Annotated in this window: 110 protein-coding genes and 1 tRNA gene (1 of these 111 running past the window's edge); 39 read left to right on the top strand and 72 right to left on the bottom strand. The window is 69.2% G+C overall.

All coding sequences use genetic code 11. The annotated features are described in order from the left end of the window. Positions 1 to 432: the 3' end of a metallophosphoesterase gene (locus FB390_RS27320; RefSeq protein ID WP_246124404.1), read on the top strand. It extends 933 nt beyond the left edge of the window; only the last 432 of its 1365 coding nucleotides appear in the window; the start codon falls outside the window, past its left edge; it ends in the stop codon at positions 430 to 432. 105 nt (positions 433 to 537) lie between these two features. After that, complete coding sequence (locus FB390_RS27315; RefSeq protein WP_425465921.1) at positions 538 to 1449, top strand: STAS domain-containing protein; 912 nt, start codon at positions 538 to 540, stop codon at positions 1447 to 1449. 10 nt (positions 1450 to 1459) lie between these two features. Here the strand turns inward: FB390_RS27315 and FB390_RS27310 are convergent, their stop codons facing one another. Then, positions 1460 to 3922 (bottom strand): MFS transporter, encoded by a 2463-nt coding sequence (locus tag FB390_RS27310; protein ID WP_141813117.1) that lies wholly within the window; start codon positions 3920 to 3922, stop codon positions 1460 to 1462. Positions 3923 to 4323: 401 nt separating this feature from the next. On the opposite strand from FB390_RS27310, the gene FB390_RS27305 reads away from it, so the two are divergent. Beyond that, positions 4324 to 5622, top strand: a complete 1299-nt coding sequence (locus FB390_RS27305) for a diguanylate cyclase domain-containing protein (RefSeq protein ID WP_141812141.1) — start codon at positions 4324 to 4326, stop codon at positions 5620 to 5622. Positions 5623 to 5667: 45 nt separating this feature from the next. On the opposite strand, the gene FB390_RS27300 is transcribed toward FB390_RS27305, so the two are convergent. Further along, positions 5668 to 6906 carry a PucR family transcriptional regulator gene (locus tag FB390_RS27300; RefSeq protein ID WP_141812140.1) on the bottom strand — a complete coding sequence of 413 codons (1239 nt, stop codon included), beginning with the start codon at positions 6904 to 6906 and terminating at the stop codon, positions 5668 to 5670. A 270-nt stretch (positions 6907 to 7176) separates the two neighbouring features. Here FB390_RS27300 and FB390_RS27295 point away from each other — a divergent pair, with 270 nt between their 5' ends. Next, positions 7177 to 8316 carry an esterase/lipase family protein gene (locus FB390_RS27295; RefSeq protein ID WP_141812139.1) on the top strand — a complete coding sequence of 380 codons (1140 nt, stop codon included), beginning with the start codon at positions 7177 to 7179 and terminating at the stop codon, positions 8314 to 8316. Positions 8317 to 8319: 3 nt separating this feature from the next. Here FB390_RS27295 and FB390_RS27290 read toward each other — a convergent pair whose 3' ends face one another. Then, positions 8320 to 9462, bottom strand: coding sequence for an acyl-CoA dehydrogenase family protein (locus tag FB390_RS27290; protein ID WP_141812138.1), 1143 nt, complete (start codon positions 9460 to 9462; stop codon positions 8320 to 8322). A 103-nt stretch (positions 9463 to 9565) separates the two neighbouring features. Between FB390_RS27290 and FB390_RS27285 the strand changes: the two genes are divergently transcribed. Further along, entirely contained in the window at positions 9566 to 10174 is a 609-nt protein-coding gene (locus FB390_RS27285) for a TetR/AcrR family transcriptional regulator (RefSeq protein ID WP_141812137.1), read from the top strand. A gap of 125 nt (positions 10175 to 10299) precedes the next feature. After that, positions 10300 to 12018 carry a GMC family oxidoreductase gene (locus tag FB390_RS27280; protein ID WP_141812136.1) on the top strand — a complete coding sequence of 573 codons (1719 nt, stop codon included), beginning with the start codon at positions 10300 to 10302 and terminating at the stop codon, positions 12016 to 12018. A gap of 31 nt (positions 12019 to 12049) precedes the next feature. Here the strand turns inward: FB390_RS27280 and FB390_RS27275 are convergent, their stop codons facing one another. The 3 genes from FB390_RS27275 to FB390_RS27265 all read right to left on the bottom strand — a co-directional run bounded on the left by FB390_RS27275 (position 12050) and on the right by FB390_RS27265 (position 15173). Beyond that, a complete protein-coding gene (locus FB390_RS27275; RefSeq protein WP_141812135.1) occupies positions 12050 to 13735 on the bottom strand; it encodes an FAD-binding dehydrogenase in 1686 nt (561 codons plus the stop codon). A gap of 2 nt (positions 13736 to 13737) precedes the next feature. Next, the gene (locus tag FB390_RS27270) at positions 13738 to 14376 is read right to left on the bottom strand and encodes a TetR/AcrR family transcriptional regulator (protein ID WP_141812134.1); all 639 of its coding nucleotides are present in this window, start codon (positions 14374 to 14376) and stop codon (positions 13738 to 13740) included. A gap of 107 nt (positions 14377 to 14483) precedes the next feature. Then, complete coding sequence (locus FB390_RS27265) at positions 14484 to 15173, bottom strand: DUF8176 domain-containing protein (RefSeq protein WP_246124400.1); 690 nt, start codon at positions 15171 to 15173, stop codon at positions 14484 to 14486. A gap of 218 nt (positions 15174 to 15391) precedes the next feature. Between FB390_RS27265 and FB390_RS27260 the strand changes: the two genes are divergently transcribed. Beyond that, entirely contained in the window at positions 15392 to 16033 is a 642-nt protein-coding gene (locus tag FB390_RS27260) for a TetR/AcrR family transcriptional regulator (protein WP_246124399.1), read from the top strand. A 41-nt stretch (positions 16034 to 16074) separates the two neighbouring features. On the opposite strand, the gene FB390_RS27255 is transcribed toward FB390_RS27260, so the two are convergent. Continuing rightward, on the bottom strand, positions 16075 to 16914 hold the full coding sequence (locus tag FB390_RS27255; protein ID WP_141812132.1) for a DUF72 domain-containing protein: 840 nt from the start codon (positions 16912 to 16914) through the stop codon (positions 16075 to 16077). A gap of 10 nt (positions 16915 to 16924) precedes the next feature. After that, entirely contained in the window at positions 16925 to 18238 is a 1314-nt protein-coding gene (locus FB390_RS27250; protein ID WP_141812131.1) for a hypothetical protein, read from the bottom strand. Between the two features lie 121 nt (positions 18239 to 18359). On the opposite strand from FB390_RS27250, the gene FB390_RS27245 reads away from it, so the two are divergent. Continuing rightward, the gene (locus FB390_RS27245) at positions 18360 to 19370 is read left to right on the top strand and encodes a 1-aminocyclopropane-1-carboxylate deaminase/D-cysteine desulfhydrase (RefSeq protein ID WP_141812130.1); all 1011 of its coding nucleotides are present in this window, start codon (positions 18360 to 18362) and stop codon (positions 19368 to 19370) included. Between the two features lie 150 nt (positions 19371 to 19520). Here FB390_RS27245 and FB390_RS27240 read toward each other — a convergent pair whose 3' ends face one another. After that, complete coding sequence (locus FB390_RS27240; RefSeq protein WP_141812129.1) at positions 19521 to 20024, bottom strand: Rv3235 family protein; 504 nt, start codon at positions 20022 to 20024, stop codon at positions 19521 to 19523. A 75-nt stretch (positions 20025 to 20099) separates the two neighbouring features. Next, positions 20100 to 20717, bottom strand: a complete 618-nt coding sequence (locus tag FB390_RS27235; RefSeq protein ID WP_141812128.1) for a TetR/AcrR family transcriptional regulator — start codon at positions 20715 to 20717, stop codon at positions 20100 to 20102. Between the two features lie 171 nt (positions 20718 to 20888). Between FB390_RS27235 and FB390_RS27230 the strand changes: the two genes are divergently transcribed. After that, positions 20889 to 22934, top strand: coding sequence for an alkyl/aryl-sulfatase (locus tag FB390_RS27230; RefSeq protein ID WP_141812127.1), 2046 nt, complete (start codon positions 20889 to 20891; stop codon positions 22932 to 22934). A gap of 12 nt (positions 22935 to 22946) precedes the next feature. Here the strand turns inward: FB390_RS27230 and FB390_RS27225 are convergent, their stop codons facing one another. From FB390_RS27225 to FB390_RS27210, 4 genes are all read right to left on the bottom strand, one after another. Then, positions 22947 to 24071, bottom strand: coding sequence for an acyl-CoA dehydrogenase family protein (locus tag FB390_RS27225; RefSeq protein ID WP_141812126.1), 1125 nt, complete (start codon positions 24069 to 24071; stop codon positions 22947 to 22949). Positions 24072 to 24144: 73 nt separating this feature from the next. Beyond that, complete coding sequence (locus FB390_RS27220) at positions 24145 to 25572, bottom strand: DUF1254 domain-containing protein (RefSeq protein ID WP_141812125.1); 1428 nt, start codon at positions 25570 to 25572, stop codon at positions 24145 to 24147. A gap of 66 nt (positions 25573 to 25638) precedes the next feature. Further along, positions 25639 to 25833, bottom strand: coding sequence for a ferredoxin (locus FB390_RS27215; RefSeq protein ID WP_141812124.1), 195 nt, complete (start codon positions 25831 to 25833; stop codon positions 25639 to 25641). Continuing rightward, positions 25830 to 27299 (bottom strand): cytochrome P450, encoded by a 1470-nt coding sequence (locus FB390_RS27210; protein WP_141812123.1) that lies wholly within the window; start codon positions 27297 to 27299, stop codon positions 25830 to 25832. The genes FB390_RS27215 and FB390_RS27210 overlap by 4 nt, the downstream gene beginning before the upstream one ends. Positions 27300 to 27398: 99 nt before the next feature. Between FB390_RS27210 and FB390_RS27205 the strand changes: the two genes are divergently transcribed. Continuing rightward, entirely contained in the window at positions 27399 to 28055 is a 657-nt protein-coding gene (locus FB390_RS27205) for a TetR/AcrR family transcriptional regulator (RefSeq protein WP_141812122.1), read from the top strand. Positions 28056 to 28408: 353 nt separating this feature from the next. Beyond that, positions 28409 to 28837 carry a hypothetical protein gene (locus tag FB390_RS27200; RefSeq protein ID WP_141812121.1) on the top strand — a complete coding sequence of 143 codons (429 nt, stop codon included), beginning with the start codon at positions 28409 to 28411 and terminating at the stop codon, positions 28835 to 28837. Between the two features lie 16 nt (positions 28838 to 28853). Here FB390_RS27200 and FB390_RS27195 read toward each other — a convergent pair whose 3' ends face one another. Further along, positions 28854 to 29354, bottom strand: coding sequence for a CGNR zinc finger domain-containing protein (locus FB390_RS27195; RefSeq protein ID WP_141812120.1), 501 nt, complete (start codon positions 29352 to 29354; stop codon positions 28854 to 28856). 25 nt (positions 29355 to 29379) lie between these two features. Here FB390_RS27195 and FB390_RS33765 point away from each other — a divergent pair, with 25 nt between their 5' ends. Beyond that, the gene (locus FB390_RS33765) at positions 29380 to 29544 is read left to right on the top strand and encodes a hypothetical protein (protein ID WP_185757293.1); all 165 of its coding nucleotides are present in this window, start codon (positions 29380 to 29382) and stop codon (positions 29542 to 29544) included. A gap of 4 nt (positions 29545 to 29548) precedes the next feature. On the opposite strand, the gene FB390_RS27190 is transcribed toward FB390_RS33765, so the two are convergent. Both FB390_RS27190 and FB390_RS27185 read right to left on the bottom strand, forming a co-directional pair. Then, positions 29549 to 30832, bottom strand: coding sequence for a sensor domain-containing diguanylate cyclase (locus FB390_RS27190; RefSeq protein ID WP_141812119.1), 1284 nt, complete (start codon positions 30830 to 30832; stop codon positions 29549 to 29551). Between the two features lie 13 nt (positions 30833 to 30845). Beyond that, positions 30846 to 31655: an SAM-dependent methyltransferase gene (locus FB390_RS27185; RefSeq protein ID WP_141812118.1), complete on the bottom strand. Its 810-nt coding sequence runs from the start codon at positions 31653 to 31655 to the stop codon at positions 30846 to 30848. A 404-nt stretch (positions 31656 to 32059) separates the two neighbouring features. Between FB390_RS27185 and FB390_RS27180 the strand changes: the two genes are divergently transcribed. Next, on the top strand, positions 32060 to 32968 hold the full coding sequence (locus FB390_RS27180; RefSeq protein ID WP_246124398.1) for a cation diffusion facilitator family transporter: 909 nt from the start codon (positions 32060 to 32062) through the stop codon (positions 32966 to 32968). 12 nt (positions 32969 to 32980) lie between these two features. On the opposite strand, the gene FB390_RS27175 is transcribed toward FB390_RS27180, so the two are convergent. Beyond that, positions 32981 to 34324, bottom strand: coding sequence for a carotenoid oxygenase family protein (locus tag FB390_RS27175; protein ID WP_141812116.1), 1344 nt, complete (start codon positions 34322 to 34324; stop codon positions 32981 to 32983). A 400-nt stretch (positions 34325 to 34724) separates the two neighbouring features. Here FB390_RS27175 and FB390_RS27170 point away from each other — a divergent pair, with 400 nt between their 5' ends. Continuing rightward, positions 34725 to 35066 carry a MerR family transcriptional regulator gene (locus tag FB390_RS27170; RefSeq protein WP_221639424.1) on the top strand — a complete coding sequence of 114 codons (342 nt, stop codon included), beginning with the start codon at positions 34725 to 34727 and terminating at the stop codon, positions 35064 to 35066. A gap of 716 nt (positions 35067 to 35782) precedes the next feature. Here FB390_RS27170 and FB390_RS27165 read toward each other — a convergent pair. From FB390_RS27165 to FB390_RS27145, 5 genes are all read right to left on the bottom strand, one after another. Then, positions 35783 to 36274, bottom strand: a complete 492-nt coding sequence (locus FB390_RS27165) for a hypothetical protein (RefSeq protein ID WP_141812115.1) — start codon at positions 36272 to 36274, stop codon at positions 35783 to 35785. Beyond that, complete coding sequence (locus FB390_RS27160) at positions 36271 to 37617, bottom strand: DNA polymerase III subunit beta family protein (protein WP_185757292.1); 1347 nt, start codon at positions 37615 to 37617, stop codon at positions 36271 to 36273. The genes FB390_RS27165 and FB390_RS27160 overlap by 4 nt, the downstream gene beginning before the upstream one ends. A 784-nt stretch (positions 37618 to 38401) precedes the next feature. After that, on the bottom strand, positions 38402 to 39475 hold the full coding sequence (locus tag FB390_RS27155) for a DNA glycosylase AlkZ-like family protein (protein ID WP_141812113.1): 1074 nt from the start codon (positions 39473 to 39475) through the stop codon (positions 38402 to 38404). 30 nt (positions 39476 to 39505) lie between these two features. After that, on the bottom strand, positions 39506 to 39919 hold the full coding sequence (locus FB390_RS27150; RefSeq protein WP_141812112.1) for a DUF7144 family membrane protein: 414 nt from the start codon (positions 39917 to 39919) through the stop codon (positions 39506 to 39508). A gap of 85 nt (positions 39920 to 40004) precedes the next feature. Continuing rightward, positions 40005 to 41513: a flavin-containing monooxygenase gene (locus FB390_RS27145; RefSeq protein WP_141812111.1), complete on the bottom strand. Its 1509-nt coding sequence runs from the start codon at positions 41511 to 41513 to the stop codon at positions 40005 to 40007. A 70-nt stretch (positions 41514 to 41583) separates the two neighbouring features. Here FB390_RS27145 and FB390_RS27140 point away from each other — a divergent pair, with 70 nt between their 5' ends. Beyond that, positions 41584 to 42585 (top strand): AraC family transcriptional regulator, encoded by a 1002-nt coding sequence (locus tag FB390_RS27140; RefSeq protein WP_141812110.1) that lies wholly within the window; start codon positions 41584 to 41586, stop codon positions 42583 to 42585. Here the strand turns inward: FB390_RS27140 and FB390_RS27135 are convergent, their stop codons facing one another. Together FB390_RS27135 and FB390_RS27130 are read right to left on the bottom strand one after the other, a co-directional pair. Continuing rightward, complete coding sequence (locus FB390_RS27135; protein ID WP_141812109.1) at positions 42586 to 43302, bottom strand: DUF5642 family protein; 717 nt, start codon at positions 43300 to 43302, stop codon at positions 42586 to 42588. Between the two features lie 48 nt (positions 43303 to 43350). Further along, a complete protein-coding gene (locus tag FB390_RS27130; RefSeq protein ID WP_185757291.1) occupies positions 43351 to 43848 on the bottom strand; it encodes an AAA family ATPase in 498 nt (165 codons plus the stop codon). A 175-nt stretch (positions 43849 to 44023) separates the two neighbouring features. Between FB390_RS27130 and FB390_RS27125 the strand changes: the two genes are divergently transcribed. The 3 genes from FB390_RS27125 (at position 44024) to FB390_RS27115 (ending at position 46340) form a co-directional block, all read left to right on the top strand. Next, complete coding sequence (locus FB390_RS27125) at positions 44024 to 44401, top strand: hypothetical protein (RefSeq protein WP_141812108.1); 378 nt, start codon at positions 44024 to 44026, stop codon at positions 44399 to 44401. A gap of 457 nt (positions 44402 to 44858) precedes the next feature. Continuing rightward, the gene (locus FB390_RS27120; RefSeq protein WP_141812107.1) at positions 44859 to 45584 is read left to right on the top strand and encodes a VIT1/CCC1 transporter family protein; all 726 of its coding nucleotides are present in this window, start codon (positions 44859 to 44861) and stop codon (positions 45582 to 45584) included. Between the two features lie 90 nt (positions 45585 to 45674). After that, a complete protein-coding gene (locus tag FB390_RS27115; RefSeq protein WP_141812106.1) occupies positions 45675 to 46340 on the top strand; it encodes a phosphoribosyltransferase in 666 nt (221 codons plus the stop codon). 63 nt (positions 46341 to 46403) lie between these two features. Here the strand turns inward: FB390_RS27115 and FB390_RS27110 are convergent, their stop codons facing one another. Genes FB390_RS27110 through FB390_RS27105 form a run of 3 tightly spaced genes read right to left on the bottom strand, consistent with a single transcriptional unit; the run spans position 46404 to position 47231 of the window. Next, complete coding sequence (locus FB390_RS27110) at positions 46404 to 46592, bottom strand: CsbD family protein (RefSeq protein WP_141812105.1); 189 nt, start codon at positions 46590 to 46592, stop codon at positions 46404 to 46406. A gap of 8 nt (positions 46593 to 46600) precedes the next feature. Then, positions 46601 to 46756, bottom strand: a complete 156-nt coding sequence (locus tag FB390_RS33760; protein ID WP_221639457.1) for a DUF6131 family protein — start codon at positions 46754 to 46756, stop codon at positions 46601 to 46603. Between the two features lie 37 nt (positions 46757 to 46793). Next, positions 46794 to 47231, bottom strand: a complete 438-nt coding sequence (locus FB390_RS27105; protein WP_185757290.1) for a hypothetical protein — start codon at positions 47229 to 47231, stop codon at positions 46794 to 46796. A 158-nt stretch (positions 47232 to 47389) separates the two neighbouring features. On the opposite strand from FB390_RS27105, the gene FB390_RS27100 reads away from it, so the two are divergent. Further along, positions 47390 to 47584, top strand: a complete 195-nt coding sequence (locus FB390_RS27100; protein ID WP_141812104.1) for a hypothetical protein — start codon at positions 47390 to 47392, stop codon at positions 47582 to 47584. On the opposite strand, the gene FB390_RS27095 is transcribed toward FB390_RS27100, so the two are convergent. The 3 genes from FB390_RS27095 to FB390_RS33755 all read right to left on the bottom strand — a co-directional run bounded on the left by FB390_RS27095 (position 47556) and on the right by FB390_RS33755 (position 48363). Then, on the bottom strand, positions 47556 to 47795 hold the full coding sequence (locus tag FB390_RS27095; protein WP_141812103.1) for a hypothetical protein: 240 nt from the start codon (positions 47793 to 47795) through the stop codon (positions 47556 to 47558). The genes FB390_RS27100 and FB390_RS27095 overlap by 29 nt on opposite strands. Positions 47796 to 47843: 48 nt before the next feature. Further along, complete coding sequence (locus tag FB390_RS34695) at positions 47844 to 47966, bottom strand: hypothetical protein (protein ID WP_281292426.1); 123 nt, start codon at positions 47964 to 47966, stop codon at positions 47844 to 47846. Between the two features lie 166 nt (positions 47967 to 48132). Beyond that, positions 48133 to 48363, bottom strand: a complete 231-nt coding sequence (locus tag FB390_RS33755; RefSeq protein ID WP_185757289.1) for a hypothetical protein — start codon at positions 48361 to 48363, stop codon at positions 48133 to 48135. A 121-nt stretch (positions 48364 to 48484) separates the two neighbouring features. Here FB390_RS33755 and FB390_RS27090 point away from each other — a divergent pair, with 121 nt between their 5' ends. Further along, a complete protein-coding gene (locus FB390_RS27090) occupies positions 48485 to 49648 on the top strand; it encodes a cytochrome P450 (RefSeq protein WP_185757288.1) in 1164 nt (387 codons plus the stop codon). Between the two features lie 10 nt (positions 49649 to 49658). On the opposite strand, the gene FB390_RS27085 is transcribed toward FB390_RS27090, so the two are convergent. Continuing rightward, positions 49659 to 50675: a DUF418 domain-containing protein gene (locus FB390_RS27085; protein WP_141812101.1), complete on the bottom strand. Its 1017-nt coding sequence runs from the start codon at positions 50673 to 50675 to the stop codon at positions 49659 to 49661. A gap of 121 nt (positions 50676 to 50796) precedes the next feature. Here FB390_RS27085 and FB390_RS27080 point away from each other — a divergent pair, with 121 nt between their 5' ends. Continuing rightward, on the top strand, positions 50797 to 51276 hold the full coding sequence (locus FB390_RS27080; RefSeq protein ID WP_246124396.1) for a MarR family winged helix-turn-helix transcriptional regulator: 480 nt from the start codon (positions 50797 to 50799) through the stop codon (positions 51274 to 51276). Next, positions 51273 to 51653 carry a DUF5313 family protein gene (locus tag FB390_RS27075; RefSeq protein ID WP_141812099.1) on the top strand — a complete coding sequence of 127 codons (381 nt, stop codon included), beginning with the start codon at positions 51273 to 51275 and terminating at the stop codon, positions 51651 to 51653. The genes FB390_RS27080 and FB390_RS27075 overlap by 4 nt, the downstream gene beginning before the upstream one ends. A 26-nt stretch (positions 51654 to 51679) precedes the next feature. Here FB390_RS27075 and FB390_RS27070 read toward each other — a convergent pair whose 3' ends face one another. Continuing rightward, complete coding sequence (locus tag FB390_RS27070; protein ID WP_141812098.1) at positions 51680 to 52903, bottom strand: cytochrome P450; 1224 nt, start codon at positions 52901 to 52903, stop codon at positions 51680 to 51682. A 224-nt stretch (positions 52904 to 53127) separates the two neighbouring features. Between FB390_RS27070 and FB390_RS27065 the strand changes: the two genes are divergently transcribed. Continuing rightward, positions 53128 to 53682, top strand: a complete 555-nt coding sequence (locus FB390_RS27065; RefSeq protein WP_141812097.1) for a TetR/AcrR family transcriptional regulator — start codon at positions 53128 to 53130, stop codon at positions 53680 to 53682. Positions 53683 to 54044: 362 nt separating this feature from the next. Here FB390_RS27065 and FB390_RS33750 read toward each other — a convergent pair whose 3' ends face one another. From FB390_RS33750 to FB390_RS27015, 10 genes are all read right to left on the bottom strand, one after another. Further along, positions 54045 to 54863 (bottom strand): hypothetical protein, encoded by an 819-nt coding sequence (locus FB390_RS33750; protein ID WP_185757287.1) that lies wholly within the window; start codon positions 54861 to 54863, stop codon positions 54045 to 54047. A 227-nt stretch (positions 54864 to 55090) separates the two neighbouring features. Next, positions 55091 to 56047, bottom strand: coding sequence for an MlaD family protein (locus FB390_RS27055; RefSeq protein WP_141812096.1), 957 nt, complete (start codon positions 56045 to 56047; stop codon positions 55091 to 55093). After that, positions 56044 to 57171, bottom strand: a complete 1128-nt coding sequence (locus FB390_RS27050) for an MlaD family protein (protein WP_246124394.1) — start codon at positions 57169 to 57171, stop codon at positions 56044 to 56046. The genes FB390_RS27055 and FB390_RS27050 overlap by 4 nt, the downstream gene beginning before the upstream one ends. A gap of 64 nt (positions 57172 to 57235) precedes the next feature. Continuing rightward, positions 57236 to 58339, bottom strand: a complete 1104-nt coding sequence (locus FB390_RS27045) for an MlaD family protein (protein ID WP_141812095.1) — start codon at positions 58337 to 58339, stop codon at positions 57236 to 57238. After that, positions 58339 to 59385: an MlaD family protein gene (locus FB390_RS27040; protein ID WP_141812094.1), complete on the bottom strand. Its 1047-nt coding sequence runs from the start codon at positions 59383 to 59385 to the stop codon at positions 58339 to 58341. Before FB390_RS27040 ends, FB390_RS27045 begins: the two co-directional genes overlap by 1 nt. Continuing rightward, positions 59373 to 60377 (bottom strand): MlaD family protein, encoded by a 1005-nt coding sequence (locus tag FB390_RS27035; protein ID WP_141812093.1) that lies wholly within the window; start codon positions 60375 to 60377, stop codon positions 59373 to 59375. The genes FB390_RS27040 and FB390_RS27035 overlap by 13 nt, the downstream gene beginning before the upstream one ends. Then, positions 60374 to 61408: an MlaD family protein gene (locus tag FB390_RS27030; protein ID WP_141812092.1), complete on the bottom strand. Its 1035-nt coding sequence runs from the start codon at positions 61406 to 61408 to the stop codon at positions 60374 to 60376. Before FB390_RS27030 ends, FB390_RS27035 begins: the two co-directional genes overlap by 4 nt. 3 nt (positions 61409 to 61411) lie before the next feature. Further along, the gene (locus FB390_RS27025) at positions 61412 to 62278 is read right to left on the bottom strand and encodes an MlaE family ABC transporter permease (protein WP_141812091.1); all 867 of its coding nucleotides are present in this window, start codon (positions 62276 to 62278) and stop codon (positions 61412 to 61414) included. Then, positions 62278 to 63123 carry an ABC transporter permease gene (locus FB390_RS27020; protein ID WP_141813113.1) on the bottom strand — a complete coding sequence of 282 codons (846 nt, stop codon included), beginning with the start codon at positions 63121 to 63123 and terminating at the stop codon, positions 62278 to 62280. Before FB390_RS27020 ends, FB390_RS27025 begins: the two co-directional genes overlap by 1 nt. 197 nt (positions 63124 to 63320) lie before the next feature. Then, a complete protein-coding gene (locus tag FB390_RS27015) occupies positions 63321 to 64412 on the bottom strand; it encodes a calcium:cation antiporter (protein ID WP_141812090.1) in 1092 nt (363 codons plus the stop codon). A gap of 194 nt (positions 64413 to 64606) precedes the next feature. Here FB390_RS27015 and FB390_RS27010 point away from each other — a divergent pair, with 194 nt between their 5' ends. Further along, positions 64607 to 64849: a DUF4377 domain-containing protein gene (locus tag FB390_RS27010; protein WP_221639423.1), complete on the top strand. Its 243-nt coding sequence runs from the start codon at positions 64607 to 64609 to the stop codon at positions 64847 to 64849. A gap of 338 nt (positions 64850 to 65187) precedes the next feature. Here FB390_RS27010 and FB390_RS27005 read toward each other — a convergent pair whose 3' ends face one another. Then, positions 65188 to 65643, bottom strand: a complete 456-nt coding sequence (locus FB390_RS27005; RefSeq protein ID WP_141812089.1) for an NUDIX hydrolase — start codon at positions 65641 to 65643, stop codon at positions 65188 to 65190. A gap of 3 nt (positions 65644 to 65646) precedes the next feature. Then, positions 65647 to 66039 carry a nitroreductase/quinone reductase family protein gene (locus FB390_RS27000; RefSeq protein ID WP_141812088.1) on the bottom strand — a complete coding sequence of 131 codons (393 nt, stop codon included), beginning with the start codon at positions 66037 to 66039 and terminating at the stop codon, positions 65647 to 65649. 101 nt (positions 66040 to 66140) lie between these two features. Here FB390_RS27000 and FB390_RS26995 point away from each other — a divergent pair. The 4 genes from FB390_RS26995 (at position 66141) to FB390_RS26980 (ending at position 68887) form a co-directional block, all read left to right on the top strand. Beyond that, positions 66141 to 66214 (top strand) — tRNA-His (locus tag FB390_RS26995). Positions 66215 to 66428: 214 nt separating this feature from the next. Then, on the top strand, positions 66429 to 67100 hold the full coding sequence (locus FB390_RS26990) for a phosphate signaling complex PhoU family protein (RefSeq protein ID WP_246124392.1): 672 nt from the start codon (positions 66429 to 66431) through the stop codon (positions 67098 to 67100). A gap of 756 nt (positions 67101 to 67856) precedes the next feature. Continuing rightward, the gene (locus FB390_RS26985; RefSeq protein WP_141812087.1) at positions 67857 to 68627 is read left to right on the top strand and encodes an HNH endonuclease family protein; all 771 of its coding nucleotides are present in this window, start codon (positions 67857 to 67859) and stop codon (positions 68625 to 68627) included. Positions 68628 to 68662: 35 nt separating this feature from the next. Further along, positions 68663 to 68887, top strand: a complete 225-nt coding sequence (locus FB390_RS26980) for a hypothetical protein (protein ID WP_141812086.1) — start codon at positions 68663 to 68665, stop codon at positions 68885 to 68887. A gap of 69 nt (positions 68888 to 68956) precedes the next feature. On the opposite strand, the gene FB390_RS26975 is transcribed toward FB390_RS26980, so the two are convergent. Further along, positions 68957 to 69397: a hypothetical protein gene (locus FB390_RS26975; RefSeq protein ID WP_141812085.1), complete on the bottom strand. Its 441-nt coding sequence runs from the start codon at positions 69395 to 69397 to the stop codon at positions 68957 to 68959. Between the two features lie 93 nt (positions 69398 to 69490). On the opposite strand from FB390_RS26975, the gene FB390_RS26970 reads away from it, so the two are divergent. Next, the gene (locus tag FB390_RS26970; RefSeq protein WP_246124391.1) at positions 69491 to 70288 is read left to right on the top strand and encodes a helix-turn-helix domain-containing protein; all 798 of its coding nucleotides are present in this window, start codon (positions 69491 to 69493) and stop codon (positions 70286 to 70288) included. A gap of 86 nt (positions 70289 to 70374) precedes the next feature. Here the strand turns inward: FB390_RS26970 and FB390_RS26965 are convergent, their stop codons facing one another. From FB390_RS26965 to FB390_RS26925, 9 genes are all read right to left on the bottom strand, one after another. After that, a complete protein-coding gene (locus tag FB390_RS26965) occupies positions 70375 to 71187 on the bottom strand; it encodes an ABC transporter permease (protein WP_141812083.1) in 813 nt (270 codons plus the stop codon). Then, entirely contained in the window at positions 71187 to 72005 is an 819-nt protein-coding gene (locus FB390_RS26960) for an ABC transporter permease (RefSeq protein ID WP_141812082.1), read from the bottom strand. Before FB390_RS26960 ends, FB390_RS26965 begins: the two co-directional genes overlap by 1 nt. Continuing rightward, positions 72002 to 72973 carry an ATP-binding cassette domain-containing protein gene (locus tag FB390_RS26955; RefSeq protein ID WP_141812081.1) on the bottom strand — a complete coding sequence of 324 codons (972 nt, stop codon included), beginning with the start codon at positions 72971 to 72973 and terminating at the stop codon, positions 72002 to 72004. The genes FB390_RS26960 and FB390_RS26955 overlap by 4 nt, the downstream gene beginning before the upstream one ends. Beyond that, entirely contained in the window at positions 72970 to 86520 is a 13551-nt protein-coding gene (locus FB390_RS26950) for a non-ribosomal peptide synthetase (protein WP_141812080.1), read from the bottom strand. The genes FB390_RS26955 and FB390_RS26950 overlap by 4 nt, the downstream gene beginning before the upstream one ends. Before the next feature lie 249 nt (positions 86521 to 86769). Continuing rightward, positions 86770 to 87228 carry an AMP-binding protein gene (locus tag FB390_RS26945; protein ID WP_141812079.1) on the bottom strand — a complete coding sequence of 153 codons (459 nt, stop codon included), beginning with the start codon at positions 87226 to 87228 and terminating at the stop codon, positions 86770 to 86772. Positions 87229 to 87416: 188 nt separating this feature from the next. After that, entirely contained in the window at positions 87417 to 88622 is a 1206-nt protein-coding gene (locus FB390_RS26940) for an FAD-dependent oxidoreductase (RefSeq protein ID WP_141812078.1), read from the bottom strand. A 244-nt stretch (positions 88623 to 88866) separates the two neighbouring features. Beyond that, positions 88867 to 89517, bottom strand: a complete 651-nt coding sequence (locus FB390_RS26935) for a PadR family transcriptional regulator (protein ID WP_141812077.1) — start codon at positions 89515 to 89517, stop codon at positions 88867 to 88869. 83 nt (positions 89518 to 89600) lie between these two features. After that, positions 89601 to 91640, bottom strand: a complete 2040-nt coding sequence (locus FB390_RS26930; RefSeq protein ID WP_141812076.1) for an MDR family MFS transporter — start codon at positions 91638 to 91640, stop codon at positions 89601 to 89603. 81 nt (positions 91641 to 91721) lie between these two features. Further along, entirely contained in the window at positions 91722 to 92357 is a 636-nt protein-coding gene (locus FB390_RS26925) for a TetR/AcrR family transcriptional regulator (RefSeq protein ID WP_141812075.1), read from the bottom strand. Between the two features lie 117 nt (positions 92358 to 92474). Here FB390_RS26925 and FB390_RS26920 point away from each other — a divergent pair, with 117 nt between their 5' ends. Continuing rightward, the gene (locus tag FB390_RS26920; protein WP_141812074.1) at positions 92475 to 92741 is read left to right on the top strand and encodes a hypothetical protein; all 267 of its coding nucleotides are present in this window, start codon (positions 92475 to 92477) and stop codon (positions 92739 to 92741) included. Positions 92742 to 92877: 136 nt separating this feature from the next. Continuing rightward, positions 92878 to 93819 (top strand): sigma-70 family RNA polymerase sigma factor, encoded by a 942-nt coding sequence (locus FB390_RS26915; protein WP_221639422.1) that lies wholly within the window; start codon positions 92878 to 92880, stop codon positions 93817 to 93819. Between the two features lie 28 nt (positions 93820 to 93847). On the opposite strand, the gene FB390_RS26910 is transcribed toward FB390_RS26915, so the two are convergent. Continuing rightward, a complete protein-coding gene (locus tag FB390_RS26910; RefSeq protein WP_141812072.1) occupies positions 93848 to 94480 on the bottom strand; it encodes a TetR/AcrR family transcriptional regulator in 633 nt (210 codons plus the stop codon). A 145-nt stretch (positions 94481 to 94625) separates the two neighbouring features. Here FB390_RS26910 and FB390_RS26905 point away from each other — a divergent pair, with 145 nt between their 5' ends. The 3 genes from FB390_RS26905 (at position 94626) to FB390_RS26895 (ending at position 96411) form a co-directional block, all read left to right on the top strand. Then, the gene (locus FB390_RS26905) at positions 94626 to 95501 is read left to right on the top strand and encodes an oxidoreductase (protein ID WP_141812071.1); all 876 of its coding nucleotides are present in this window, start codon (positions 94626 to 94628) and stop codon (positions 95499 to 95501) included. 74 nt (positions 95502 to 95575) lie between these two features. Further along, positions 95576 to 96031 (top strand): transcriptional regulator, encoded by a 456-nt coding sequence (locus FB390_RS26900; RefSeq protein ID WP_141812070.1) that lies wholly within the window; start codon positions 95576 to 95578, stop codon positions 96029 to 96031. Then, the gene (locus FB390_RS26895; RefSeq protein ID WP_141812069.1) at positions 96028 to 96411 is read left to right on the top strand and encodes a DUF3817 domain-containing protein; all 384 of its coding nucleotides are present in this window, start codon (positions 96028 to 96030) and stop codon (positions 96409 to 96411) included. Before FB390_RS26900 ends, FB390_RS26895 begins: the two co-directional genes overlap by 4 nt. A 19-nt stretch (positions 96412 to 96430) precedes the next feature. Here the strand turns inward: FB390_RS26895 and rdgB are convergent, their stop codons facing one another. The 10 genes from rdgB to clpS form a co-directional block, all read right to left on the bottom strand. After that, a complete protein-coding gene (rdgB, locus tag FB390_RS26890; protein ID WP_141812068.1) occupies positions 96431 to 97042 on the bottom strand; it encodes an RdgB/HAM1 family non-canonical purine NTP pyrophosphatase in 612 nt (203 codons plus the stop codon). Next, positions 97042 to 97815, bottom strand: coding sequence for a ribonuclease PH (gene rph / locus FB390_RS26885; RefSeq protein WP_141812067.1), 774 nt, complete (start codon positions 97813 to 97815; stop codon positions 97042 to 97044). Before rph ends, rdgB begins: the two co-directional genes overlap by 1 nt. A gap of 55 nt (positions 97816 to 97870) precedes the next feature. Then, the gene (locus FB390_RS26880) at positions 97871 to 98635 is read right to left on the bottom strand and encodes a cyclic nucleotide-degrading phosphodiesterase (RefSeq protein WP_141812066.1); all 765 of its coding nucleotides are present in this window, start codon (positions 98633 to 98635) and stop codon (positions 97871 to 97873) included. 204 nt (positions 98636 to 98839) lie between these two features. Beyond that, complete coding sequence (locus FB390_RS26875; RefSeq protein ID WP_141812065.1) at positions 98840 to 99559, bottom strand: rhomboid family intramembrane serine protease; 720 nt, start codon at positions 99557 to 99559, stop codon at positions 98840 to 98842. Between the two features lie 69 nt (positions 99560 to 99628). Beyond that, positions 99629 to 100591 carry a PLP-dependent cysteine synthase family protein gene (locus FB390_RS26870; protein ID WP_141812064.1) on the bottom strand — a complete coding sequence of 321 codons (963 nt, stop codon included), beginning with the start codon at positions 100589 to 100591 and terminating at the stop codon, positions 99629 to 99631. 4 nt (positions 100592 to 100595) lie between these two features. Further along, on the bottom strand, positions 100596 to 100895 hold the full coding sequence (locus tag FB390_RS26865) for a MoaD/ThiS family protein (protein WP_141812063.1): 300 nt from the start codon (positions 100893 to 100895) through the stop codon (positions 100596 to 100598). A gap of 32 nt (positions 100896 to 100927) precedes the next feature. Continuing rightward, positions 100928 to 101350: a M67 family metallopeptidase gene (locus FB390_RS26860; protein ID WP_141812062.1), complete on the bottom strand. Its 423-nt coding sequence runs from the start codon at positions 101348 to 101350 to the stop codon at positions 100928 to 100930. Between the two features lie 186 nt (positions 101351 to 101536). After that, a complete protein-coding gene (locus FB390_RS26855; protein WP_141812061.1) occupies positions 101537 to 102595 on the bottom strand; it encodes a P1 family peptidase in 1059 nt (352 codons plus the stop codon). A gap of 2 nt (positions 102596 to 102597) precedes the next feature. Continuing rightward, positions 102598 to 103167 carry an oxidative stress transcriptional regulator AosR gene (gene aosR / locus FB390_RS26850; RefSeq protein WP_141812060.1) on the bottom strand — a complete coding sequence of 190 codons (570 nt, stop codon included), beginning with the start codon at positions 103165 to 103167 and terminating at the stop codon, positions 102598 to 102600. A gap of 45 nt (positions 103168 to 103212) precedes the next feature. After that, complete coding sequence (clpS, locus tag FB390_RS26845) at positions 103213 to 103533, bottom strand: ATP-dependent Clp protease adapter ClpS (RefSeq protein WP_141812059.1); 321 nt, start codon at positions 103531 to 103533, stop codon at positions 103213 to 103215. An 84-nt stretch (positions 103534 to 103617) separates the two neighbouring features. On the opposite strand from clpS, the gene FB390_RS26840 reads away from it, so the two are divergent. Next, complete coding sequence (locus FB390_RS26840; protein WP_141812058.1) at positions 103618 to 104931, top strand: nicotinate phosphoribosyltransferase; 1314 nt, start codon at positions 103618 to 103620, stop codon at positions 104929 to 104931. A 148-nt stretch (positions 104932 to 105079) separates the two neighbouring features. On the opposite strand, the gene FB390_RS26835 is transcribed toward FB390_RS26840, so the two are convergent. Next, the gene (locus FB390_RS26835) at positions 105080 to 105277 is read right to left on the bottom strand and encodes a hypothetical protein (RefSeq protein ID WP_141812057.1); all 198 of its coding nucleotides are present in this window, start codon (positions 105275 to 105277) and stop codon (positions 105080 to 105082) included. Between the two features lie 101 nt (positions 105278 to 105378). Here FB390_RS26835 and FB390_RS26830 point away from each other — a divergent pair, with 101 nt between their 5' ends. The 4 genes from FB390_RS26830 to FB390_RS26815 all read left to right on the top strand — a co-directional run bounded on the left by FB390_RS26830 (position 105379) and on the right by FB390_RS26815 (position 109509). Then, positions 105379 to 105945, top strand: a complete 567-nt coding sequence (locus FB390_RS26830; RefSeq protein WP_141812056.1) for a nicotinamidase — start codon at positions 105379 to 105381, stop codon at positions 105943 to 105945. Between the two features lie 11 nt (positions 105946 to 105956). Further along, entirely contained in the window at positions 105957 to 106502 is a 546-nt protein-coding gene (locus FB390_RS26825; protein ID WP_141812055.1) for a DMP19 family protein, read from the top strand. Positions 106503 to 106534: 32 nt separating this feature from the next. Further along, positions 106535 to 108583, top strand: a complete 2049-nt coding sequence (locus tag FB390_RS26820) for an ATP-dependent DNA helicase (protein ID WP_141812054.1) — start codon at positions 106535 to 106537, stop codon at positions 108581 to 108583. A gap of 218 nt (positions 108584 to 108801) precedes the next feature. Further along, a complete protein-coding gene (locus FB390_RS26815) occupies positions 108802 to 109509 on the top strand; it encodes a hypothetical protein (RefSeq protein ID WP_246124389.1) in 708 nt (235 codons plus the stop codon). A gap of 70 nt (positions 109510 to 109579) precedes the next feature. Here the strand turns inward: FB390_RS26815 and FB390_RS26810 are convergent, their stop codons facing one another. The 5 genes from FB390_RS26810 to FB390_RS26790 all read right to left on the bottom strand — a co-directional run. Next, positions 109580 to 110347, bottom strand: a complete 768-nt coding sequence (locus tag FB390_RS26810) for an ESX secretion-associated protein EspG (protein WP_141812053.1) — start codon at positions 110345 to 110347, stop codon at positions 109580 to 109582. Further along, positions 110344 to 111381 (bottom strand): hypothetical protein, encoded by a 1038-nt coding sequence (locus FB390_RS26805; RefSeq protein ID WP_141812052.1) that lies wholly within the window; start codon positions 111379 to 111381, stop codon positions 110344 to 110346. The genes FB390_RS26810 and FB390_RS26805 overlap by 4 nt, the downstream gene beginning before the upstream one ends. Positions 111382 to 111690: 309 nt before the next feature. Further along, complete coding sequence (locus FB390_RS26800; protein WP_141812051.1) at positions 111691 to 112107, bottom strand: hypothetical protein; 417 nt, start codon at positions 112105 to 112107, stop codon at positions 111691 to 111693. A 96-nt stretch (positions 112108 to 112203) separates the two neighbouring features. Beyond that, positions 112204 to 112812, bottom strand: a complete 609-nt coding sequence (locus FB390_RS26795) for a DUF3558 domain-containing protein (RefSeq protein ID WP_141812050.1) — start codon at positions 112810 to 112812, stop codon at positions 112204 to 112206. 126 nt (positions 112813 to 112938) lie between these two features. Further along, positions 112939 to 113549 (bottom strand): hypothetical protein (locus FB390_RS26790; protein ID WP_221639421.1); only part of this gene is annotated, 611 nt, incomplete at its 5' end.

Below are 113549 nucleotides of genomic sequence, written 5' to 3'. Positions count from 1 at the left end.
GAATGGATCGAGCACGTGCAGGATCTCGGACTGCGCCTGCTGGCCAACGACCGGACCGAGCTGCCCGGCTTCGACCTCGCGGGCGTCAACGACGTGCAGGGCGAACGCGTCGGGCAGGGACCGGATTTCGGCAAAGCGCTCGGCGACCGCGATCCGTCCCGTACGGCGGTGCTGTTGGCGCACCAGCCGATCCAGATCCACGACGCCGTCGAGCACTGCGTGGACCTCCAACTCTCCGGGCACACCCACGGCGGCCAGCTCTGGCCAGGGAATCTCCTTGCCGCACTGCCGAATCCGACCGTCGCGGGACTCGAGCGCTACGGCGACACCCAGCTGTACGTGACGCGCGGCGCGGGCGCGTGGGGTCCGCCCGTGCGGGTCGGCGCGCCTTCCGACATCACCGTCGTGGAGCTGGCCGCCGCCCGAGCCTGACACGCCGCCGTCCGGGATGGCGCGTCGCCGAGGAAACCCGGCATGCGGCACGGGCGAGGTATACGATTCGGCAGGCGCCGCGAAAGGCACGCGGCCCGCGGATCGATGGAGGACCACGTGTCCGATGTATTCGACCCCGTCGCGACCGATCTCGGCGCGAACGGTGGCGGAGCAGGACTGCTCTCGGAGCTGGTGGAGCACCTCAGACAGAACAGGACGGCGCTACGCGAGGAGTGGGCGCGGCTGATCACCGAGGCTCAGCTGCTGACCGCGATGACCGCCGAGGAGATGTTCTCCGAGGTCACCTCGGTCTACGACAATTACGTGGCGGTGCTGGAGACCGGTTCGGTCGAGGCGCTACAGGATTACGCGCGCGACCTGTCCGAGCGCATCATTCCGCGAGGAGTGGAGACCGACGAGGTCCTCGGCATCGTGTTGTTGCTGCGAGATGTGCTGGCGCGCTCGCTGTTCGAGAAGTACCAGTCGGATTTCGACCTGCTGAACCGGGTGCTGGACGCCTACGAGCCCGCGGCCAACCGCATCGCGAGCACGGTGGCGATCTCGTTCGTCGAGGAGCGCGAGCGCATCATCCGCCAGCAGCAGGAGGCCATCCGCGAGCTGTCCACCCCGGTGCTCCAGGTGCGCGAGCAACTGCTGATCCTGCCGATCATCGGCGTGCTCGACGGTCAGCGCGCCCGCCAGCTCACCGAACAGCTGCTGCGCGCGATCAGGAACAACCGCGCCAAGGTCGTCGTCATCGACATCACCGGTGTGCCGACGATCGACTCCACCGTCGCCAACCACTTGGTGCAGACCGTCGACGCCTCCGGCCTGATGGGCGCCAGCGTGATCATCACCGGCCTGTCCTCGGAGATCGCGCTCACCCTGGTCACCATCGGCCTGGACCTGCGCAAGATGAACGCGGTCGGCGACCTTCAGGGCGGTATCGAGGAGGCCGAACGCCTGCTCGGCTACGAGGTGAGCCGCAGCGGCGAGCAGGCGGCGCCCGCGAACTGACCGGTCGCGGTCAGTTCTCGCCGTCGCGGCCGTAACCGAGCCGCACGTCGTGCACGACCTCGCCGCCCGACACCGCCACCCGGCTGGTCACCGGCGGATATCCACGCGCGACGACGGTGTACTGCCCCTCCGGCAGGTCGGGGACGAGGTACCGGCCGTCGGCGTCGGTGCGCGCGGTGGCCGTCAGATCGCCCGCCATGTCCAGCAGCATGATCTGCACGTCCGGCACCACCCGGCCGTCGGCCAGCGCCGATCCCGCGAGCACGGCGTTCGGTTCCATGTCTATGTCGTGGCGTAGCAGGCCGCTGTCCGGCACGGTGAGCGTCGTCGCGTGCGGGCGCATGTGCTCGGCGAGCGCGACCATCGTGTAGGTGCCGGAGACCACCCCGTGGCAGACGTAGGCGCCGTCGTCCGCGGTGACCGTCGCCCCCACGACCTCGCCGTGCCGATCGGTCAGCGTCACGGTGGCGCCGCCGAGCGGTTTGCCGCTGCCCGACGATCTGACCGTTCCGGAGACGGTGCCCGATCCCATCAGCTTCACGTCGAGTTCCTGCGGCCACGAGCCCGCCACCACGCTGACCGCCGTCGGCTGGTGCCCGGCCGCGGCCGCGATCAGCACGTAGGTGCTCGCGTCGGGCACGTCGATGGAGTAACCGCCGTTGGCGTCGCCCACGGCCCTGGCGACCTGACGCCCGCCCTTGTCGATCAGCGTCAGCGCGGCCTCGGGCACCGGGTGCCCGTCCTCGTGCTGGATGCGGCCGAACAGCGAGCGGGATTCCGCCGCGGCCGCGAGCACCGGTTCCGGTTCGGAGAAGACCTCCGCGGCGCCCGCCCAGACCTGCGACTCCGCCCAGCTCGACGCACTGTCCGAGCCGTCCGGACCCGACTCCGGCACGATCGGATCATCCTGCAGCGGAATCTCTTTCATGAACATCAGCACCACGCCCGCGAGCACCGCGACCGCCGCCGCGACGTAGAACACGCCCGCCATCGCGTCGGTGAAGCCGATCAGGATCGGCGCGCGAATGTCCGCGGGCATGGCGGCGAGCTCACCGGTGTCGCTCTGCAGCTCGCCCAGCCGGGCGGTGTCGAAGCCTTCCGGCAGCTGCCCGCCGAAGGCGTCGACGATCCGGCCGGGCAGCAGGTTGAACAGGATGGTCAGGAAGATCGCGACGCCGAGCGTGCCGCCCATCTGACGGAAGAAGGTGGCGGCCGCGGTCGAGACGCCCATGTCGGTGCGCGGGCCTGCGTTCTGCGCGGCGATGATCAGCGTCTGCATGCACGCGCCGAGGCCGCAGCCGATCACTCCGCCGTACAGCAGCGGCTCCCACAGCGGACTGTCGTAGTGCACCCTGCCGTGCAGCGCCGCGCCGAGCGCGATCAGGAAGCAGCCGGCGACCGGCAGGATCTTGTACTTGCCGGTGAGCTTGGTGATGATTCCGGCGATCTGCGCGCCGATCATGATGCCGACCACCAGCGGCAGCATCAGCAGACCCGCCTTGGTCGGCGAATAGCCCCGCGCCACTTGGTAATACAGCGGCACGAGCACGATCGCGCCGAACATCGCGATGCCGACGATGAAGCCGCCCACGATGGACACGCTGAACGTGGAGTTGCGGAACAACCGCAGCGGGATCAGCGCCGCGTCCTTCATCAGGAACTCGACGAGCACGAACAGCACCAGCCCCGCCGCGCCGACGCCGTAGCAGATCAGCGCCCGGTCCGAGGTCCAGCCCCATTCGCGACCTTGCTCGGCGACGATCAGCAGCGGCACAACGCAAATGGTGAGCGTCAGCGCGCCGAACCAGTCGATGCGGTGCCGCTGGCGCTGGTGCGGCACGTCGAGCACCTTGGCGACGACCACGAACGCGAGCAAGCCGATGGGCACGTTCACCAGGAACACCCAACGCCAGCCCTCCAGGCCCGCGAGCTGGTCGTAGCCGGAGAACAATCCGCCGAGCACCGGGCCCAACACGGTGGAGGAACCGAACACCACCATGAAATAGCCTTGGTACCGGACCCTTTCGCGGGCGGGGACGATGTCGCCGACGATGGTGAACGCCAGCGACATCAGGCCGCCCGCGCCGAGTCCTTGGAACGCTCGGAACGCGGCGAGCTCGTACATCGAGGTGGCGAACGTGCACGCCACCGAGCCGGCCACGAACAGCCCGATCGCGATGAGGTACCACGGTTTACGGCCGTAGATGTCGGCGAGTTTGCCGTAGAGCGGCGTGGTGATGGTCGCGGTGATCAGATAGGCCGTTGTCGCCCAGGCCTGTTCGTCGAATCCGTTCAGGCTGTTGGCGATCGGCACGATCGCGACGCTCACGATGTTCTGGTCCAACGCGGCGAGGAAGATGCCGAGCAGCAGGCCGGAGAGGATGGTGAGAATCTGCCGATGCGACAGTTGCGCGCCTGCCTCGGCCGCCAGGTCCGGCTTCGGCGCCGGAGCCTGGGTGGTCGTATTGGTCATGTAGATGCCCTGGTTCTGATCGTCCAACGGTTGCGATCTTGCGTTCGGAACAAAGCGCATCCGGCGGCCGCGCGCGACCAAGCCATGCGCCACAAGCGATCTGCTGTGTCGTACTGATAGATCAAGGGGATGCTGCGACCCGGCGAGCTTACCGGTGGGCCGCTCGGCCTCGCCATCGAGGCCGAGCGGACGCGGGACGACGCGGGCGCGGCGATTGCTGTTCATTAACCGCAGGCGGTATCCTTGACCTTCGATACCAACGAGTCTCATAATCTCGCTCTCGGCTAGTGGATGGCAGCACCAAACCCCGTTCGGATCGGCAGGGTGGGCGATCGCTGGATTCGGCGGGTTCCAAGCAATGTGGACACCGACCGCGCGTCGTTCGTCGAACGGGGATTCGCATGGACGAGAACAACACCATGGTGGGCGATCCGGAGCAGGCGGCCGAGCGGTACCGATCGCTGGTCGAACACTCCCCCGATGCCATTTGCGTACACGAAGGCGGCGTCGTCGTCTATCTCAATCCGGCCGGGGTTCGCCTGCTGGCGGCCGGGTCCGCGAACGAGATCGTCGGACGCCAGGTCAGCGACTTCGTCGCACCCGATTCGGTCGCTTCGACGCTGGCCCGAATCGAGGGTTTGCGCAGTACCGGCGACGCCTCCCAGCGGGCGGTCCTCACCTTGCTGCGCGCCGACGGTGCCCGCATCCCGGTGCAGATCGTCTCGGTGGTCACCATCTGGCAGGGCAGGCGCGCCTACCAGGTGGTGCTGCACGATCTGAGCGCCCAGCACGCGGCCGAGCAGGCCCAGCGCCGGGCCGAACAGCACTTCACCGCGATCGTCTCGCAGCTGGAGGAGGGCGTCGTCGTGATAAGCAGGCAGGGCATGATCGAATCGATCAACCCGGCCGCGCTGCGCATATTCGGTTGTCGCGGTGTACAACTCGTCGGCGCCCGGTTCGACGCGCTGCCGCTGCGCATGGTCGACATCGACGGCGTTCCGCTACCCGCCACCCGGCATCCGGTCGCGCGCACCATGGCGACCGGCGAGCCGATCACCCGCTTCGTCTTCGGCGTGGACGGCACCGACCATCACCGCCGCTGGCTGGCGGGCAACTGCTGTCTACTGAATCCGACCGACCGGAAATCGCCGGTGGTCAGCTCGTTCACCGACATCACCACCACCAGGGCCAGCCAGCGCGAGTTGCAGTACCAGGCCACGCACGACGGGTTGACCGGGCTGCTGAACCGGCCGACCATCCTGTCCGATCTCGACACGGCCCTCGCCGATCCGGCGGGCGGCCCGCTGTCGGCGGTGCTGTTCGTCGACCTCGACGGGTTCAAGGCCATCAACGACTCGCACGGCCACGTGGTCGGCGACGTCGTCCTGCAGATCGTCGCCCAGCGTCTGCTACGCGCGGTGCGCCGCGGCGATCTGGTCGGCAGGCTCGGCGGCGACGAGTTCCTCGTCCTGCTCGGCGGGCACGCGGCAGGCCCGGAGGCGGTCATCCAGCGGCTGGCCGCCTCGGTGGCGGAACCGATTGTCGCGCAAGGACATCGGCTCGCGGTCCGGGCGTCGATCGGGGTCACGCTGATCGTGCCCGGCGATCCGCGCACCGCGACCGAGATCCTGCACGACGCCGACACCGCGATGTACCACCAGAAGGCCAATTCCACGCAGCTGGACGCAGTCCACCCATAGCCCGCGCACGGCCGGAGCGAAGGCGGAGGCACGCATCGCCAGCGGCTAGGCGGTGTCGTTCGCCGGGTAGAGCCGGTGGATGGTGAGCGCCGCGGCGAGCATCCGCGAGTTGGTGGGGTCGGCGGGATCGATGCCGGTGAGCTCGGCGATGCGGCGCAGCCGGTAACTGAATGTGTTCGGGTGCACGTGCAGGCGCGCGGCGGCGGCCTTGCGGTCCGAGCCGTACTCCAGGTGCGCCTCCAGCGCCTCGAGCAGGTGCGGGTTGCTCAGCAGCGGGGCGATGCGCTGGGCGAGCCGGTCGCGCGCCGGGCCAGGCCTGGTGAGCTGGTACTCGAGCAGCAGGTCGTCGAGCTGGTAGCGGCCGGTCGGGCGGTTGAGCAGCCGAGCGAGGGTCGCCACCTCGGCGGACTGCTCCGCGGAGCCGGGCAGATCCGCGCGCAGGACGCCGCGGGATTCGGCCAGATACACCGGGGTGCCGAACTGCTCGGCGAGCTCGGTGGCGAGTCCGCGATGGCGCGCGGCATCGGGCGCGGCGGACTCGGAGTGGTTGGGCAGCAAGGCGATTCCGGTACCGCCGTCGAAGGTGACCAGCGCGGTGCCGTTGCTGAGCGCGTCCAGCGTGCGGTGCAGGATGCGGATGCGGCGGCGGGCGAGCAGGTCGGCGACCGAGTTGTGCTGGTCGTCCGGACGCAGGTGGATGGCGAGCACGGTGTAGCGGTCGGTCAGCGGCGTGTCCGCGCGGGCGGCGAGCTCGTCGGCGGGTTGACCGCGCAGCAGTGCGGCGCAGAGTTCGCGGCGCGCCTCGCGCTCGGCGTTGTAGATGGACTGCTCGACCTCGGTGTAGGTCTCCACGACGGTGATGTTGATGTGCATCAGCAGGTCGAGCAGCCGCGAGCCGACGACGACCAGGTCGTCCTTCTCGTCGGCCCTGGCGAGCGCGGCGGCCTCGGCGAGCACCGACTGCGCGGAGCCGTGGATGGCCTCGATGAGGATCGCCAGCGGGAAACGGTCCTCGGCGTGCCGTTCGGCGACCGGCACCACGAACGCGGCGACCTCGGCCCTGCTGAACACGCGTTCTTCGCCGATGGCCTGGAGCACGGCGCGCCCGCAGGCGTAGATGGTGGGCAGGACCTCGGCGGTGAAATGCCCCGCGGGCAGCTCGGCGGCGGGCGGTGTGGCGCCGAGACCGGCGGCGAGCATCCGCTCGGCGATCTGGGGCCATCTGGTCAGCAAACGGGCAACCAGTGGGAGGTCCCCGGTCACCGGGGGTGAAGCGACAGCCATGGGCCGATTGTTGCCGACGACAGGGTTCACGACAACGCGTCGGTCGCGACCGCCAAGAACTTTGTCACCGACGACAAGGGCCTCTCGATTTTCTTCGTCCGGCCGTGTAGTGACGCCCCTGACCATCCGGTATTGAATTTTCTGTACCGCCACCGCGAGATGGCGCACGTCACATCGTGCGTCCAATTGTGTTCTGCGCCATATCGATTCACGGGGGGCGGATTCGAGCGGATGGGAAGTACGGAAATGTTTGCAACGAGGCAACGACGCATGCGCGCGCTCGCCTGCGCCGCGCTGATCGCGGGGCTGGCGCTGGCGCAAGGATCCGGTGCGGGGGTGACGAGCGCGGACCCGGCCGTGGCGGGGACCGCCGAGCCCGCCGCGCAGGCACTGGCCGACGCCATCACCGCCGGGTTGCTGCCGGCCGCCGACGGACGGCAGCCGAAGGCGATCGTGGACACCGGCAGCGGCGGTTCCGGTTGGGCCAAGAGCACCGCTTCGGCAGCTGTCGGCGAGGGACCGGAGATGACCGCGGCGCTCGCCGCGTTCGCCTACGGACTGACCCACCCCGACGCCGCGCCGCCGGGCGCCAACCGGTGGGACTGCAAGCCGAGCGCCGCGCATCCCCGTCCGGTGGTGCTGCTGCACGGCACCTGGCTCAACGCCTACGACACCTTCGCCTACATGTCGCCGCGGCTGGCCAAGGCAGGCTACTGCGTCTTCGCCTTCAACTTCGGCCGCTCCGGGCTGATGGAGGGCGGCGGCATCGGCACCGTCCTGCCCGGCCGCTTCGGCGTGGGCCCGATGGAGGAATCCTCGCGCCAGCTCGCCGAATTCGTCGAGCAGGTGCGCGCGGCGACCGGCTCGGAGAAGGTCGACATCGTCGGGCACTCGCAAGGCGGCACCGTGGCCAACCGGTACCTGAAGTTCGACGGCGGCGAGGGCAAGGTCGACAAGCTCATCACCTTCGGCGCTACCCACCACGGCACCTCACTGATGGGCATGGCCTCGCTCGGGCGCGCGATCAACAACCTCGGCGTCAACATCCTGGGCTTCTACGAGCCGATCGTCGGGCTCTCCAACATCCAGCAGGCCGTCGGTTCCGCGTTCTACGCGACGCTCAACGCCAACGGCGACACCGTCCCCGGGGTGGCCTACACCTCGGTCGGCTCACGCTACGACGAGGTGACCAACCCCTACGACTGGACCTTCCTGCGCGCAGGCCCGGACGCCACGGTCGACAACATCACCCTCCAGGCGGGTTGCGAGCAGGACGTCTCCGACCACCTGACCATGATGTACTCGCCCCGTTCCGCCTCGATCGCGCTGCGCGCACTCGACCCGACCACCCCGACCGAACTGGCGTGCACCTTCAACCCGTGGCTGATCGGTGGCGGCGGCGGCCTCTGAGATTCAGGACTGGGCCAAATCCCTGGCGATGACCAAGCGCTGGATCTGGTTGGTGCCCTCGAAGATCTGGGTGATCTTGGCCTCGCGCATGTAGCGCTCGACCGGGAAGTCCTGGGTGTAGCCGTAGCCGCCGAATACCTGGACCGCGTCGGTAGTGACCTTCATGGCGGCGTCGGTAGCGACCAGCTTGGCGACGCTGGCCTGTCGCGAATAGGGCAGGCCGGCGTCGCGGCGGCGAGCGGCGTCGAGGTAGGTGGCGCGGGCGGAGTCCACGGCGGCGGCCATGTCGGCGAGGACGAAGCCGAGGCCCTGGTGGTCGATGATGCGGCGGCCGAACGCCTCACGCTCCTTGGCGTAGGCCACCGCGTCGTCCAGGGCGCGCTGCGCGAGGCCGGTCGCCACGGCGGCGATGCCGAGACGTCCGGAATCCAAGGCGCTGAACGCGATCGACAAACCCTGACCGTCGGCGCCGATCAATCGTTCGGCGGGCAGGAACGCCCCGTCGTACGCGGCGGTCGTGGTCGGCACCGCGCGCAGGCCCATCTTCTCCTCGGGCTTGCCGAAGCTCAGGCCCTCGGTGCCGGCGGGGACGAGGAAACAGGAGACGCCGCGAGACCCCTCGCCGGTGCGCGCGAACAGGGTGTAGTAGTCCGCCCGTCCGCCGTTGGTGATCCAGGATTTGGTGCCGTCGATCCGGTACCCGCCCTCGACCGCGGTGGCCTTGCAGCGCAGCGCCGCCGCATCGGAACCGGCGTGCGCTTCGGAGAGGCTGTACGCGCCGATCATGTTGCCGGACAACATCTCCGGCAGCCATCGCCGCTGCTGCTCGGACGTGCCGAAGACGAAAAGCGGGTGGCAGGAGAGGCTGTGCACGCTGACCGCCACCGCGACCGCCGCCCACCGCGCGGCCAGTTCCTCCAGCACCTGGAGGTACACCTCGTAGGGCTGACCGCCGCCACCGAACTCCTCCGGGTAGGGCAGGCTGAGCAGCCCGGCCGCGCCCAGGGCGCGGAACGCTTCCTCGGGGTACTTCTCTTGTTTCTCGAACTCCGCCGCGTTCGGCTCGAGCACCTTGTCGGCGATCTCCCTGGTGAGCTCGATCAGATCGCGCGCTTCCTCGGTGGGCAGCAGTCGGTCGACAGGCATCTCATCATCTCCGCGTGCGGGGTGGTCGGCTTGCCAACACATTATGGCCAACATCCAATTGCATGCAAGACAGCATGTACTTTCCGCCCGCTATACTGCACTGATGGTTTCCGATCTGCCGCCGAACAAGCACCAGGAGAAGAGTCTGCGGACCCGCGCGCAGCTGCTGGACGCGGCGATCGACAGCCTCGCCGAGGTGGGCTACGGCGGCGCCTCCATCGCCGACATCACCGCGCGGGCCGGCGTCACCCGTGGCGCCCAGCTGCACCACTTCCACACCCGCCAGGAGCTGTTCGCCCAGACCATCGGACATCTCACCGAGCGCCAGCGCCAGGCGCTGCACCGCCGCCTGCGCACGCTGCCCGAGAACTCCGCCGCGGGGGCCGTGCTGGTCGAGCTGGTGACCGCCACCTTCGCGGGCAAACTCGGCCGCGCCTGCGTCGAGCTCTACGTGGGCATCGCCAACGACCGCGAGTTGCGCCGCGAAATGCTGCGCGTGCAGCACGATCTCACCGTCGAACTGCTCGACCGCTGCGCCGAGCTCGTCGGCCCGGAAATCCCCCGCGCCCGCCTCGACTCCGCCTTCTGGCTCACCATCAACCTCGTGCGCGGCGCGACCCTCGACGAGATGGTCGGCCGCGACCGCGCCCGCCGCAAGCAGGTGCTCGCCGACTGGACCGAGCTCGCGGACCTGGCCTTGCGCCGGATGTGAGGCTCGGACCGGCGCCACCGAGTGGCCGGAAATGTGGATTTCTTGGCCGCAGGTCTGTCCTGTCCTTGGGCCGCCCGCTCCTAGCGTTGTTCCACGACATCGGCGGGAGCGGAAGGCGCAGGTCCATGACATTCGACTACGACGTGGTGGTCGTCGGCTCGGGGTTCGGCGGCAGCGTGACCGCGCTGCGGCTGACCGAGAAGGGATACCGGGTCGGGGTGCTGGAAGCGGGTCGCCGCTTCACCGACGAGGAGTTCGCCGAAACCTCTTGGCGGCTGCGGAAATACCTCTGGGCGCCGCGACTCGGCTGCTACGGCATCCAGCGCCTCGCGCTGCTGAAGGACACCTTCGTGATGGCGGGCGCGGGTGTGGGCGGCGGCTCGCTGGTCTACGCGAACACCCTCTACGAACCGCCGGAACGGTTCTTCACCGACCGGCAGTGGGGTCACATCACCGACTGGCGCGCGGAACTCGCGCCGCATTACGACCAGGCCGCGCGCATGCTCGGCGTGACGACCAACCCCGCCACGACCCAGTCCGACCGGGTGCTGCGCGAGGTCGCCGAGGACCTCGGCGTCGCCGGCTCCTACCGCAGCACGCCGGTCGGCGTCTTCTTCGGCGGCCCCGGCATCCGGCCGGGACAAGACGTGCCGGACCCGTTCTTCGGCGGCGTCGGTCCGGACCGGCGGGCCTGCACGCACTGCGGCGAGTGCATGACCGGCTGCCGCCACAACGCGAAGAACACCTTGGTCAAGAACTACCTGTATCTGGCCGAAAAGGCCGGGGCCACAGTGCATCCCCTGGCCACGGTGACCGACGTGCGACCACGCGAGGGCGGCGGTTTCACGATCACCACGCAGCGCACCGGCCGCACCGTACGCAAGCAGCGCCGCGAGTTCACCGCCGAGCAGGTGGTCTTCTCGGCCGCCGCGCTCGGCACCCAGCGCCTGCTGCACCGCCTGCGCGACACCGGCTCGCTGCCCGGAATCTCGGGCATGCTCGGGCAACTCTCGCGCACCAACTCCGAGGAGCTGCTCGGCGCGCGCAGCCGCCGCGCCGACGCCGACTTCACCAAAGGCGTGGCCATCACCTCCTCGATCCACCCCGACGCGGACACCCACATCGAGCCGGTGCGCTACGGCAAAGGCAGCAACGCCCTGTCCCTGATGGCCACGGTGCTGGTCAGCGGCGATACCCCGCGCGTCGGGCTGTGGCTGCGCGCGCTGTGGCGCGGCCGCCGCGACGTGCTGCGCGCGCACACCCCGCGGCGCTGGTCCGAGCAGACGATCGGCCTGCTGGTGATGCAGTCGGTGGACAACTCGATCACCACCTATACCAAACGGAACTGGTTCGGCCGCCGCACGATGACCACGAAACAAGGTGCGGGCCAACCCAATCCGACTTGGCTGCCGGCCGGGCACGAGGTGGCGCGCCGGGTGGCGAGCAAGATCGACGGCTTTCCCATCGGCACCTCATCCGGCGTACTGAACATCCCGATGACCGGGCACTTCATCGGCGGCTGCGTGATCGGCGACTCGGCCGAGACGGGCGTCGTCGATCCGTACCACCGGCTCTACGGTCACCCCGGCCTGCACGTCATCGACGGCTCGACGATCTCGGCGAATCTCGGCGTCAATCCATCGCTGACCATCACCGCGCAGGCCGAACGCGCGGTCTCGTTGTGGCCGAACAAGGGTGAGGCCGATCCGCGCCCCGCACTCGGCGCACCGTACCGGCGACTCGACCCGATCCCGCCGCGCCGCCCGGTCGTCCCACCGACCGCTCCTGCCGCCCTGCGTCTTTCGGCTACGGCACGACAGCTGCCGATCGAACCGGTGCGCTGATCCGCACCGGCGACCGTAGCAGCGACTAACGTCAGGCGAGCTTCTTGGCGAGCGCGCGACCCGCGGCGCGGCCGGAGAAGATGCAGCCGCCGAGGAAGGTGCCTTCCAGCGCGTTGTAACCGTGCACGCCGCCGCCGCCGAAGCCGGCGACCTCGCCCGCGGCGTACAGGCCGGGCAGCGGGGTGCCGTCCGGGCGCATCACCTGGGAATCGAGGTTGGTCTGCAAGCCGCCGAGGGTCTTGCGGGTGAGGATGTTCAGCCGCACCGCGATCAGCGGACCCGCCTTGGGATCGAGGATGCGGTGCGGCTTGGCGACCCGGCCCGCCTTGTCCCCGAAGTACTGGCGCGCGTTGGTGATCGCCATCAGCTGGGCGTCCTTGCCGTACTTGTTGTCGATCTCGCGGTCGCGGGCGACGATCTGTCGCTCCAGGTCGTCGTGGTCGAGCTGGGGTCCGCGCGCGATCTTGTTCATGCCGTCGACCAGCTCGCGCAGCGTGTCGGCGACGACGAAATCGACGCCGTGCTGCTTGAACGCCTCCACCGGGCCGGGCGCGCCCTTGGCCACCCGGCTCTTGAGGGTGAGTTTGAGGTCCTTGCCGGTGATGTCGGGGTTCTGCTCGGAACCCGACAGCGCGAACTCTTTCTCGATGATCGACTGGGTCAGCACGAACCAGGAGTAGTCGTAGCCGCTCGCCAGGATCGCCTTCATCGTGGTGTTGGTGTCGAAACCGGGGAAACACGGTGCGGGCAAACGCTTTCCGTTGGCGTCGAACCACAGCGAGGACGGCCCGGGAATGATACGGATGGCGTGATCGGGCCAGATCGGATCCCAGTTGTGGATGCCTTCGGTGTAGTGCCACATGCGATCCCGGTTCACGATCGCGCCGCCCGCGCTCTCCGAGATGGCGAGCATCCGGCCGTCGACGTGCGCCGGAACGCCGGAGATGAGCGTCTCCGGGCAGGGACCGAGCCGCTCGGTGGGCCAGTTGCGCCGGATCATCTCGTGGTTGTGACCGATGCCGCCGGAGGTCACCACGACGGCCTCGGCCCGAAACTCGAACTCCCCCACCTCGGTCCGCGACGACGCTTTGCCGCGCTCGAGGTCGGTATCCTCCAGGACCGCGCCGCGCACGCCGACCACCGCGCCGTTCTCGACGATCAACTCGTCCACCCGATGCCGGAAGCTGAAGCCGACCAGTCCGCGGCGCTCACCCTCGAGCACCGGCTCCTGGAAGACCCGCACGACCTCGGGGCCGGTACCCCAGGTGAGATGGAAGCGCGGCACCGAATTGCCGTGGCCGTCGGCGGCGGCACCGCCGCGCTCGGCCCAGCCGACCAGCGGAGTCACCCGCAAACCCAAGGCGTGCAGGTAATCCCGCTTCTCGGTGGCCGCGAAGCGCACGTACGCCTCGGCCCACTGGCGCGCCCAGAGGTCCTCGTCGTCGCGGTCGAAGCCGGCCGAGCCGAGCCAATCCTGCAGCGCCAGTTCGTAGGAGTCCTTGATGCCGAGGCGCCGCTGCTCCGGGCTGTCCACGAAGAACAACCCGCCGAGCGACCAGAACGCCTGCCCGCCGAGGTTGTTGCGGTTCTCCTGGTCGAGCAGATGCACCTTGCGGCCCGCCTTGACCAGCTCGTGGGCGGCGACCAGGCCGGCAAGGCCCGCGCCGACCACGATGACATCGGCCTCGCGCGCGAATTCGGGACTGCAGTTGGTCATGTTCATCCTTCGATTGGCGTGCTGTAGGCCAGCACGACGTGACAGAAGAGGTCGGTGCGCCGCCGCAGCGCGGTGCGGCTGCGCGGTTCCATCAGCACCTGCACGGCGGTGCCGTCGTGCACGGCCACCATGGCCTGGCCGAGCGCCTCCGGGTCGGGCACGCCGCGCCCGACCCGGCCGAGCGCGGTCACCACGGTCGGCATCAACGCCGCGACGATCGCCTCCTCGCGGGCGGCCATCACCCGGCGCAGCGTCGGTGTGCGCAGCGCGTGGCTGGTGAACTCGGCGGTGATCCGGTACCACGCCTCGTCCAGCGGGACGGCGCGCAGCAGCCGGTCCACCGCGTCGCGGAGGTCTGCGACGCCCTCGACGGAGATGTCGTCCAGGGCGGTGCGGACATCGGCGAGCATCGCGGCCGAGCGTTCTTCCCACATGGCGAGAAACAGCTCGTCGAGCGAGGTGAAGTTCGAGTAGAACGCGCCGCGGGTGAAACCGGCGCGCTCGCAGACTCGCTCGACCGTGGCCCGGCCGAACCCGTCCTCGGCGAAGACCTCGTACGCGGCGGTGAGCAGGCGTTTGCGGGTCGCGACCCGTCTGCGGGTCGCCGGGCGCGCCGGCGTTCCCGCGGTGGACGACGCCATCGTGGACTCCTCTCGCCGGACCCCCGGTTCGATACACCCGTGTATTCGATACAGGAATGTATCAGAACTTGGGCGCGCCGGAACCCGAACGGCACCGAAGTCCGGAGTTACCGGTCCGGCGGTGCGATCTTGCTGATCAGGACGTCCCCGTCGCGCGGGGTCACGGTCACGAACTGTCGATAGGTGCGCACCGCCGCGTCGGGTCGGGTCTCGGTGATCACGACGTCGAAGCGGCCGTCCGGCAGCGGCAGCACCAGCACGCAGTGGCTGGTCCCCACCGGGACCGAGGCGATGCCCGCCTCGATGACGTCGACACGCGACACCGCCGCGTCGGGCGTCGTCGCCGCCCGCGCCGCGACACCGGACTTGGTCACGTAGTAGGCGTGCTGAAAGGCGAGGATGGCGTCGGGTCCGCTGGCGAGCGAGCCGGTGCCGTTGCCGCGCACCAACTGGTCGGAGCGGGTCGGCTCACAGCCGGGTCCCCCACCGAGCACCGGGTCGGCGACCGTCGCCGACTGGCGCGGTTCGGTCACCTCAGCGGCGTACACCAGCACCACCGCCACCGCCGCGAGCGACGCGCCGACGGTCGCGCCGCCGACGAGCCAGGGACTCCGCCGGTTCCGCGGTCGCCTGCGCCGCGACGGCCGTTTCTTCCGCTGCGCGGGGAGCGGCTGTCCGACTTGCTGCGGCGGGATCATGCCCGGCCACAACGGCACCGTCGCCGCGTCTCTGCCGCGGCGCAGGGCACCGCGACGCGCGACAGTGCGGCTGCCGAGATCGAACGCGTTCGACGCCATGACTCCGCCGCACCCTCCGTATCAATGCCATTGCGCAATAACAAGATTGCACAAATGCGCCGAAGATGACGGATGAATGGCGCAGAGAGGATGAAGACCACACGGCATAATGTCGCCCGGGTGGGACCCGAGGCGACACGATCGGCGGGGCCGTGTCCGATCTCGATCGTTCCGACAGAGAGGCACACATGCGCCGAGAGCAGGCGACCATACGTCCGATGGCGTTACCGAGAACCGGTTTCGCCGAGCGGCATCGCGCGACCCGCGAAGCGGTGCTCACCTCCCAGCGCGGCAGGCTCATCACCGCGATGGTGGAAAGCGTGCGGGCCAAAGGCTATTCCGCGACCACGCTCTCCGACGTCGTCGGACGGGCCAGGGTGTCGCGCAGCACCTTCTACGAACACTTCGCCAACAAAGAGGAATGCTTCGTCGAGGCCGTGCACACCGGCATCGACATCGTCGCCACCCGCATCGCCGAGGAGCTCGCCCAGCTCCCGACGGATGCCGACGCCCGCGCCAAGATTCGCTCCATCGTGCACACCTATTGCGAAATGATCGTCACCGAACCGGATTTCGCGTACGTCGTACTCGTGGAGTCGTTCAAGGTCGACCAGGCGGCCGTCGCCTACCGCGACCTCGCCGTCGACCGTTTCGCCGAGCTCTACCGCGTCTTCTACCGCCAGGAGCGCGCGGCCGACGCCACCCTGCCCGAGCTGGCGGACGACCTGATCGCACTGATTCCCGAGGCGATCGGCGAGCGGACCCGTCGCACGCTGGTCTCGGACGGACCGGCGAAGGTGCCCGAATTGGCCCCGCTGTTCGTGGATTTCGCGTCGACGGTGCTGGGTTTGAGCTGCTGAACGCATGTTTGAGTCGCTGAACGCGGGTTCGAGCTACTGAATCAGAACAGCGTCATCGGCTCGTCCGCCACCGGTTCGGGCAGCGGGTCGAGTTCCGGGATCCGGGCGCGGACCTCGGCGTGGAAGCGGCGGGCCAAGTCCAGCGCGCCCGCGTTGTCGGGGGTGTGCAGGAATACCGTCGGCGAGCGTCCCTCGCGCAGCCAGACGGTCACCGTGTCGAGCCAAGGACGCCACCCGGCGACGGTGCGCTCGACGTCGTCGCGACCGTGGTACCGCACGATCGGGAATTCGGTCAGCGCTTCGGTACGCCGCGGCACGCGCGGCTTCTTCGACCGCGCCTCCTGCTCCGCCGGGCCGGCCGCGATACCATCGAAAAGCACTGTGGTGTCGAAGGTTATCCATTCCGCGCCGACCCGCGCGAGCACGCGCTCCAGCGCCTGACCCGCGCGCCGGTCCTCGAAGAAGGCCGGGTGCCGCACCTCGACCCCGCACCGGTGATCCGCGGGCAGCTCGCGCAGGAACGCCGCGAGCGCGCCGAGATCGGCCGGACCGAAGGAACCGGGCAGCTGCACCCACAGGGTGTGCAGGCGCGGCCCGAGCGGCTCCATCGCGCCGAGGAAGGCGCGCAATTCCTGGTCTGCGCCGGTGAGCCTGCGCTCGTGGGTGATCGGCTTGGGCAGCTTCACCACGAAACGGAAATCGGGCGCGGTCTGCTCGGCCCAGGATTCGACGGTGTGGCGCGCGGGAGTCGCGTAGAACGTGGTGTTGCCCTCGACCGCGGTGCAGCGCTCGGCGTACCAGCGCAACCGTTCCGCGGGTCCCAGCTGCCGCTCCTGCCATGCCGCGTGCGTCCACATCGCACATCCCACGTGAAGCCGCATGCCCGCGACGTTAGCGCGCGACGGGGCGGGAGCTGTCGGCGGACTCGGTCTCGGGCTTCTCGGGCCGCAGCCTGTACAACAGCACCACGGCGAGTGCGCAACCGCCGGTGATGAAGATCGCCGTGAGGCCGGGCACCGCGGCGAGCAATCGGTCGGGATCGACGTAGCGGCGCTGGATGTCCAGCTCACCGCCGAAGATGCGCCCACGCAGCGCGACGACGACGCCGGGCACGTACAGCAGCGAGAGAGCCAGCACCTTGCTCGGGCTCTGGATCGGCTGCGCCGTACCGAAGCAGTATCCGGTGATCAACGCCAGCAGCAGACAGCCTGTGATGGTCGCCGCCGGAGTCGGGCCTTCGGGCCGCGCGGTCGCCGCGGCGAACGCGCTGAGCGCGGCGGTCGCCGCGAGCCCGACCAGCGGCAGCGGACGGGCCATCCCGAGCAGCATGCCGCCCACGGTGGCGCCGAGCAGCAGCGGCACAGTCCATCCCGACAGCGCGGTGACAACGATCGCACCGCCGGACGCCGCGATGGCCGTGCTGAGAACGACGATCACCCCGTCGCGTCCGGGCAGCAGCAGCGCTCCGACGAGCACCGTGACCACCGTGAGGGCGGCGATGAGCAGCACCTCGATCAGCGTCGTGCCCCGGTGCGCCAGCCACTCCGAACTACCGAGCGTGATGAGCAGGATCAGCAACGCCGCGAGGATCGGGCGCAACGGCAGCTCGACCCCGATCACCGACTCACGGCGTCGATGCCTGTTCAGCAGCGCGCACACCAGCACCAGCGCGACGGTCGGCCAGAGCAGCCAGAGCGGCGGCGAGTCCGTCACGAAGCCGGCGGGCACGTCCGGCGCGATCGGGTGACCGATGCCGGGCACGCTCAGGTCGCCGATCACGATGCTGGTGAGCGCGCCGAGGGTGGCCGCGCCCGCGTACACCATGTGCCGCCCCGCCGCGGTCATCAGCCCGCCGAGCAGCATCCCGCCCGCCAGCGAATCGATGTCGTTGAGCGTGGTCAGCGGGGCGAGCGCGGAGAAACCGCGGCTTATCGTGTGGTTGATAAGCAGCACGACCGTGCCGAACAGCGCCACCAGCCACGCCACCACGGCCGAGTCGGCGGTGCAGGTGAAGACCGCGGCGATCACGGCGACGATGAAGCCGATCGCGGTCGCCCTCGGCAGGTTGTGCGCCAGCAGCTCCATTTCCAGCGTCGCGGTCCCGCGGGTCCAAGCCAGCGAGATCGGTGTGGTGAGCGCCAGTCCGCCGACCACGGCGGCGATGAACGCCGTGATCAGCTCGACCGCATCCGCGGAGCGTCGCACCAGGTCAAAGGTAGTTCAGTAATCCCGTCATGGGTCGAATATGAGGATGTGAGTGTCATAGGGTTGGCCACGCGGCCCAAACCGGACTCGTTTCACACGGGCGCCGCAGGCTGGAGAGACCATGGACACCCGAGCGACGCCGCTGCTGCACGAGCGTTTCCCCGAGGTCGCGGACGACCTCCCCTTCCAACGGCTCGGCACCGCGCCGACACCGGTGCGACCGCTGCACGGGCTCTCCACTGGCGTCGCTCCGGTCTGGCTGAAAGACGAGAGCGGCTACGGCGACGGCGGCTGGGGCGGCAACAAGGTGCGCAAGCTGGAATGGCTGCTGCCCGAGGCGGTGCGGGACGGACGCCGAACCTTGCTGACGGTTGGCGGCATCGGCACCAACTGGGGTCTCGCCGCAGCGCTGTACGGGCGCGGCCTCGGGCTGCGCACGGTGCTCGCGCTGATCGACCAGCCGATCGACGAGCACGTGCGGACGCAACTCGCGCGTCTACGGGCCTCCGGCGCGGAGATTCACCGCACCCGCACCAAATTGCGCACCGTGCTCGCCGCTCCGCTGCTGTACGCCAAGCACTGGCGCCCGGGCGCGGCCCCCTACTACCTGCCCGCGGGCGGTTCCGCGCCGCTCGGCGTCCTCGGTTACGTCGAGGCGGGTTTGGAGATCGGCGCGCAGGTCCGCGCCGGCGTCCTGCCCGAACCCTCGCATGTCGTCACCGCGATCGGCTCCGGCGGGACGGCGGCCGGGCTGGCGCTCGGACTGCGGCTCGCCGGACTCCGCACCCGGGTGTTCGGCGTCGTCGTCAACGACACCCTGCGCCTCGACGCTCCGACGCTGCTGCGGTTGGCGGACCGCACGGTCGCGCTGCTGCGCGAGCGCGGCGCGGTCTTCGATCCACCGCGGCTCACGGCCGACGATCTCGAGATCACCAGAGACTGGCTCGGCCCCGGTTACGGTCACCCGATCCCCGCCGCTTCCGAGGCGGCCGCGATCGCGCGTGGACGCGAGGGTCTCGTCTTGGAGCCGGTCTACACCGCCAAGGCGCTGGCCGCGTTGCACTTCCGCAACGCGGAGGGCGGTTTCGGTGCGGGTCCCGTGCTGTTTCTGAACACCAACGGGCCGCGCTGAGGTTTCCTCGGGTGGCGCAAGGCGGTCGAGCGCGACTCGGGTAGCCAACTACCCGAATCGGCGTCGGCTCGCCGTGCCGCGAGGCACGATCCACTCGGCGGGCCGGCCTGCGAGCTCCGCGAAAGCCGAAATCGCGCGGCGCGATGCCACTCAGCGGATGCGCAACACGGTCAGGCGCCAACCTGACGCGCGGGTGTGCACGATGCGGCCCGCGAGGGCGAATCGTCGCGGTCCGCGGTCGTAGCCGGCGAAGACTTCCGCCGTGCGCGCGTCCACCGGTGTCACCGCGACGCGCGCCAGCACGGCGACACCCAGACTGCGGCCCGGCGCCAGATCGCCCGCGATCAGGGTGCGCACCGCCGACACCACCGCGGCGTCGGCGACGGACGCCAGCTGTCCGATCGGCCTGCGCTGGTCCAGCACCTCCAATGTGAGGCGCAGCGAGCGCTCCGCGAACTTGCGCGCCGAGACGAGCAGCTCGTCCTGTACCGCGGTGGCGTGCGATTCCCGGACGACGCGCTGAACGCCCGCACCGGCAGTCGCCTCTCCGCGCGGGCGCACCCGGCACGGCTGGTACCGCCGCGGTGCGTGAAAGCCGCGCAGCGGCGGCTCGTTGTGCGGAGCGGGCGACAACGCCTTGCGCTCGTCGGACAATCTGGCACCCCCTTGAACTCGGCTTGTTTGCTCGCCGATTCTGCCGACCGCGAACCGGATCGCGCGAGTAGTCGACTACCCGAAATCGGACCGGCCGGAATGATCCGCGGCCAGCAGCGCCACCAGCGCGCGCCGGACGGCGGCGGAGGCGGCCGCACGGGAAAGTCCGCGCCGTTCCACCAGGTGGTGCCGGAAGGGCCAGCCGACGGTGGCGTCGATCGCGTCGAGCAGCTGCTCGTCGCGTTCGCCGTCGCGCGTCAGTTCGGCGCCGAACGCATGCGCGAGCGCGGCGCGAATCCGCCTGTCGGTCAGCCGCATTCGCGCGTCGACGGCGGGCAGGCTGTGCGATTCGAGCAGGCCGAGCACGCGGGGATTGCGCTGGAGCGCGAAGATGTCGGCGCTCTGCTCGACGACCAGCTCGATGCGCCGGTCCAGCGGCAGCGCGGGGTCGATGGTCCGGATCAGCGCCTCGACCTGTTCGGACTGCCGGTCGACGGCGGCGATCCGCAGATCGTCGATGGCCGGAAAGTGCACGAAGATGCTGCGCTCGGAGGCCCCCGCACGCTGCGCGATGTCCTTGGCCGTCGGCGCGAAGATGCCCTCCTTCACGGCGGCGAGCAGGGCGTCGATGATCGCGCCCCGGGTCTGCTCCGGATTGCGGCGCCGTCGCGCGCCGGTCGTGCCCTCAGCCATGACCGCATCCGATCACAGACCGCGCGGGCGAGCGCTGACCGGCCCGTGTCCGGCCGACATCCGGAGGTGGAATCACTATTGCAGTATCACTGCAATAGTGCGTATCGTCGACCGAAACCGCCGATGGGCGGCAACTACGGGGCGAACGCCCGCGACGAGCTAGGAGCGCGCATGGTCGAGCGGGAGAACGGCGACACGACGAGCCCGCGGGTGTCCCGGCGCGGCGTCTTCGGCGTCGGCGCGGCGGCGCTGGCGGCCGCGGGCGTCGGCGTCGGACTCGGCGGCTGCGCGGACGACGACCAGGTGCGCCCCTCGGCGACACCGACCGACCCGAGCGAGCACATTCGCGCCGCCAACCAGCGGGCCGCCGAAACCCTGCCCTTCTCCGACACCGCCGACTTCGCCGACGCCGACCGCGGCTTCCTGGCCGCGCTCGAACCAGGCGTGGTCACCGACGAGCGGGGAAAGGTGGTGTGGGACAACGACTCCTACGCATTCCTGCGCGAACCCTGCCCGCAGTCGGCGCATCCGAGCCTGTGGCGGCAATCCCAGCTCACCGTGAAGCAGGGACTGTACGAGATCGCGCCCGGCTTCTATCAGATCCGCGGTCTCGACCTGTCGAACATGACGCTGGTCGAGGGCGACACCGGCGTGATCGTGATCGACCCGCTGATCTCGGCCGAGACCGCGGCCGCCGGACTGGCGCTCTACCGCGCGCACCGCGGGAACCGTCCGGTCACCGGTCTGATCTACAGCCATTCCCACGTCGATCACTTCGGCGGCGCGCTCGGCGTGACCACCCAGCGGGACGTCGCCGAGGGTCGCTGCCCGGCGCTCGCGCCCGTCGGCTTCCTGGAACACGCTGTCGCCGAGAACATCTACGCCGGGACCGCGATGGCGCGCCGCGCGGCGTACATGTACGGCGCCGCCCTGCCGCGCGGTCCGAAGGGACAGATCGGGGCGGGCCTCGGACAGACCACCTCGCTCGGCACCGTCACCCTGATCGAGCCCACCGTCGACATCGTCCGCACGGATCAAGAGGAGACGATCGACGGCGTCCGCATGGTGTTCCAGCTGACGCCGGGCACCGAGGCGCCCTCGGAGATGAACTTCTACTTCCCCGACCGCAGGGTGCTGTGCATGGCCGAGAACGCCACCCACACCATGCACAACATCCTGACCCTGCGGGGCGCGCTGGTCCGGGACCCGCACGTGTGGTCGAAGTACCTGACCGAATCGATCAACCGCTACGGCCGCGCCAGCGACGTGGTGTTCTCCTCCCATCACTGGCCGGTCTGGGGCACCGACCGGATCGTGGAATTCCTTTCGGCGCAACGTGATCTGTACGGCTACCTCAACGACCAGACGCTGCGGCTGCTCAACAAGGGTCATGTCGGCGCCGAGATCGCCGAGCTGATCCAGCTGCCGCCGGAGCTGACGAAAACCTGGTCGGCACAGGGCTATTACGGTTCGGTCAGCCACAACGTCAAGGCCGTCTACCAGCGCTACATGGGCTGGTTCGACGGCAATCCCGCACACCTGTGGGAACATCCGCCGGTCGAGTCCGCCAAGCGCCACGTCGAGGCGATGGGCGGCGCGAAGGAGGTCCTGAAGAAGGCGCAGCGCGCCTACGACGCGGGCGACTATCGGTGGGTGGCGCAGATGGTGAACTACGTCGTCTTCGCCGACCCGGCCGATACGACGGCAAAGCATCTGCAGGCCAGCGCCTTCGAGCAGCTGGCCTACGGCGCCGAGAACGCCACCTGGCGCAACTTCTATCTCAGCGGTGCGCACGAACTGCGCAACGGCTCGTTCGGCACACCGACCCAGGCGAATTCGACGGGCCTGCTCGCCGCGATCAGCGTGGAGCAGGCGTTCGACGCGATGTCGCTGCGCGTCGACGGACCGAAGGCGTGGGACACGCGGCTGGTCACCGACTGGCGATTCCGCGACGAGGGCGATCGCACGCACCGCGCCGAACTGCGCAACGGTGTGCTCGTGCACTACGACCGCCGCCCCGGCGACGGACTGCCCCCGCCGGACGCCACGATCGTCCTCACCCGCGCCGCGCTGTTGCGGGCTTTTCTCGCGGGCGGCGATCTGCGCGCGGCGGTGCGCGACGGCGAGATCGCGATCGAGGGCGACGCCGCGGCGCTGGCACGGCTGCCCGGCCTGTTCGACAAGCCGGATCCCGGCTTCGCCATCGTCACCCCGTGACGTGCGACCGGATCACTCCCCGTCGACCACGCCGAGGACTTCCTTGCCGATCACACCGGCGAGCACCTCGGTCGAATACGCCATGAGCTGACCGGCTTCGGCATCGCGCAGGTGCCGCTGGATGGGCGAGCTCTTGAGGTATCCGGAGGCGCCGCCGACCCGCACGCCGAGTTGCGCGACGTCGACGGCGACCTTGTTGGCGAGGTACTTGGCCCGCCCGAGCGTGGGCAGGAACGCCGGAATCCCGTTGTCCGCCTGCCACAATGCGCGCTCGTACAGCGCATGCGCGGCGGCCAGCCTGGTCTGCGCGTCGGCGACCTCGTGCTGCACCCACTGCTGGTGCGACAGCGGGGCGCCGAGGATCAGCCGCGACGACGCGTGCTCGACCAGGGCGTCCAGCGCCGCGTCGGCGATGCCCAGCGAGAGGGCTGGCAGCCCGGCGGGGATCACCGCGAAATCGCCCGCGTCGGGCCGTCTTCCGCGGTACTCGGCGCGCAGGAGAGTTCGCTCGAACGACAGCAGCTGACTGCGGGTGGCGCGCAGCCCGAGGGTGTCCCAGATCGGAATGATCGACACCGTCGCGTCCGGCGCCACGCCGAAGAAGGTCGGCACGCCGTCGACCAGGGCGTTGACGAAGAGGTAGTCGGCGATCTCGGCGCCGGAGACGAACCGCTTGGCGCCGGTCAGCTCCCAGCCGCCGGGCGCGGGCAGCGCCTCCTGCTGCGGCTGGAGGAACCGATTGCCGCTGGCGGGTTCGGAGAGCGCGTTAGCGAATCGCTTGCCCGCCAAGAATTCCTCGGCGAAGAAGGGACCGAGCGTCGCCGCGGTGATCTCCGCCAGCGCGACGCCCGCGCCCGCGTGCATGGTCCAGATGGTCGCGGTGGAGGGGTCGGCCTTCGCCAGCGTGCGCACCAGCTGTCCGAACACCTGATAGCTCAGGCCCGTGCCGCCGACGCGCTCCGGCAGTACCGCGCGATCGACCTCGGCATCGCGCAACGCGGTCAGGTGCTCGACGGCGATCTCGGCACGTTCGTCGTAATCCGCCGCGACAGTACGGAATTCCGCGGCGAGTTCGCCGACGCGGTCGAGCGCGCGGCGCTCGCTCGCGCGTACCGGGAAGGGACTTGGTTCGGTCACGGGGCGCTCCGGTCGCGGCTCGGCGGACGTGTCGCGACAAGACTACGCAGCACGCACGGGACGGCCGCGCGCTTCACGGTAAGAGGGTGACCGGCGGCGGCTGCCAACGGCCGGCGATCGCCTCGGGGCGCGGCGCGAACAACCGCATGGCGAGCGAGAACGGGCCTTCCGACGGAATCGGCAGCCAATTGCCCTGTGGGACCGCGGATCCCGGATCGTCGTGCTGAATCGCCAGCTCGATCGAGCCGTCGAGGCCGGGCACTACGGGCACCTGATGGCCCACCGCGTAGATACCCGCCGGGTTGGGCACCAGGTAGTCGTCCTCGCCGTACGCGGTGAGCGACCAGAACGCGTCGACCGGTGGCGTCTGTCCGGCGGCGAAGCGCAGGCGGAACCGGGCGGGCGTGCCGTTGTCGTCCGCGGTGCCGTAGTAGGTGGGATAGATCGCGTCCTCGGCCAGGTTGGCGCCGAGGTTGTGTCGCGCGACGGACGCGCGGTGCAGGTAATCGGTGCCGTACGTGCCGATTCGCGGATCGAAGGTCCAGTCGTTGATTATTCGGGTCTGCGGGTCGACGTAGACGTCGATGGTGTGCTTGGCATCGGTTGCCGCGTCTGCCAAGTCCGCGTCGGAGAGGCCGCGGACGCTGCCGCCCGGCGCGATCCCGATCTCGGCGAACCGTGCCATCGCGGGTTCGTCGGCGGGCGCGGGTGGATCGGTGTCCATGAGGACGCAGAGCTGGTCGAAGAAGTCTCTGGCGTCCATGTCGTCGACCTGCTCGGCGGGCGGCTTCGACGGTTCGGCGGGTTCGACCGGGTCGGCGGGCGCGACGCGGCGCGCGACCCAGTCGTCGAGCGGCGCCAGCCGTATCCCCCGTTGGATGTCACGAACGGCGGGGATGTCGGCGGCGCCGTTGACCTGGATGCGACCGAGTATCCAGACGGTGGGGGTCGGCGTCGGCAGCGGTGTCAGATCCTCCGGGAGGGCGCCGGACCAGTTCGGGCCGGTGATCACGTAGGTGAACGGCGGAGTCGGCACGCCGGGCCGGACTTGGGGGCGCACGCTGCTCGGATTGTGGATGGTGTTGGTCCAGGCATCCATGATCTGCATCAGCCAGTAGCGGCCGGGGTCGGTCGCAGGAACCTGAAGCACGATCGGCCCGCGCGAAAGATCGAGCCACGCGGTGGAGTACAGCGTGTCCAGGTTCATCCGCACCACGTCGCGCCGATCCGGCGTCGGCAGCGACTCGGCGTGCTGGAAGCGGTTGATCGGCGTGCTCTTCAGCGCGGCGTCCCGCGTCGCGTGCATCAGCACCAGCGGGTAGCCGAAGACGTAGGCCTCGTTCGCGATGAGGTCGGCTTCGCTCCGGACGGCGGGATCCTCCTCGGCCGCCCGGTCGCACGCGGCGAGGCCGACAGCGGCCGTCGTCGCCCAGCCGAGCACGGTGCGGCGCGTGATCTTGCGTCCCGCACCCGATGAATGCGCACCATCCCACTCGTTCATGAGTCTCCTCGCGAGGATGTCAGAGGGCGAGCCTCGCGAGTATAGCGACATATTTGCCGATGACAATCAATCCGCCGCCCACCGTAACGCCTGGACAGGACAGCTGTCGACTGCCAGCGCCACCACCTCGGCATCCGGCGGCGATACCGACTCGACGAGCGGCTCGACGACGCCGTCCGCGCCGACGCGGAACAGCGCGGGCGCCAGCGCCTCGCACATGCCGTGCCCCTCGCACCGGCCGCGGTCGGCCGCGAGCCTCACGGCCGGATCCGTTCGAGCCGGATGGGCAGCCCGTCGGCTGGTGTGGGACCGGTCCCCGCCACCAGCGGCACCTGGTAGTCCGCGGGCACGGTCCAGCGGTACCGGAGCAGCATCTGGTGCAGCACGGCCTTCACCGTCATCCCGCCGAAGTAGAGCCCGATGCACTTGTGCGCCCCGCCGCCGAACGGCGACCAGGCGAAGCGGTGCGACTTGTCCTCACGGCGCTCCGGCGCGAACCGCTCGGGGTCGAAAGCGGTGGGATCGCGCCAGAATTCGTCGGTGCGCATCATCGTGTACGGGCCGCACATGATCAGTGTTCCCCGCGGCACGTAGTGGCCGAGGATGTCGGTGTCGCGCAGGGTCTCGCGGGCCTGCTGCGCGACCGGCGCGTACATCCGCAGTGCCTCCTTGAACGCCATGTCCAGCGCGGGCAGCCGGTCCAGATCGTCGTAGTCGAGCGAATCCTTGCCGAGCGCACGGGATTCCGCGCGCAACCGCTCCTGCCACTCCGGATGCCTGCCCAGCTCGTGCACCAGCATGGCGGAGGCGATCGTGCTGGTGTCGTGTGCGGCCATCATCACGAAGATCATGTGCTGGACGACCTCGTCGTCGGTGAAGGTGTGCCCCTCCACGGTGCTGGCCCGGCACAGCACGCTGAACAGGTCGTTGCCCTGGCCCGCGCGTTTGACGGGAAGCTCGCGGCGGAAGTACTCCTCGAGCACCCGGCGACCGCGCAGCCCGCGCGCCCACACCCCGCCGGGCAGATTGGCGCGGACCAACGCCGTGCCGCCGTGCACCGCGTCCTCGAAGGCGTGCTCGAGCTTGGTCCCCTCTGGTCCGAGCGCGGCGCCCGCGAACACCTCGGTGGCCTGTTGCAGCAGCAGCTTCTTGATGGCGCTGTAGACGGGAAAGTTCGCGGCGGGACGCCACTTCTGGATGCCGTCGCGCAGCAGCGGCGTGGTCAGCTCGAGATAGCCGACCAGGCGCGGCCGGGTGAACGCCTGCTGCATGATCCGGCGATGGAACAGATGCTCGTCGAAGTCGCGCAGCAGCAGGCCGCCGCGGAAGAACGGGCCGATGAGCCATTCCCAGCCGCGCTGCGCGGAGAAGACCTTGTCCCGATCGAGCATGACGACCTCGAACGCCTCCGGGCTCCCGACGGTGACCACCGGCCTGCCGAGCACGCCCATCCACTGCACCGGGCCGAACCGCTCGAAGCGGTCGCGCGCGAACTCGATCGGATCGGCCAGGGTGTGCAAGGTGTATCCGATGCCCGGCGGTCCGAAATCGCCGACCGTCGGGCGCAATCCGCTGCCCGCCGGTGGTTCGGCCAGTGGACGCACCCTGGTCGGATAACGGCGCACGAAACGGACGCCGACGCGCTGGACCCGCCAGGACAGCTGGGTCCGCAGCTGCCTGGCCCCGTCGGACACCGCACTGACACTTTGTGGCACGAGAAGACTCATGGCCCATCCCTTCGCGACGCTGCGATGAGTCGACGATATCGGAAACGTACGTTTCCGTACACGTTTGTTTCCCAACTTGTGCTGTGCCAAGCTGGCCGCGTGACTCGCGCATTCACCGGCACGTACCGCGGGGTGTCCAGCGCCGAGCGTCGCGAGGATCGGCGCAGGCGGCTGCTCGACGCCGCGCTGGCCATCGTCGGCACGCAGGGCCTCGCGGCGCTCACCGTGCGCGGGGTCTGCGAACAGGCCAAGGTCGGTCCAAGATTCTTCTACGAGGCGTTTCCCGATCTCGACGCGCTGGCCGCCGAGCTTCTGCTCGAGGTGCAGCGTTCCGCGCTCGATCGAGCCCGCACGGCCATCGCCGAGACCGAAGGCTCGCCCGCGGAGCGCATCCGGGCCGGTGTGGCGGCACTCATCACCGAACTCACCGACGACCCGCGCCGAGCGAAGATCGTCTTCGCGCAGGCCTACGGCAACGAGGCGCTGATGCGCACCCGGTTCGCGGGCATGCGCACGGTCGCCGCCACCATCATCGAGCAGACCCGCATCGTCCTGGATCTCCCCGAGGGTCAGGAAACCGCGGTCGCCGCGACTTCCCAGCTCATCACCGGCGGCGCCGCCGAACTCGTGCTCGTCTGGCTGGACGGCGGACTCGACGTCGACCGCGACGGCCTGATCGATCTGCTCGCCGATTTCACCATCGCGATGATCGATCGGCTGCCCGAGGTGGCCGGACGGCTCAACGGCACCGCCTGATCGCGCACGATCGCGCAGCCAATCGAACACATTCGATCAGTGGCAGCGATTGCCTGTGATTTGCGAGTGCGGGCACTTCACGCCTGGAGGTAACGCTCCGCAGCGCCGCGACGGTTGAATCATGATGCTGGGGAACGTGATTCACCACGTCGACCGGACGGTTCGGTCACAGCGGCCGCGTCGGGGCTATACACTGTTTTGCAGGTCAGTTCTCCTCGTAATTGCCGAATTGACCTCGGACACAAGTTGTCCCGACCTATGACCGGCTGTTCTCTTCTGATTACGTTGGGAGGCAAGATGATCGATCACAGCTCACCGGTCCGGCCGACCCGCGTCCCCACCGGAGGTGCAGGATGATCGAGAACGCGTACGCGGCCGAGGCGGCAGACACCACCGAACCGCGTCATCGCACCATTACCGACCCCGACGGACCCGGCGGGCGTTTGCCGGGCAACCGCATGTGGGCGGTCTCGGCGGTCGTCGTCGAGGCCGACGGCCCGAGTCCGCGCCACGGCGTGGTGGCGGGCGCAGATCTCGGCGACGCGGCCGAGCAACTGTGCGAATACCTGCCCGAGACGGGCTCCGACGAGGACTACTACCTGGTGGCCAGGCAGGTCCCGTTGGTGACGCACGGCCCGCGCAGCGGCGGCCAGATTCCGCGCCGCACCTGGGTCAGCCCGATCCAGCGCGACGACGATACGGGCCAGGCGACCTACGGACGCTGGACGCGCGCCGAGGAGCACCCGCACTTCCAGCTGCATGGACCGCTCGTCACCAACTGAGTTCGGCCCGGCGGGGTCACGCCGAGCGACGCATCCGGTGGTCGGCGACGTGCACCCGGTTCGAGCAGCGAGTCGAACAGAAGCGGCGCCGACCGTTGCGGGAGGTGTCCACGAAGACCATCGCGCAACCCGGCCGCGCGCAGCGGCCGATGCGCTCGGGGTCTTCGCAGAACAGCGCCGCGAGCCCGGCCGCCGTGTAGGCCTTCACCCGCTCGTCGGTCGGCGCGTCCTCGTGGGCGTAGTGCAGGTGCGGCGGACGACCGTCGTGGGTGGAAATGTAAGGGCGACTGGTCGTTTCGGCCAGCAGCGCGTTGAGCTGCGGCACCGAGGGCGCGTCGAAGACCTCCGCGAGCCGCGCGATCCAGCGGCGCAATTCCGCGGTCTGCGCCGCGTCGAGCGAACCCAGCGGCTTGTATCCCGCCGCGTCGAGCACCTCGAGCAGGTCCATTTCCGGGTCGGCGTTCACCAGGCGGGCGGCCAGCTCCGCCGCCGTGCCGCCGTAAGGGTTGAAATGCACAAAGCCATTACATCAGGCTGAGATCATGTCCGCCACTTGCCCTTCCTGCGCCTGGCCCTCCCCCACCGTCGTGTCCGCGCACGGCGCCGTCCGCTATCTGCGCTGCGTGTGCGGGCGCTGGTTGATCAGCCAGGACGGCGCGGTGATCGCCGCGGCGGGCGACAGTTCGCTGGCCGAACCGGTCCGGTGATCGGTCAGGCCGACTGCGGCCCGCGCGACGAGCGACCCGCCTTGTCTCGGTACATGGCGGTATCCACCGCGTGCATGAGCGCGTCGACAGCGCTCGGCCGGTCGATTTCGTAGACGATGCCGACGCTGGCGCCGACGTGCACGGGATGCCCGGCCACTCGCAGCGGCATCGCCAGCGCGGCGCGCAGTTCGTCCGCGACCGCCGCCAGCTGCGGCTCTCCCGCACAACGCTCGATCAGCACGATGAACTCGTCGCCGCCGATGCGGGCCGCGAGTCCGGCGCGCGGCTCGGCGGCGGCGCGCAGGCGCTGGGCCACTTCGTGCAGCACTCGATCACCGACGGTATGCCCCCACTCGTCGTTGACGGCCTTGAAACCGTCCAGGTCCAGGTAGCACAGGCCGATCGGCGGCACGGCGCCCGCGAGCCGATCGAAGAACAGCAGCCGATTGGGCAGGCCGGTCAGATCGTCGTGGTGGGCGTCGTGCCACAGCCGGTCGGCCAGCTGCTTGCGTTCGGTGACGTCGACGGCCACGCCGATCAGGAATTGGATCCGCCCGTCGGCGTCGCGAACGGCCGACATCGACAGGTCGATGTGGGCCAGTTCCCCGTCCGGGCGCATGTGCGGGGTCTCCAAGCGGAACCGATCGGTTTCCCCGGCCAGCATGCGACGGAACTGGCTGTAGGCGTGGCCGATGTTGGCTGGCCCGAGCAGATCGGCCACCGAGCGGCCGGGCATGTGTTCCTGCGGCAGGCCGAGCATCTCGGCGAAGGCGGCGTTCACGGCGAGAACGCGTCCGGTGACGTCGACGGTGCCGATGCCGACCGAGGCGCCGGCGAACACCGCCTCGAAACGGGCCTCCGAGAGTTGCCGCCGCGCCTCGGCGTCTCGTGCCGCGGCCAGCGCGGCACCGAGGGTCGTCTCCTGTTCGACGAGCGCGGCGGCGCGCAACGCACCGGTGCAGCCCGCGGCGAACTCGGCGGCCACGGCGACGGCGCGATCGCGCACCCGTTCGTAGCCGAGGTCGCCGGGGGCGCAGATCTCCTCGACCATGTCGTGGCAGATCATCGCGATCGAACGGCTGACGACGAGCGGGTCGCGATAGTTCGCGGCCACCAGCACCACGGCCGCGTCGTGCGCGTTGCGCAGGTCGGCGTCGCCGCGGATGGCCGCGACGAGGAGTTCGGCGAGATCGGCGAGCATCGCTTCCGTCTCGGTCCGCGTGAGCGTAGGGGCGACGACGCCGTCGAGCGCGTCCGCCCATCGCAACGCCAGCTCGCGCAGACCCACTACTCTTTCCGCCTCAGCCCTTGCGACCCACGCCCGCGAGGCCGAGCGATCGGCCGGGCGCCTCGTGATGATCGCGCTCGGATTCCGGGCGCCAAGCGGGTAGCTCGACCACACCCGGTTCCACCAGGTCCCATCCGTCGAACATAGCCGTGATCGCCGCGGCGGGTCGGAAGTGAATCCCGATCTTGCTCTGCTGGGCCGCGTTGGCGCCGAGCTGTGCGGCGTCCTCGGGCCGCAGCTCGGAGGTCAGGTGCGAGATCGCCAGGTAGGAACCGCTCGGCACGGCGTCGCGCACCGCGGCGACCCGCTCGGCGGGCGCGTCGTCGTCGGAGAGCAGGTGCAGCACCGCGACCATCAGCACACCGACGGGCTGCTCGAAGTCGATCAACCCGGTCTCGCGGACTTTGCCGAGCAGTTCCTCGGGCTTGCGCAGATCGGCCTCGATCGCCGCGGCGCGGTCGTTGCCGTGCAGGATCGCCTTCGAGTGCGCGACGGCGACAGGGTCGATGTCGGCGTAGAGGACGCGGATCTCGGGATCGATCTGCTGCGCAACCTCGTGCACGTTGCCCGCCGTGGGAATGCCCGAGCCGATGTCCAGGAACTGGCGGACGCCCGCGTCGACCAGGAAGCGCACCGCCCTGCGCAGGAAGGCCCGGTTGCTCAGTGCGACTCGCGGCAGGTCGGGAACGAGCTGCTTGCCCAGTTCGGCAGCCTTGCGGTCGACATCGAAGTTGTGCGAGCCGCCCAGCAGCGCGTCGTACATCCGTGCCGGGCTCGCCTGTTGCATATCGACGCCCTCAGGCGCCCACGCCGGCCTGTCCATCGAATACCCCTTTGTGTCGGGCCTTCCGAGTGACCGGAAGGCGCGCACCGCGCGGATGGTTCGGTCGATCACCCACGAGGTGCGTCCGCATCGTAACCGCAGGTCCGAACGACAGTGCACCGCAGAAGATCACAGTTGCGCAGCGCAGTAGCGCGCCCGGATGCGGGTACCCGCCCGGCAACCGTTCTACACCCACGAATGCAGACATGCGCATGTCTGCAAGATAGGTTAGGCTATGCGGCGGCAGCCGTCCGAAACGGAAGGAACGTTCGACCATGGGAGATCAGTGCGGGTCGCCGCGACCGACGAACACCGCGGCGGAAGAGCCCGAGTGCGCCGGGGATCGTCGGCATTCCCATGATCACAGCCACGACCACGGCAACGGGCACCACCACGACCACGGCGTGTCCGCGGACTCCGACCCACGCTGGCTGAGCATCGCGCTGGCACTGATCGTCGCGTTCATGGCGGCGGAGGTGGTGGTCGGTCTGCTCGCGCAGTCGCTGGCACTGATCACCGACGCCGCGCACATGCTCACCGACGCCGCATCGATCGTCCTCGCGCTGATCGCCATCCGCCTGTCCAAGCGGCCGGCGCGCGGGCAGTACACCTACGGCTACAAGCGCGCGGAGATCCTTTCGGCGCAGGCCAACGGCATCACCCTGCTGCTGCTCGCGGCGTGGTTCGTCTACGAGGGCGTCAACCGGCTGATCCATCCGCCGGACGTCGAAGGCCCACTGGTGTTCGTCACCGCGCTGATCGGCATCGTCGTCAACATCATCGCCGCGTGGTGCATCAGCCGCGCCAACCGCACCAGCCTCAACGTCGAAGGCGCCTTCCAGCACATCCTCAACGACATGTACGCGTTCATCGGCACGGCCATCGCGGGCGCGGTGGTGTGGCTGGCGGGCTACCCCCGCGCCGACGCCATCGCCGCACTCGTCGTCGCCGCGCTGATGGTGAAGGCCGGGTGGGCGCTGGTCCGCGAATCGGGGCGGATCTTCCTGGAAGCCGCGCCCGCCCACCTCGATCCCGACGCCATCGGCGCGCGAATCGTCACCCTTCCGCAGGTCAGCGAGGTGCACGATCTGCACGTGTGGGTGATCACCTCGGGCGAGCCGTCGCTGTCGGCGCACATCCTGGTCGACGATCGAGCCGACTGCCACGCCGTGCGGCTGGAAATCGAGCGGGTATTGCTCGCGGAGTTCGGGTTGGAGCACACGACGTTGCAGGTCGACCACGTGTCGGAGTTGGATTCGGTGGCGGCGGATCTGCATTGCGCGGAGCCGCACGGGCGGGTGCATCGGTCTTGAGGTGGGTCGGCGTCAGTGGTCGGGCAGCCAGTTTCCGTGGAACCCCGTCGGAATCCGGACGGGCAGGTGCACTTCCGCGATCGGTCGGGCAGCCGGGTCGGCGGCGTCGAGGATCGCCAGGTAGCTGGTGCCGCGGGAGCGGTCGTGGACGAAAGTCATCAGGTATCCGTCGTCGCTGTCCGCCGCGCCGGCGCGTGCGACGAAAGCCGCTTCACCGCAGGTGTGTCCGGCGGGCAGTCGGTGTACTCGGCGCGAGACCGCTCCGGCGAAGTCGTATTTGTAGATTTCCGAGTGGTCCGGTTCGGCCTCCATCGAGAAGCTGGTGACGTACCCGAAGCGGTTGCACTGTCCGACATCGGCATCGGCGACTCGCGGGTATTCGATCGCCGCGTCGTCGAGTGCTTGCTCGGTGGCGGAGCCCGTGCTCGGATCGAGCCGCCAGCGATGCAAGCGCGGGAGTCCGCCACCCACGTCATCGGAACCACCTCGCCACAGCGTGGGTACCCGGCAGCCGGTGACCGTGATGGCGCCGTCCGTCTCGAACGCGTTCATGGTGTGCCACACGTAGCAAGGTTCGACGTCGAACCAGCGCACTTGCCCGCCGTCTCTGCGCATGACACCGAAACGGGCGCCGTGCCGGTCGTCCCATCGCCAAGGCATCCCGGACGAGGCCGGGTCGAACACCACGGGAAGGTCCATGAAGATCGCGTAGGTTTCGGTGATGGCGAAGTCGTGCATCATCGTCGCGCGCGGCACGGGCACCACCTGCGTCTGGAGCAGCTCACCGGTCGCCGCGGCGCGGTAATAGGTCAGAAACGGTGGACGCTGTCGGACACCGAAGAACAACAACTCCCCGGTCCTCGGGCAGATCTTGGGATGCGCGGTCATCGGAGTGTGCAGCGCGTCGGCGAATGTGAAGGGTCCCACCGTCTCCAACTCCGGCGTGATCTCGTACGGGAACCCGCCTTCCTCGAGTGCCAGCAACCGACCCGCATGCGCGACCACGTGGGTGTTCGCCGTGGTAACGCGGTAGTCCACCTTTCCGCTGTCGCGGTCGAAGGCCAGGGCGAGCCGGGACTGCCCCGGATGCGCGAACAAGGGGGTGCGCACATACCGGTTGCGGTACCAGCGAGCACGTCCGCCGCGCAACGCCACCGCGTGGACCATGCCGTCGCCCGAGAAATAGTGCGGCGACCAACCCGTGCGCGGGTTGGGTCCGTTACGCAGATACACCCCGTTCAGGTCTTCGGGAATCGCTCCGATCACCATGGCCGGTTCCACCGTCACCTCCTCGGTGATCGGCGCGTTGTTCCCCGAAAGGTGCAGGGGCGCATCGGCATTCTGCGCGGTCGACATGAGCTGTTCTCCTGTTCGCCCAATGGGTCGCCCCAGGATGCGGTGACAATTCGTGAAGAAACAGTCTTGTTCTTGCCGCCGGCGTCAGCCGGTTCGAGAACACGCAGCACAATGCGGTGCGAAAATTTCGGATCGTGACCCCTCATCGAGCCGAATTGCTCGGGGAGCGGTTTTGCCACACCCCGGAGATCGCGGCTCGAAGCCGCGACTCGGTGGCCGGACACCGATTGGTTGGCGGGAACGGATGGTGTCGCTCGCACCGCTCGTCGGCTGTTACGCCGCGGCATCGTCCACTCGGCGTGCGACGTTGCGCGGTGCTGCGCCGGCGCGTCTGCGCATCGTCCGCCGAGCCAGCGGTAGCACGAACCAACGGACAGCCGGGTTGTCGTTGCGTCTGAACATGCGCCAGTGGATCGCGCACGTCGGCGGTCCCGTGGCTTCGCGGATCTACGAACTGGAAACACGCACCGGCGTGGGCAGGCACACGTTGCGTTACTACGAACGCCAAGGCCTGCTCGGCGACGTGCACCGCTCGAGCAACAACTCCCGCGAGTACCCCGAGTCCTTGGTCCGGGAAGTGCGGCTACTGCGCAACATGCAGTCGCTTGGCTTCTCGCTCAACGAGATTCGGCAGATCTCGACGGAGTACGCGCCCGCGACATCGACTGCGCCGACGGCGCTCGCCTGCCGGCCGACAAACGAGTCCGCGTGGAAGAACAGATCACCGCCCTGCGCGGAGTGAGCCGCGTCCTCGCGCGAGAACAGAAACGCCTCGAGGACAACGCGCGCCTCCACGGGAAACTGCCCGGGTAGCGTGTGGTCACCACTCGCGCCCTGCGGCTGCCCGCGAACTCACCTCACAGCTGATGCCCGCACCACCACACCCCTTCGCTCGCCCACCCGAAATCGACGGTAGTCAAATGGTGGCTAACCAAGATCAACTAACCACCATATGACTACCGTCGAATCCATTTCACTATCGACGGTAGTCAAATGGCGGAAGCCCCCTAGACAACGCAACAGAACAACCCACCCGAACACCTCGAAACGCAACCACAGCCGGTCGACCACGCCGGAACCCGAACCCACGCTCGACAACTGCGGAAGGTAGGCCGGGTACGGCACCCAACGCGCCCAGCACTGCTCAGAGGTAAACCTTGGTAGGCCAGGCTATTTGGACCCGCGGACCGGGGTATCACGTCCCCCAACGCGACCCGCCACCGAACAAGCCGTACCCAACGCACCCCGCTCAGAGGAAAACTTGGGTAGGCCAAGCTATTTGGACCCGCCGACCGGGGCATCACGTCCCCCAACGCGACCCGCCACCGAACCCGACGTCCCCAACCACGCGTCTCACCGGATTGCCGATCACTCGAAACCCGAGCGCTGTACATCCGCCCCGATAGCCAGTCCAACATTTACCCAGCCGTACAGGCTACAGGCCACCAGGAGCACGATTCAGCGCGGAGCGGACGCCCTCGGCTCGGTGCGCCCATCCCGGATCGCCTCCGCCACTTCCTCCACGGCGGTGCGCAGCATCCTGCCGTACTGGTCCTGTCCCAGCGTGTGCAGACACTCGCGAGCGGCCTCGATCTGCTGCCGGGCGGCTTCGAAGGAGCCGAGGCGGCGGTAGTTGTCGGCGAGGTTCAGGTGCAGGGAGGGGTAGAAGCCGCGCACATCGAGCCCCGCGTGGTGACGGTGGACGCGTTCGTCGGTGAGGCTGTCTGCGGCGTCGAGCGCGCGGATGTCCCAGGTGAGGGCCTGCGCGGCGTCGTCATGCAGGTCGGCGAGGTAGTGCGCGAGGGTGCAGCGGTGCAAGGGATCGCCCTGCGGGCCGAGTTCGGTCCAGAGTTCGGTCAGCGTGGTGCGAGCGGCATCGCGGTCGCCCGCGCGGCCGAGTTCGACAGCGCGGGAAATGGCATCCATGGTGGCGTCGGTCTGATCGGTCATCGGGTGTGGTCCTCCGTGCTCGGTACGAATGTGGGCATGACGAGAGTGGTGAGATCACCGTCGGTCGCCGACCGGACAACGACGGGCTGGTCGGCTGCGGCGAGATCGAACATCAGATCCGGCCCGAGGGCGCTCGCCACAGCGGAGCGCAACACCTCGGACCGGAACGCGAGCTTCATCGGGGCTCCGGTGACGACAGCGGGTAATCGAGTGACGGTGACGGCCCCCGCCACCCCCGGGCCGGGCTCGTCGCTGGCGCACGCGACGGTGTCAGCTGCGCCGGTGACGACAGCAGGCAGCTGGTTTTCCATGGCGGCGGCCGAGACGACGAGGCCGGAGCCGTCGGTGGCGCAGGTGGTGGCGTCAGCTGCGCCGGTTGCAACGACAGGTGGGCGGGCCTCCGTGATGGCCCGCGAGTTTGCGAGGCTGAAGCTATCCGTGGCGCACGTGGTGGCGTCTGGTGCGCCGGTGGCAACGGCGGGCAGCCGGGTGCCGATGACGGCACTCGAGACCGCGAGGCCGGACGCGTCGATGGTGCACACGACGGTGTCGGCAGCCGTTTCCAGCAGGTCGAGCAGGGCGGTGCGGGCCACCAGCATCCGAGTACGGACCGGGGACAGCCCGTCGAGGACGGCACGGTAGTCGGGGAATGGTTGCTCGATTCCGGTGCAGCGGTGCTCGATTTCTCCGCTGGCGAATGCGATTCCGGAGTCGCTCGGCGCGAGGACCACTTCCTCGATCGAGTCCAGCCATGGGCGCAACGGCGCGAGCGTCGCGGCTTCGACTACCACCGACCACTCTTCGCCGCCGTCCCGCAGCGGTGCGAGGGTGCGTGTCGAAAGCCGGTAGCGGTCGGTGGCAGTGAGGGTGAGCGCGGTCGAATCCGCTTCCACCAGTATCCCTGCGAGCGCCGGCACGGTGTCGTCGATCGCCGCGGCGGTGCCGACTTGCCCGATGGCGCGCGCCAAATCCGCAGCGGGTACCGCGATGCCGTGCCCGGCGCCGAGGGCTCGCTTGACCTGCGCCGCTACCCGAGCGGCGGCGTCGGCCCGGCGCGCGAGCTCGGCGACGTGCGCGTCGAGCAACCGTTCGGCGCGGCTCGGATCGCCCGACAAGACCTCGGTGATCGCCTCCAACGACAGCTCGATGCCCCGCAGTCGCCGAATCAGCACTGCCCGCTCGCACTGCGACCGCGTGTAATACCGGTATCCGGTCACCGCGTCGACCTCGGCGGGGACCAGCAGTCCGCAGTCGCCGTAGAACCGCAGGGCGCTCGCCGTCAGCCCGCTGGCCCGCGCCAACGCGCCGATGGTGATCAACTCCTCGATCCTGGAACTCCGCACCGAGCCATCATGGAGTCTCAACCAACATGAAGGTCAACCGTGTCGGCTACCGGGTGGGCCTGGAGTGCCGATGCGCCGGTGGGCGTGGGATGCCTAAGGGGTCGCAGCGCAGCATTCGGTTTCGTGACACGCAGATCGGGGCAGGGAGCCAGGGCGGCGTTGGGTGACTGCCGGTGCGGCGTTCGGTTCGCGCCGATAGCGCGGTCGGGGTGCGCCTGGGGGTCGGGGTGGTTGGGTCGGCTTGTTCGGTGGCGGGTCGCGTTGGGGAACGTGATGCCCAAGGTTCACGAGCCCAAATAGCCTGGCCTACCAAGGTTTACCTCTGAGCAGTGCTGGGCGCGTTGGGTGCCGTACCCGGCTTACCTCCCGCTGTTGGGGGGCGTGGGTTCGGGTTCCGGCGTGGTCGACCGGCTGTGGTTGCGTTTCGAGGTGTTCGGGTGGGTTGTTCTGTTGCGTTGTCTAGGGGGCTTCCGCCATTTGACTACCGTCGATAGGGAAATGGATTCGACGGTAGTCATATGGTGGTTAGTTGATCTTGGTTAGCCGCCATTTGACTACCGTCGATTTCGGGTCGCAATTTGGCCTGCGGCGGTTTCGGGTCGCAATTTGGCCCGCGGCGGTTTCGGCTCGCAATTTGGCCCGCGGCGGTTTCGGCTCGCAATTTGGCCTCCGGTGGTTTCGGGTCGATGTCAGGGCTGCGCCGGGATCTGGAGAGGTAGGCGCGCCCACCAGCTCAGTAGGTAAAGCAACATGCTGTGGCGCACAGCCTCAGAGCGGTCGACACCTACTCCCACTCGAACCGCAACCTCTCATCCCCGGTCAACCCAACCGCATCCCCTTCCACCGCTTTCCGGCGCCCACGCCTCAGCTTCTCGAACGCACTCACCACCATCCGATGCTCCCCACGCCGGTACCGCCAAACCCCCACAACCTCCCCATCGACCAGCACCGCCCCCGGTGCGGACAACGCCCGCCACACCTCCCGCCGCCGAGCACTATCCGGAACCAGCAAAGCCCGATCGGCTTGCCGCAGATACGGATCCCCGGGCGGAACCAGCACCACACCTTCCGGCGCAACCGCCCCCAACACCGCGTCGACGAGCGATTCCGGCATCTCGTACCGCCGGTCGTCCACCTGCACGCGCACCAGCGTGCCCGCAACCTCGCCCCACGCCTCGTCGACGCCGACGCCGAGCCAATCGCGGAAGAGGGGGCGGGTGGTGGGGCCGTTCACCCGGAAGAACGCGCGCAGCAAGGCGAGGCGCGGCTGTTGGACGCCGACCGCCGGGTGATCCGGGGTCGGGTACAGCATGGTCGCGCGGTTCACCTCCGGGCCGAGCACGATCTGGGCGTGGCAGCCTGCCGCGCGAAACAGACCGTCCGGCACGTGCGTCGCGCGGCAGCGGTCGCACCAGCGCGTCAGCCCGGGTGACACGCGCGCGGTCACCGCGGTGCTGGCGGCGGATTTCGGGGTCGGTCCGGTGACGACCGCGCGCAGCGCCGCGGCGACCTCGGCGACGGCCTCGACGTGCGCCGCGCCGCCCTCGTCGGAGGTGCGCGGCGCGAGTGCGTCGCGCAACACGTCCAGCTGGGCGAGTCGGTGCGCGTGCGGGGCGCCGCGCAGCGACCACCAGGTCACCAGCGGACCGGCCGGGTCGATGGCACGGGCGAGCGGTGTCGACCCGATGCGGTCGGTGCGCTGGCGCAGTGAGTACGCGGCGCCGCCGAAGCGGCCGTCCTGGAAGCCGAGTAGTAGCAGGTCGTCCAGCAACCCGCCGTTGGTTCGCCCGTTCAGGCCGTGGCCGCGCCAGCGGTAACCGAGCCACTGCGCGCGGCCGACGGCGATCGCCTTGGCCATGGCCCCACCATAGAGACCGAGCCGCGGCCGTCAGTATTCGTCGGTACGCCAGGTCGACACCGCCCAGATCACGACGATGCTGAGGGCGATGATCAGGATGGACCAGTACGGGTAGTAGGGCAGCGACAGGAAGTTCGCGATGATGGCGAGCGCCGCGATGACGATCGCCGCGACCCTGCCCCAAGTGCTTCCGGTCATCAGGCCGATCGCGCAGATCACCAGGATCACGCCGAGCACGATGTGGATCCAGCCCCAGGTCGAGATGTCGAACTGGTACACGTACTCGGCACCGACGACGAACAGTTCGTCGTCGACGACGGCCGAGATGCCCTCCAAGATCTGCAGTACGCCCACGGTCAGCAGCAGGATCGCGGCGCCGATGGAGGTGCCCGCCGCGATGCCCTGGCGAACCGGGTGTCGGGTTTCCGGTGTGGTCATCTGCATTCCCTTCCGCGAAGGAGAAACCTGAAGGTCCATCCCAGCGGCTGCACCGGCGGAATACCTCACCCGTTTCGGGTGAGGATTCCGATCAGCGTGCCGCGGCAGGCACCGGCACGCGGTGGGTGCGCGGCGTCGGCTTCAGCGTCTTGTTCAGGTTGGTGCGCAGAGTAGTGGCCGAATCCAGCAGATAGTTCTGCCGGACCTTCCACGGATGCCGCTCGCCTTGGCGCGGGAACTCGTCGATGGAGCGCTGGATGTATCCGGAGGCGAGATCGAGCAGCGGATGCTCGGTGAGCACGTGATCCGGCTCGGGGACGACGGCCGCGTAGTCGTTGGCGTCCATGTGCCGCAGCACCTTGCAGACCAGCCGGGAGGTCAGGTCGGCGCGCAATGTCCACGAGGCGTTGGTGTACCCGATGCAGACCGCGAAGTTGGGTACGCCGGTGAGCATCGCGCCCTGCCAGACGAACTGCTCGGACAACCGCACCGGAACGCCGTCGACGTGCGGCGTGATGCCACCGAAGGCGAGCAGCCGCAACCCGGTCGCCGTGACGACGATGTCGGCCGCCAGCACGCGCCCGGACTTCAGCCGGATCCCTTCGGGCACGAAAGTGTCGATGTGGTCGGTGACCACTTCCGCCTTCCCCTTCTTCATCGCCTTGAAGAAGTCGGCGTCCGGCACCGCGCACAGCCGCTGGTCCCACGGGTCGTAGCTGGGCGTGAAGTGCTCGGCCACGGCCCGCTCGTCTTTGAGGATGCGACTGGTGAGACCGGTGAGCAGCTTGCGCGCGGATTCGGGGCGACGGCGGCAGTACTGATAGAAGCCGATGCCGAACAGGATGTTCTTGGTTCGGATCACCCGGTGCGCCGGGCGCGGCGGGAGCAGTTCGCGGATCTTGTCGGCCAGTTTGTCGCGGCCGGGAACCGCGCTTATCCAGGTCGGGCTGCGCTGCAACATCGTCACCAGCTCGGCCTCTTCGGCCATCGAAGGCACCAGCGTGACCGCGGTCGCGCCGCTGCCGATGACCACGACCCGCTTGCCCGCGTAGTCGAGGTCCTCCGGCCAGAGCTGGGGATGCACGATCCGACCCGCGAAGCTGTCGGCGCCGGGGAACTCCGGCGCGTGGCCGCGGTCGTAGTCGTAGTAGCCCGCGCAGGTGTAGAGGAAGCCGCAGGTGAGGGTGCGCTCGACGGTGTTGCCCGCCGCGTCGCGTTCGGCGAGGGTGAGGGTCCACCGGGACTCGGCGCTGGACCAGTCGGCCGAGATCACCTTGGTGCGGAAGCGGATGTGCCGGTCGATGCCGTTCTCGGTCGCCGTCTCGCGAATGTAGCGCAGGATCGAGGGCCCGTCGGCGATCGACTTCGCGTCGCGCCAGGGCTTGAACGGGTAGCCGAGGGTGAACATGTCCGAATCCGAGCGAATTCCCGGATAGCGGAACAGATCCCAGGTGCCGCCGAGCGCATCGCGCGCCTCGAGTACGGCGTAGCTCTTGCCGGGGCATTCGGTCTGGAGCCGGTACGCGGCGCCGATGCCGGACAGGCCCGCGCCGACGATCACGACATCGAGGTGGTCCGGTGCGACTGCGGTGTCGGTCATGGCCTCCAGTGTGCGGATCCGATCGACCGTCTTCTTGACTTCACGCGACAACTATTTGATTCTGAACGACATGTCCGTCATCCGGTCCGCAGGCCTGCGCGGCTTCCGCGCCACCGTGGCGGAGCTGGGCGGCAATGCCGAGGAGTACGCCGCGGCGGTGGGCCTACCCGCTGCCGCCTTGGACGCGGACGATCTACTCGTTCCCGACCAGGCCGTTGCGGCGGTCCTGGAGTTGGCCGCCCATCGACTCGCCTGCCCGGACCTCGGGCTGCGCATCGCGCACCGCCAGGATTTGGACATGCTCGGCCCGCTGGCGCTGGCGATCCGCAACTCCCCCACCCTCGCCGACGCGCTCGAATGCTCCTCGCGCTACCTGTTCGTGCACGCGCGCTCGCTGAGCCTGGCCCTGGCGGCCGACCCGTACGGCGACCGCGGCGTGATCGCGCTGCGCTACGGCGGCCCGCCGGACCTGCCCGCCCCGGTCCAGGGCACCGACCTGGGCCTCGGCTTCCTGCACCGCGCGATCCAGCGGCTGGCCGAGGAACGCTACGGCCTGCGTTCGGTCGAACTGCCCTACCACCCGCCCGCACCGCTGAGCGCCTACGAGGAGTTCTTCGGCGCACCGGTTCGGGTCGGCCGGTCCGCGGCGATTCTGCGGATGCCGAGCGCCCTCGCCGACCGGCCGCTCTCGGGCGGCGACCAGAACCTGCACCGGCTGGCCATGGCCTTCCTCGCCGAGCAGACCGCCGACACCGGCGCATCGATCGTGCCGAGGGTGCGCGCCGCGCTGCGCCAGCTGCTCGGCACGACACCACCCGAAATAGGCGCGGTGGCAAGGCTTTTCACCACGCATCCGCGCACCTTGCAGCGCAGGTTGGCGGCGGAGGGCACCACCTTCGCCGCCTTGCTCGACGACGTGCGCCGCGACGAAGCCCGCCGCTATCTCACCACCACCGACATGCCGATGAGCCAGATCGCCTCGCTACTCGGCTTCGCCGAACAGGCGACCTTCACCCGATCCTGCCGTCGCTGGTGGGGGCGCACGCCGACCGCCCTGCGCCGTGCGGGCTGACTACGCCGCCTTGCGCACCTTCTCGACGGCGTCGAGGAAGAACTTCTCGAACGCGGCCTCGTCCAGCGAGTCCTTCAGCGCGGCGACGCGCACCACGACGGTGGTGCCTCGCAGCACGGCCATGCCCTGGTAGGCGGTGGACGTGAGCGGCTTGCCCGCGCCGACGGTGGAGGTGCTCACCGACTTGTAGACGATCGCCTCGGCGCCGTTCAGCCCCGCGGGCGCGTCCAGGTTCTCCACCTTGACCACCGAGGTGATCTGCTTGCCCTCCACCGTGGAGGTCGCGCTCACCTCACCGCACTTCTTGTTGCCGTCGGTGATCTTCGCCAGGTCGGCGGTGCGACCCGCGACGAACTCGACGAACATCAGCCCGGCCTTGTCATCGGTGGCGCCCGCGACGGCCGCGTCGGCGAGCAGGTTCTTGGTCGCCGTGCCGAGGTCCTGCTGCGTGTCCGCGCAGTCGGCCGGGGTGATGGTCGAACTCTGTTGGGTGCCAGCGAGATCGGCGGCCGCCGTCTCGAGCCGGTCCTTGGGCAGATCGACTTTCTTTGTACCGGCCGGGAATTCGGACTCCGAGAGCAGTAGCTGGTCGCGCGGGGTGGTCGGCGCGGCCGAATTCGACGCCGCGTCGTCGTTCCCGCCACAACCGGCGAGCAGCAAGACGCCCGCCGAAATCCCCGCCAGCAGGCGTGCCCCTTGGTACCGCAGTGTGATCATGCCGGTCAGCATGCCAGTACCCGTCCCGCGCGGCAGCACCGGTCCGTGCTACGCGCGCGGCGAACAGGCGGCCGGTTCCTTGGGCAACACGTGGGCGAGGACGATGTCGGCCACCCGCGGAACCGGCACCGTGGTCACCACCTCCAGGGTGGCGTCCTCCCGCAGCAGCGGTTCGACCGTATCGAGATAGCCGAGAGCCTCGGCGAGTTCGGCCGGATCCTTGCCGTACGAGTTCGTGGCGCGGGTGGTCAGCCGGTGTTCCAAGACCTCGGCGGGTGCGCTGAGCAGCACGATGTGGTGGAAACGCGGATAGAACAGCGTCTGGTTGCGCGTCGTGCCCTGCACGAACAGCGCGCCCGGTTGCGATTCGGGGGCCGAATCCAGCAGCGCATCGATTCGGCCTGGCCGCCAGAGGGTTTCGCCGTCCACCGTGCGGTGGTATCCCCCGTAGTCGGTGTCGACGGTCCGATAGCCGCGCGCGGCCAGCTCCCGCAGCAGAGAGGACTTGCCTACGCCCGACATTCCGGTGATCAGCACGCGCCGCACGAGAATCGACGGTATCCGTTCGGGGCATCCGTCGTGGGTATTCCGGTCGGCGCGCCGCAGCGCGAAAGAATCCGGCGGCGCGGCACGGACAAGGTCAGGCGGCGGGGATCACCTCTAGGAGACCGGGATCGGTCGGCATAGACTTCGGCGCGAATATCGACTCGGAAGGGGTCGCATGGACACGGTCCGAGAAGTAGCCGAAGAAGGTAAGCGGCTCATCGACCTGGCCTGGCTCGGCGAGCTCACCCGCGACGACGCGGTGCATCGGTTCGTTCAGGTGGGCGACGGAATGGTCTGTCCGGTCACGGCGGGCGAGATCATCGATGACGGCGTGCGCTGGCTGGACGCCAACGCCACGCGACTACGGTTCCTCGGCTGGTGCGCCCTACTCGAACTACCGCTGCTCGGAGGTTTCGCCGTGCTCTCGCTCGCCCTTGGCGACTACGTCGCCGCGCTGCTCGCGCTCGCACTCCTCGGCGGCATGCAGTTCGCGCACCGCAAGCTGATACCGCACCCGGTGCCGATCCGCCGCGCTCGCCGCGTGCGGCACTGAAACACCACCTGACTCCTTCGGCTCCAACACTTTTCGTCGGGTGATCGGCGAGCGACTCGTGCCGTGAACCAGACGTGCGGGATCGTCCGACGGCCCGCCGGTCGGGGTTGCCGGCTTGCTGGAGGACGCCGTGCGGATCGAGGACTTGCGAACGGTCGGGGACGAGGACCTGTCCGCCGACGGGTGGGATCCGGCCCCCGGACTGATCATCTCCACCGAGTCCGGCGAATTCCGCACTGCGCGTGCTGGTCCTGGCGAGCGGGCGCGAATCCTCAGACGCCGCCGCACCTTCCTGCACGGTGTCGCCCTCTCCCCCGAGATCCAGGCAGAGATTGTCTGCTCGACTGCGCGTTGTGGTTACAGGAGGCGCCCGCGCCGGACGATCCGTGGCACTCGGCCGCCCTCGAACCCCGCGCGAAGCTGAACCAACGCGGGAGTACGCATTAGGGTGCGGGACATGGAGGACTCGACGATCAGCGGTTCCCATCCGTACGAGCCGCACGCGGGCGGGTTCGCGACCAGGCTGAACTGGTTGCGCGCCGGAGTGCTCGGCGCGAACGACGGCATCGTCTCGACGGCGGGCCTGGTGGTCGGCGTCGCCGCGGCGACGACCACGACGAGCGCGATCTTCACCGCGGGCATCGCGGGTGTCTCGGCCGGTGCGCTGTCGATGGCGGTCGGCGAGTACGTGTCGGTCAGCACCCAGCGGGATTCGGAGCGCGCGCTGCTCGCCAAGGAACGCAGGGAACTCACCGACGAACCCGAGTACGAGCTCGCGGAACTCACCGACATCTACCGGGCCAAAGGGCTCACGCCGGAGACCGCGCGCAAGGTCGCCGAGGAACTCACCGCGCACGACGCCTTCACCGCGCACGCCGAGGCCGAACTCGGCTTGAACCCACGCGAACTCACCAATCCCTGGCAGGCCGCGCTGTCCTCCGCGGTCGCGTTCACCCTCGGTGCGCTGCTGCCGCTGCTGGCGATCCTGCTGCCGCCCGTCACCGCGCGCATCCCGGTCACGGTCGCCGCGGTACTGGTGGCGCTGGCGCTCACCGGGTCGGTCAGCGCGCGACTCGGCCGGAGCGATCCCCGGCGCGCGGTGCTGCGGGTGGTGCTCGGCGGCGCGCTCGCCATGCTTGTCACCTACGGCATCGGGCAACTGGCCGACGTCGCCGGGATCTGACCCGGTCACAGCGCTCCCACCCGCCGTCGTCGGGGATTCGGCCGGGCGTAGACTTCGATGCTTTCCGAAGTCCGAGTCCGGAGGCCGAACATGCCCTTCCGTGATCGCCGGGCGGCGGGTCGGCGACTCGCCGTGCGGTTGGCCGACTTTCGCGACGCCGACGCCGTGGTGCTCGGGGTGCCCCGCGGTGGCGTTCCGGTCGCCTACGAGGTGGCGCGCGCGCTGGACGCGCCGCTCACGGTGGCGATGGTGCGCAGGCTACGGGTTCCCTACCGGCCCGAATTGGCGTTCGGCGCGATCGGTGAGGGCGGGGTCGGGGTGATCGACGACAAGATCCTGGCGCGCGCGTTCGTCTCCGAGTCGGGGCGGGCCGAGGTCGAGGCCGAACAGCGAGCCGACTTGGCGCGCAGTGCCATTCGCTATCGCGGCGGCACGTCCGGTCTCGCGCTGCACGGGCGGACCGCGGTGATCGTCGACGACGGTATCGCCAGCGGCGTCACCGCCCGCGCGGCCGTCGCGGTGGTGCGGGCGGCGGGGGCCGGACGCATCGCGCTCGCGGCGCCCGTCGGCGCGGCCTCGGCGATCCGGGCGCTGAGCGGGCGGGTCGACCAGGTCGTCTGCCTGGAGGGCGCGGAAGTGGTCACCTCGATCGCGCGGTGGTACGGGGATTTCGCCCCGGTCGACGACGCCCAGGTGTGCGACCTGCTGGACGGCGCGGCGGTCGAATTGCGCCAGCGTTCCGCCGATTCGGGCTAGTTCGCCTTCCGGCGCGCACGCCGATGTCGGCCGAGAGTGCTCTCGGCCGACATCGGCGATCGGTCAGCGCCGGAACGCGTCCCGCACTTTGTTGGCGGCTTGTTTCATGTTGCCGCGGAACTGGTCCCGCCGACCCTCCGACTCCAGCCTCGGGTTATCGGTCGCGCGTCCGAAGAATTTCTTCACGCGACCCCGTGCGGCTTGAATGCGGTGATCGAAGCGACCGTTCCGTCGGGAATTGTCGGCGTTCATGGATGACCTCAGTAATAGTGCCTGCGGCCGCCGATCGGACGGCCGACCGAGCCCGCGATCCAGAGCACCGCGCCGATGATCAGCACGATGATGCCCGCCGTGGTCAGCAAACCGATTCCGAGCAACCAGCCCACAATCAGAAGAATCAATCCGAGGATAATCACGGTCACATCCCTTTCTTTCCGGTAAACCGTTGACGTGTCAGGTGGTAGTCGGCGCCTGTGTCTTGCCGTGAGCGCCCGCCATCGGCGCGGCTCCGGACGGTCGGCGCAGGAATCGGTTCGGGCTCCAGACCGGCTTTCCGGCGGGCGGTGGCGCGACGGGCGGCGCCTGCGGCGGAGTCGTGCTGCGGCGGGCCGCCACAACTTCCCTGCGTGACCTGCGCAGTTCCTTGCGCGCCTCGCTGCCGCGGCGCGAAGTGCGCCAGAGCCCGGTCAGCAGGAGGACCAAGCCGAGCGCGCCCACCGCGCCGATCACCGTGCCGTAGAGGAACACCTCTCCGGCCGAGGCCGTGAACTGATAGTCGAAAACGGCGAAGTCGCCCGTCGACGTGTGTAGCTCGTCGGTATTCGCCGCCACCGCGGCGACGCCGACGACCACCGCGCCGATCAGGACGATCAGCCCTATGAGAATGATCATGACAATCCTGGTGCGCTGAAATGTTCTATGACGAGTCCGCTATTCCCGGTTCCGACGGGCTCAAACAACACGATCGGAAACGTTTGCGCCACATGGTTTCGGTGTATGCGCAGAACTGACCACTATCGGTCGATCAGCACCAAGGAGAGCCGGGCATCATGACCTACACCTTCGACCTCACCGATTACTCGGACGAATCCGCCGTCGTCGCCGAGAACGCGCTGCGCGGACTCGGCGGCGTCGATTCTGTCGACGTGGACCGGGTCGCGGAGACCATCACGGTGAACTCCACCACCCTCACCTACGGCGAGGTCCTGAGCGCGATCAGGCAGGCGGGCGTGCCCGCGAAGTAGTTCGCGCGGCCCCGGCCTTGGCATCTTCGTCGGCCGCCTCGGGGTCGGTGCGGGCCAGACGCCGGCGGAGCTGATCGCGCCGCCGTTCGTAGGCCTCGTCGGGCAGGTCCTCGGCCTCGGCGAGTTGCTTCGGCCTCGTCAGCTCGGCCCGCATCACGCGGTACCGCAGCTGCCGTTCCAGCTCACGCTGCTTGTTCGTGTCGGCGTGCACGCCGGTCAGCCGGACGACCAGCGGCAGGGTCGGGCCTTGTCGCAGCCATCAGCTGCGGCCCATCGCCCAGGTGGTGAGCAGCCACACCAGGCATAGCGCCACCACGGCGTCGACCACCGCGCCCGCGCCGCCGAGCAGGCGCGGCCACTCGCTGCCGGTGGTCTCCAGCACCGCCGCGAGTTCCAGCCCGATGCGGCCGAAGGCGAAGCCACTGACGGAAGCCGAGCGCCAACCCGACCGCCACCGCGATGGCCGCGGCGATCACGAACTTCCTCGCCGCGTGCGCGGTGGAGAACCGGCCGGGTTACCACGGCCACGCTGTGGATGACGATGGCGGTCACGTCGTTGAGCAGCCCTCCTGGCCCATCACTACGACGAGGCGGCGCGGCAGCCCGAGCAGTCGGGCCAGTGCGGTGACAGCCTGCGGGTCCGGCGGGACGACTATGGCGCCGAGCGCGATGGCGGCGGCGATCGGTACCCCGGATACCAGGCGTGGAAGACCGCGGCCACAACCGGCGATCGCGAGGCCGACGGCGCGCAACGCGCGTTTGCCGCCCAGCCGCGCCATAGCCGGGCAACCGTCCAGAACGCCGCATCCTGCCCGCACGGCGCATTCGGCGTGCGCGGAGTACTTTGGTGCGCACCGAGCGTGCCGAGAAGTGTTGGCGGACAAGCGGATGGGGGCTGGGATGCGAGAGATCTTCGATGCCGGTTTCGCGGCGGATCCGTGGCCGGTGCTGGACGCACTGCGCCGCGAGGGCGGCGTGCACCGGATCCGCACGCCCGACGGTCCGCCCGCCTGGCTGGTGACCAGGCATGCCGATGTGCGCGCGGGACTGTCGGACGAGCGCTTGACCGCCGACGTCACCAGGGCCGGACCGGTCGACTACACCGGATTCGCCGTTCCGCCGCCGCTGAACGCGCTGCTCGTCGCCGACGCCGAGGCGCATGCCCGCCTGCGCCGCCTGATCACCGCGGAGCTGACGCCGCGCCGCCTGACCGGGTGGGACGAGCGCGCGGGCGATCTGGTCGATTCGCTGCTGCGGGGCGCCGAGGCGGACCCGAAGGTGGATCTGGTCGCGCGTCTCGCGGTCCCGCTACCCACGGAAGTGCTCGGCGACCTACTCGGACTGGCCGATTCCGAACGGGAAACCCTTTTGGACTGGGCGAATTCGACGCTGGCGCCCGACGGGTCGGCGCCGCGGGCCAGGGACACCCTCGCCGCCATGCGCGCGTTCGTCGACGCGACGATCGAAACGGCGAACGGGGACAGCGCGATCGGCCGGCTGGTCGCCGCGAGCCACGAGACCGGCTCGCCGACCCGGGACGAGCTCGCGGGTGTGCTGTTCTATCTGCTTTTCGTCTGGTACGAGGTGCTGGTCGACCTGATCGCGGGCGCGCTGCTGATGTTCGTCGGCGAACCCGCGCACCGCAGAGCTTTTCTGGCGGCCACCGACCGGCGGCGCGCCGTGGACGAACTGCTGCGCTACCTCTCACCGCAGGTGCTCGCCGGACCGCGTTTCGCGACAACGGATCTGGACATCGGCGGCTACACCGTGCGAGCCGGGCAGACCGTTCTGCTGTGTCTCGCGGGCGCCAACCGGGATCCGGCGGCGTTCGATCGGCCCGACCGGTTCGACCCGAGCCGCGTCCGGAATGCCCAGCTGGGCCTCGGCTACGGCCCGCACTCCTGTCTCGGCACCGCGCTCGTGCACAGCGTCACCGGGGCCGTACTCGAGCACTTCTGCGCCAGATGGCCCGAGACGACGCTGACAACGCCCGCCCGAGAAGTTCCGTGGCGCTGCGGTTTCCGGCACCGCGGGCCGCTTCTGCTGCCGGTCGCGCTCGCCTGAACCCTTCGACTCACCTGCGCGGCAGGCCGATCGATGCGATGCCTTCCGGCTCCGGCTTGCGGATCGGGACGATGCGCCACCAGGTGACGCACCGCCACACCCACTCCAGCGGGCCATATCGAAGCCAGTACATCCACACGTAGCTGACGAACGCCTGGAGCAGCAGGATCGCGGCGGCCAAGCCGAGCAGCGCGGGGTAGCGGGTGGTGCCGCCGAGATGCAGGCGCTCTTCCGCGAGCAGGATCAGCGCCGTCGCGGAGACGTAGTTCGTCAACGCCATGCGGCCCATCGGCTCGAGCACTTCGGCGAGTACTTCACCGAATCCGGTGCGCAACACGAGCAGCAGCGCGGTCGAATAGGCGACCGCGCCGAGCAGACCCGCGATCGGTTCGATCGAGCTGGTCCACAACTCCAGATACGGTGTGCGCCACTGCCATACCGCGGTCGCGATCGCGGCGGGCAGCGCGAGAACGAAAACGGCCGCGATCGGCCAGGTGCGGAGTTCGTCGACGAGGCCGAAACGTTCGGCGGCCAAGCCGAGCAGGAAGAGACCGGGCACCAAGGCCAGCCCGCCGCCCAGGGTGAGCGCCACACCCACCGTGCCAACCAGTCCCGCGACCAGAACGAGCCACGACGGCAACGCGGAAGCGGGCAGCAGGATCACCAATCCCACGACGGCGTACGGCAGCAGCGCCTCGCCCGGCTGAAACATCTGGTGCACGAGTCCGAGCACCGCGAGAGCGATCAGCCTGCGCACCAACACCATTCGCGGACGCGCCGCGTGCTCGGCGGCGCGATCCAGGAACAGCGCGAAGCTCAGGCCGAACAGGAACGAGAAGATCGGGAAGAAGCGCTCCTCGACGACCACCGAGAGCACGTGCCGGACCGGGTCCATGGCCGCACCGGAGGGCACGGTGGCCGTCATGTCGGTGATCTGCCAGATGTTGACCACCAGGATTCCGCATAGCGCGAACCCGCGGACGGCGTCTAGTTCGTGAATGCGCTCGCGCGCGGCGACGTCGTACATGCCCCGACAGTAACGGCGCGGGCGGGCGGAGATGGTGAGCAGCTGTCGCATGGCGTCGCACACATTTACTTCACGCACTAACTATTTGTGCGTTAACCTAGCCGGGACCCGAGGAGGAACCGTGGACACCGAGATCGAGGACCCGCTGCGCCTGGACCGGCAGGTGTGTTTCGCACTCGCCGTGGCCAATCGCGCGGTGCTCGCCGTTTACCGTCCGCTGCTCGAACCGCTCGGCCTCACCCACCCGCAGTACCTGGTGATGTTGGCGCTGTGGGGCGAGGCGCCGATGTCGGTGAAGGAGATCGCCGAGGCCATCCAGCTCGATTCGCCGACCCTCTCCCCGCTGCTCAAGCGCCTGGAGTCGGCCGGACTGATCAGCAGGGGCCGCGACCCGCGCGACGAACGAAACCTGGTGATCGACCTGACCGAGGCGGGCGCCGCGCTGCGCGCGCAGGCCGAGCGCATCCCGCCCGCGGTGGTGCAGCGCCTCGGCGTCACCCTCGCCGACCTCGAAGAACTGCGCGACGTGCTGACCAGGGTCAACGACGCCGCCCGCCGCGCGATGCTCGCCGAACCGCTCACGACAGGAGCCGACGCATGACCCGCGCCCGTCGCCGCCCCAATCCCGTCGAGTGGATCGGCTACGCCTTCGGGCGCAGGCTGCCCGATTCGCTGCACGACTGGGTGCGCGAGGACCTGACCGGAAAGTACGCCGTAGCAAGGCATCTGGTGCGCGGTCTGGTGCCGTTCACGCCGCTGTTCGCGGTGTTCATGTTCTTCCCCGGCGCGCTGTGGCTGCGCGGATCGATGGTGCTGCTCGCCGTGCTGCTCGCGCTGTTCTACACCGCGGCCTTCATGCCGATGAACCGCGCGCACCGGCTGGCCAAGCACGGGCTGCCCGCCGATCTGGAGAATCCGGAGCGGGCGCGTAAGCGCGAGGAGGAGCGGGCCCGCTACGCCGCCCAGTACCCGCACTGAACCGCGGAGCGCCAGCCCCGAGCGACTCAGTGGAGCACGAGTTCCAGCCGCGCGTGCCGTCGCACGAAGATGCTCGGAACCCATTGGGCCGCATCGGGTTCCGGTGCCAACTCGAACGACTCGGTAGTCCCGAGCAGCGTTTCGAGCGCGACCCGCGCCTCCAGCCTCGCCAACGCGGCGCCGACGCAGAAGTGGACGCCTTTACCGAACGCGAGGTGACCGCGTTGGACCGCGCGATCCAGGCGGAGCAGGTCGGCTTCGGGGAAGATCGCCGGGTCGCGGTTGGCCGCGCCCCAGAGCAGCAGCAGGTGCGCGCCCGCCGGCAGGTCGACGCCGCCGAGCGTGGTGTCGGCCACGACGTGCCTGTGGTGGGCCCGGAACGGCGATTCCAGCCGCAGCACCTCCTCGAGGAAGCCGGGCAGCAAGTCCGGCTCGGCCCGAAGCCGTTGCTGGAGACCGGGATCGGTGGCGAGCAACCGGACGGCGTTGCCGATCAGCCCGGCGGTCGATTCACCGCCCGCCCCCACCAGCTGCACCAGCAGCAGCGCCGCGACGTGCGGCTCGAGATCGCCGGAAGCGCACGCTCGTGCCAGGTCCCCGAGCAGATCGTCGCCGGGCGCGACACACGCCGCGGTGAACGCCCGGTGCAGGTAGGCCGCGAGTTCGGTCGCCGCGGTGATCACCACGCCGAGCCGATCGGTGGTGAGGACCCCGCCGAGCAGTTCGGTGGAGCCGTAGCCCCATTCCACCAACTGCGGAATGTCGGCGGCGGGCAGGCCGATCAGGTTCGCGACCATGGTCATCGGGAGACGGTCGGCCATGGCCGCCATCCACTCGACGCGGCCGCCGCGCACGCCTTCCACCCAGAGCCGCCGCGCGTTCGCCGCCATCGCAGGCTCCAGCGCGCGAACGCGTTTCGCGACGAGCGTGGGCAGCACCAGCTTGCGATGGCGCAGGTGCTCCGGGTCGTCGGCGGTGGCGAGCACGTGCACCGCCTGCCCCTCGCCGTCCATGTCGAACACCGCCGCCGACCCGTCGGGCTGCCGCACCAGCGCGGCGGTCAGGTGCGAAGAGAAGTCGGCGAGGCGGGTGGTCGCCTCCACGACGAGATCCCAGCGGCTCACCAAGTAGAAATCGGTGCCGTCGACCCGGTGCACCGGCGCGGTGTCGCGCAGCCGCTGATAGAGGGGGTACGGGTCGTCGAGCGACTCCGGGTCGAACAGGTCGATCTCGTTCACCGTGCGGGTCATCCGCTCCGCCTTTCGCACTCCGACAGCGATGTCCCCCATCAGGTTTCGCCGCGGCGGCGGCCCGCGTCAATGGGTTCGGAAAATTGAGACGCGCGGGCCGAAAGGCCTGGTCGAGCCGTGTCTCACGGATGGGCCGCGAGCTGGCGGGCTGATGATCAGCTCTTGGCGATACGTCTCACCGTGAGACAAAATTCTTGGACCGTATCCGACGGAACGAGGGCGCGATGACCGGACAACCGGACTGGCTGGCCGGCGGCGACCGCCGCGCGCTGGCGATCGAACGCATCCATGCCGCGGCCGCCGACCTGATCGCCCGCGACGGCATGGCCGGGCTCAGTATCGAGCGGGTCGCCGATCGGGCGGGTTGTTCGCGCGCGACGGTCTACCGGTACGTCGGCGGCAAGTCGGCACTGCGCGAGGCGGTTCTCGCCGGAGCGACGGCGCGGATCGCGGAGACCATCGCCGCGGCCGTCGCCGACACGACGGGCGCCGAGCGCGTCGCGGGGGCGATCCTCGCCGCGCTCGACGCGGTGCGGGCCGACCGAGTCGCGGTCGCCTTCCTCAATGGCGCAACCCCCGGCGAGGTCGAGCGGTTTCTGGCGGGCAACCCGCGGCTGGCGCTGGTCGCCTCGGCACTCACCGCCACCGGCGACGACCCCGCCGCCGGGCAGTGGATCGTCCGCGTGGTCTTGTCGCTGTTGTACTGGCCCGCAGGCGATTCCGCCACGGAGCGGGCCCTCGTCGATCGATTCGTCGTGCCGGTCTTCGCCAGAACATAGTCAGCGGATCGACCGATCGGTGTACTGCTCGAGAACATCATTCACCCTTCGAGCATCCCAGCCCCGTCCAGCGATTTTCCCCACCAGGCAACCACCCGGCATCCCACCCATCGGGCACCTTGCCGTCCGGCAGCTCACCGACCCGCGGGCACGCCGGGCGCGATCGGTGGCCCTGCAACGGGACAGTCGCGGCACGACGACGGCGCCGGTTCAGCGAACAGGACAGGCGCGGGCGGAGGCGCAAGCGCAACTGAGGCAGGCGGTGAGGGCGCCGGCTGGCCGTGCGGACGCGGCGAGCCGTGTTCACGCCGCAGGCGACGCAGGCGGCACCGGCGCGACAACCGGCGCCGACGCCCGGCAGCTCACCGGCCGGCGGGCAGGCCGGGGGCGATCGGTGGGACCGGCAACTGGAACAGTTGGGGCACGACCGGCGGCGGGGGTACGGCGGGCGGGGCGGGCGCGGGTGGCGGTGCGGGTCCGATAGGCGGTGCCGGTGCGGCGGGCTGTGCGGGTGCGGGTGCGGCAGGCTGCTCGGGCGCGGGCGGCGGAGCGGGTGCGGCCGGTGGGGCGGGCAGGAGGGGCGGCACCGGCCCGCCAATCCCCTGATCCTGTGGGACGCAGATCCACCGGCCGTCTGGTGAGAGACCCCACTGGGCCGTGATGCCGTCGTGCGAACAATCGTCGCCGACCTGGTGGTCTTCGCGAGCGTGCTCCGGTGGCACGCAGACCCACTCGCCGTCGGGGCCACGACCCCACTGGGCCGTGATGCCATCGTGCGAACAATCGTCACCGATCCGGTGCGGCTCGTGACCCTGCCCCTGCGGCACGCACATCCACTGACCCTCGCGCAGATCCCACTGCGCGGTGATGCCGCCCGCCGAGCAGTCGTCGCCGATCCTGCGCGCGGATTGCGGTGCCGCCGAAGCGGAGGCAGGCGGACGGGCGGTGGTGCCCATCGGCATCGTGCGCGCGGTCGGGCTGGCCGTCGGTTTGGTGGTGAACGAGGGCGTCGGCGGTGTCGGCCCGTTCTCCGGCTCCTGGTTCGAACGCAGCACGAGCCCGATCGCCACCACCACCGATAGCGTCGCGGCGATGGCCGCCGCGATGGTGAGGACGCGAGTGTTGTTGTTCAGGCCATCGTCATCGCCGTAGGGCGCCGGTCCGCCACCGGATTCCACCATCGCACCGCCTTCACTGTCGAACAGAGAACACCGTCACGAGTAGTCGATCTTCTCCGGGAGGTTACCCGAAGGTCGCTGACGAGAAGATCCACTCTCCACAACGAGGTCCGAGCTGCTCAACAGGCATGCCTACGGATTACTACGAATCTGCCCGCAGGCCAACGCAACCCAACTCCGCAGAGCGGCCCTACGCCTCGCACAGGCCGCAGGGGCTGGTATGGATGGATCTATTTGATGGCGACGCGGATCTGGACGGCGTCGTCGTCGGTGCTCTGCAGGGCTTGGCCGATCAAGGCGCTCAGGTCCAGCCGGGGTGCGGCCGAGACCGCCGCGTCCGCGAGGGGCTGAAGCCCGGGGATCAGCGCCTTCAGCTCTGGGCCCGCCTGACGGAGCCATGCCGTCAGCTTCTCCAGGAACGGCACGACGCCATTGCCCTCGAGGTACATCTCCGGGCTGCCCTGCGCGGTGACCAGGCGCCCGACCGCCTCGACGAGTTGGTCCAATGCCTGGCCGAATTTCACCAACCCGGGCGCGCCCGCCGCGGTGGCCGGACCCGCCCATTCGATGTCGGCGGCCGCCAACTGGAAGCTGTTGAGCAGCTCGGCGATCTTCGGAGCCCTGGTCATGATGGTCGAGGCGAGCAGGTCGCCGGACCTGGCGAGCTCGGGCATCACCGACTCCGTGCCGGTGATGGATTTGCTCATGGTCTCCACCAGCGACCCGACCACCGCCGGATCCAGCTGGTTCATGGTCTTGGTGACCATGCGCGCCACCTCGGCGATCGACAGCGGCGTCCGGACGTCCTCGGTGTCCAGGCGCTGCCCGTCACGCAAGTACGGCCCACCGTCGGCCTTCGGCACGAACTGCACGTACGGCTCACCGAGCGCGGACAGGTGCTCGATGGTGACGACGCTCGCGGTGGGCACCTTGTGCTCGGCGTTCACGCGGAAGCCGACCTCGACACCGGCCACGGTGCTGTCCACCGAGGTGACATCGCCGATCTCGATGCCGGTCAACAGGATCGGCGAACCGACGCCGAGCCCGCCGGAGTTCTTCAACACCATGGTGGCGTGGGTGTAATCGGCGAACGGATCGACCCGCACCACGCCGAAGGTCAGGTAGGCCGCGCCGAGGATCATGATGGCGGCGATGCCGCCGAGCGAGGCAAGCGAACCGATCTTCATCGGACGGCTCCGATCATGCGCAGGGTCTGAACGATCCGCTCGACCTGTTCCTGTTCCGCTACCGGGCTCGCGTCCGCCCGCACACCGGTGACGTTCACCTTCGGCCCGCGCTCGACGAACGGAATGACCTTGTCCCGCAACAGCGCGACGAGCATCGCCAGGTTCGACGGATCGCGCAGGTCCAGCGGTCCACCGGTGGCCAGCGGCACGAACGCCTTGGCCGCCGCGTCACCGGACTGCACCAGCGGCGCGAGCCATCCCAGCGACTGGCCGACCGGGCCGAGGCCGCTGAAGATCTCGGTCACGCCGTCGATGGACCGCGTCGCCGCGCCGAGCCGGTCCACCGAGGCCGCGCTGAGGATGTTGTCCAGCTCGGGCTGAACCTTGTGCAGCACTTCGGCGTTGTTGGCCAGGCCGTAGAGCAGCAGGTCGACCTGGTCGAGGTTGGCGGCCAGGTCGGCGGCGTCGGCGCCCATCACGCCCGCGATGCGCGCGGTCTCCTTCGGATCCTGCGGCAGTACCGAATTGAACCGGTTGACGATGTCCTGCAACTGGCCGACCGCGCCGCCCTGCACGAAGAACGCCATCGCCGCCATCGTGTCCTCCAGTTGCACAGGCGGTTTGGTGTGGTCCAGGTCGATGGTGCCGCCCGGCCCGAGCAGCTTGTCGAAGCCGTCCGATGGTGTGGTCAGCGCGATGTGGATGTCACCGAGCACCGTGTTCTGGCGCAGCTCGGCGATCGTGTTCGCGGGCAGCTGTACCGATTTCGAGATCTCGGTGTCCACGACGACGTACCCGCCGCGGCCCTGCGGCGCCTCGGCGGCGGGCACCACGGTGACCTTCTCGACCGTGCCGATCTGCGCGCCGTTCGCGATGACCTTCGCGCGGGCGGGCAGATTCAGCACGTTGGCGAACTGGATCTGCACGCGGTAGCTCGGCCCCGAGATCGACGTGCCGGGGACCGGCACCGAGGACGGATCGAAGGCACAGCCGCCGAGCGCGACCGAAGCCGCCAGCGCCAGCGCGATTCCGCTGCGCCGCAGGGTCTTCGGCCGACCACGCAGCGTCATGGTGCGCCCGGTCGCCCTGCGCCCCGTGACCCGCCCAGTCGCCTGTGTGCTCATGCCCCCGCCTCGCTTACGCTCGGCTCCCGCATCCGCGAGGCGCGCCGGCACATGATTCGCTCATTCATCGCGCACCCGCCAATCCCAGTACCAGCTGGACCAATTCCACGTTCACCATGCCGTTCTCTGCGCCCGCGCACCGGCCGGGCGCCACCGCGTTCACCGCCGCGCACACCGCTTCGGCGTTGCCCTGCGGAACCGCCACCTTGGGCGGGGCGTAGGTCAGGCTCGCCGCGCCGGTCTCCGGATCCGCGACGCTCCGCAATGCGGAGGCGAACACCGGTGTGGTGAGAACGATCTCGCGCAACGAACCGACGTTGGCGCGCAGCAGCTTCAGCATCGGCACCGCGCGGTCGAGCAGGGTGAGGATCTCGTCGCCGAACGAGGTGGTGATGTCGTTGAGCATCGGCAGCACCTCGGCGAGACCGTCGAACAGCTGCGCGCCCGGGATCAGCAGGTCCTCGCTGGCCTGGTTCAGCACCGGTCCGACGCGCACCAGCATGGACTGCAGGTCGCCCCAGTACTGGTTGACCTTCTGCGAGACCGAGGCGAACGCGTCGAAAATGCCCGCGAGATGGCCGATATCGGCGTCGGGCGATTTCAGCGCCGAACCCAGCTTGCGGATCAGCTCGTTGATCTGCGGCCCGGTGCCGGCGGTGGCCCGGTCCAGCGCGGTGAGTCCGTTCGCCAGTGAATTCGGCTGGGCCGGATCGGGTCCGACGATCTGGTCGGAGAGCTGCGCGAGCGCGGTGAGCGTCTCGGTGAGGCTCTTCGGAGTCAGCGTCTTGGTGATGCACCGGGAACTGTTCCAGCGCTCCAGGTTCGTGCCGCTGGCCAGCACCGCGAGTTCCCGGTCGGCGACGACGGTGTCGGACACCGTGGTGGCCGAGGCGTCGGCGTACACCGGATGGTCGGCGTCGACCTCGAAGTCGACCCGCACGTTCGGGCCCTGGTTGCGCACCGAGGTCACGCTGCCGACCGTGATGCCGCGCATGGTCACCTGGTTGCCCTCGTACAGGCCGATGCTGTCGGGCATGATCGCGCAATAGGATTCGGTGCTCTTCAGCGGATCGAAGACGACGACGTAACCGACCACCGCGAGCGACGCGATGACCACGGCCCCCGCGATCGACATGAACGCCTGGGTGCCGAGCAGCTTCTTCAGCATCAGCACTCCTTCCCCGGCACCGGCACGCACACCGACGACAGATCCAGACCCGCGGGCGCGGGCACGGTCCGGCCCGAATGATCCAGAACCACGCCCTCCTCGGGGATCACCAGCGACCGCAGTTTCTCGCTCAGCTGCTGGGCGCTCGCGATCATCGGTTCGAGCTTGCCGCCCATCTCCTCCAGCCGGGGCAGGGCGTCGGCCAGCTGCCGCGCCCTCGGCTTCAGCGTGGACTCCCACGCGGGCGTGAGTGCGGCCAGCCGCTGCACCACGCTGTCGAGCAGGGCGACGGCCTCGCGCAGCTCCGCGCGCTTGTCGATCAGCACGGTCTCCAGCAAGTTGACGTTGTCCATCAGCCTGCCCAGATCGGTCTTCGCGCCGTCGTACATGGTCACGTATTCGTCGGCCACCGCGATGGCATTGGAGACCTGGGCGCGCTGGCGGTCGATGGCGTCGATGTAGCCGCCGACGGTGTCCAGGGTGGTGCGCAGCGTCTCCGGAGCGGACGTGAGCGACTCGTCCAGCGCCGCCAGGTTGCGCCGCAGCGTGTCGCCGTCCAGCTCGTTCAGCGGCGTCGTCGCGTCCTGGAAGGTCTGGATCAGGCTGTAGGGCAGGCGAACTCGATCCGCCGGGATCGGCTTGTCGCCGAGCGGCGCGTCACCGGCGGGGAACAACGCCACATAGTGCCCGCCGACCACGGTCAGCATGCGGATGTCGAGCGAGGTCTTGTCACCCACGAACACATCGGATTTCACGGTGAACTTCATGACCACCCGATCCGGCTTCAGCTCCAGCGATTCCACCGAACCCACCGAGACACCGGCCAGGCGCACGTCGTCGCCCTCCTTCACCGACTGCGCCTCGGACAGTTCGGCGGTGTAGGTGGTCTTGCCGAACGGCACCGCGTACAGCACCGCCGCGGCGAGCATGCCGAGCGCGACGAGCGCCGCGCCGAAGATGCCGAAGCGAATCTCCTTGCGCCGCTTCGCCGCATCGTCCAGGATCGGCCGGTCGCCGCCGAACCAGCGGGAAATCACGCCTGGCATATCGCCACCTTCTGTCCGGCGACGAGGACGCGCACGGGCGCGGGTAGCTCGGCGGCGCCCTTGCTGCACTCCGGCTGCCAGCCCGCGACGGTGCGCGGCAGCGCGTTGTCCACCGACTGGAGCAGGCCGGGCAGCCTGCCGAAGACCTCGACCGCCTGCTGCGGATCGGGGAACAGGCCGCGGATCATCGCGTCGATGTCCTGGCCGCTCTGCGGGTCGAGCCCGAGTGTCGCGAGCAGCCGGTCCAGCGGACCGAGCACCGCGGGCGCGGACATCGCGAAATCGGCCAGCCCGCCGATATTGGCTTGTAGCGATTGGAAGACGTCGCTGAGCCGGGCCAGCAGCGGCACCAGGTAGTGCACGCGTCCGCCGACCCGGTCGGCGATATCGGACATGTTCTTCACCAGCTGACCGATCACCTGCTGGCGATCGCCGACGTACTGGCTGAGCTTGCCGATGGCCTCCATGGCGGGGCCGATACCGGTGCCGTCGCCTTCGATCACCGCGAGCATGCTCTCGGTGAACTGGTTGACCGCCTCCGGCGACAGCGTCGCGAGCACCGGCTTCAGACCGTTGAACAGGCTGGTCACATCGAACGAGGGCACCGTCATGTCGGTGCCGATGACCGCGTTGGCGGGCAGGGGCACACCGGGATTCGGCTGCTGCTGCAGATCGATGTACCGCTGACCGGTCAGGTTCTGGTACCGGATGGCCAGCGTGCTGTTGTCGTAGATCGGCGTCGCCGTCTCGACGGTGAGATGGACCTTCGCCTTCACACCGTCCAGCGAGATCTTCTCGACCTTGCCCACCTGCACGCCGTACATGCGCACGTCGTCGCCGACCTTCAGGCCGTTGGCGTCGGTGAACAGCGCGTCGTGCGCCTGGGTTTCACCGGATACCGGCCGCTTGATCGCGGTGAGCACCAGTGCGAGCACCACCGCCATCACCGCCGCGAAAAGACCGAGGCGCCATGCCGCGCCGCGCACCGTCATCGGATACCTCCCTGGCCGAGCAGCGGCACCGCGATCCCCGGCACACCCTGCAGGTCGACCTCCAGATTCAGCACCGGCCCGTCCGGCGAATCCGGCATCGCCGCGCGCAAACGCTCCAGCAGCAGGCGCAATTCGGCCGCCGACTGCCGCGGCCGCGGCACCATCTGGGCGAGCACGGCGAGCACCGGCGCCAGCATGTCGGTGGCTTCCGCGAGCCGGCCGCCCGCGGTGCTGACCGTGGTGGCCAAGCCGGGCAGGATCTGGCCGGTGAGGGCGGCGACGCCGACGTCGTAGCGGTCCTTGTCGGTCTGCACGATCCGGATGTCGTGGATCTGGTCCAGGATCTGGATGGTCGCGCCCGCGAAATCACCGCCGCCGTCGAAGGCCGGACCCAGTCTGCCGAGCAGTTCCGAGGCGGGCATCGTCTGGTTGTCGGCGATGGTGCGCGCCACCGTGATCAGCGCCTGCACCAGCGGCGTGAACGCCTTGAAGTCCGCGGAGACCTGCGCGATGACGGTCGCCAGTTGCGGGCTGAAGACCGACGCGCCCACCTGCGACAGGCTGCGCAGAATGCTGCCCATCGTCGCGTCGTAGACGCCGACGGCGCGCGGGCCGGTCAGGTCGATCTCGGAGTCCTGGCGCAGCGGCGAACCGCCTGGCCCACGCCGCAGTTCGAGTTCGCTGATGCCGAACAGGTTGGCGGGCGCGTAGTCCACAAGCAGCGAGTCGTCGATGCCGTGCAGCCGGGAATCGTCCAGCCGCAAGGTGATTCGCTGAGTACCGCGCGGAGCGGGGGCGATCGTGGCGACCTCGCCGACCAGCACGCCGTCGAGGCGCACCTGGGTGCCCTCCGTGACGCCGTCACCGATCTGCTCGGTGTGCAAGGCGATGCGCAGCCCGTCCTCCGAGCGCAGGTCGCGGTAGAGCGCGATGGTCAGCGCGACCACCGCGATCAGCGCGACGATGACCGAACCGACCGTGCGCGAACGTTTCTTGTCCGCGGCGACGCCGGGCAAACCGTATTCAGGCAATGTTCACCCCGTGAAGCTGATCGCCGTGTTGAAGCCCCACAGCACGATGGACAGCACCATGTCGATGGCGATGATCGCCACGAAACTGGTGCGCACCGCGCGGCCCGACGCGATGCCGACGCCCTCGGGGCCGCCCTTCGCGAAGAAGCCGTAATAGCTGTGCACGAGGATCACCACGGTGCCGAAGATCGCGACCTTGATCACCGCGGCGATCACGTCGAATCCGGACACGAACTGGAAGAAGTAGTGGTCGTAGACGCCCGCGGACTGGCCGTGCACCAGCGTGATGAGGCCGCGGCAGGCGAGGTAGGACAGGATCAGCGCGATCAGGAAGGTCGGCACGATGGCCAGCGCGCCCGCGATCACCCGGGTGGTCACCACGAACGGCACCGAGCGCAGGCCGAGCGACTCGATCGCGTCGATCTCCTCGGAGATGCGCATGGAGCCGATCTCGGCGGTGATGCGGCAGCCCGCTTGCGCGGCGAACCCGACGGCCGCCGCGATCGGGGCCAGCTCGCGGGTGGTCGCGTAGGCCGAGACGATGCCGGTGACCGGACCCATGCCGAGCATGTCGAGGGTGGCGAAGGATTCGACGCCGACCGAGGCGCCCATGACCAGGCCGAGCACGATCATCATCGGCACCGTGCCGCCGCCGACCACGATGGAGCCGCGACCCCACGTCATATTGGTGATGGCGCGCATGGTCTCGGCGCGGTACCGGCGCAGCGTCAGCGGAATCGCCGAGAGCACCTGCCAGACGAACACCGCGACGAAGCCGAACGAGTCGATCGCGCGCAGGACGCGGCTGCCGCGCCGGAAGTAGCGCGCGACGGGAGCCAGTCCCTTCGGGACATAGGAAGAGACAGCCATTACGCCAGCCTCGTGGGCAGGAACATCGCGGTCACCTGCGTCAACAACAGGTTCACACACACGATCGACACCACCGACAACACCACCGCCGCGTTCACCGCATCAGCCACACCCCGCGGACCACCCTTGGCCTCCAACCCCCGCTGACACGCGATGATCACCACCAAAAACCCGAAGATCAACGCCTTCACCAACGACATCCACACATCCGCGGTCGTCGTGAACGACCCGAACGTCGCCCAATACGACCCCGGCGTCACCCCCTGCCCACCGATCGCCACCGCATACCCCGCCAACACACCCACGAAAATGATCAACACGTTCAACAACGGCGCCACCACCACCATCGCCACCAACCGCGGAATCACCAACCGATGAACCGGCGAGATCCCCATCGTGTGCAACGCATCGATCTCCTCCCGGATCGTGCGCGCACCCAGATCCGCCGCGATCGCCGCCGCCCCCGCACCACCCAGCAAAAACCCCGTCGCCATCGGCGCACCCTGCTTGATCACACCCAACCCACCGGTCGCCCCCAACAACGAATCCGCACCCAACGTGTGGATCAGATTGCCCACCTGGATCGACACGATCACCCCGAACGGAATCGCCATCAAGATCGCCGGCACCGTCGTCACCGTGATCAACCGCCACGCCTGCAAGATCGCCTCACGCCACTGCAACTCCCGCCGCGCGAGATCACCCACCGCCCCTACCACCGACTCCTGCGCCATACCCACCGCACGACCGAACGTCCGCAACGACGACACGACACTGTCGGAGAAATTCTCGCGGACGATCGCGGTCGCGGATTCCCGGGTGGTCGTGTCCAATTCCGGCGTCATAGACGAGACCCGCATGCCGCGCTTTCCGCACGGGAGATGTCGAAATTCATGGCGCTCTCCGAATCCGGCGTCAATGCCAACATCCGTCAAGCTAATCGGTACTCTGCGTCACAACAAAATTGGCATGCTGTGACCCTGGCCACTCGAGATGTGTTCTCGGCACCGGCCCCGGTTATTCGTGAGACACATCACGATGCCTACGGACTCGCGGCCAGGAACACAAAAGCCGAGAACAGAGCCAGATGGACGCCGCCTTGCAGCAGCGTCGCCCGGCCGGGGACCACGGTCAGCACACCGACGACGACCGTCAGCGCGAGCAGGACCATCTGCGTCGCACCCAGCCCGAGCACGAGCGGACCCTGTAGCCAGATAGTTGCCACAGCGATGGCCGGGATGGTCAACCCGATGCTCGCCATCGCGGAACCCAACGCCAGGTTCAGACTGATCTGCACCTGATCGCGGCGGGCGGCCCGCACCGCGGCCAGCGTCTCGGGAAGCAGGACGAGCAGCGCGATCGCCACGCCCACCGCGGCGGGCGGCATGCCCGCGTTGGCCACCGCCGATTCGATGGCGGGCGAGACCACCTTCGCCAGACCGACCACGCCGACCAACGCGACGAGCAGCAGCCCGAGGCCGGTGAGCGTGGCGCGGACGGTGGGCCGCTCGACGGTCGTGTCGTCGTCGGTGACCACGCCGTCGCCCTCCACCGGTAGGAAGTCGTCGCGGTGGCGCACCGTCTGAACCATCACGAAAAGGCCGTACAGCGCGAGCGAGGCGACGGCGGCGAAGGCGAGCTGCGCGGGCGAGAACTCGGGGCCCGGCACGCTCGAGGTGAAGGTCGGCAGCACCAGGCTGAGCGTGGACAGCGTCGCCACCGTGGCCAGCGCCGCGCCCGTGCCCTCCGCGTTGAAGACCGCGAGGCGTCTGCGCAGCGCGCCGACCAGCAGCGCCAGGCCGAAGATGCCGTTGCAGGTGATCATCACCGCGGCGAAGACGGTGTCGCGGGCCAGGGTCGCGGACTTCTCCCCGCCGGAGATCATCAGCGTCACGATGAGCGCCACCTCGATCACGGTCACCGCGACCGCGAGCACAAGCGATCCGAACGGCTCCCCCACCCGGTGCGCGACGATCTCGGCGTGATGGACCGCGGCCAGGACCGCACCCGCGAGAAACACCGCGACCACGATCACCCCCACCGTCGGCAAACTTCGTCCCCAAGTGGCGACCAAAGCGAGCGCGGCCAGGAGAGGGGCGAACACGGTCCAGCGGGTTGTCGACGCACGGATCATGCCTTCCATCGTCCCAGCTATCTCCGCGCACAAGATCGGTATCATCGGGGGGATGCAGCAACGACTCCGCGAGGCCGTCGCCACGGGCATCCTGCTCGCCCCGCTGCTCGCCGCGTGCACCACCGTGCCGGAGGGCCCGACACTCCTCTCCGCGTCCACTACCAGCGAATCCGTGGAAGTCCCCCGGAACCTTCGTGATCGAGGTCGCACCCAGGACCATGCGGTGCACCGGCGTCGCGCCGATGGATTGCCTACAGATCCGCCGCGACCAGAACGGGCCGTGGGAGCTGTTCTACGGCTCGATCGACGGGTTCGAGTTTCAGCCTGGCAACCATTACCGGTTGCGTATCGAGCAGACGCCCGTGGACCAGCCGCCTGCCGATGCGCCATCGGTTGGATGGCGGCTCGTCGAGGTGTTGGAGAAGCAGCCTGGCTGAGGTCGACGCTGGACGCCCTGCGGCGCTTCGATTTCCATTCGCACGCCGGTCTCTCGGCGGCCGAGTCCGATTGCGCCGCTGCACAATCCTCGCGGAGTCGTTTCGACGCTCCGTCATTACGCGAACACACGGCCGTTTCCGGCTCTATCGCAGCAGTCGCGCGGTAGGTTCGCGGGCATGCCCGCCGCCCCGTCGAACCCGCACGACGCGTACTTCCGGCACGTCCTCGGCCGACCCGCCGACGCCGCCTCCGAGCTGCGCGCAGCACTACCGGAAGGCCCGCCGAATCCACTGGGGGATCGCCGTCGAGGTTGCCGATGGTCGGCCAGGGTGGGCGGTCAGCGGTAGACGCCGAGCCGCCCCGCACGCAGGTCGTCGAGCGCGTCGAGGTAGAGCGGGTTGGTCAGCGCCGGGGTGGCGTCCAGATCGAAGTAGCGCACCTCCAGCGATTCCGCGTCGCCGCCGAGCCGTCCGCCGATCGGTGCGCAGCGGAAGAACACGGTGATCGGCTGCACCACATCGCCGTTCGGGTAGACGTGCCGGTACTCGGTGTAGACGCCCTGCAGCGCTTCGATTTCCACCCGCACTCCGGTCTCCTCGGAGACTTCGCGCACGACGGCGGCCGCTGCCGACTCGCCCAGTTCGATGGCGCCGCCGGGCAACCCCCACTGGCCGTCGTCGCTGCGGCGCTGCATGAGCACGCGTTCGTCGGTCACCACGCACGCGGCGGCGTAAGCCAGCTGGATGTGGTCGTGGCCGACCCGCTCGCGCAGCCAGCGGATGTAGTCGGGCACGACTCAGTCCAGGTCGATGCGGACGGTCAGCAGGTCGGTGCCGACGAGCCGGACCGCGGCGCTGTTGGCGCGCGGCAGTTCGCGCAGGCGGGCGCGGGCGTCGTCCTCGGGCAGCAGGTGGGCGGTGCCGGTGTGCCAGTGGCCGTGCAAGCGGACGCGAACCCGATTGTTCGCCTTGATGTTACGGATGTACTGGGAGCGCTCGCCGAACTCCGAGACCAGCCAGAAGCTGTCGCCGACCCGGCGGCCGCCGATCGGGGTGATACGCGGTTCGCCGCTCACCCGGCCGGTCGTCTCGAGCAGTTGCTGACTGGGCAGTCTGCGCAGGAGGGGATTCCCGACCAGGCGCTGGAAGGTGGTCACCAGACGGTGTTGCACATCGTCTTTCTTCGGCATACGCCGACCGTAGCACCGGGCAACGGCGTGCGGTGAGCGAGAAATCGCTGGCCGATCGGGCCGCACGGTCGCTACCGTGGCCACACGCCGGAAGTCGCGCGGTGGGTGTAGCTCAGTCGGTCAGAGCGCCTGGTTGTGGTCCAGGAGGTCGCGGGTTCGAATCCGGTCACTCACCCTCTTCTCCGTCAGCCGACGCGAAAAGCACCGACCGACGCTGCGTCCGACTCTGTTCACCGCGCTGATTCGATTCCGGACAGATCATGCCCGATTGCTATTTGACCCGTGTAGCAGCAGTTTTGCCGATGACGTCCATCGACCGAGCCGATAACGCGTTGGCGGGCAGTGCGAATCGTTTCCCCGCGCGACCCACCATAGGCGAGAATTTGCCGGTGCGGACCCAGTTCACCCACGAGCTCAACGCGTTGACCAATGATCTGACGCTGATGTGCCGACTCGCCCACGACGCCGTCGAGCGAGTCAACGACGCGCTCGCCAGCGCCGACCTCACGGCCACCTACGAGGCCTTCGCCCTCGACGAGCAGCTACAGAAGGTGTACGGCGCATGCGAGGCGCGGACGGTGGTGCTGCTCGCGTTGCAGGCGCCGGTGGCAAGGGATCTGCGCCACGTGGTGACGGCGATCCAGATCGCCAACGAGCTGTCCCGCATCGGCTGGCTGACCAGCCGCGTCGCCGATCAGGTTTACCGAAGTCATCCGAATTACGTTGCGCCGCAACACATCCTGGACGTACTCGCCGAGCTCGGCAAATACGCCGCACACCGCACCGCCCTCGCGGGCGAGGCCGTCGCCACAGCCCACCAGTCCGCCGACGCCGAACCGGTCAGCGCGACGCTCGCCGAACTACGGGGACGGCTGCACGCGGCGTTGACCGATCCGGAGCGCGCGCAACCCACGGGCGCGGCCATCGACCTCGCCCTGCTCGGCAATTATCTGGAGCGCTGCGTCGACCACACCACGCGCATCGAACGGCTGATCCGATTCCTGGACACCGGCGTTCCACCGATGGCGCAGCCCGCGGACGCCGAGCCGGACGAGGACTGAACCGAAACCCGCAGTGCGCCTCTGCGGTCGGCTGCGGTGACGCTTGCCACAAGACGCCATACTCGCTCGCAAGCGTCGCATGTTCGAAGTCATCGTCGACAGGCCGTTTTCCGTAGCAATGTAGTAGATGTATGGACGCACCTCCGAACTTCGCTGGTGTTTGTGCGGTTCCGAGAGGGCTTGCCAAGCACTCGAGCAATATCTACTATCTTGCTCCGTAGACAAAGAGGTCGGGACGGAGGACCCATCGTGGATCGGCCATCGGCGCGGATCGACACGCGACGCAACCGCCGGAAAGCAGCGCGCGACCGCATCCCGACCCGCGGCTCGCGCTGAGCGAGCCGCTAGAACGTCACGAACGAGATTTGCTCGTGCGGAGCTTCACCTCGGGACCTACCCCTCATCAGCCCCGTGGTGTCGCGCGGTGCGACCGTGGCCTGGACAACCGCACGCCCGCACGCACGCGGACGAAATCGTTCGTGACTCGCCACCCCTGAGCCGGCGCCGGCACGGCGGCTCGGGGGTGGTCCGGAGCTTCGGCTCCGCCCTTCGCGCGACCCGAGCGCGGCGAGTGTGCCGAACCTCATACGCGGCGTTTGCATTCCGGCATAGTCGAGACAGGTACCTTGGCGCCCGCGATAATTGGACGAGGTAGGCGTTAGGAAACAACTCGATGAAGCTCACGGCCCGGCAGTCGTTCCTCTTGTGCCCGGTGGCCGGTAGAGCCACATCGGCCGCGTTCTACGGGGGATCGCTGTGAAGTGGAGTTCCTCCCGCAAGGTGATCGCCGTTGTCGCGCCGATCGTCTTCACCCTCTTGCTGACCCTCGCCATCACCGTCCTCGACAAGTGGACCGAGAACGACAGTCGGCCGCCCGCCACACCGGGGCAAACCTCGGCTTCCGCCAAGGACATCCGTGATTTGTTCGCGAAACTCGCTGTGGCGCCTGAGGCTCCGATGACTGGGTACAGCCGCGAGAAGTTCCCGCATTGGGATCCGAACAAGCCCGAGCACGGTTTCGGCGCCGACTTCACGCAATACAGCCGCTGCACCACCCGGGAAGTGATGTTGCTGCGCGACGCCGTCGGCACGGTCCAGCTCGATCCGAAGACCTGTGCGCTCACGGTCGGATCCGACGGCGGCTGGCGTGATCAGTACGGAGTCCTCGACCGCAAGAGCGGACAGCTCAAAGAGTACAAGTGGATCACCGACCCCTCGGGCGTCGATGCCGAGCACATCGTCGCCCTGGCCGAGGCCTGGCGATCCGGCGCCGCCGGACTGGACGAGGACACCCGCCGGCGCATCGCCAACGACGCCGTCAACCTCGAGGCCTCGGACCCTACGGCCAACAGGTCGAAGGGCGATCAAGACGCCGCGAACTACCTGCCGCCGGGAACTTTCCGGTGTGGCTATATCGAGCGCTACCTGACGGTCAAAGTAAAATACGGTCTGACCATTGATCCTGCCGAACAGTCCGCGTTGCGCACCGCGATCGACGACTGCGTCCGCCAAGGAGGGTTCAGATAATCGACGTCATCGAGATCTCCGACAAGGCCGCCGTCATGACCGAGGAGGAAGGGACGGTGTCCGGCGATCTCGATGTCACCGTCGACGACTCGGGCAAGGGACTGGTCCGCTACCGCGGCACCGACACCTGGCTGACCATCGGCAACCTCGACGGCGATCCCCCACGCACCTGGAAAACCGCCGCCGAACTCGCCACCGCCATCGAAGCCGACCTCGGCAAGCGCGACGCGGCCGGCAACGTGCTGTTCTTCGAAGCCTGATCTGTCCATCGACAGAGGAGAAATGGTGGTTGGCGGCGAGTTGCGTTCGGCGCGGCGACCCGCGTGGGCTCAGTCGAGTCCGATGTACTGGTGGTCCAGGCGGATTCGGCCCTCCTCGTCGAGAGCGATCACCTCGTAGCCGCCGCCCTGCGCGGCGCCGTCGGTGCGGGTGACCATTGTCCAGGCGAGGCCGATGAGTTTCGGGGTGAGGCGGACCGGGTGGCCGTGGAGGGTGAAGGTGTGTTCGCCTGCGGCGATGAACATTTCGTAAGCGCGGCTCACTCGGCGGTTCAGGGCCTCGCGGCCGCGCGCCTCGAACGAGGGGATCGGGACGGCCAAGTCGGTCGCGGCGTCGCGGACCGCTTCGGGTGGATCGACCAGCACCTGGGCGCCGTCGAGGGCGAAGAGTTCGTCGATCGCGGTGCGGCGCAGGGCAGGGTCCGGTTCGTTCCAGAGTGCTACGTAGCGTTCGGCGAGACGGGTGAGTTCTTTGTCGTCGTTGGTGCTCATGGGAGCCGAGTCTGGTGAGCGCACGGCCTCGTGGCGATTCCCCGCAGGGTATGGCGCGGCCTCGGCAGGTCCGATATCAAAGACCATATGACCGTGGCGAAGCCACCGACGACACAGCCCGGCGCCTTCGCCCACCAGCTCAAGCGCTGGCGAACCCTGCGCCGGGTGAGCCAGCTGGATCTGGCCATCCGCGCCGACACCACCCAGCGCTACCTCAGCTTCCTCGAGCAGGGCCGTTCCCATCCCGGCCGCACCATGGTGGTGCGCCTCGCCGAATCGCTGGAGCTTTCGTTGCGCGAGCGCAACGGTTTGCTGCTGGCCGCGGGCTACGCGCCGCCCTTCCCCGAATCACGATTGGATACACCGGAATTGGCCCCGGTACGAAACGCGCTGGACCGCATACTCGAAGGTCACCTGCCCTACCCCGCCGTGGTGGTGCGGCCGTACGGCATCCTGGTCGCCGCCAACGCCGCCTTCGATCTGCTCACCGAAGGCGCCGCGCCGGAACTGCTCGAACCACCGGTCAACGTGCTGCGTCTCGCGCTGCACCCCGACGGCCTCGCCCGCCGGGTCCTCAACCTGCCCGAGTGGGGCAGGCACGTGACCGAATCCCTGCGCGGGCGCGCGATGCGCAGCCCCGATCCCGAGCTGGACGCGTGCATCGCCGAGTTGGAGAGCTATCTCCCGGATGCAGCCCCCGGCCCCGACCACCTCGGTTTCTCTGTCCCGCTGCGACTGCGCGACGACGAGGGCGAGCTCCGGCTCATCACCACCATCACGTCCTTCGCCACCGCCGTCGACGTCACACTCTCCGAGTTGCACCTGGAGGCTTTCCTCCCCGCCGACGACCACACCGCCGCGATCCTGCGCCACCGCGCCGGACTCCCGTGACGAGCCACCACTGACGCGTGGTGCGGAAAGCGGCTGAGTCGGTAATGCCGAAGAGCCACCGGATAATTCACCAAGCTCGATGACGTCTACCGGCGGCTGGCTCGGCGGTAGCCGATGACGGCGGGTACGGCGAAGACGATGATCGCGCCGACCGACCAGAGGAAGGTCATGGTGAGTGGACGCGCGAGCGGGCCACCGAGGGAGAGGGCCTTCATGCTGTCCACCGCGACCGACATGGGCTGGTTGCGTACCACGGGCTGGATCCACTGCGGGAAGGCGATCAGCGGGACGAAGCCGGTGCTGAAGAACATCAGCAGCGAGGTCAGGATCGTAACGCTCTCCACCAGCGTGGCTTTCGCGGTGAACACCGCGATGGCGGTGACCATGGTGGCGAACGCCAGCCCGAAGAACACCGGAATGAACACGAACAGCAGCGCCGCCGCGAACCCCTGCTGGAAGCGGAAACCCAGCAGATGGCCGACGATGATCACCACGAGCGTGCCGAGCAGGATCCGGCAGCCCTCGGCGAGAATGCGGGAGATCAGCCCGGAGGAGCGGTGCACCGGCAGCACCCAGAAACGGGCGAGCAGCCCCGCGTCACGTTCCCGGCCGAGCATCACCCCGCTCGCCACCGCACCGCTCAGCGCGCCGACGATGGCGACCATGGGCACCGAACCGTACAGCGCGTCGGTGCCGGAGAACTTCTGGATCTGCCCGCCGATGACGATGTCGAGCATCAACAGCAGCAGGCACGGGATGATCAGCGTCTCCAGCAGCGCCACCGGATTGCGCGACCAGCGCAGCAGCAGGCGTTGGGTCTGAATCGCGGTGTGCCGCAGCAGCGAGACCGGCGAGGTCTCGCCGTGCGCGAGCGTCCCGCGTTCCGTTGTCAGTACCATCACGCCCTCCTCTTGCTCAGCCGGAGCGCGAGCGGCAGGCAGATGACGACGATCGCCCCCGCCCACAGCAGCGGCGGACCCATCAGCGCCCAGGTCACCTCGCCCGCGTTGCCTTTCGTGTCCCCCGCGAGCGCGCGCAGCGCGATGACGAACTGCGAGACCGGCTGGTTGCGCACGAAAGGCTGGATCCACTCGGGGAATTGAGACGCCGGAGCCAACCCGGTGGACAGCATGCCGAGGATCAACGGCGGCAGCACCAGCGCCTGTGTCGTCGCCTCCGGACTCTTGGCCGCCGTCCCGATGACATCGGCGCCCAGCGTGAACACGATGCCGATGAGCAGCGAGAAGGCCAGGAACCCGAGCGTGTGCCAGGCGTCGAGACGGAAGCGGAAACCGATCACGTGCCCGCACACCAGCGCCGCCGCGATCGCGATGAGCAGCCGGAACACGTTGCCGGACATGCGCGCTGCCATCGGTACCAAGGAACCGATCGGCATCGAGCCGAAGCGGCGGTCGAGCCCGGAGACGGCGTCGGTGGCCGAACGGAAGGCCGCGCCGATGGCGGTGAACGCGCAGGCTTGCAGGATGACGATGGGCATCATGAACTGCGCGTAGCTGCTGAATCCAGTACCGATGACGGTCATCACCGTCTTCAGCGGAATGTAGAAACTGGCCGTGAAGGCGGCGGGCGCGACGATGGAGCTGAGCACCTCGCCGGTCTTGATCGACGGCGTCACCAGCCGCGTGGTGAGCACCCACCACTGCTGCGCGCGGACCGGGGTGGCGCGGGTGTCGGTCAGCCAGGCCCCGGCGGTCATGCGACTTCTCCGGTTTCCGCGACGGCGAGGTGGCCGGTGAGCTGGAGGAACACGTCGTCGAGCGAGGGGCGGCGCAGGGCGATGTCGACCAGTTCGAGACCGGACGCGTCCAATCGCCGCAGCGCCTCGGCGAGCGTCTTGGCTCCCTCGGGTGCGGGAATCGCGATGCGGTCGGACTCGGGAGTGAGCGCGGCCCGGTTCTCGTCGGGCAGCAGCGAGCCGAGCGCGGTGGCGATGGCGGGCAGATCCTCCAACCGCAGCGGGACCACCTCGCAGTAGCTGCCGCCGGTGCGCGACTTCAGTTCGTCGGCGGTGCCGTCGGCGATGACCACGCCGTGATCGATGACGATGATGCGGTCGCACAGCGCGTCGGCCTCTTCCAGGTACTGCGTGGTGAGCAGCGTCGTGATGCCGTGTTTGCGAAAGCTCGACACCAGGTCCCACACGCCCTGTCTGCTGCGCGGATCGAGGCCGGTGGTCGGCTCGTCGAGGAAGACCACGTCGGGCCGGACGACGAGCCCGCACGCGATATCGATGCGTCTGCGCATGCCGCCGGAGTAGGTGCCCACCCGCCTGCTGGCGGCTTCTACCAGGTCGAACTCGGTGAGCAGTTCGTCGGCGCGTGCGCGGGCGGCCCCCTTGCGCAGGCCCATGAGCCTGCCGAACATGACCAGGTTCTCGTAGCCGCTGAGCATGTCGTCCAGCGCCGCGAACTGGCCGGTCAACATGATCGAGCGGCGCACCGCCGCGGGGTCGGCGACCACGTCGTACCCGGCGACCTGCGCGCGGCCGCGATCCGGCGCGATGAGCGTGGACAGGATGTTGACCGTGGTGGTCTTGCCCGCGCCGTTCGGGCCGAGGATGCCGAGCACCTCGCCCTGCGCGGCCGTGAAGTCGACGCCGCGCAGGGCTTGTACCTCACCGAAGGACTTCTCCACGCCCTCCACCACAACTCCGCTGTCGTTCACTGCATGCCTCCAAGATGCTCGTCGAGCACACGCGCGATGACGGGCAGCACGTGTGGTGCGGTCAATTCGTCGTGGGTGACCTCGACGTCGTGGTTGGTGATCGCGCCGGTGATGTACGGACGCCAGCCCTCCGGGCCGAAGATGTCCGAAGTGTCCACGGTCGCACTGAAATACACGGCGTCGCCGTGGTAGACGGGACGCTGATAGCCGGTCCTGGTCCGCGCCGAGGCGTTGTAGGAGCCTGCCATCCGCTCCAGGGTGTCGGCGTCCACCAGCGCCACGCCGCCGGTCCGCTCGGCGATCATCGCCGCCGCGTCCTGCGCCGTGGCGTCGGCGGGCACGTCGTCGATGCCGAACACCGCGCCGAAAGTGCTGACGAACGAGCCCGCGGTGAGCGGCTCGATGCTGTCGCCGTCGATGTCGGCGGTGTCGGCGTCGAGCAGGGCGAGCACGCCGACCGGCGCCCCTTCCTGCTCGAGCCGGGTGGCCATGGCGTGCGCGATGAGCCCGCCGAACGACCAGCCGAGCAGGTGGTACGGGCCTTCCGGCTGCACGGCGCGGATCTCGCGGACGTAGCGTTCGGCGAATTCCTCGATGCTGCGCACCGACGGTTCGCGACCGCTCAGGTCCGGCGCTTGCAGGCCGTAGATCGGACGGCCCGGCGCGAGCGCCTCCGCGAAACCGAGGTAGGTCCAAGCCATTCCGGACGACGGGTGGATGCAGAACAGCGCGGGTTCGTCACCGCCGAGCCGGATCGGCAGCAGCACGTCGAGGCCGAGCGCGGTGCCCGGCGCCGGCTGCGCCGCCGCGGCCGCGAGTTCGGCCATCGCCCGCTCCTCCTCCGCGCCGGCGGCGCGCGCTTCCGGCGTGGCGGCGAATTGGGCCGCGACACCGAGCATTTCGATCCAGAGGCGGGAAAGCTCGGCCACATCGGCGCGGTCGAGCAGCGTCTCGGGGAAGCCGAAGGTGGCGCGCAGCCGGTCGCCGAGGACCACGGCGTTCACGTCGATCTCGGCTTGCAGCGGCACGTTCGGGTATTCGGTCGCGGGCAGGTCGCCGAGCTCGTCGGTGGGCAGCCAGCCGAGTCCCTCCAGGCCCGGCGGGATCTCGCCGGTCGCGTAGCGGCCCAGGTAGTTGAACGCGACCCGGCCAGGGAGACGGCGCGGAAGCTGTTCGGCGGTCTCGTGATTCAGGTAGCGCAGCAGACCGAACCCGATGCCCTTGTCCGGCACGGCGAGCAGCTGGTGCTTGATCGCGCGGATCGCCTGACCCAGCGCGGGGCCGCCCGCCACAGCCTCGTCGACGTCCACCGTGCCGAGGTCGAGGCGCACCGGATAGATGCTGGTGAACCAGCCGACGGTCCGGGAAAGGTCCGCGCCGGGGATCACCTCCTGCTGACGACCGTGCCCTTCCAGCCGGACCAGGACGCTGCGGTCCGCGGTGGCGCGCCACTTGTGCACGGCCAGCGCCAGCGTGGTGAGCAGCGCGTCCTCGACGCCGCCGTGGAAGAGGCCGGGCAGCGTGGTCAGCAGCGCCGCGGTGACGTCCTCGGAGACTTCCGCCTCCACCATGCGCAACTCCCCCGCCTGATCGACGGCCGGATCGAGTTCGCGGCCGCCGATCAGCGGATCGGGACCGTCGATCAGGTCACGCCAGTAGCCGAGTTCGGCGACCCGCTCGGCTCGGTGCGCCTCCTCGGTGAGCGCGTGCGCCCAGCGGCGCATCGACGTCCCGGTCTCGGCGAGCACCGGCGTCGCACCCGTGGAGACCTGGGCCCAGGCGGCCATCAGATCCGGCACCAGGATCCGCCAGGACACACCGTCTACGACGAGATGGTGCGCGATCACGATGAGACGACCGGCGCGGCTGCGGTCACCGGCCTCGCCGACCGGGTCGAGCCAGAGGAACTGCAACACCACACCGCGTGCCGGATCCAACCGGTTCATCGCGGATTCCAGTTCGGTGAGCGCGTATTCGCGCAGGTCGACCGTGTCCGCGTCGGCGGCGAACTCGATGCGGCGGATCAACCCCGCCACGTCGACGCTGCCCGGCTCGGCGACCTCCAGCCGCCAGTCGGGCGCGCGGAACAGCCTGGCGCGCAACATGTCGTGGCGGTCCACCACGGCCGCCACGGTCGCCGTGAGTTGCTCGGGACGGATGCCGACGGGCAGCTCGAGCACCGCGGTCTGCGCGAAACGGTCGAAGTCGCCGCCGCGTTCGATCATGTACCGCACGATCGGTGGCAACGGCATATCGCCGACCCCGCCGCCGGGCAGCTCTTCCAGGACCACCAGTTCGCCGGCGGCGTCGGCCGCGGCGGCCAGCCCCGCGACGGTGCGGTGCTCGAACACCTGCAACGGCGTGATGGTCACCCCGCCCTGCCTGGCCCGGGAGACCAGCTGGATGGCCAGGATGCTGTCGCCGCCGAGCGCGAAGAAGGAGTCCTCGACGCCGACCCGCTCGCGACCGAGCAGTTCGGCGAAGATCGCCGCCAGGGTCTCCTCGGTGGGCGTGCGTGGCGCGACGTATTCGGTCCGGTCGTCGGCGAACACCGGTTCCGGCAACGCTTTCCGGTCGAGCTTGCCGACGGCGTTGAGCGGAATCGCGTCGAGTACGACGAAGGCCGAGGGCACCATGTACCCGGGCAGCGACTCGGCGGCGTGCGCGCGCAGCGCCTCGACGTCCAGCTCGACGCCGGACTCGTGGACGACGTAGGCGGCCAGCGCGGTACCGCCGGACGGTCCGCGCACGCCGAGCGTCACGGCGAAGTCCACGCCGTCGGCGCGGCCGAGCACGGCGTCGATCTCACCGAGTTCGATTCGCTGGCCGCGCACCTTGACCTGGAAATCGGTGCGGCCGACGTATTCCAGTTCGCCGTCGGCGGTCCAGCGCACCAGGTCGCCGGTCCGGTACATCCGCTCACCCTGCGCGCCATATGGATTCGCGACGAAGCGGGTCGCGTTCAGGTCCGGCCGGGCGTGGTAGCCGCGCGCCAGCGCGGGCCCGGCGAGGTACAGCTCGCCCGCGACGCCCACCGGCACCGGCCGCAGCCGCCCGTCGAGCACCAGCACCGACGCGCCGCGGATGGGGCCGCCGATGGTGACCGGCGCGCCGACCGACAGCGGACCGGAACCCGTTGCCCAGATGGTGGATTCGGTCGGCCCGTACAGGTTGACCATGGTCCGTCCCCGCGCCCACCGCTCCACCAGTTCCGCGCCGACCGCCTCTCCTGCGACGGCCAGCACCCGCAGGCTCGAAACCCGCTCCGGGTCCACCGTGGCGAGCGCCGACGGTGTGATCACCGCGTGGGTGACGCCCTCGGCCTCGATCAGCTCGGCCAGCGCGTCTCCGCCGAACACCTCCGCCGGCGCGACCACCGAGGCCGCGCCCGCGCCGAAGGCCATGATCGCCTCGAACACCGACGCGTCGAAACTCGGTGAGGCGACCTGCAATACCCGCGCGTGCTCGTCGAGCGTCAGCGACTCGCGCTGCGCCGCGACGAGATCGGCGATGCCGCGGTGCGAGACCGTGACGCCCTTGGGCGTTCCGGTGGAGCCGGAGGTGTAGATCATCCACGCGGGATGGTCCGGCCGGATCGGTGCGCGCGGCTCGTCGGCGCGCAGCGGGGTGTCGTCGGCGCCGCGCCAGCGGGCGGCGAAGGTGGGGTCGTCGAGGACCAGCCACCGGGTGTCCCCTGGCAGCTGCGGCCGGTGCGCGGCGACGGTGAGGCCGAGCACCGCGCCGGAATCGGTGAGCATGTGCTCGATGCGGTCCACCGGATGCTTCGGGTCGACCGGCAGGAACGCCGCGCCCGCCGCGGCGGCCGCCCACATGCCGACCAGCAGTTCCGCGCCCCTGGTCAGCCCGAGCGCGACGACCGTCTCCGGTCCGGCCCCCGCCTCGATCAGCAGACGGGCGAGTTGCGCCGCGCGAGAAGCCAATTCGCGGTAGGTCGTCGTCGCTCCCGCGGCGACCATCGCGTGCCGCTCCGGGTACGCGGCGGCCGTCGCGGCGAACACTTCGGGCAAGGTGCGCACCCCGGCGGACTCCGGGCCGTTCGCGGGCACCAGTTCGGCGCGTTCCAGCGGCACGAGGAGGTCGATGTCGCCGAGGCGCTGTTCCGGGTCGGCCACCACCGCGGCCAACACCGCGAGCCACCGGCGGGCGAGGGTGTCGACCGTCGGCGCGTCGAACAGGTCGGTGGCGTAGGTCAGCGTGGCGTCGATGCCGGCGCGCTCCGCACCGTCGTACCGCTCCCGCAGGTCGAGGGTCAGGTCGAACTGTGACGCGTCGCGATCCAGATCCTCCACCGCGATGCGCAGTCCGGGCAGCTCGAGCGCGGGCTCGACGAAGTTCTGCAAGGAGAGCGAGACCTGGAAGATCGGATGGTGCGCGGTGGACCTGGCCGGGTTCAGCACCTGCACCAGGCGTTCGAACGGCACGTCGGCGTTGGCGAACGCGTCGAGATCCGACGAGCGCACGGCGGCGAGGAAGTCGCGGAAGGACCGGTCGGGGTCGACGGGCGTGCGCAGCGCGAGGGTGTTGACGAACATGCCGACCATCTCGTCCAGCGCGGCCTCCCCGCGCCCGGCGACCGCGGTGCCGATCACCACGTCGTCGGCGCTGCCGAGACGGGCGAGCAGCACCGCGAGGGCCGCGTGCACGAGCATGAACATGCTGACCTCGGTGTCCGCGGCCAACTCCGCCATGGCCCGGTGCAGCGGCTGCTCGACGGCGAATTCCAGGTCCGCGCTGCGCATGGACTGCACGGCGGGCCGCGGCCGGTCGGCGGGCAGCTCGAGCAGATCCGGTGCGCCGGAGAGGGATTCGGTCCAGAAGCGAATCTGCTTGGCGGCCAGCGACTCCGGGTCGGATTCGTCGCCGAGCAGTTCCCGGTGCCACAACGCGAAATCGGTGTACTGCACCGGCAGCGCGGCAAGTGCCGCTTCCTGGCCCATGGTGGCCGCGGCGTAGGCGGTCATCAGGTCGGTGGCCAGCGGCGCCATCGACGCGCCGTCCGCGCTGATGTGGTGCACCACCAGGACGACTACGTGCACCGGCGTCGCCCGGCCGTTGCCTTCGGCCGTGCGCAAACGGAACAGGCCGACCCGCAGCGGCCGCTCGGTCACCAGGTCGAAGCCGACACCGGCCAGTTCGACGATCCGATCCCGCAGCGGCGCACCGGGTTCGGTGTCGACCGCGCGCAGTTCCGGCGCGGCGACCTCCGCGTCGAGGACGACTTGGCGCGGGCCCTCCGCGTCGGCCGGGTACATGGTGCGCAGGCTTTCGTGCCGGTCGACGACCGCCCGCAGCGCGCGCTGCATGGCCGCCACGTCCAGGTCACCGGTGAGACGCAGCGCGACCGCGATGTTGTAGGCGGGCGAGGTGGGATCGAGCCGGTTGAGCACCCACATCCGCTGCTGGGCGGGCGAGAGCGGGATCCGGTCCGGCCGGATGCGCGGCGCGAGCGCGAAGCGGGCGCGCTCCCCCGCCGCCGCGGGGACCACCCGCGCCGACAGCTGCGCGACCGTGGGCGCGTCGAACAGGTCGCGCAGCGCAATCGTCGCGCCGAGCGCCGCGTTGACCCTGGCCACCACCTTGGTCGCGCTGAGCGAATTGCCGCCCAGCTCGAAGAACGAGTGGTCGATGCTGACCCGCTCGGTGTCGAGCACCTCCGCGAACACCTCGGCGACGGCCTGCTCGACCGGCGTGCGGGGCGCCAGGTACCGACGCAGGAAGGCCGCGAAATCGGGCACGGGCAGCGCCTTGCGATCCAGCTTGCCGACCGGCGTCAACGGGACCTCGTCCAGCACGACGAGGTAGCCGGGCACCATGTAGCCGGGCAACGCGCCCGCGATACGGGAGCGCAGCCGTTCGGTGTCGTATTCCTCGGCATCGCCGACGGATTCGCGTCCAGCGTCGCTGAGCACCACGTAGGAGACGAGCACGGTCTCGCCGGCCGGGCCGGGCATGCCGACGGTCGCGGCGTATTCCACGTGGTCGTCCGCGGCGAGCACCGCGTCGATCTCACCGAGTTCGATGCGCAGACCACGGATCTTGACCTGGAAATCGCTGCGGCCCAGGTACTCCAGCTCCAGCACGGGCCCGCCGGGGCGGTCGGATTCGACCCAGCGCACCATGTCGCCGGTGCGGTACATCCGCTCGCCGCGCGCGCCGTACGGGTTCGCCACGAAGCGGGCCGCCGTCATCCCGAAGCGGTTGAAGTACCCGCGCGCGGTCCCGGGACCCGCCAAGTACAGCTCCCCCTCGACCCCGACCGGTACCGGGCGCAGCCAGGTGTCGAGCACCATGACCGCAGCGCCGCGGATCGGCCCGCCCATGGTGACCGGTTCCCCGGGTTCCAGCTCGCCAGGACCCGTCGCCCAGATGCTGAATTCCGTGGGGCCGTACAGGTTCAGCATGCGCCTGCCGACCGCCCACTGCGCGGTCAGCTCGGGCCCCGCGGCTTCGCCCGCGACCGAGAGGACGCGCAGGTCGGTGAGACCGGCCGGGTCCATCGTGGCCAGCACCGACGGCGTGATCACCGCGTGGGTGACCCGCTCGGCACGCAACAGGCGCTCGAGCTCGTCGCCGCCGTACACCTCCGGCGGCGAGAGCACCAGTTGCCCGCCGACCGCGTGCGCGGTGAGCAGCTCGAAGACCGACGCGTCGAAGCTCGGCGAGGCGACCTGCAATGCCCTCGCCGTGTGGTCCAGGTCCATCGATTCACGCTGCGCCGTCGTGAGATTCGCGACGCCGCGATGGCTGAGCAGCACGGCCTTCGGCTTGCCGGTGGACCCGGAGGTGTAGATCAGGTAGGCGGTCTGGTCCATCCGGATCGCGCCGCCGCGCTCCTCGTCGGTGATCGGTCCATCCGGCACCGTCATCGCCCTGCGGATGGTGTTCAGGTCGTCGAGCAGCAGCCAGTCGATCGTGCTCGGCAGGGTCTCGCCGGTGGCGCGCACGGTCACGCCGATGGGCGCCTTGGAATCGGTGAGGATGTGCTCGATCCGTTCCACCGGGTAGTTCGGATCCAGCGGCAGGAACGCCGCGCCCGTCTTCACCAGCGCCCACACCGCGACCACGGACTCCACCGAGCGGGTCAGCGCGAGCACGACGAAGACCTCGGCGCCGATGCCGCGGCGCAGCAGCACCCTGGCGTAGCGGTTCGACCAGGCGTCGAGCTCGCGGTAGGTCATGGTGTCGCCGTTCGCGCTGACCGCGAGGGCATCGGGATTCACCGCGGCGCCCGCGGCGAGGATCTCGGGCAGGGTGCGCTGCGGCACCGAATCGGGACCGTGCACCGGCAGCAGGGCGGCGCGCTCCACGGCGTCGCAGTGCTGCAACCGCGCCACGCCGATCTCCGGATTCTCGGCGATCTGCTCGAGCAGCATGACGAACCGGTCGAGCAACCTGCGCGCGGCGGGCTCCGCCAACTGGTCGGCCATGTACTTCACCGTGACCCGCAGCTTGTCGCCCGGTTCGCCGGGCATCCCGTGCAGCGGAATCACCATGAGGTTCAACGGGTACGGCGTCGCGTCGGTCCCTTCGATGTCGAGAATCCGCATGCCCGCGATGTCCAGCGACTGCGACAGCGCCTCGCGGTCGATCGGATACGACTCGAAAACGGTGAGGGTGTCGAACAATTCGGCGAGCCCGACGGCCTGGTGAATAGCGGCCAGTCCGACGTGCTGGTGATCCAGCAGCCGGGCTTGCTCGGTCTGCACGCGGGCCAGCAGATCCGCCACCCGCTCCGCCGGGTCCAGCCGCACCCGCACGGGCAGCGTGTTGATGAACAGGCCGACCATGTCCTCGACCCCGGCCAGCTGCGGCGGCCTGCCGGACACCGTGCCGCCGAACACCACGTCGGTGCGTCCGGTCAGCATGGCGAGCAGCAGCGCCCACGCCGCCTGGACGGCCGTGTTGACGGTCGCGCCCGCGGCGCGGGTCGTCGCCTCCAGCCGGGCGACGGTCTCGGCAGGCAGGTCGAAGGAGACCATGCCGGATTCGGTGGACTGGATCCCCGCCAGTGTCGGGACGGCGCGGGTCGGCGCGTCGATACCGGCGAGCGCTTCCCGCCAGGCGGCAAGGGACGCGGAACTCGCGGGGCCGGTGAGCATCTCGGCGGCGCGTTCGAGATCGGTCACCTGCGGCTCGGCAGTCACAGGGGCGCTCTCCGCCGCCGTCGGCTGCTCGCCCTCGGTGACACTCGGGGCTTCAGCGGCAGCGGGAGCGACTTCCGCTTCGGCCGGGGTGCCCTCGGCCGCTTCCTGCTCGGCGAGCCAGGCGAGGAACGAGCGATAGGACGGTGCGGGAGGCAGCACGTCCGCGGGGCTCGCGCCCGCGCCGGAGGCGATGTAGACGGTCAGCAGTTCGCGCACCAGCAGCGGCGTCGACCAACCGTCCAGCACCAGGTGGTGATTGGTCATCAGCAGGGTGTAGGTGTCGTCGGCGGTGCGGATGAGCTCGAAGCGCAGCAGCGGCGGCCAGGTGAGGTCGAAGCGGGTGTTCGCGTCCAGAGCCAGGATCCGGTCGAGTTCCCTTGTCCGCTCGACCGATTCGGCGAGATGCGTGAGATCCGATTCGTGCCAGCGCACTTCGGCGTCGGCGAGCACCAGCTGGCGCGGGCCGTCGGGCGTCTCGACGAACGCGACCCGCAGGTTCTCGTGCCGGTCGACGAGCACCTGCGCCGCGGCGCGCAACCGCGCGGCGTCCACCCGGCCCGCCAGGGTGAGCCGGGTCTGCACCGTGTAGCCGTCGGCGGTGTCGGTGTCGTACCAGGCGTGGAAGAGCAGGCCGTATTGCAGCGGCGACAGCGGCCAGACATCGGCCAGGTTCGGGTAGGTGCGCTCCCAGCTCTCGATCTGCTGCTGGGTCACCGTGGCGAGCGGGAAGTCCGAGGGGGTGTGGCCGCCCGCGCCGGTCGTCCGCGCGTGGTCGGCGAGCGCGGCCAGCGCCGTTGTCCAGTGTTCGGCGAACGCGCGGACGTCGTCCTCGCCGACCAGTTCCGTGGCGTAGGCCCAGGTGACCTCCAGCCCCGCGGCGCCCATGATGGCGTTGACGTCCACGACAGCGGGCAGCGGAGCACGGTCGTCCTGCGTCGCGGCGAATCGCCTCGGCAACCACGGCCCTTCGGGTCCACCCGCGGCGCGACCGAGGTAGTTGAAGCTGATCTGCGGGGTCGGCGCGGCGGCCAGCTCGCCCGCGGTCCGTGGATTCAGGTACCGCAGCATGCCGTACCCGACGCCGCGGTCGGGAATCGCGCGCAACTGCTCCTTGGCCGCCTTGATCGCGAGACCGGCCGCGGGTCCGCCCGCGAACGCGTCGTCCATGTCGATGCCCGCGAGATCGATCGCGACCGGGTAGACGCTGGTGAACCAGCCCACCGTGCGCGCGAGATCCGCGCCCGGCAGCACCGACTCCTCGCGCCCGTGCCCCTCCAGGGTGAACAGCGCGCCGGATCTGGCCCGCCACCGCGCGACCGCCATGGTGAGCGCGGCGAGCAGCACATCGTCGGCTCCGCAGTGGAACAGCGCGGGCACCGTGTCCAATACGGCGGTCGCGATGTCCACCGGCACGGTGGTCCGCACCTCGGCCGCTGTGGCCACGGTGTCCACCGCGGGGTCCGCCGCACGCGCACCGAGCGGGGCGTCCGGCGTGGCGAGCACGCGCCGCCACACGGGCAGTTCGGCGGCGCGCGCCGTCGCCTGCTCGACATTCGCGTGCGCCCATCGGCGATACGAGGTGCCGACGGGCTCCAGCCGGCCGCCGGAGAAGGCGGTGGCCAAGTCGGGCAAAAGAATTCGCCAGGAGACGCCATCGGTGACCAAGTGGTGCAGAACCAACCAGAGCCGGGTCCCCTCGGCGATGCCATGACCACCGTCGGCGGTGTCCATGTCGGCGCCCGGCTTGTCGGCGATCTCCGTCCCACCGGTGATGCCGGGGACGGCAACGCCGACGCCATCGGTCGTGCCGGTGCCCGGTGCGTCGACGATGGACTCACCGGCACCCGCATTCGGTTCCACCAGAACGAATCGGGCGACAATCCCCGCAGGCGGATCCAGCCGGTCGGCGGCGCGCTGCAAGGCGTACTCGCAACTCACCTCAAGGTCGTCACCCGCGACGACCGAATCGATGCGTTCGGCCGCGCGCACCGAACCCGGTTCCGCGACAACCCATTCCCAGCCGTCATCGCCCTTGCGCAACGTGCTGCGCAAGACGTCGTGGTGGTCGATGAGCGTCTGCACGGCGGCGGTCAGGCGCGCGCGGTCGCCGTCCGGCGGCAGCGTGATCAGGACGGCCTGGCTGTAGCGGTCCCACGTCTCGCCCTGATCGAGCATCGCGTGCACGATCGGAGTGATCTCGACGGAACCGACACCGCCACCGGGAAGTTCGAGCACCGCGGTGTCGGCGGCGTCGGTGGCGACGGCAGCCAGCGCGGCCACCGTCTTGCGCTCGAACACGTCGCGCGCGCTGAACCGCAGACCGGCCGAGCGGGCGCGGGAGACCAGCTGGATCGAGATGATGCTGTCGCCACCGAGTGCGAAGAAGTTCTCGTCGACGCCGACCGCGTCCAGGCCGAGCACCTCCGCGAAGAGCCCCGCGATCGTTTCCTCGCGGGGCGTGGAGGGCGGGCGACGCACCACGGTGCGCATGCCGAAATCCGGTGCGGGCAAGGCTCTGCGGTCGACCTTGCCCACCGGCGTCAGGGGGACGCTGTCCAGCACCATGATCACCGTCGGCACCATGTAGGACGGAAGACGTTCTCCGACAGCCGCTTTCAGCGCCTCCGGCTGTACCTCGACGCCCGGCGCGCCGAGCACGTAGGACACCAGCGCGGTGGCCCCGCTCGGGGTGGTCGCGCCGATGGTGAGAGCGAACTCGACCTCCGGCTGCCGCTCCAGCGCGGCGTCCACCTCGCCGAGCTCGATGCGATAGCCGCGCACCTTCACCTGGAAATCCCCGCGGCCCGCGTAATCCAGCTCCAGCCTGCCCTCGCGCCGCCGCCACCGAACCAGGTCGCCGGTGCGGTACATGCGACCGCCGGGCTCGTGCGGGTTCGCCACGAACCGGCTGGCGGTGAGCCCGGTGCGCTGGTGGTAGCCGCGCGCGACCGCGGGCCCGCCCAGGTACAGCTCGCCGATCACGCCGGGCGCGACCGGTCGCAGCCACGGATCGAGCACCAGGCCGACCACGCCGCGGGCCAGGCTGCCGATGCTGACCGGACCGTGCGGCGCCAGCGGCGCGCTGACGGTGACGGTGATCGTCGTCTCGGTGGGGCCGTACCCGTTGAGCAGCGTGCGGCCCGCCCATTTCGCCACCAGCTCCGGCGGGCACGCGTCGCCGCCGACCACCACGGTGCGCAGGTCGGGCAGGGTTTCCGGGTCCAGCGAGCCGACCACGGCGGGCGTCACGTTCAGATGCGTGACCCGGTGCGCCCGCAGCACTTCGGCCAAGTCCTCGCCCGCGTAGGCGGCGGGCGGCACGACGGCGATCGACGCGCCGACCGCGAAGGCGACGAGCAGCTCCTCGACCGAGATATCGAAGCTCGGCGAGACAGCGTGCGCCACAACGGCACTCGCGTCCACACCGAACGACGCGCCGGAGCCCGCGACCAGGTTCGCCAGGCCGCGGTGGGTCACGGTGACCCCCTTGGGCATGCCCGTCGAGCCGGAGGTGTAGATGAGGTAGGCGGGCTGGTCGAGGTGGATCGCGGCGGACCGATCGGCATCCGTGATCGGGGCCGAATCCTGGTGTGCCATCACCTCTTCGGTTTCGGGGTCGTCGAGCGTCAACCAGGTGATGCGGTCGGGCAGCGCCGAACGCGCGCCCGTCACCGTGAGCCCCGCGACGACGCCGCTGTCCGCGACCATGTGCTCGATGCGGTCGGCGGGATACCCGGGATCGATCGGCACGAACGCGGCGCCGGTGCGCGCCACCGCCCAGACCGCGAGCACCGACTCGACGGAGCGTGGAATGGCCACGGCCACCGCGCTTTCGGGTCCCGCGCCCGCCGCGATGAGCAGCCGCGCGAGGCGGTTGGCGTAGGACTCGACCGCGCGATAGGTCAGCGACGTCCCGTCGGCGCGGATCGCGACCGCGTCCGGATCGACGGCCGCGCCGTCCGCCAGGATCTCGGCCAGCGTGCGCGGCGGCACCGAAGCGGGTCCGCGGGCGGGCTCCAGCTCCGCACGTTCCTCGGGCGAGAGCACCGGCACCGCGTGCAGCGGCGCGTCCGGCCCCGCGGCCAGGAAGCGGTGCAGGAAGTCCAGAAATCTCCGGTGCTGCGCGGCGAGTTCGTCGTCGTCGTACAGGTTGGGGTTGGCCTGGAAGTCGATGTGGGTGTTCTCGGCGCCCATGCCCGGATACAGGTTCAGGAAAAGGTCTTCGATCAGCCCCGAGGTCAGCACGTGCATCCGGCCGGTGACCTCGCCGAGCTGAATCCTGGTGTCCACCATCATCAGATTGACGGTCGGGCCGAACGAGGCCGCCTCGTCCAGCGACCAGCCGAGGTCACGGACGATGTCCTCCTGGCGGTACCGCTGTCTGCGCAGCGCCGAGGTCAGCTCGCCCTGCGCGGCCCTGATCAGTCCCCCGACGGTGCTCTCGGCGCCGAGGGGCAGCCGCAGCGGCACCACGTTGGCGATCATGCCGCCGGAGCGCCGCAGTGCGGCGGTGGTGCGGCCGGAGACGGGCAGGCTCAGCGTCACCTCGGGCGCACCGGTCATCGCGCCGATGTAGGCGCCGAACGCGGCCACCACCACGGGCGCGACGCTGGCGGACACCGACTTGGCCACGGCGTCCAGGAGTTCGGCGGTCACCGACGGCAATTCACCGGCCACCAGGGCGGGATGCGCGTCCACGTCGGCCGCGCGGCCGGCCAGGTTGACGGGCTCGGACATGCCCGCGAGGTGCTCGCGCCAGTACTGCGCGTCGGCCTGGAAGCGCTCGGAATCCCGGTAGGCCACGTCCGCGTCCACGATCGTGCGCAGGTCGGCGGCCTTGTTCGGCGGCGCCTCGCGGCCGGCCAGCTCGGCGTTGTACAGCTCGGCGATGCGCTGCAACATGGTCATCGCGCCGAAGCCGTCCAGCAGAATGTGGTGGATGCGCTGGTACCAGTACCAGTGCTGGTCGCCGAGACGCAGCATGGCGTACTTGCCGAGCCGGTCGCGCAGCAGATTCAGCGGCGCGGTGTATTCCGCGCGCATCCAGGCGTGCGCGGCGGCCACCGGATCGGGCTCGTCGCGCAGATCGACCAGCAGCGTCTCGTCCTCGAGCGAGGTATCGATGAGCTGGTAGGGGAATCCGTCCACCTCGATCAGCCGAACATAGCCGCTGCCGAACTCGCTCACGGCTCGGCGCGCGACGTCCGCTAGCAAATCCAGGTCGAGCTGCCCGTGGAACTCCACGTACTGCGCGATCGAGATCGGGGTGTCACCCGCGAAGTGCTGGGCGAACCAGATGCCGCGCTGCGCCGCGGAGAGCGGAAAGGCGCCTGCGGGCAGTCGGTCGGCCGCGGCCACTGGGGTGAGAGACGGCTGTGGCATACAAGGTCCCTGCTGGGCTCAGGAAAGACGGAAGAGAACATGTCGAGACGCGCGCGGTGCCCGTGCGGGGTGAGCGCGCTGTCGCTCGCGACGGGCTTCGACTCGTGTGGGAACGAGCCTTCCCGCGGATGAGTCGACCAGCGTGCGCATAGGAGTACTTCCCCTGGAGAGTCTAGCTCCGCACGCTGGTCGACAATTCGAAATCCGCATGTCAGGAAGGATTTCCCGCAGCGGGATGTCGGCGCGCCGTCAGGACGCGCGCCGCATGGGTTCGCGCTCGGCGTCCGTGATCGGCGCGTCCGAGCCGGTGAGGTAGCGAACCAGCATCGAGCGGTCGTCGAGCAGCAGCCAGCCGATGGAGTCGGTCAGTTCGCCGCGGCTCGCGTGGGTGGTGACACCGAGGGCGGCCGACTCGACCGCGGCCGAACCGGACGAGGCGAGCACCGGGGTCGCGCCGGACTTGGCGATGGCCCAACGGGTGACGGCCGACTCGATGACCGGCTCCACCGCCATGGCGACCGTGGTGCCCGGGCCCGCGCCGTTCTCGAGCAGCACCCTGGCGAGCCGATTCGACCAAGAGTCCAGTTCGCCGTAGGTGAGGTCGCAGTCGGGGGTGGACACCGCGACGGCGGCCGGGTCGAAGTGGGTGACCGACGCGAGCGCGCCCGTCCGGGTCGGAACGGAAGGTGCGATGGTTTCGGTCGGCATTGCGGTGCTCCTCGGGAGTCGGGCGGCGTTTCTGTCTGACTACTAATCTCGCCGTCCCGGGCCTTCCTCGACAGGAACCCCAGTGCTGCCTCCCTCACCTCCGAGGGTGAACGATTCCCCACCCAAGGGGGCACGCGGCAACCGCCGGTCGCGACAGATGTCGCGACCGGCGGTTGCGCGGACCGGGTTCAGGCGAGGACCGGCTCCGACTGGACCGGCGAGTCCCAGTCGATGCGGTAGCGCTGCTCGGCGCCCATGGTTTTCTCGGGGTTCATCACCGTCTTCACCATCAGCGGCATGAGCAGGTTCATGATCTTACGACCTACCGGCCCTGGCGTCTTGCTGTTGTTGATCTTCGCGGCGCGCATCGCGATGCCCTCCACCCGGCCGCGACGCAACCGTTCGTAGGCCGCGAACGCCGCCTCCGGCTCCGGCAGATCCCGCAGGCACCTGGCCAGCTGCACCGCGCTCTCGATGGCCAGCGACGCGCCCTGCCCGGAGCTGTTGGACGGCGCGTGCACCGCGTCGCCGACCAGGACCATGCGGCCGCGGTACCAGTGCGGCACCGGCGGCATGATGTGCAGGCCGCCGGTGACCTCCAGCTGCTCCTCGGTGGTGTTGCGGGCGAGTTCGCCACCGGGGGTGTCCGCGCCGTAGGTGTCGCGCAGGATCGACAACCAGTGCGACGCCGGGACGGCGCGGGCTTCGCTGAGCGTCAGGTACTGCTTGTGCGGCAGGTTGGCGCCCCAGAAGACTTGTCCGTCACCGGTCGACCAGTACAGGTAGTACGCCTTCTGGCCGAAGGCGAAAACCATGGTGTCGGCCGGTATTTCGGCATCGCACTCGGTGGCGGCGCCGAAACCGAGCATGCCGGTGTACCGCGGGCCCGGTGCGTTCGGGTCGATCAGGCCGCGCACGGTCGACCGGATGCCGTCGGCGCCGATCAGCACGTCCGCGGTCGCGGTGCTGCCGTCGGCGAAGCGCGCGGTGACGGCGTCGGCGTGCTCGTCGACGCCGACCAGGCGCTTGTCGAACTCGACGGGAACGCCCGCGGCCACCGCGTGGTCGTGCAACGTCTGGTGCAGTTCGGCGCGGTCCACCAATTGCAGCGGCGGTTCGTCGCGCAAGGTGGGCACATGGTGCCGGGTGCGGCCGACCGAGAGCATCATCTTGGACACGGGCTGCGCGATGCCGCGCACCGGATCGCCGGCCCCGACGATGTCGAGGGCGGCGACGCCGTTCGGTGCGAGCGCGAGCCCGCTGCCGATGCCGTAGGACGGGCCGGGGTAGGCCTCGTAGACGCGGGCGTCGATGCCCGCTTTCAGCAAGGCGGTGGCCGCGACGGGCCCGGCGATGCCGCCGCCGACGACGAGTGCGGAACGGATTCTGGACATGAGGTATCTCCGGATGTGAGTCGGGTTGGTTTCCCGAACCGATCCGCGGACCGCGCACCCAGCTATCCTGTGGTTGCCAGCCTCGTGGCCGGGTGCGCTCCGTGCGGGCACGGTTCGAGACGGTTTCATCGGGCTCGGCGGTGGTGTTGCCGCACCTCCGCCGGGTCCGGTCTCGTGTATCGCCCCCGGGCTGTCGCCGGGCGGCGGTGTCTGGTTCGGCGCTGTCGCTACCGATGCGCTTGGTCTACTCGGGCGCTCGCATCCCCCTCTCCACCATGTCGACGACGTCGGACGGCGCCAGGCCGCCGGCATGCATCTGCCGCCACAGCGCCAGGTCGGGGAAGGTGCCGTCGACCAGCTCTGCGCGCCAGGAGCGGGCCCACGCGGCCTCGGCCTCCAGCATCGCGAGCCCGTATTCGGTCTCGATCACGAACAGGCGGGGCAGCGTACCCGCGAGCCCGTCCAGTTCCCGGCGGATGCCCGCGATGATCGCGTCGAGCGCGGCGATCCGGGTGGCGAGCAACTCGATCACCTCGTCCGGCGGCAGCGCGCCGATCACCGAGAGGCCCGCCGTGAAGGCGTCGTGCTCGGTCACCGGGGTGGCGATCAATTCTCTTGTCCAGTCGGACATTTCGGCCCGGCCCGCGTCGGTGATGCGGTAGATGACGCGCTCCGGGCGCGCGCCCTCGCGTTCGCTGCCGACGGGTTCGAGGAAACCGGCCTTCACCATGTTCTGGACCACCGTGTAGAGCGAACCCCACTTGATGTCCATGTCCTGGTCTTTGCCGCGCTCGCGCAGCTTCGAGGCGATCTCGTAGCGGTGCATCGGCCGTTCGATGATCACCGAGAGGATCGCGAGCGCCAGCAGGTTGTTCACCTTGCGCTTCGGGGCCATGACACCTCCTTACTCGTCTACGAATATACGTAAGCGAGTATTCGTGCACAAGTGCCGGTGGCGTCTGCCTCCGCACACCTTCCTCAACCGACCGTGGCGGGTTCCACCTCGTCCAGGTGTTCCTCCAGAAGCTTGGCGGCGACGCTCATCAGGGCTTGGTCGAGGAGCGCGCGATCGGCGGGGTCGCGCTCGTCGCCGGTGTCGAGGCGCGCGCCGAGCCAGCGCCGCCACGCCGCCGTCACCCGATCGACTTCGGCCGAGCCGGTTTCGGTCAGGTACAGGGTGCCGTCGTCGGCGTCGACATAACCCGCGCCGATCACCTTCCGAAAGACCGGCTCGATCACCTCGACCGGCACCCGATGGGCGCGGGCGATGATCCCGAGCGTGGCAACGCCGCGAACCCTGTTGTGCAGGTATACCTGTCCCACCGCCCAGGCTTGGCCGCGGCTGAGCGGGCTGCCCGCGTCGGCCAGAATCGCCGGGAACACAGGGCCTTCCGCGCGCGCCTTGCGCATGGTCACCGCGACGGCGCGTTCCAGCAGACCCGCCCGGTCGCTGTTGTCGGGCACCGAAAAGCCCTCTCCCACATCGGAAGCGCCCGCGCGTGCGCTGTCACGCAACGGCACCTCCTTCAGGAACCAGGCCACCACGAACCCGGCGAGCGCGACCGGAACGACCCAGCGGAACACGTGGTCGATGGTCATGGCGTAGGCGTCGATGATCGGCGCGGCCTGCGCCGGTGGCAACGCGCGCAGCGCCTCCGGATTCGCCGCCACCTCGGGCGGCACCACCCGCACCTCGGCAAGCGCCCCGGCCAGATTCGGGGTGAGCTGGTTGGAGTACAGCGTGCCGAAGACGGCGGTGCCGAAAGCGCTACCGAGCGTGCGGAAGAAGGTGACGCCGGAGGTCGCGGTGCCCAGATCGGCGTAGGGCACGGTGTTCTGCACGACGATGGTCAGCACCTGCATGGCGAGACCGAGGCCGAGACCGAGGATCAGCATGTACAGCGATTCCTGCCAGACGCTGGTGTCGCGACCCATGGTCGACATCAGATACAGCCCCAGCGCCATCACGGCGGTGCCCGCGATCGGAAAGTACCGGTAACGCCCCGTCTGCCCGACCACCTGACCGGACAGGATCGAGGTGAAGAACAGCCCGGCCACCAGCGGCAGCGTGCGCACGCCGGACATGGTGGCCGAAATGCCGTCCACGTATTGGAGATACGCGGGCAGGTAGGTCATCGAGCCGAGCATGGCGAACCCGACGATGAAACTGAGGATCGAGCACACCGTGAAGACGTTGCCGCGGAACAGGCGCATGGGCAGCATCGGCTCGGCGGCCCGCAACTCGACCGCGACGAACGCCGCGAGCAGGAGCACCGCCGCGACGAACAGCCCGATGACCTGCCAAGAGCCCCAGGGGTATTCCTGCCCGCCCCACTCCAGACCGAGGATCAGGCTTGATACGCCGAGAGCGACCAGGCCGATGCCCGCGTAGTCGATGATCGGCTTGGCCGCGACCTTGACGCGCGGAATGGTGCGCGCCGCCAATGCGATCATGACGATCGCCACCGGCACATTGACGTAGAAGCACCAGCGCCAGCTGGCGTGGTCGGTGAACAGGCCACCCAGCGTCGGCCCGATCACCGTCGTGACGCCGAATACCGCGCCGAGCGCGCCCTGGTATTTGCCGCGGTCGCGCAACGGAATCGTGTCGGCGATGAGCGCCATCGAGGTGACCATCAAGCCGCCGGCGCCGACGCCCTGGACGCCGCGCGCGACGATCAGCAGCAGCATGCCGTTGGCCAGACCGGCCAGCATCGAGCCCGCGATGAAGATCAGCGCGCTGAGCTGGAAGATCAGTTTGCGTCCGAACAGATCGCCGAGCTTGCCCGCCAGCGCGGTGGCCACCGCCTCGGCGAGCAGATAAGAGGTGACCACCCAGGCCATATGCCCGGCGCCGCCGAGGTCGGCGACGATGGTGGGCAGGGCCGTGGAGACGATGGTCTGGTCCAGTGCGGCCATCAGCATGCCGAGCACGATGGTGGCGAAGATGACGTTGGTCCGCCCGCGACCGATCGGCTCCCGGCTGGACTCCTCGGCAACAGCGACTGCACCGGTCATCGTGCCAGTATGGTCCGACGGTCACCGGGTGGCGGGCCAGCGACACGGCAGCGAACGGCGCCGCCGGGCCCGCCTCGCGCGTTATTCGGCGCGCACGGCGTAGTCGCCCAAGCTCGGTTCCAGCGCGTCGAAGGCCACTTGGATGTACCCGGTCAGCGCCGCGGCGATCTGGTCGTTCGATTCGCCCGCGAGGGTGCGTCTCATGGTCTCCTCGAACAGCACCCGGTGCACGCCGCCGAGCTGGGCGGCGGCCACTCGCGGCGCGATATCGTCTTGTGCGGCAGCGGTTTCCGCGGCCAGCGCGCGGGCAAGCGCCGCCTCCCTTTCCTCGTGGAACTCGCGCAAGCGCGCGAGCAGCGCGGGGCTCTCGGCGATCATCCTGGCGAACTCGGGACCGGAGAAGCCGACCACCGGATCCCGCTCGGCGGCCGCGGTGCGATAGGCGCGTCGCAGTGCGGCCAGCGCGGACTGGCCCGCCTCGCGCTCGCGCACGGTCCGAGCGAGCTGGTCGACGAAGACCTCGCCGAGATCGAGGGCGAGGTCTTCCTTGCGCGGGAAGTAGTTGGTCACCGTCATCTTGGCGACGTCGGCCGCGGCCGCGACGTCGGCGATCGTCACCTTGTCGAATCCGCGCTCCAGGAACAGCAGCGTCGCCTGGTGGGAGATGTTCTCGCGCGTCTGCTGCTTCTTGCGCGCACGAAGTCCCTGTTCGGTCATGTCGGGAGCGTATCCGATCCCATCATAAATTTGTAGTTGACATATTTTTAGGTCTGATCTAAGTTTGTCTTCGCCGCCCGAGAAGACGGCACGAACCGAGAAGGAGACCCCCTGCGCATGACCCACGGCCCCCAGACCGCAGCCCCGATCCGCACCAGCCAGACCGACCGCAAGGGAGCAGCCACCGTGGCCGACATCGACACCGCGCACCTCGAGACCGCGATCCGCCGACACCTCGGCGCCGCGCCGATCCGCACCGGCAAGCCGCCGATCACCGGATCGCACAACCTCTTCCACGGCGGACCCGCCCGCCACGGCGGCGTCCAGCGGGCGCAGACCCATCGGGGCAAGCCGCGCCGTCCGCTGCGCATCCCGGGTCGCTGAGCGAAACCCGCCCGGCAATCCCACGGCGGCGGGCCGCGCGCGAACCGCACGGCCCGCCGCCACGGTCCGGCGACCCGACGTTGCCGAACTGCCGCCGACCCCGGACCGCCTCCTCGCTCGACCGAAAGGACCACCCGTGCCCCACTCCGCCACCGCCACCCTCACCGAAGACCCGGTGCGGGACTACCTGCGCCACATCGGTCGCACCCCGCTGCTCACCTCCGGCGAGGAGGTTGCCCTCGCCGTCCGCATCGAGGCGGGCGTGCTCGCGCAGCAGCGTCTCGACGAAAGCGCCGACGCCGGAATCGAACTCACGCCCGCCGAGCGCCGCGAGCTGCGCCGCGCCGCCGCCGACGGGCTCTGCGCCAAGGACCACATGATCCGGGCCAACCTGCGCCTGGTGGTCTCGATCGCCAAGCGCTATCCGACGCCGACCGGGATGTCCCTGCTGGACCTGGTGCAGGAGGGCACCTTCGGCCTGATCCGCGCGGTGGAGAAATTCGATCACCGGCTCGGCCTGAAGCTGTCCACCTACGCCACCTGGTGGATTCGCCAGTCCATCGGCCGCGCACTCGCCGATCAGGGCCGCACCATTCGCATTCCGGTGCACGTCGTCGAGGTGCTCAACCGGATCAACCGCACCCGGCGCACGCTCGCCCAGCGACTTGGCCGCGAGGCCACCGCGGCGGAGGTGGCCGCGGAGCTGGAGATGCCGGTCGCCCAGGTCGAGGAGGTGCTTCGGCACGGGCGCGAGCCGATGTCGCTGCACACCCCGGTCGGCGACGGGGAGACCGAGTTCGGCGGGCTGATCCCCGACGACGCCCCCGACCCGGCCGACGTGGTCGCGGCGAACATGCTGCGCGGCAGGCTGGACACGGTGCTCGCCACGCTCACCGACCGGGAACGGGAAGTGATCCTGCTTCGCTTCGGATTGGACCGCGGCGAGGGCCGCACGCTCGAGCAGGTGGGCACCGCGCTCGGCGTCTCCCGCGAGCGGGTCCGTCAGCTCGAGGCGAAGGCGATGGGCAAGCTGCGTCAGCCCACGCGCGCGCGTCGCCTGGAGGGCCTGCTCACGTGATGCGGTGACGAACGAGTTCCGGTGGCGCTCACGGGCTTTCGATCAACGCGATCGCCACCGGAACCAGCAGCTCGACGAGAGCCGACACCGGCGGCCGCGGATCGCAGAGCAGCCACTCGTGGGTGAGTCCGTTGATCGCGCCGATCAGCGCGCTCGCCGCTAGACCGGGACCACCGCGGATGTGGCCGCCGGGCGCGACGCGCGGCACCACGGCCGATTCGAGCACGGCGGCCCAGGCGTGCCTGCGTTCGCGCCGGTGCCGCTCCATCCGATCGCTGACCCCGACCACTTCGATGAAGGCCACCTTGGCGCGGTACGGGTCGGCGCCGAGCGAGCCGAGGTAGGCCGTGAGCACGGCGGTCAGCGCGGCGCGCGGGTCCCACCGAGGGTCGAGGGTCGCCAGTGCGCCGCCCACGGCGGCGACGGCGTCGTCCTGGATGCGGTCGTAGGCCGCGGCGAGCACGTCCTCCCTGGTCTCGAACTCTTCGTAGAACTGCCGCTTGGAGAGCCCGGCGGCGGCGCACACGTCGGCGAGCGAGCATTCCGTGTACCCGCGTTCGGCGAAGAGGCGCGTCGCCGCCTCCAGGAACCGCAGCCGCCGTTCGGCCTTGCGCTCGGCGACGGCGCGCCCGCCGTATTGCCTCCCCACCGTGGTCGTCACGTCTTCACCGTAGCGAACCCCATAAGGTGTGGACGTCACCGAATCCCGGCGCGGCAATGCCCGTGCAACTGTCTGGGCCGATATTCTCCCCAGCGGGTGTGCGCGCTTCCTTCCCTCCGAACTTACTCCAGAGTAAGGTTGGCCCATGGCGTGGAAACCTACCGAACTCCCGGACCAGACCGGGCGCACTTTTGTCATCACCGGCGCGAACGGCGGCCTCGGCGCGGAGACCACCAAGGTGCTGGCCGCCAAAGGCGCGACCGTCGTGATGGCCTGCCGCAATGCCGCTAAAGCCGAGGAGGTGGCCGCCGCGATCCCCGGTGACGTCCGGGTCGCCGCGCTCGATCTCGCCGACCTGTCCTCGGTGCGCGCGTTCGCCGAGCGGTCCGACGAGTTCGACGTGCTCGTGAACAACGCGGGCCTGATGAACATCCCGTTCTCCCGGACCGCGGACGGCTTCGAGACCCAGTTCGGCGTCAACCATCTCGGTCACTTCGCGCTGACCGGCCTGTTGCTCGATCGCATCCGGGACCGGGTGGTCACGCTCGCGAGCATCGCGCACAAGCAGACACCGAAACTGTGGATCGACGACCTCAACTACGAGAACCGCCGCTACCAGCGCAATCTCGCGTACGCGCAAGCAAAGCTGGCGAACCTGATGTTCGCGCGGGAGTTGCAGCGCCGCCTCGCCGAGTCCGGCTCGAAGAAGCGCTCGTACGCGGTGCACCCGGGTGTCTCGGCCACCGACCTGTTCGCCAGGACGGAGACGCCGCTCGACCGGGTCAGCAAGCCGTTCATCCGCCTGATCGGGCACGCGCCCGCCAAGGCCGCCCACTCGACACTGTTCGCCGCCGGGATGCCTGACCCCGATCCCGACATCTACTGGGGTCCGACCCGGTTGTTCGGCAGCCAGGGACCGGTCCAGCCCTCGCCGTCTTCCAAGCTGTCGAAGAACCCCGAATTGCAGCGCCGGCTCTGGACGGAATCCGAGCGGATGACCGGGGTCACGTACAAGTTCTGAGGCGCGCGCGGCGGGGAGTGCCGAGCGTCGACCTGCTCCTACGCACCCTGTAGTAGACGGGTACCGTAGTAGGCGTGTCCGCTTCTCCCCGCCGCTCGGCACACAATCGCCCGGCCCTGATCGTGCTGGTGGTCGTGGCCGCCCTCGCCTGCCTGGCGCTCGGCTGGTGGCAGTGGGAACGATTCGAGTCCTCCAGCGGAACCGGCCAGAACCTCGGATACGCGCTGCAGTGGCCCCTGTTCGCGGGTTTCGCGGTGTTCGCCTACTTCCGGTTCGTGCGACTGGAGACCGAGGCCGAGGAGCAGCACACGCCGAGCGCCGCGCCGCAGCGGACGGAGACCGTGCGGAAGGCCGCGCCCCGGGAGATTCCGGCAGGCATCCTGCCGGAGCGTCCGAAGGCCGCGCGCGACGACGACCCGGTGCTCGCCGAATACAACAGGTACCTGGCGTCGCTGAACTCCAAGGAGCTCGACGACCAGGTTCGCGAGGCGGGCTTGGACACCCGCGATACCGAGAGGAGCGCCGGTTGAGCGCCAGCGAGAACGAGACCACCGTCGCCACCGAGCCCCAGACCGCTCCCGCGCAGGCCAAGACGGCGAACACCGCCAAGATCGCCTCGGCGCTGCTGCGCTACCGGGTGCTCGCCTGGACCACCGGTCTGTGGCTGCTGCTGCTCACCGGCGAGATGATCGCCAAGTACGGCTTCGACGCCAACCCGCCCAGCTGGATCGCGGTCGTGCACGGCTGGGTGTACTTCATCTACCTGATCGCCACCGCCGACCTCGCGGTCAAGGTGCGCTGGCCGATCGGCCGCACCATCGGCACCCTCATCGCGGGCACCGTCCCGCTGCTGTCGTTCTTCGTCGAACACGCCAACGCCAAGCAGGTCAAGAACGACTTCGGCGTCTGATCGCCGCGGCCCCCAGTGGCTAGTCCTCGGCGAGCGCTGCCAGCGCGGGCAGCAACTGCCGCAGCGCCCGGCCGCGGTGCGAGGCGGCGTCCTTCTCCGCGGGCGTGAGCTGAGCGGCCGAGACCGACCCGCCGTCCGGAACGAAAAGTGGGTCGTAGCCGAAACCGCCCTCCCCCACCGGTTTCCGCGCGATCGTGCCAGGCCATTCGCCCCGCACCACGAGTTCTGTGCCGTCCGGCACCACCAGCGCGCAGGTCGAGACGAAGCGCCCGCCGCGCCGCTCGTCGGGGACGTCGCTCAGCTGAGCCAGCAGCAGCGCGTTGTTGGCGGCGTCGTCGCCGTGCCTGCCCGCCCAGCGGGCCGAGAGCACGCCGGGCATGCCGTTGAGCGCGTCCACCTCGATACCGGAATCGTCGGCGACACAGGGCAATCCGGTGGCGGCCGCGCCGTCGCGGGCCTTGGCCAGCGCGTTCTCCTCGAAGGTCGCGCCGGTCTCGGGCGCCTCGTCGTAGGCGGGCACGTCGTCCAGGCCGACGATCTCGACCCCGGCGACGCCCGCCTCGTCCAGGATGCGGCGCAGTTCCTTCAGCTTCTTGGCATTGCGGCTGGCGACCAGAACGCGGCGGCTCATCACTTCTTCTTCGACGTCTCGACCGGCTCGGGCAGCAGTCCGGGGTACGGCAGCGCCAGCGCCTCCTTCTGCACCGTGAACAGCTGCTCGCAGCCGGCCAGCGCCGCGTCGAGGAGCTTGTCCAGGGTGGAGCGCGGGAAGGTGGCGCCCTCGCCGGTGCCCTGGATCTCCACCAGGGTTCCGGTGTCGGTGGCGACCACGTTCATGTCGACTTCGGCGCGCGAATCCTCTTCGTAGGGCAGATCCAGCCGCACCCGTCCGTCGACGACGCCGACGCTCACCGCGGCGATAGCGCACGAGATGGGCTGCGGATCGGCCAAGCCGCCGGAGGCGCCGAGCCAGGTCACCGCGTCGGCGAGTGCCACGTACGCGCCGGTGATGGCCGCGGTGCGGGTGCCGCCGTCGGCCTGGAGCACGTCGCAGTCGATGGCGATGGTGTTCTCGCCGATCGCCGCCAGGTCGATGCAGGCGCGTAGCGAGCGGCCGATCAGCCTGCTGATCTCCTGGGTGCGCCCACCGACCTTGCCCTTCACCGACTCACGACCGGAGCGGGTGTGGGTGGCCGCGGGCAGCATCGCGTACTCGGCGGTGAGCCAGCCGAGTCCGGAATCGCGCCGCCACGGCGGCACGCTCTCGGTGACGCTCGCCGTGCACATCACCCGGGTCTGACCGAACTCCACCAGCACCGAACCGGCTGGATGCGTGGTGAATCCACGGGTGATCCGTACCTCGCGGAGTTCATCGTCCGCCCTGCCATCGGCTCGTCTCGACACGGGGCCAGCCTAGTGGACGACTACCACGCGCTCCGACCGCAACCCCGGCGACCCGTCAGATGTCGAAGGTCTCCCCCGGCGCGACGGCGTGCACCGGGCCGGTGAACTCGGCCTTGGCCTCCGCGATGACGTCCTCGCGCGAGGTCCACGGCGGAATGTGGGTCAGCAGCAGTTCCTTCACGCCCGCGCGCGCCGCGATCTGACCCGCCTCGGTGCCCGAAAGGTGGATGCCCGGTGGACGATTCGCCGGATCGTGGGTCCAGGAAGCCTCCGACATGAGGACGTCGGCGCCCTGCGCGAGCTCCTGCACGGCGTCGCACATCGCGGTGTCGCCGGTGTAGACGAAGGTGCGGTCCGCCTTGGTGGTGATACGCAGACCATAGGACTCCGGCGGGTGGTACATCCGTCGCGCGACGACGGTGTGGCCAGGGCCGAACTCGATCGGCTCGTCCTCGACCCACGGCCGCATGTCGATCACGTCGGACCAGTCGTCGCATTCGCCGCCGACCTCGGCCGAGGCGTTGCCGATGCGCAGCGCGGCGTCGGAGGGGCCGCGCACGATGGCCCGGCCGACCGGCGGGGTCGGGTGGTAGCGCCGCCACACCAGCAGACCGGGCAGGTCGAGGCAGTGGTCCGCGTGCAGGTGGGTCAGGAGGACGTCGACCTCACCGGGATCGGCGTAGCGCTGCAACGCGCCGAGCACGCCCGGGCCGAAATCGATGACGGTCGGATTCATATCCGGGCCGGTCAGCAGGTATCCCGACGCTGGGGAGTCCGGGCCGGACACACTGCCCGAGCACCCGAGGACGGTAAGGCGCATGCCCTCATGCTGCCACGACGAATTCTCGGTCACGAAATGGTCCCCCAAAATCTCCGACGGGCTGCGCTCTCACCGTGGTGAGCCAAGGATCCCCGCTCGATCCTTCCTACGGCGTCGACGTCCATTGTCAGAGCGTACCCAGCCGCAGGGCGGCTCACGCAGCACCCGCGAAATCACGGTTACACCAAAAGATTCCGGGTGGTCTCAGGCGACCGCGGGCGGCACGGCGCGCCGTTGCCGCGGCGCGAGCAACCACGCCGCGACGACACCGCCGATCGCGCCGAAAAGGTGCCCCTGCCAAGAGATTCCGTTCTGCCCGGGCAGCACGCCCCAGAGCAGCGAGCCGTACAGCACCAAGACGACGAGCCCGAGCACGATCTGCCCGACGCTGCGGGTGAACCAGCCGCGCAGGATGAGGAAGGTGAGCCACCCGAAGACCAGCGAAGAGGCACCGATGTGCACGGTGCCGTCGGCGCCGGTGAGCCAGGTGCCCACCCCAGCGACCACCCAGATGAGCGCCGTCGCCGCCAGTCCGCGTCCGATCCCCGCCGCCAGGACGAGGAAGCCGAGCACGAGCACCGGCACGGTATTGCCGATCAGGTGATCCCAGCCGCCGTGCAGCACCGGAGCCCAGAGAATGCCCCACAGGCCGTCCGCCTCGCGCGGTTCGATGCCCGCTCGGTCGAGCTCGCTGCTGTCGACGGCGTCCACGCCCTCGATGGCGTACAGCAGCAGGACGAACCCGGCGATCAGCGCGCCTGCCCGCAGCCAGAGTTGCCTCAGCGCCGCGAAGTCGCCCGCTCGCCGGGCGGGCTGCGGTCGCGTCGGCGCCGCACCCGGCGTCACCGTGCCGGGATCACCCAGCCGCGCCCGCAAGGCCGCGATGCGATCCGGGTCGAACGAGGGCCCGAGTCCGCCGGTCATGGCAACCTCCTGATCGATGCCACAGCTCGTCCTTCGAGCGTACCGACGCGGAGCCGCCGACCCGGCCGCTCAAGCCCAGAGCTGGCCTTCCAGCCGCTCCTCCGCTTCTTCCAGCGTGCCGTCGTATGCGCCGGTCGACAGGTACTTCCAGCCGCCGTCGGCGACCACGAACGCGATGTCGGCGCGCGTCCCCGCCTTGAGCGCCTTGCGGGCGACGCCGAGCGCCGCGTGCAGGATGGCGCCGGTCGAGACGCCCGCGAAAATGCCCTCCTCGAGCACCAATTCGCGGGTGCGCTTGACCGCGTCGAACGGGCCGACCGAGAAGCGGGTGGTCAGCACGGTCTCGTCGTACAGCTCGGGGATGAAGCCCTCGTCGATGTTGCGCAGGCCGTAGACGAGTTCGCCGTATCGCGGTTCGGCAGCGACGATTTCGATGTTCGGGACCTTCTCGCGCAGGAAGCGCCCTGTCCCCATCAGCGTGCCCGTGGTGCCGAGACCCGCGACGAAATGCGTGATCTCGGGCAGGTCCGCGAGCAGCTCTGGTCCGGTGGTCTCGTAGTGGGCCAGCGCGTTGGCGGGATTGCCGTACTGGTAGAGCATCACCCAGTCGGGGTTGGCCGCGGCGATCTCCTTCGCCTTGGCCACCGCCTGGTTGGAGCCGCCCGCCGCGGGCGAATCGATGATCTCCGCACCGAACATGGTGAGCAGCTGACGCCGCTCCACCGAGGTGTTCTCCGGCATCACGCACACCAGCCGGTAGCCCTTGAGCTTGGCCGCCATGGCCAGCGAGATGCCGGTGTTGCCGCTGGTGGGTTCGAGGATGGTGCAGCCGGGCCGCAGCAGACCGTCGGCCTCGGCCTGCTCGATCATGCGCAGGGCGGGGCGGTCCTTGATCGACCCGGTGGGGTTGCGATCCTCCAGCTTGGCCCACAGCCGCACGTGATTCTCGCCGTCCCACTGCGGGGACAGCGTGCGCAGGCCGACCAGCGGGGTGTTGCCGAGGGTCGCGATCAGCGATTCATAGCGGGCCACGGATTCAGCTGATCCGGTCGACGTGCGTCCGCGCGCCACCGGCGACTGCGGGCAGGATGGTGACGCTCGCGCCCGCGGGCACCTCGGCGGCCAGACCACCGGAGAAGCGGACGTCCTCGTCGTCGACGTAGATGTTGACGAAGCGGTTCAGCTTGCCGTCCTTCAGCAGGCGCTCGGCAAGGCCGGGGTGGTTGGCGTCGAGGTTGTCGATCAGCGCGGACAGGGTCGCGCCCTCGGCCTGCACGCGCTTCTCGCCTCCGGTGAGGCCGCGCATGATGGTCGGGATGGACACGGTTACCGACATGGGTACTCCTCGGTTTTCGTCAGGGCTCGGGGTCAGGCGGTCTCGTAGGAGGCGACGATCCGCACCGGTTCCTCGGTGACCTCGCCGTCCAGGATCCGGTAGCTGCGCAGCTCGTGCTGTTCGGGGTCGCGGGTCGAGACCAGCACGTAGTGCGCGTTGGGCTCGGACGCGTAGGAGATGTCCGTGCGGCTGGGGTAGGCCTCGGTGGCGGTGTGCGAGTGGTAGATCACCACCGGCTCCTCGTCGGCCGCGTCCATCTCGCGCCACACCTTCAGCTGTTCGCCGGAATCGAAGCGGTAGAAGGTCGGCGAGCGTTCGGCGTTGACCATCGCGATGAATCGCTCCGGCCGATCGGATCCCTCCGGGCCCGCGATGACCCCGCAGGCCTCGTCGGGGTGGTCGGCGCGGGCGTGCGCCACCATCGCCTCCACGAGGTCGGCTCTGATCACCAGCACTAGTCGAACCCTTCCGCATATCTTCGCCGACCGGTCACAGCCGACAACGAGCCAGAATATTCGCCTATTCCCGCCGCCTCGTCCCCCGGTCCTCGTTTCCCGGATTCGCCGGAGCACAGGTTCTGGTCAGCGGTACGGCGTGTCGCACGGCGAGTCGTTGTGTGGCAGGGCGGAAGGCGCGCGGGGTCAGTCCAGGAACAGTTCGGTGTAGGTGGGGATGCCCGCGACGGGAGTGGCGGTGCGGATGGCGTCGACGATGGCGCGTTCGACGCACAGCGCGGCGGCGGTGCAGAGGGCGTCGAGGAGCAGCAGGTCGGCCGGGAAGGCGGGCGGGAGCGGGACGGCCGGGATCCGAGCGGTCCCGGTGGACACGGCGAACAAGGTGTCGCCGTCGAGCGGGGAGTGCGCGGGCCGGATCGCGCGGGCGAGTCCGTCGTGCGCGGTGGCCGCCATGCGGCGGCATGCGGCTGGTTCCAGCGGCGCGTCGGTGGCGACCACGCCGATCGTGGTGTTGAGGACCGTGCCTTTCACCGGCAACGCGTTCGCCCTTGCCAATCGCTCCGGACTGGCCGGACGCAGACCGAACCGCTCGGGTCCGTCGGTGCCGACACCCCACGGCAGACCGGTGCGCGGATCGAACACCGACCCGACCGGGTTGGCGACCACCAGCGCGGCGACGGTGACGCCCGCGGCCGGACCGTCGCCGAGCACCAGACTCGCGCTGCCGATACCGCCCTTGATCGATCCGGCGCGCGCGCCGACGCCCGCGCCGACCGAACCGCGCTCGAAATCGGCGGACGCCGCGGCGGCGGCGCGGTAGCCGAACTCGGCGGTCGGCCGGGCGTACCAGTCGCCGACCGGGAGATCGAAGATCACCGCGCCCGGCACGATCGGCACCACGCGGTCGGCGTCCTCGGGGTCCATCGGAATGCCTTCGCCGTGCTCCTCCAGCCACCGCATGACGCCGTCGGCGGCGGCCAAGCCGTAGGCGCTGCCGCCGGTGAGCAGGATGGAATGGACCTGGCGAACGGTGTTGGCCGGGTCGAGCAGATCGGTCTCCCGGGTGCCGGGTCCGCCGCCGCGCACGTCGACGGAGGCGACCGCACCGCCCGGCGCGCGCACCACCGTGCAGCCGGTGGCCGAGCCGGATCCGAGGGTGGCGTCGGGGTCGAGGGCGTGATGGTGGCCGACGAGGAGACCGGCGACGTCGGTGAGCGAATCGCGTGGGCCAGGGACCGCGTTCATGGTCAGGGCGCGAGCGCCTGGAGAAGGGTGTCCTGCATCCAGGTCAGCCAGTGGTAGACGTCCAAGTGCGGACCGCGCGGATCATCGGGATCCAGATGGTCGGGCGTGTCGGCCTCGATCCCCAGCACGGTGCCCAGCGCGAGCCGGACGTCGGTGAGCGCGGTGAGCCACGCGTCGGCTTGTTCCGGAGTGAGCACGATCTTGCCGCCGTCCGGCGGGACGGTGTCGAGCACCACCGAGCCCGCGGCCAGCTTGCTGTCGATGATCTCCGGCTCGTGCAGGCCGCGCAGGGCGCTGTTCAGGTCGGCGCGCTCGGCGTCGGGGGAACCCGGCTCGGCGCGATGAAAGTCCGGCAGCAGCCGCAACAGCCTGGGATCGTCCGGCGGGGCCGTGTTGCCCGTGCGCAGGCCGGTGAGCGCGGCCAGTTCGTCCTCGGGCGCGGACTGCGATCGCTCGGCCAGCAGCCCGGACACCGCGCCTACCAGGGAGCGCAGTACCCCGGCCTCTCTCGCGTCCATTTCGGTCCGCAATTTGAGGCCGCTCAGCGAGTTCTTGCGGCTCCACTTACGCACCGCGCCTGCTCCGTTCACGCACGAGCGCCAGGGTAGTCGTACCGATCAGTCGTCCCGCTGCATGGTCGCCCACAGGCCTGCCGCGTGCAGTCGACGGACGTCGTGCTCCATTTTGTCGCGCGATCCGGACGACACCACAGCCTTCCCTTCGTTGTGCACCTGCAGCATCAATTCGGTCGCCTTGGCTTTGGTGTACCCGAAAAGCTTCTGGAAAATGTAGGTGACGTAGTGCATCAAGTTGACCGGGTCATCCCACACCACGGTCACCCACGGACGGTCCTCCGCCTCCAGGATCTCGGTGTACTCGACCGCTTCCGGAGTCGCCTGTGCCGCCGACAGTGTCGAGTTCGTTTCGCACAAGCTCATAACGTCCAGGGTACGACTCGACTCCGGAGATACAACACCCGCGCACCGCCCGCCCCGCGAGTCCCGCTGGCTACAGTGGCCGGTGTGGACCACCGCGACGGCGTCGCCAGCACCGCGCTGCTGACCGACCAGTACGAACTCACCATGCTGGCCGCCGCGCTCGCCGACGGCTCCGCGCATCGCACGTGCACCTTCGAAGTATTCGCCAGGCGCTTGCCACACGGCCGCCGCTACGGCGTCGTCGCCGGAACCGGACGTTTGCTCGACGCGCTCGCGGACTTCCGGTTCGGCGAATCGGAGCTGGCGATCGTCGCCGAATTCCTGGACGAGCGGACCCTGAACTGGCTGCGCGACTATCGGTTCACCGGCGACATCGACGGCTACGCCGAGGGCGAGCTGTATTTTCCGGGTTCGCCGGTCCTTTCGGTGCGCGGCAGCTTCGCCGAGTGTGTCCTGCTGGAGACGCTGGTCCTTTCGATCCTCAACCACGACAGCGCGATCGCCTCGGCAGCGGCGCGCATGGTGAGCGCCGCCGCGGGCCGCAGGATGATCGAGATGGGTTCGCGGCGCACCCACGAACTGGCCGCGCCCGCGGCGGCGAGGGCCGCCTATCTCGCGGGCTTCGACGCCACCTCGAACCTGGAAGCGGTGCGCCGCTACGGACTGCCTGGCGCGGGCACCAGCGCGCACGCCTTCACGCTGTTGCACAGCGGCGCCGACGGTGCGCACGAGGCCGCCGCCTTCCGCAGCCAGGTGCAGACGCTCGGCGTCGGCACCACCCTGCTGGTCGACACCTTCGACATCACCAGGGGCGTGGCCGCCGCGATCGAGGTCGCGGGCACCGAACTGGGTGGTGTCCGTATCGATTCCGGTGATCTGGGCGTGCTGGCCAGGCAGGTGCGCGATCAGCTCGACCGGCTCGGCGCGAAGAAGACCCGCATCATCGTCTCTGGCGATCTGGACGAGAACGCGATCGCCGCCCTGCGCGCCGAACCCGTCGACGTGTACGGCGTCGGCACCGCGCTCGTCACCGGATCGGGTGCGCCGACGGCGGGCATGGTCTACAAGCTGGTGGAAGTGGACGGGCTGCCGGTCGCCAAGCGCAGCAGCCACAAGGAGTCGCGCGGCGGCACCAAGAAAGCCGTTCGGCTGGCGCGCGACACCGGCACCGTCGTCGAGGAGATCGTCTATCCGGCGAGCGGTCCCGCGCCCGCGTCCGGGGAGTTCGAGGCGCGGCAGTTGCTGGTCCCGCTGGTGCGGGACGGCAAAGTCGTCGACGGGCTGCCGACCTTGGCCGAGGCGCGCGCGCTGGTGTCCAGCGGGCTGATCAGCCTGCCGTGGGAAGGCCTCAAGCTCTCCGACGGCGAGCCCGCCATTCCGACGACGTTCGTGGGCTGATCAGACTTCCGCGAGCCGATCAGGGTTGCGCCGAGCTGGCCAATGCTCCGCACCGACCCGAGGTGACCTTCACCGTGTCAGGCGCGGTGAAGGTCACCTTGGGTCCGGTTGGCGCGCCGGCTGGGGAGCGGCGGCGGTTGCCGGGTGATCAGCGCTTCGCGGCGGTGAACGTGGCGAGCAGCAAGACGATCAGCGCCGCGATTACGCCGACCAGGATTCCACCGGCCGCGACGACGGCCCATTCGAGACCGCTCGGCCAGTCTCCGTTCATGGCCAGCGACGCGGCGGTGTAACCCGCGCCGGACCCGATGCCTATCCCGGCGCACCTCTTCACTACAGGGCTCATGATTCCTCCGTACGAACCGAATTCGCCGCGTGAGACGAGGCGGCAAGAGGTAATCACCGGCGGGGTAGTCTTCGTTTACATCACGCGAAAGGTGTCATGAGATGAACCGGGCGTTGATCATCGTCGACGTGCAGAACGACTTCTGCGAAGGCGGTTCGCTGGCCGTGGACGGTGGCGCCGCGGTCGCCGACCGCATCAGCGACCACGCGGCCACCAGCGATTACGCCGCCGTCGTCGCGACCCGCGACTATCACGTCGACCCGGGCCCGCACTTCTCCGCCGACCCGGACTTCGTGGACAGCTGGCCCCCGCACTGCCGGGCGGGCACTCCCGGCGCCGACTTCCACCCGAATCTGGACACCGCGCCGATCCAGGCGGTCTTCTCCAAGGGCGAATACTCCGCCGCCTATTCGGGTTTCGAGGGCGCGACCGCCGAGGGCGTCATCCTCGCCGAGTGGCTGCGCGAACACGACATCGACACCGTCGACGTGGTCGGCATCGCCACCGATCACTGCGTACGCGCCACCGCGCTGGACGCCAGGTCGGCCGGATTCCAGACACGCGTGCTGCTCGGGCTGACCGCGGGGGTGGCGCCTGCGACGACCGGCAAGGCCATCGACGAGATGCGGACCGCGGGCATCGAGATCGCCGGGGAGCTGCCGGTCTAAGGTCCACCCCCGTGGATTACCGATTTCCGGCGAGCGCTCGCGCCGCCGTCGCCCGTGCGCTCGCCGATGCCGACGACATCGCCCGCGCCGCGGATATCGTCTTCTGGTCCAACCCGGCGACCGAGGAATTGCGCGCCGATCCGGTCCGTCACCGCACCGCGCTGCCGCCCGCCTTCGCCAACCTGATGGTGCTCGCAGCGCTGGACGACCACGTCGGCGAAGGCGGCTTCGGTCACTACCTCGCGCGGCGAGCCGACGAACTCCCCTGGCTCCCCGGCGCGCTGCGGGCCGCGGGTATGCCGGGGCTCGCGGCAGCGGTGGTGGTCGCCGGATACGAGGCGCTCGCGGAATCGCACGACGACGCCGAACTGGATCGGCTCTGGGACGACGAGTACGCCGTGCTCGACAACCCCGACCAGATCAGGCAGCCGCCGGACAGCTCTCGGAAGAACCGTGCGGACGCGCTCTACGACGCCAACGAGCCCGCCGATTTCCAGCAACGCGTGCTGGAGTACGCACGCGCCAACCTGGACGACTTCGTCCGGCCCGACCGGTGAACCGTGTCGGTGGCGAGCAGTAGGCTGCACGCGTGCCCGAACTCCCTCCAGTCTCCGATCTTTTGGCCACCGCCGTGCGCGCGCTCGGCGGCAAGGAGCGGGCCGGGCAGGTGACGATGGCGGCGGCCGTCGACCACGCGATCGACACCAAGGAACACCTGGCCGTGCAGGCCGGGACGGGCACCGGCAAGTCGCTGGCCTACCTGGTGCCGAGCCTGCGGCACGCGGTGCGCACCGGGCGCACGGTGGTGGTGTCGACCGCGACGATCGCGCTACAGCGCCAGCTGGTCGACCGGGACCTCCCCCGCCTCGCCGAGGCGCTGGCCAAGCCGCTCGGCCGTCCGGCCCGCTTCGCGATTCTCAAGGGCCGCAACAACTATCTGTGCCTCAACAAGATCAACAGCGCCATTCCCGACGAGCCCGCCGAAGCGGAGCTGTTCGACGCGTTCGCCATCTCCCGCCTCGGCCGCGAGGTGCAGCGCCTCAACGACTGGGCTTCCAACACCGAGACCGGCGATCGCGACGAACTCGCGCCGGGCGTGACCGACCGTGCCTGGCGCCAGGTCAGCGTGTCCTCGCGGGAGTGCCTGGGCAAATCACGCTGCCCGTTCGGCCAGGACTGCTACGCCGAGCGCGCCCGCGCCGAGTCGGCACAGGCCGACGTGGTGGTGACCAACCACGCGCTGCTCGCCATCGATGCCATCAGTGGCATCCAGGTGCTGCCCGAACACGATGTCGTCGTCATCGACGAAGCGCACGAGCTCGTCGACAGGGTCACCGGGGTGGCCACCGCCGAGCTGGCGCCGACCGCGATCAGCGCCGCCGCCCGCCGCTGCGCCAAGCTCATCGACGAACGCGAGCTGGACCGGCTCGAAGGGGCGGCCGAGGCCTGGCACGAGGTACTCGACGCGTTGCCGCCCGCCCGCTGGGACACGATGCCCGACGGTGTCGCGCAGGTGCTGGCCCTGGTGCGCGATGCCGCGTGGAACGCCCGCACCGAGCTCGCGCCGCCCGGCAGCAGCACCGCGCAGGGCGATCCCGACACGGCGGCCGCCCGCACCCTGGCGGTTGCCGCGATCGATGAGGTGCACGACAGCGCCGTCCGCGCGCTCACCGCGTTCGACGAACCCGATCCGGCGTCCCGGCGCGACGTCATCTGGCTGGCGGCCGAGGACGCGCGCGGCGGCGTGCCGCGCAAGACGCTGCGCATGGCGCCGCTGTCGGTGGGCGGGCTGCTGCGCTCGCGGCTGTTCGGCACCGCCACCGTCGTGCTGACGTCGGCCACCCTGCAAATCGGCGGATCCTTCGACGGGCTCGCGGTCACCTGGGGCCTGCCCGCGCAGTCCGCGAACCGCCCCGACACCGGGACGGCCAACGGCGCGCAAGCGCCGTCCGACACCGAAACCGTGCGCTGGAGTTCGCTCGACGTCGGCTCCCCCTTCGACCACGCCAAGTCGGGCATCCTCTACGTCGCCAAGCATCTGCCGCCGCCGGGCCGCGACGGCCTGCCGCCCGCCTACCTCGACGAGATCGAGCGCCTGATCGACGCGGCGGGCGGACGCACCCTGGGCCTGTTCTCCTCCATGCGCGCCGCCCGCGCCGCCACCGACGCGCTGCGCGACCGCTTGAGCACCCCGGTGCTGTGCCAGGGCGAGGATTCGACGGGCGCGCTGGTGCGCAAGTTCGCCGACGATCCGGAGACCTCACTGTTCGGCACCCTGTCGCTGTGGCAGGGCGTCGACGTGCCCGGTCCGTCGCTGAGTCTGGTGATCCTGGACCGCATTCCGTTCCCACGGCCCGACGACCCGCTGCTCGCGGCCCGGCAGCGCGCGGTCGAATCCCGCGGCGGCAACGGCTTTCTCACCGTCGCGGCCAATCACGCGGCGCTGTTGCTCGCCCAGGGCACCGGCAGGCTGCTGCGCAGTGTGGACGACCGCGGCGTCGTCGCGATCCTCGACTCCCGGTTGGCCACCGCGCGCTACGGGGGTTATCTGCGGGCGACGCTCCCGCCGTACTGGGAGACCGCGGACCCCGAGGTGGTCGTGAAGGCGCTGAAACGGCTTACGGCGAGCGCAATCTGACGGCACGCAACCAAACTGTGATACCGCTCACAAACAGCCGACGTTGATTCCGCGTGGAAGTAAATTGGTCGGTGGTACTTCGGTGAACCCCAATTCCCGCACCGAATGTATCGGCGATCCCCGCGCCAAGCCCTGCACGCGGCGCGGGGATATCGCCAAAATTCCCGTCCGGCGCAAATTCGGTCTCGTGCTACCTCGGCGTATGAGACGGTTTCCAGATGAAGCACCCCACCGAAACCGACGCCCTCGGTGAATTCTTGATCAGCGCAAGATCTTTGGCCGAGTATCGCGCCATCTTCGAACTCACCGACACCGACCTGCGCGGCCGCCGCGTACTCGACTGTCCCGGCGGCGCAGCGAGTTTCGCCGCCGAAGCCGCCGCGCTCGGCGCCCGGGTCACCGCCGCCGACCCCATCTACGCCAGACCCGCCGCCGAACTGCGCGAGCTCGCCCGCTCCGAGACCGAACGCGGAAGTGCTTACGCCGGAGCACATCAAGGCCGCTACCGCTGGGACTTCTACGACGACCCGGACCACCTCCAGGCCGTCAGGCTGTCCGCCGCAACTCGCTTCGGCACCGACCTCACCGCTCACCCGGACCGCTACGTCGCCGCCCAGCTACCGGCACTCCCTTTCCACGACAACAGCTTCGACCTCACCCTGAGCTCCCACCTGCTCTTCACCTACGCCGACCGCCTCGACGCCGACTTCCACCTCGCCGCCCTACTCGAGTTCTCCCGCGTCACCCACGGCGAAACCCGCCTCTATCCCCTCGTCGACCACACCGGCCGCCACCAAGACGACCTCGTCGCCCACCTCCGAAACGAACTCCACGACAAGGGAATCCCAACCACCCTCCGCCCCACCCACTACGAATTCCACCACGGGGCTACCACGATGCTCGTCCTTCAGCCGAACCAGAATTGACCGCTGCCGAACGAATCCGCTCGATTCGGCCGGTGGGTGTCGAGCCTGCTGGATCACCGATTGGCGGACCTCACCAGCGACGGGCGACCGGGCGGTGTGTCGACTCGATCAGGGTGGTCAACTGACGCTCGATCTCCTCGGGGCCACCGGGCGTGACGGTGAAATCCTCACCGCCCTGGTGATAGAGCAGGTACCTGCCGTCCGCGGGAAGGTAATCCAGCCAATGGAACCCACGGCCGTCGTTCGTCGGCCTGCTGTCGTACGCCGCGCCCCGATAGACGGTGATCTCTCCGAGACCGGACCGGGGACGCCGCAGAATGCGGTTCAATTCCTCGGTGTGGGACAAGCGGGTCGGGTGCTGCGCGTAATCCATGCGGCCCAGATCGGAGCGGCGTCCCCGGATCGGGGAATGCCGACCTTCCGCGCATCTCGGTAGATTGGCCACGATATGCCGAGGGACGGCTCGAGCGGGACAGTGCCAGAGCAGCACGTCGCGGCCGTACTGCTGGGTCGGCCCCGGCAACTGAACCGCGACGGTCGCCCAATCACCGTCCACGCCTGCGTGTATGCGAACGACCTGAGCGAAATCGCGCCCGAAGAAGCCGTGCACTTCGACGCGGACTTGCGGCTCGAGCAGTAGTTGCAACGCGCCGTGCAGGCGATGATCGGCGATCCGGCCGAGTCGCTGCCCGGCTTCGGCGCGCGCACGTAGGTAGTCGTCGTGCGCCTCGACGCCCTCGACCGTGTAGCGCAACGGATACGGCAGCCGGTCACGCCCGAACGCCTCCAGCGCCAGCTGGAACATGAAACCATCCAGACGCCAATGGTTTTCGTTCATCCGCCGATCACTCCACCCGGCGGAAGCGCGGGCGGCTGAGACCCGAGCAATTCGTCTCCATGGTCGTAGATCAAATAGTCGGGCGTCTTGTGTTCATCGTCGTCGTCACCCTTGCCGCGAGCCGTCGGCGCACCCATGCCGGGCATACCCGGCCGACCGCTGCCCGCCGGGCGGCTATTGGCCAACCCGCCCGACGGCCCCGACTGCCCCGGCACGTTCCCACCCGGCACCGACCGCCCGGGCGACGGGATCGTCGGCACACCCGGCCCGGGAGCCCCCGGGCCCGGGCCCGGCCCAGAAGGCGTCGGCAGACCCGTATTCGGCAGCTTGGTGTCGGGAACCGTCGCGGCGGGCGTGGTGGAGGCCGGCGTGGTCGAGGTGGGAGTCGTCGGAGTCGTGCTCTGCGGAGTCGTGCTCTGCGGGTCGTCCGTCGTCGGGTACTCGGGGGTTTCCGTGTCCGTCGGGTCGTCGGTGCCCGGATCACCCGGTCCTGGTCCCGGGCCGGGACCAGGACCTGGACCGGGGCCCGGACCAGGTCCGGGGATTACCGGTTCGTCCTTCTTGTCGTCGACCTTGCTCTTCGGCTCGGGCAGGATCGGCGTGTACGGGTCCACTTCGTCCACGACCCCGGGCTGATACACCCGATCCATGAAGTCGCGCACCCGATTCTCGGCTTCGTCGGCGCGGTACTGGGCGCTCTTGAAAACCCCGTTGCCGGGAATGTGACCGATCACTTGATCGACGAACGACAGGCTGTGCGGCTCGTCGACGGTCTGCTGCGCCTGGGTCAGATACCCCTCGGTGAGATCGAGCCCGCGGGCGACCATGTTGAAAGTGACGATCAGCTTCTTCATCTCGTCCGCGTAGGACTTGGTGGATTCGACGACCGCGTTGGCGGTCTTTCCCTCCATGAAGTCGTCGATGTCGCGTTGCACGCCGGTGGAGAAGTCGTTGACGAGGCGTTCGGCTTCGCGAACCATGTCGCGCCAACTGTTGGCGGCCTCGTTGATCTCGGGTTGGTTGACGCCCTTCAAGTGGTTATAGATCCACTCGTGAGACTGAGAAAGGAACGATTCCTTCTTGTCTCCCACTATGACTCGGTCCGCGTATCGACCCTCGTACTGTGACTGCAGATCCGACCATGTCTTGTTGACGAACTGCCGATCGGTATCCCATTGATTCTGAGCTTTGGACTGCCGATCATTGAAGTTCTCTTCTTGCGTCTGAGCCTCGGAACGCGCGTGGAAGAAGTTGTACACGTGGCGCCCAACTGCAATCGGCGGAACGCCATAGCTAGCGATGTTGGCCAACCACTCGTGCGGAGGAGTACCCATTACGTCTGCTTAAACATCCATGTTGTTGAACTGACCGGCGTTTGCTTGATCAGTGTCCGAAAGCTTGCGAATCGACAAGGCGTAGGTATCGCGCATCAACGTGACGAGATCGATGTGCTTCTTCAACTGATTAACCGCAGAGTCGGAGTCGTTGACTGCCTTGTTCTCGAATTTCGCTTGCAATGCCTCGGCGGAGGGCAAAGTTCCGAAGCCGCCGATCCGGCCCAATTGCTTCGCGGTTACCAGAAGCACCCCTTCGAGACCGTCCAGCATGGTCTGAGCACGTCCGCGCAACGCGTCACCGATCTGCGCATCCATCCGAAACTCGCCGGACTCAGCCTTTTGCTTGTACTGCTGCCACTGCGCGAGCGCACCCTCCATAGAACTCGCGTTCTGCGTGACTGCAGGGTCATTCCCGTCTGCCATCAGACACCCCCTCAGACGATCCGGACCATGGACCACAAACGAATCGACTGGCCCCGACAACGCCTTGTGGCCAGCCGAAACCGACAAAAATAAGCATCATTTCGGCAAGAACGGCTCGAAATACCGCATATGCCGAATCGCCAAATCACAGGGTGGGGATTGCGGCAACGACTGACGTTCGCCGTATCGCCAGTGGATTCCCAACTCGAACATTCCCTGCGCAGCAGGAACGCTCACATAGCAACTCAGCTTGTCGGGGTCGTTCTTCTCGGTAGACGTCAGCCCAGCGCGTGATCCGATGACCACGTCGTCCAGGATCAAATTCTGCTCATTCGACCGACGCTCGGCAACCGTGCGGCGGGTCGAAAAGATACCGACGGCGTACGGCCCCTCGGTTGATCGCCAGTTACAGATCTTCCACCATCCCATTGGATCGCCACTGTCCACATCGACGTGCTTCGTCGCAGGATCCAACTTGTCCCCCCGCAACACCTCATCCGACAGATCCGTACACGGATTGAACAGCGGAACCGACTCGTTGTGGGAGACAGGACTACTCCCCTCCTCCGTCGCGTTTCCGCCAACGGTCGACGTGCAACCCGCCAGCACAGAACTCACCGCGGCCATACCAACAGCCAGACGCACCGCGAACCTCTTCGACATCCCCATGGCCCGCATACCCCTCCTGACATCCAGCGCCGACAAGCCCTCACAGGATAGGACGCAACAGAATCCCCCTCGGTTCCCACTCGGGCCCGGTCAGCTTATCCGACGGCGACCAAGCGCCCAACAGCTCAGCAGAGCTGGCGCCTCTCCCCACCACTGCACTGATCACGGCCTGTCGGGATCCGCACCGAGCGGAGGGTGATAGCGCGGATCTTGTTCGATCGCCGCACGGAAGCGAGGGTGAGCTTGGACGAAGGCGAACCTCTCGTCATAGATGGGTCGGTAGGTCACCCGCTGAACACTCTTGTTGAACAGGTGAACGACCAGAACCAGACCCAGAAGCGAACCTGGGAACAGTGCGAGTACCAGCGGGGCGAGCAGAGGATCGATGTTCGCCACGCTGACTATCACCACGGCGACGAGATTGACGGCCATCAGAAGCAGCAGCGAACGGGCGAGCCAGCGGTACCGCCGGGCGGTGCGAACGCATCGGTCACAGACGGGCCAATCTCCGACGACGATCGTCGAAACAGGCGAGATGCCAAATCTTGTCGGCGACACGAGTGTCTTGGCCATGTCTCGCGGCAAGTTCGAGCTATGGAAGCGAGGATGCAGGTCGGTGTCGTAAAAGCAGGCTCGCACCGCGCTTCGGGACACCGCCGGGCGACCATGCCCGGGGCACACGTCGGGCAAAGGTTGCGCGATTTCCAATTCGAGCGGTTCAACGCGTAGCGGCCGGTCCGTTTTCATCCACTGGGCTTGGGTGTTCGGCAAGG

Source organism: Nocardia bhagyanarayanae (assembly GCF_006716565.1).
Classification (GTDB): domain Bacteria; phylum Actinomycetota; class Actinomycetes; order Mycobacteriales; family Mycobacteriaceae; genus Nocardia; species Nocardia bhagyanarayanae.
This window is presented reverse-complemented; position numbering and strand designations above follow the sequence as displayed.

Bases quoted from the DNA above. Each gene is read 5' to 3' on its own strand.
- FB390_RS27295 (WP_141812139.1), top strand. From the start codon at position 7,177: ATGCGCGCGCTCGCCTGCGCCGCGCTGATCGCGGGGCTGGCGCTGGCG.
- FB390_RS27110 (WP_141812105.1), bottom strand. From the start codon at position 46,592: ATGAACGCCGACAATTCCCGACGGAACGGTCGCTTCGATCACCGCATT.
- FB390_RS27245 (WP_141812130.1), top strand. From the start codon at position 18,360: ATGGACACCCGAGCGACGCCGCTGCTGCACGAGCGTTTCCCCGAGGTC.
- FB390_RS33755 (WP_185757289.1), bottom strand. From the start codon at position 48,363: ATGGCGCGGCTGGGCGGCAAACGCGCGTTGCGCGCCGTCGGCCTCGCG.
- FB390_RS27300 (WP_141812140.1), bottom strand. From the start codon at position 6,906: ATGGCTGTCGCTTCACCCCCGGTGACCGGGGACCTCCCACTGGTTGCC.
- FB390_RS26975 (WP_141812085.1), bottom strand. From the start codon at position 69,397: ATGAGCACCAACGACGACAAAGAACTCACCCGTCTCGCCGAACGCTAC.
- FB390_RS27175 (WP_141812116.1), bottom strand. From the start codon at position 34,324: ATGTCGACCGCGCAGAATGCCGATGCGCCCCTGCACCTTTCGGGGAAC.
- FB390_RS27105 (WP_185757290.1), bottom strand. From the start codon at position 47,231: ATGATCATTCTCATAGGGCTGATCGTCCTGATCGGCGCGGTGGTCGTC.
- FB390_RS26980 (WP_141812086.1), top strand. From the start codon at position 68,663: ATGACCGAGGAGGAAGGGACGGTGTCCGGCGATCTCGATGTCACCGTC.
- FB390_RS26855 (WP_141812061.1), bottom strand. From the start codon at position 102,595: ATGAACGCGGTCCCTGGCCCACGCGATTCGCTCACCGACGTCGCCGGT.
- FB390_RS33765 (WP_185757293.1), top strand. From the start codon at position 29,380: ATGTCCGCCACTTGCCCTTCCTGCGCCTGGCCCTCCCCCACCGTCGTG.
- FB390_RS27040 (WP_141812094.1), bottom strand. From the start codon at position 59,385: ATGCCAGGCGTGATTTCCCGCTGGTTCGGCGGCGACCGGCCGATCCTG.
- FB390_RS27270 (WP_141812134.1), bottom strand. From the start codon at position 14,376: ATGGCGTCGTCCACCGCGGGAACGCCGGCGCGCCCGGCGACCCGCAGA.
- FB390_RS27235 (WP_141812128.1), bottom strand. From the start codon at position 20,717: ATGGCTGAGGGCACGACCGGCGCGCGACGGCGCCGCAATCCGGAGCAG.
- FB390_RS26935 (WP_141812077.1), bottom strand. From the start codon at position 89,517: ATGGCCCCGAAGCGCAAGGTGAACAACCTGCTGGCGCTCGCGATCCTC.
- FB390_RS27315 (WP_425465921.1), top strand. From the start codon at position 538: ATGGAGGACCACGTGTCCGATGTATTCGACCCCGTCGCGACCGATCTC.
- FB390_RS27145 (WP_141812111.1), bottom strand. From the start codon at position 41,513: ATGACCGACACCGCAGTCGCACCGGACCACCTCGATGTCGTGATCGTC.
- FB390_RS27045 (WP_141812095.1), bottom strand. From the start codon at position 58,339: ATGCTGAAGAAGCTGCTCGGCACCCAGGCGTTCATGTCGATCGCGGGG.
- FB390_RS27075 (WP_141812099.1), top strand. From the start codon at position 51,273: ATGACCCGCGCCCGTCGCCGCCCCAATCCCGTCGAGTGGATCGGCTAC.
- FB390_RS27125 (WP_141812108.1), top strand. From the start codon at position 44,024: ATGGACACGGTCCGAGAAGTAGCCGAAGAAGGTAAGCGGCTCATCGAC.
- FB390_RS27065 (WP_141812097.1), top strand. From the start codon at position 53,128: ATGACCGGACAACCGGACTGGCTGGCCGGCGGCGACCGCCGCGCGCTG.
- FB390_RS26945 (WP_141812079.1), bottom strand. From the start codon at position 87,228: ATGCCGACCGAAACCATCGCACCTTCCGTTCCGACCCGGACGGGCGCG.
- FB390_RS27000 (WP_141812088.1), bottom strand. From the start codon at position 66,039: ATGCCGAAGAAAGACGATGTGCAACACCGTCTGGTGACCACCTTCCAG.
- FB390_RS27070 (WP_141812098.1), bottom strand. From the start codon at position 52,903: ATGACCCGCACGGTGAACGAGATCGACCTGTTCGACCCGGAGTCGCTC.
- FB390_RS27120 (WP_141812107.1), top strand. From the start codon at position 44,859: ATGGAGGACTCGACGATCAGCGGTTCCCATCCGTACGAGCCGCACGCG.
- FB390_RS26815 (WP_246124389.1), top strand. From the start codon at position 108,802: ATGAAGCACCCCACCGAAACCGACGCCCTCGGTGAATTCTTGATCAGC.
- FB390_RS27140 (WP_141812110.1), top strand. From the start codon at position 41,584: ATGTCCGTCATCCGGTCCGCAGGCCTGCGCGGCTTCCGCGCCACCGTG.
- FB390_RS26925 (WP_141812075.1), bottom strand. From the start codon at position 92,357: ATGACCGAACAGGGACTTCGTGCGCGCAAGAAGCAGCAGACGCGCGAG.
- FB390_RS27085 (WP_141812101.1), bottom strand. From the start codon at position 50,675: ATGTACGACGTCGCCGCGCGCGAGCGCATTCACGAACTAGACGCCGTC.
- FB390_RS27275 (WP_141812135.1), bottom strand. From the start codon at position 13,735: ATGACCAACTGCAGTCCCGAATTCGCGCGCGAGGCCGATGTCATCGTG.
- FB390_RS27100 (WP_141812104.1), top strand. From the start codon at position 47,390: ATGACCTACACCTTCGACCTCACCGATTACTCGGACGAATCCGCCGTC.
- FB390_RS27020 (WP_141813113.1), bottom strand. From the start codon at position 63,123: ATGACGCCGGAATTGGACACGACCACCCGGGAATCCGCGACCGCGATC.
- FB390_RS27015 (WP_141812090.1), bottom strand. From the start codon at position 64,412: ATGATCCGTGCGTCGACAACCCGCTGGACCGTGTTCGCCCCTCTCCTG.
- FB390_RS27050 (WP_246124394.1), bottom strand. From the start codon at position 57,171: ATGAGCACACAGGCGACTGGGCGGGTCACGGGGCGCAGGGCGACCGGG.
- FB390_RS26950 (WP_141812080.1), bottom strand. From the start codon at position 86,520: ATGCCACAGCCGTCTCTCACCCCAGTGGCCGCGGCCGACCGACTGCCC.
- FB390_RS26905 (WP_141812071.1), top strand. From the start codon at position 94,626: ATGGCGTGGAAACCTACCGAACTCCCGGACCAGACCGGGCGCACTTTT.
- FB390_RS27090 (WP_185757288.1), top strand. From the start codon at position 48,485: ATGCGAGAGATCTTCGATGCCGGTTTCGCGGCGGATCCGTGGCCGGTG.
- FB390_RS26830 (WP_141812056.1), top strand. From the start codon at position 105,379: ATGAACCGGGCGTTGATCATCGTCGACGTGCAGAACGACTTCTGCGAA.
- FB390_RS27185 (WP_141812118.1), bottom strand. From the start codon at position 31,655: ATGGACAGGCCGGCGTGGGCGCCTGAGGGCGTCGATATGCAACAGGCG.
- FB390_RS27135 (WP_141812109.1), bottom strand. From the start codon at position 43,302: ATGATCACACTGCGGTACCAAGGGGCACGCCTGCTGGCGGGGATTTCG.
- FB390_RS33750 (WP_185757287.1), bottom strand. From the start codon at position 54,863: ATGGTGGAATCCGGTGGCGGACCGGCGCCCTACGGCGATGACGATGGC.
- FB390_RS27310 (WP_141813117.1), bottom strand. From the start codon at position 3,922: ATGACCAATACGACCACCCAGGCTCCGGCGCCGAAGCCGGACCTGGCG.
- FB390_RS27230 (WP_141812127.1), top strand. From the start codon at position 20,889: ATGGTCGAGCGGGAGAACGGCGACACGACGAGCCCGCGGGTGTCCCGG.
- FB390_RS26810 (WP_141812053.1), bottom strand. From the start codon at position 110,347: ATGAACGAAAACCATTGGCGTCTGGATGGTTTCATGTTCCAGCTGGCG.
- FB390_RS26930 (WP_141812076.1), bottom strand. From the start codon at position 91,640: ATGACCGGTGCAGTCGCTGTTGCCGAGGAGTCCAGCCGGGAGCCGATC.
- FB390_RS27115 (WP_141812106.1), top strand. From the start codon at position 45,675: ATGCCCTTCCGTGATCGCCGGGCGGCGGGTCGGCGACTCGCCGTGCGG.
- FB390_RS26940 (WP_141812078.1), bottom strand. From the start codon at position 88,622: ATGTCCAGAATCCGTTCCGCACTCGTCGTCGGCGGCGGCATCGCCGGG.
- rdgB (WP_141812068.1), bottom strand. From the start codon at position 97,042: ATGAGCCGCCGCGTTCTGGTCGCCAGCCGCAATGCCAAGAAGCTGAAG.
- FB390_RS27150 (WP_141812112.1), bottom strand. From the start codon at position 39,919: ATGCAGATGACCACACCGGAAACCCGACACCCGGTTCGCCAGGGCATC.
- FB390_RS27210 (WP_141812123.1), bottom strand. From the start codon at position 27,299: ATGAGTCTTCTCGTGCCACAAAGTGTCAGTGCGGTGTCCGACGGGGCC.
- FB390_RS27290 (WP_141812138.1), bottom strand. From the start codon at position 9,462: ATGCCTGTCGACCGACTGCTGCCCACCGAGGAAGCGCGCGATCTGATC.
- FB390_RS26960 (WP_141812082.1), bottom strand. From the start codon at position 72,005: ATGACCGCCGGGGCCTGGCTGACCGACACCCGCGCCACCCCGGTCCGC.
- FB390_RS27220 (WP_141812125.1), bottom strand. From the start codon at position 25,572: ATGAACGAGTGGGATGGTGCGCATTCATCGGGTGCGGGACGCAAGATC.
- FB390_RS27055 (WP_141812096.1), bottom strand. From the start codon at position 56,047: ATGAAGATCGGTTCGCTTGCCTCGCTCGGCGGCATCGCCGCCATCATG.
- clpS (WP_141812059.1), bottom strand. From the start codon at position 103,533: ATGAGCTTGTGCGAAACGAACTCGACACTGTCGGCGGCACAGGCGACT.
- FB390_RS26880 (WP_141812066.1), bottom strand. From the start codon at position 98,635: ATGCGCCTTACCGTCCTCGGGTGCTCGGGCAGTGTGTCCGGCCCGGAC.
- FB390_RS27155 (WP_141812113.1), bottom strand. From the start codon at position 39,475: ATGGCCAAGGCGATCGCCGTCGGCCGCGCGCAGTGGCTCGGTTACCGC.
- FB390_RS26965 (WP_141812083.1), bottom strand. From the start codon at position 71,187: ATGGTACTGACAACGGAACGCGGGACGCTCGCGCACGGCGAGACCTCG.
- FB390_RS26865 (WP_141812063.1), bottom strand. From the start codon at position 100,895: ATGTCGGTAACCGTGTCCATCCCGACCATCATGCGCGGCCTCACCGGA.
- FB390_RS27025 (WP_141812091.1), bottom strand. From the start codon at position 62,278: ATGGCTGTCTCTTCCTATGTCCCGAAGGGACTGGCTCCCGTCGCGCGC.
- FB390_RS27170 (WP_221639424.1), top strand. From the start codon at position 34,725: ATGCGCCAGTGGATCGCGCACGTCGGCGGTCCCGTGGCTTCGCGGATC.
- FB390_RS27200 (WP_141812121.1), top strand. From the start codon at position 28,409: ATGATCGAGAACGCGTACGCGGCCGAGGCGGCAGACACCACCGAACCG.
- FB390_RS26800 (WP_141812051.1), bottom strand. From the start codon at position 112,107: ATGGCAGACGGGAATGACCCTGCAGTCACGCAGAACGCGAGTTCTATG.
- FB390_RS27260 (WP_246124399.1), top strand. From the start codon at position 15,392: ATGGCGTTACCGAGAACCGGTTTCGCCGAGCGGCATCGCGCGACCCGC.
- FB390_RS27305 (WP_141812141.1), top strand. From the start codon at position 4,324: ATGGACGAGAACAACACCATGGTGGGCGATCCGGAGCAGGCGGCCGAG.
- FB390_RS27285 (WP_141812137.1), top strand. From the start codon at position 9,566: ATGGTTTCCGATCTGCCGCCGAACAAGCACCAGGAGAAGAGTCTGCGG.
- FB390_RS27035 (WP_141812093.1), bottom strand. From the start codon at position 60,377: ATGACGGTGCGCGGCGCGGCATGGCGCCTCGGTCTTTTCGCGGCGGTG.
- FB390_RS27265 (WP_246124400.1), bottom strand. From the start codon at position 15,173: ATGGCGTCGAACGCGTTCGATCTCGGCAGCCGCACTGTCGCGCGTCGC.
- FB390_RS27165 (WP_141812115.1), bottom strand. From the start codon at position 36,274: ATGACCGATCAGACCGACGCCACCATGGATGCCATTTCCCGCGCTGTC.
- FB390_RS27255 (WP_141812132.1), bottom strand. From the start codon at position 16,914: ATGCGGCTTCACGTGGGATGTGCGATGTGGACGCACGCGGCATGGCAG.
- FB390_RS27280 (WP_141812136.1), top strand. From the start codon at position 10,300: ATGACATTCGACTACGACGTGGTGGTCGTCGGCTCGGGGTTCGGCGGC.
- FB390_RS26920 (WP_141812074.1), top strand. From the start codon at position 92,475: ATGACCCACGGCCCCCAGACCGCAGCCCCGATCCGCACCAGCCAGACC.
- FB390_RS26835 (WP_141812057.1), bottom strand. From the start codon at position 105,277: ATGAGCCCTGTAGTGAAGAGGTGCGCCGGGATAGGCATCGGGTCCGGC.
- FB390_RS26875 (WP_141812065.1), bottom strand. From the start codon at position 99,559: ATGACCGGCGGACTCGGGCCCTCGTTCGACCCGGATCGCATCGCGGCC.